Source organism: Mycobacterium colombiense (assembly GCF_001665835.1).
GTDB lineage: Bacteria > Actinomycetota > Actinomycetes > Mycobacteriales > Mycobacteriaceae > Mycobacterium > Mycobacterium colombiense_A.
The window spans coordinates 114,055-229,397 of sequence record NZ_LZSX01000089.1 but is presented as its reverse complement, the minus strand read 5'-3'; the positions used below and the strand labels follow the sequence as shown (position 1 = coordinate 229,397).

Here is a 115,343-nt window from a genome sequence, read left to right as displayed (position 1 = left end):
GCGGACATTTTGGGTCGACCGTTCTTGGCGGTCGGCTGCTGTCCCGCGTTGGACATGGTGAAGAACCGGTTCGGCGACCTTTTCCGTCGAGCCCGCATATTTCTCTCCTGCAGATGGCGTTCCCCCAGGCTAACGCGCCCGCGGCGAATACCGACGCGTTATGCGCCCTGACCGGGTCCTTGGGTGCCGGCCTATTGCCTCACCGGGAATAATCAGGCTGGATGTTTTGCGACGGTCCGTGCCGTTCGTCGGTCCTCATGCTGTTTACCGCGCCCCGCGCGTGGTGTATCACCGGCGTGGGTTGGGCCGGTCGACCAGCCGGGCCGATACGGCTGAACAGCATCGTCGGGAGCGAAACGAGGTGGGGTGGATGACCACGGCTACGCCCCGCACGCCCGGAGGAACGGGGCGCGCGGGATCGGGGCCGGCCCGGGCCGCCAACCGCTGGGACTTTCTCACCCGGAGCTCGCCGCAGTCGCAGAACCCCTGGAACCCGCTGTGGGCGATGATGATCGGCTTCTTCATGATCATGGTCGACTCGACCATCGTCGCGATCGCCAACCCGACCATCATGGCCACCCTGCGCATCGGCTACGACACCGTGGTCTGGGTGACCAGCGCCTACCTGCTGGGCTATGCGGTCGTGTTGCTGGTAGCCGGGCGCCTGGGCGACCGGTTCGGTCCCAAGAATCTGTACCTGTTCGGCCTGATCGTGTTCACCGCCTCCTCGGTGTGGTGCGGGCTGGCCGGCAGCGCCGCGATGCTGATCGCCGCGCGCGTCGTGCAGGGCGTCGGCGCCGGGCTGCTCACTCCGCAGACCCTGTCAACGATCACCCGGATCTTCCCGTCCGAGCGGCGCGGCGTCGCGGTGAGCCTGTGGGGCGCCACCGCCGGTGTGGCCAGCCTGGTGGGCCCGCTGGCCGGCGGTGTCCTGGTCGACGGGCTGGGCTGGCAGTGGATCTTCTTCGTCAACGTCCCCATCGGCGTCATCGGGCTGGCGCTGGCCTATTGGCTGATTCCGGTGCTGCCCACCCAGCTGCACCGCTTCGACCTGCTCGGGGTCGCGCTGTCCGGCATCGGCATCTTCCTGATCGTGTTCGGGCTGCAGCAGGGGCAGGCCGCGCACTGGCAACCCTGGATCTGGGCCTTGATCGTCGCGGGCGTCGGGTTCATGACGGCCTTCGCGTTCTGGCAGGCGCTGAACGCCCACGAGCCGCTGATTCCGCTGATCATCTTCGGCGACCGTGATTTCAGCCTGTGCAACGTCGGGGTCGCCATCGTCTCGTTCACCGCGACGGCCATGATGCTGCCGCTGACGTTCTACGCGCAGACCGTATGCGGGCTGTCGCCGACGCGCTCGGCCCTGCTGATCGCGCCGATGGCCATCGCCAACGGTGTCTTCGCCCCGTTCGTCGGCAAGATCGTCGACAAATACCACCCGCAACCGGTGCTCGGATTCGGCTTCTCGGTGCTGGCGATCGCGCTGACCTGGCTCACCTTCGAGATGTCGCCGACGACACCGATCTGGCGGCTGGTGTTGCCGTTCTTCGCGATGGGTGTCGGGATGGCGTTCGTGTGGTCGCCGCTGACGGCGACCGCGACGCGTAACCTGCCGCCACACCTGGCCGGCGCGGGCTCCGCGGTGTACAACTCCGTGCGCCAGCTCGGCGCGGTGCTCGGCAGCGCCGGCATGGCCGCATTCATGACGTGGCGGATCACCGCCGAGATGCCGCGGCAGCCGTCCGGGGACGCCGCCGGCGAGGACACACTCGCCTTGCAGTTGCCCGGGTTCCTGCGCGAACCGTTCGCGGCCGCGATGTCGCAGTCGGTGCTGTTGCCCGCGTTCATCGCCTTGTTCGGGATCATCGCCGCGCTGTTCCTGGTGGGCTCCGCGCCCTGGGCGGGCAAGGGTGACGGCAGGGGCGGCGACGATCCGCCCGGCCCCGGCGATGACGTCGTCGACGACGACTATGACGACGACGAGTACGTGGAATTCGTCCTGGTGCGCGAGCCCGACACCCGGGGAAGCGATCCCGAGCCGCAGCGGCAGCCGGTCGAACGCCCGCGCCCGGCGTCCAGCGGAGTACCACGGCGCGGACCCACCGCGCAGGCTCAACCAATCGGCTACGCCCACAACGGGTCTCACGTGGACAGCGGCAAACGCCTTCGCCAGGTGGCGGTGCGGCGCCCACCCAGATCCATGCCACCCGGTGATCGGCCCACCCGGCCGCCGCGCCGCCACCACAACGGATCGGCGGGCCTTCACTTCACCGACGGTGAATCGTTGCGGGGTTACCATCACCGCTCCGATCCGGACGACGACCCCACCGCAACGGGGCGGCACTCGTCAACCGGTTAGGGCGGCGGTCACCGCAGATCGGGCTGCGTGAGCGCCAGGAATGCGCCCAGGTCGATCAGGCCCGCCGGTGTGGCCGGCAGATATTCCGTCAGCGACGGGGAGCGCACCAGCACGGCCGCGTACTGGGCCCGGCTCACCGCGACGTTGAGCCGATTCCTGTTGAGCAGGAAGGAGATTCCGCGGGGCACTACGTCCATGGACGACACCGTCATCGAGATGAAGACCACCGGCGCCTGTCCGCCCTGGAACTTGTCGACCGTCCCGACCCGCACTCCCTCGAGCTGCGCGGCGGAGAACCGGCGGCGCAGCAGCGCCACCTGGGCGTTGTAGGGCGCCAACACCAGCACGTCGGCGGCGGTCAGCGCCCGGTTGCCGTGTTCGTCGGTCCAGGACGCGCCGAGCAGCCGGTTGATCTCGGCGACGATCGCATCGGCCTCCTCGGGGCTCTCCGTCGAATTGCCCTGGTGCTCAACCGAAAGCAGCTGAACGCCGGGCTGATACCCGGCGAGGTGGCGGGCGGCGGTGCAGTCGTGGGAATGCAGTCTGTCCTCGTAGGACAGCGCCGAAACCGCCGCGCAGACCGCCGGATGCATGCGGTAGGAGAGGTCCAGAAAGTAGCCGCGCTCGTCGGGTAGGGTGCGCTGACCGTCGACCAGCCATTCCAGCGCGGACGTGTCCACCGGCTCCGGATGGGTGCCCTGGCTGACTTGCGGTAGCTGCTGTGGGTCCCCGAGCAGCAGCAGGTTGGCCGCGGCCGGGGCCACGGCGATGGTGTTGGCCAAACAGAATTGGCCGGCTTCGTCGATCACCAGCAGATCCAGGCTTCCCGGCGGTATCCGGTTTGCGTTGGCGAAATCCCATGCCGTTCCGCCGATCACGCATCCCGGCGTGTCGGCGAGGAACGCGGCGTAGGCGCCACCGTCGATCTCGCGCCAGCGCGGGGCCCGGTGGTCGTTGCGCTTCTTCGCGATCCGTTGCGGATCCAGGCCGGCGTCGATCACGCAGTCCAGCACGTTCTCCACGGTGGCGTGCGACTGCGCGACCACGCCGACGCGCCAGGCGTGTTTGGTGACCAGCTCATGGATCACCCGGGCGGCGGTGTGCGTCTTGCCGGTGCCGGGCGGCCCGTGCACCGCCAGGTACGACGAGTCCAGATCCAGTAGCGCCGCGGTGATGTCGGCGGCGGTGTCGTCGCTACGTGGCAGGGGTGCGCCGCTGCGCGCGCGGGGCGCGCGGCGCAACAGCACGTCGACGATTGCGCTGTCGGGTAGTTGAGGCAATCCGGCGGCCACCGAGGCGGCGGTCGCCTCGATCGATTCCCGCAGGGCCGTCGTCGGGATGGGCGGGCCGGGTGTCAGCGCGAACGGCACCTGGTGAAAGGTGTTGCCGTCGCTGCCAACTCGTTCGAGAACCACCACTTCGCTGGGCACCGCCGGATCGTCGGCCTCGACGACCGAGGCCCGCCCGGCCGCCCGCCGGTCCGGGCTGTCGGTCATGCCGGGCGGCGCCGGCGGATGGTAGAGCGCAAAGACGTCGCTCTTCAAGTCGCCACGCGCCAGCTCGCCGCGTAGCTGCAGCCGCCGCTGCGGCTTGCGCGCGCGGGCAGGCGTGTGCCAGTCGACGCAGACCGACGCGTGCTCGGCGACGAACACATCGCTGTTGTCCGACCACTCCTCGATGGGGAAGTTCAGCCGGTCGAAATGCGCCCACCAGAACGGCTTGTCCTCGCGCCGGTGGTAGCCGCGCGCCGCGGCCAGCAGCGCCACCGCCGTCTGCTGCGGGGTGCGGTCGTCGACGCCGGCGGTTCCGGTGAACGCCGCCAAAGTCAGCGCCAGCTGGTCGCGGTCGTCGACGGTGTTGCCGTCGGCCACCGGCTGGGCGCCGATCGGTACCACGCCGGATTCATAGGCGCGCAGCATCAGCCAGTTCCGCAGCTCCTGAGTCGACCGGCAGTCGTAGTGGTTGTAGTCCTCGATCTCCTTGAGCACTGATGCGGCCTCGTCGCCGCGGCCGTCCGCCTGCAGTTCGCAGTACCGTGCGTAGGAGGTGATCGAACCGGTGGCCGTGGTCACGTCGCCCGCGCGCAGTTGAGCCCCCATGTAGAGCGGCTCCAACGCCTTGAGGCTGAACGACTCCGCGCCCACGCGAATGCTCCTGCGCACCAACGGATAAAGGTCGACCAGCGTACCGCTGCGGAGCAGTTCGTCGACCTCGTCCTCGCCCACTCCGTAGCGCCCGGCCAGTCGCAACAGCGCGGTCTTCTCGTAGGGCGCGTAATGATAGATGTGCATGTTGGGCCGGCGCTTGCGGCGCTTGGCCACCAGCGCCAGAAAGTCGATCAGCGCCTTGCGTTCGTCGGCCCGGTTGTGCGCCCACAGCGGGCGAAACCTGCCCGTCGGCCCGGCCTCCAGAACACCGAACAGGTATTCCAGGCCCCACTCGCGCCCGTCGGTGGTCCACAGCGGGTCGCCTTCGAAGTCGAAGAACAGGTCCCCCGGGTCGGGCTCGGGCAGCAGGGCGAGCGGCTGCGCGTCGATGACCTGGACCTGAGGAACGCCGGTCTCGCGTTGCCGGACTTGCAGTTTCGCCTGGATGGTCAGTTTGTCCAGCGCGCCGGCCGCCAGGTCGGGCACCGGTCCGCGATGATCGGCCAGCTCGGCGACGGTGCTGATCCCGGCGTCAAAGAGCTTGTCCCGCTGGCCTACTCGCATGCCGGCGACCAATAGGACGTCGTCGGCCGCCCGCAGCTGTTCGAGGCACAGCGGGCAGTGAAAGCACGCTGCCACGCCCTCGTCGTCCCAGCGGACCGCGGCGCCGCCCGCGTAGTGCTCATCGAGGAGGCGCTGCAGCCTGGCCCGCTGCGAGCGGTACACCGGGATCAGGTCGCACACGCGGTGCCGCACCGCGGTTCCATCGCCCAGCCGCAGCTCGGCCTCCGGTGCGACCGGGATGCCTGAGGCGGCCAAAGCGTCGGCGTAGGCGGCCAGCTGCAACAGCGCGGTCACCTTGGCCGAGCGGGCCAGTTTGGTGTCGACGACGCGGTACCGCTCGCCGTCGCGCACCAGGAAGTCGGCGAAGCCGACGAAGCGGCTGTCGAACATCGCGGCCTGATACACCACGGGCGCGCGGTCGGCGACGGCACGGCGGGTGGCGTCGGCGGCGGCCGCCAGGCCGGCTGGCGTGTAGGCCGGGCGGCCGATGATCGCGACGGCCTGCCCGAACCGGTCGCGCAGTGAGGCGAGTTCGCGTCGCTCGTGTTCACTGCCGAGCTCGGCGGTCCGCGCGAGCAGGTCGTCCTCGACGGTGGCGGCGGGCCCGCGGCCCAGCTTCGCGTCGAAGTCCCGCAAGAGCGCGAATTCGCAGCGGGCGGCGGCGGCAAGGTCCGATGCGCTGTACACGATGCTGTCGCCGGAGACCAACACTGGAGCCACTGTAGGTGAGCGCTCCGACAGGAGGGCCGTGCGCGGCGGGCGCGCCCGGAGATTAGTGGGCCGGGGTGTTGCCGATGAGTTCGACCGTGTTGCCGTTCCAGTGGAATTTCACGTCGGTGTTCAGGCCGTTGATCCCGCCGGGATAGGTCAGCGCCACCGTATCGCCCGTGGTTTGCGCCGGGTCAACGCCGTTGAATCCGTAGGTGTCGGGCACGCCCTGCGGAATGAACTGGCCGAGGTGGAACAGCACCGCACGGGTGGTCGGAGCGATCGCATTGGTGTTGGCCTTGATGATGATCGCCGACAGCTGCGCGCACTGGTTGTAGTTGCCGGCCAGCGGCTCGGGGTTCCATGGCTGCTGGCTGCGCGGGTCGCGGGGCAGCTCGGACACCACCTTCGCGATGGTGGGCGACGCGAGGTTGACCGCGCAGGGATCGGTCGGCGGGGCGTTGCCGGGTGGGGCGGCGGCCGTCGGCGTGGCCGGCGCCGTGATCGACGCGGTCTCCGACGTCCTGGCCTGCGGCGTCTTCGCGACGGTGGAATCCCCCGAACCGCAGCCGGTCAACGTGAAGGCGATGAGAGCGACAGCGGCCGAGCCGGTCAGTGGCTCGGTACGACACGGCAACGACCACACATCTCCGCACCGTACCGTCATCGGCTCCGGGGCCGTGGCAGGCATGGCCGGGTGTGCTGATGATCACCGGCAGCGCTCAGGTCCGCTGAGCTCGCGATCACCACTAGACTCCTTGGACGATGACCCTCTCGGACAGCTCGACTGAAGCTGCCTCAACGACCTTTGCCGACCTGCAGATCAATCCCTCGGTCCTGCGGGCGATCGCCGATGTCGGCTACGAGTCGCCCACCGGCATTCAGGCCGCCACGATCCCGGCGCTGATGGCGGGCTCCGACGTCGTCGGCCTGGCCCAGACCGGCACGGGCAAGACCGCCGCGTTCGCGATCCCGATCCTGTCCAAGATCGACGTCACCAGCACCGCCACCCAGGCACTGGTGCTCGCCCCCACCCGGGAACTGGCCCTCCAGGTGGCCGAGGCGTTCAGCCGGTACGGGGCCCACCTGCCCAAGATCAACGTGCTGCCGATCTACGGCGGCTCGTCCTATGGCGTCCAGCTGGCCGGGCTGCGCCGGGGCGCCCACGTGGTGGTGGGCACGCCGGGTCGGGTCATCGACCACCTCGAGCGCGGGACGCTGGACCTGTCCCACGTCGACTACCTGGTTCTCGACGAGGCGGACGAAATGCTCGCCATGGGCTTCTCCGAAGAAGTCGATCGCATCCTGTCCGAGACCCCGGAATACAAACAGGTGGCGCTGTTCTCCGCGACCATGCCGCCCGCGATCCGCAAGATCACCACCAAGTATCTGCACGACCCGCTCGAGGTCAGCACCAAATCGAAAACCGCTACCGCCGAGAACATTTCGCAGCGCTACATCCAGGTCGCCGGCCCGCGCAAGATGGACGCGCTGACACGGGTCCTGGAAGTCGAGTCGTTCGAGGCGATGATCATCTTCGTCAGGACCAAACAGGCCACCGAGGAAGTCGCGGAAAAGCTCAGGGCCCGAGGGTTTTCCGCGGCCGCCATCAACGGGGACATCCCGCAGGCTCAGCGCGAGCGGACCGTCGCCGCCCTGAAGGACGGCAGCATCGACATCCTGGTCGCCACCGACGTGGCCGCGCGCGGGCTGGACGTGGAGCGGATATCGCACGTGGTCAACTACGACATCCCGCACGACACCGAGTCGTACGTGCACCGGATCGGGCGCACCGGCCGGGCCGGACGTTCGGGAGCCGCGCTGCTGTTCGTCTCCCCGCGAGAGCGCCACCTGCTCAAGGCGATCGAGAAGGCCACGCGCCAAACCCTCACCGAAACCGAATTGCCCACCGTCGAGGACGTCAACGCCCAGCGGGTGGCCAAGTTCGCCGACTCCATCACCAGCGCGCTCGGTTCACCCGGAATCGAGCTGTTCCGCAAGTTGGTCGAGGATTACGAACGCGAGCACGACACCCCGATGGCCGACATCGCCGCCGCGCTGGCGTTGCAATCCCGCGACGGCGAGGAATTCCTGATGGCGCCCGAACCGCCGCCGGAGCGACGCGAGCGGCGCACCGAACGCCGGGAACGCCCCGAAAGGCCAAGGAATGCAAAGCCCTTCGCCACCTATCGCATCGCGGTGGGCAAGCGGCACAAGATCGGCCCGGGCGCGATCGTCGGCGCCATCGCCAACGAGGGCGGGCTGCATCGCAGCGATTTCGGCCACATCGCGATCGGACCGGATTTCTCCCTGGTGGAGTTGCCGGCCAAGCTGCCCAACTCGACCTTCAAAAGGCTTGAGAACACCCGCATTTCGGGCGTGCTGATCAACCTTCAGCCGGAGCGGTCATCAGCCAACAAGCCCCGCGGCCGAGACGGTGGGAAGCCGCGCAGGAAACACGGCGGATGACGCTGTCCGAAGAGCAAGACACCCAGGGCGGGCTCGAGCAGACCTCTCGCGTCGACCGAATCGCCTCGCTGACCGGGATCCGTGCGGTCGCCGCGCTCCTCGTCGTAGGCACCCACGCGGCCTACACCACCGGCAAATACACGCACGGGTATTGGGGCCTGGTCGGTTCCCGAATGGAGATCGGGGTGCCGATCTTCTTCGTGCTCTCCGGCTACCTGTTGTTCCGTCCCTGGGTGAAGTCGGCGGCGAGAAACGGCGCACCGCCGTCGCTGAGTCGCTATGCGTGGCACCGGGTTCGGCGCATCATGCCCGCCTACGTGATCACCGTGCTGTTCGCCTACGTGCTGTACCACTACCACGAAGCCGGGCCGAACCCCGGACACAGCTGGCTGGGGCTGGCGCGCAACCTGACGCTGACGCAGATCTACTGCAACGGCTACCTGGGCAAGTATCTGCACCAGGGGCTGACGCAGATGTGGAGCCTGGCGGTGGAGGGCTCGTTCTACGTCATCCTGCCGCTGCTGGCCTACCTGCTGCTGGTGGTGATCTCCCGGCGGCAGTGGCAGCCGAAACTGGTGCTGGGCGCCCTGGCGGGGATGCTGTTGATCAGCCCGGCCTGGCTGGTCCTGGTGCACACCGATCACTGGTTTCCCGACGGCGCCCGGCTGTGGCTGCCCACCTATCTGGCCTGGTTCCTCGCCGGAATGATTCTCACCGTGCTGCAGGAGATGGGGGTGCGCGGCTACGGATTCGTGGCCATACCGCTGGCCGTCATCTGCTATTTCATCGTGTCCACGCCCATCGCCGGCGCGCCCACGACCTCCCCGGCGACGCTGAGCGAGGCGTTGTTCAAGACGTGCTTCTATGCCGTCATCGCCGCGCTCGCGGTGGCACCGCTGGCCCTGGGCGGCGCTCCCAGTATCCAAGGCTGGTATTCGCGAATCCTGGCCAGCCGCCCGATGGTGTGGCTGGGGGAGATCTCCTACGAGATCTTCCTGATCCACCTGATCACCATGGAATTCGCGATGGACTACATCGTCGGCGCGCACGTCTACACCGGCTCGATGTTGTACCTGTACGCCGCGACGCTGGTGGTGACGATCCCGCCGGCGTGGCTGCTGCACCGGTTCACCCGCGTCCGGGACTGAGCCGCCTAGCCGCGAGCGGAAACCGGTGTGACGATCGGGACGACGAACTCCTCGATCATCGCCCGCTCCTCGTCCTCGTCGCGGCCCGGGTGCGTCAGTAGCGAGACGATCACCCGCACCATCCAGCGGCCGCGGCGTTCGATGACGTCGGGATCGTCGGGCCCCAGCGTGTGCAGGAAAGCCACCGCCAGGGCCGCGATCACGTCGGACTGCCCGGCCAATTCGCCACCCACCGGCGGGCGGGTGGTGGCGAACCAGGATGCCAGCGCCGGGCTTTCACGAACCATCCCCAGCGTGACGAGGATGCTCGCGACCAGCCGTTCGCGCGGATCGTCGATGTCGCCGGTGCGCGCGATGATCTCGCGGCCGAGCCGGTGGGTTTCGCGGTGGACGTAGGCCGTTCGCAGCGCCTCGCGATTCTCGAAGTAGCGGTACAAGGTCGCGCGGGAACAGCCTGCCGCCCTGGCGATTTCGTTCATGCCGATCGAATCCGAGTCGCGCTGGGTGTAGAGCTGTTCGGCGGCGTCGAGGATCCGGTCCGCGGCCGCCTCGGTCCGATGCGCCCCCAGCCAGTCGTTTCCGGGCATCAGGACTTCACCCGGATGGGCACTGACAGCGGGCGCCGGACATAACTGCCACCGGCCCAGACAATCCCGGATTCGTCCACCTCGAAGTCCGGGCAGCGGGCCAGCAGTTCGGTCAGCGCAACACGGGATTGCATCCGCGCCGCGGCCGCGCCCAGGCAGTGATGCGCACCGTGGCTGAACGTCAAGATGTTGCGAGGGCATCGGGCCACGTCGAGTTCGCCTGCGTCCGAACCGTATTGGCGTTCGTCGCGGTTGGCCGATCCATACAGCAGCAGCACCCTGCGCCCGGCCGGGATGGTGGTCTCGCCGACGGTCACATCGCGGGTGACGGTGCGGGCCAATCCCTGCACCGGCGAGGTCAGCCGCAGCAGCTCCTCGACCGCATCGGGGATCAGGTGCGGTTCTTCGACCAGACGCCGTCGTTGGTCGGGGCGCTGGTGCAGCAACGGCATTGAACCGCCGAGCATTCCGGTCGTGGTGTCATTGCCGCCGGTGACCATCGTGAATGTGAACGCCAGCACCGAGAGTGTGCCGGCGATATCACCGTCGGCGCCCACTCCGGCGGCCACCAGGTGGGAGATGGTGTCATCCTGGGGCTCGCTCCGGCGCCGCTCGACCAGCTTCGCGAAGTAGGCCATCATCGACCCGACCGCGTCGCCGACGGTTTCCAGCGCGCCCGCGACGCCGCCTTCGGCGGTGTTGGCCGCCACGATGGCATCCGTCCAGCCGTCGAACTGCGCCCGATCTTCTTCGGGCACACCGAGATAATGGGCGACCACCATCGACGGCAGCGGTTTGAACAGCTCCGTGACGATGTCGCCGCCGCCGTTGGCGCGCAACCCCTCGATGCGCTCCACGACGAACTCCCGGACCTTGGGTTCCACCGCCTCCACCTGCCGCGGCGTGAAGCCGCGCGACACTAATTTGCGGAACTCGGTGTGCACCGGCGGATCCTGCATGACAAATGGCGGATTGTCCTGCAGCCCAATCAGCTCCAGGTCGTCATAGTTGACCGTCAGTCCCTGCGCGGAGGAGAAGGTTTCGTGATCGCGGGCCGCGGCCCACACGTCGGCGTGTCGGGAGAGGACGTAGTAGTCATCCTCGGGGTGCTTCGCCGGAACGACGTGGTGCACCGGATCGTGATCTCGCAGCGCCCGGTACATCGGCCACGGATTCGACCACGTGTCGGCGGTGGCCAGCTGAAACGTGACCGGCGCTTCGTGAGACATAACGGCAGACATGTCTCATTGGTACGACAACACGGCCAAGATGTCAACCGCGCCCGCCGGGCACTCGAGCGCGCGACTCAGATACCGGACCCGGGGTTGAGGATGCCCTGCGGATCCAGCGCCTGCTTGATGCGCCGGTTGAGCTCCATCACGTCGGGGCCCAGATAGCCGGCCAGCCAGGGCCGCTTCAGCCGGCCGACGCCGTGCTCCCCGGTGATGGTGCCGCCCAGGCCGACGGCCAGGTCCATGATCTCGCCGAACGCCAGGTGGGCGCGTCCGGTCATGTCGGCATCGGCGGGGTCGTAGACGATCAGCGGGTGGGTATTGCCGTCGCCGGCGTGCGCGATCACCGAGATCATCAGGTCGCGTTCCGCGGCGATGCGCGCGATCCCGGTGACCAGCTTGCCCAGCGCCGGAAGCGGCACCCCGACGTCCTCGAGCAATAACGATCCCTTGGCCTCGACGGCCGGGATACAGAACCGCCGGGCGACGACGAACGCCTCACCCTCGTCGGGATCGTCGGTCGAAAACACCTCCGTCGCAGCGTGTTCCGCGAACACCTCGGCCATGATTGCGGCGTCCTCGCTGCCGGCGCGGCCGCGCTCGTCGGACCCGGCCACCAGCATGGCGGCCGCCCCGCGGTCCAGATCCATGCGCAGGGTGTCCTCGACGGCGTTGATCGCCACGGAGTCCATGAACTCCAGCATCGAAGGGCGAAGCCGCGCGGTGACGCCGAGCACCGCCTCGACCGCGTCCTCGACGGTCGCGAAGCTGGCCACCACGATGCTGGACGCGTTCTGCTTGGGCACCAGCCGCAGCGTCACCTCCGTGACGACGCCCAGCGTGCCCTCGCTCCCGACGAACAGCTTCGTCAGCGAAAGCCCCGCGACGTCCTTCAGCCGTGGCCCGCCCAGCCGCACCGCGGTGCCGTCGGCCAGCACCACCTGCATGCCCAGCACGTAATCGGTGGTGACGCCGTACTTCACGCAACACAGCCCGCCGGCGTTGGTGGCGATATTGCCGCCGATGCTGCAGATTTCGAACGACGACGGGTCCGGCGGATACCACAGGCCGTGTTCGGCGGCCGCCTTCTTCACCTCGGCGTTGAACAGGCCGGGCTGGCACACCGCGGTGCGGGTCACCGGGTCGATGGTGATGTCGCGCATCTTCTCGGTGGACAGCACGATGCCGTTGTCGAGTGCCGTCGCCCCACCGGACAGGCCGCTGCCGGCGCCGCGGGTCACCACCGGGACCCGGTGCGCGGCGGCCCAGCGCAGCACGGTCTGCACCTCTTCGGTGTGCCGTGGCCGCACCACGGCCAGCGGCTTGCCGGCCGACGGGTCGAACGCGCGGTCCTGGCGATAGCCCTCGGTCACGGTCGGGTCGGTGACGACCATCCCGTCGGGCAGGTCGGCGATCAGGCTGGCCAGGGCGTCAGAGCTCACGGCCCGATACTAAGCCCGCCTCACGGGCCGGGGTCTTCGGCGAACTCCGGCGTGCGGTCCAGTTCGCGCAACGACGGCAGCCGGCAGGCGACCAGGCCGATCAGCAGGATCGGCACCGCCAGCACCAGGAACGTGACCTTCAGCCCGGCCGCGTCGGTCAGCGGGCCGGCCACCAGCAAGCCCAACGGGCCCGCCGCGTAGGTCAATCCCGTCATCACGCCGACCACTCGGCCGCGCAGCCGACGCGGGGCACGGGTCTGCATCATGTAGTTGTAGATCGGCTGGATCGGTCCGTAGACCAGGCCGGTGACCGCGCACAGCACCAGGATCACCGGCAACGGCGGCAGGAACGCGACCCCGACGGTCGCCGCGCCGAAGGTGAGGGTCGCCGTCAGCACGGCGGTGCGCCGCCGCAGATGTTTCGACAGCGCGGCGTAGCCGAGCGCTCCCGCCACGCCGCCGAACCCGATCGCCATCAACGCCCACCCCAGTTGCGCGGGTTGGTGTTGATCGGAGAAGTACTTCGGAAACAGCACGCTTTCCATCGGCAGGTACAGCGCGGTGACGGCCAGATCGATCAAGCCCAGCGTCCGGAGCACCCGCATGTTCCAGACGAAGCGCAGCCCTTCGGCGATGCCGGACACCCACCCGCCGGGCCGGGTCTCGCGCTCGGGCTTTCCGGTGCCCTCGAGCCGCAGCGGCCCGATCGTCAGGATGGACAAGCCGAACAACGCCGCCGTCACCCACATGGTGTTGATGCCGCCGATCGTCGCGATCATCAGGCCGCCGATGCCCGGGCCCACGATGAACCCCAGGTTGAGAATCGCCTCGTAGATGCTGTTGGTGCGGGCCAGCGACCAGCCCGCGCGGGCGGCGGCCTCGGGCAGCATCGACTCGCGCGCCGTCGTCCCGGCCGGGTTCGACCCGGCCGCGAAGAAGGCGAGGACGGCCAGCACCGCCAGGTTGAGGGCGTCCGCACCAAGCCCCCACGCGATCAGCGGCACGACGGTCACCGCCGTCCCGGAGAGCGAATCGGAGACCAGCGATATTCGGCGGCGTCCGAAGAAGTCGACCGCGGTGCCCGCGACGAGAGTAGACAGCACCAGCGGCAGCGTCATCGCGAGGGCCACGGCCGCGGCGTCGCGCGCGCTGTTGTGGTGCTGCAACGCCAACCACGGGAACGCGACTATCGAGATGCCGCTACCCGCCGTCGCCATCAGCGTGGCGAACAGGATCAGGAATGCTGGGCCGCCGCTTTTCATTGGAATATCGCCGCTGAATTTATGCCAAAGCGGTATTTTCGGCGACCGAATTTTTCGACTCATGCAGGATGTTCATGTGCTCGCCCACCCACGCACCGGCCAGATGTTCGGCTCTCCGGTTGGGGCCGGCGCCGGATGGCCGGGGGATCCGGCGACGCCGCGGACCCCGGTGGCAACGGATGCCGCCGCCGTCGCCGAGCTCGCCGAACACGCCGGGTCGATTCCCGAAATCGACGCGCTGGTCAGCGTCTGCCGCGCCTGCCCGCGATTGGTCAGTTGGCGCGAGGACGTCGCGGTGGTCAAGCGCCGAGCCTTTGCCGACCAACCGTATTGGGGACGGCCGGTGCCCAGTTGGGGGTCGGTGCGGCCCCGGCTGTTGATCGTCGGGTTGGCGCCCGCGGCGCACGGCGCCAACCGGACCGGGCGGATGTTCACCGGCGACCGCTCGGGCGACCAGTTGTACGCGGCGCTGTACCGGGCCGGGCTGGTGAACCAGCCGACCAGTGTCGATGCCGCGGATGGGTTGCAGACCAAGAAGATTCGCATCGTCGCGCCGGTGCGGTGTGCGCCCCCCGCCAACGCCCCGACACCCGAGGAGCGCGACGCCTGCTGGCCCTGGCTGCAGGCCGAATGGCGGTTGGTGTCCGAGGACGTCCGCGTGGTCGTGGCCCTGGGCGGGTTCGGCTGGCAGATCGCGCTGCGGCTACCGGGCACCTTCGCGGGGCGCAAGCCACGGTTCGGCCACGGCGTCGTTGCCGATTTGGCGCCCGGTGTGCGATTGCTCGGCTGCTACCACCCGAGCCAGCAAAACATGTTCACCGGTAGGTTGACACCAGGAATGCTCGACGACGTCTTTCGCGACGCAAAAGAACTGGCAGGGATCAAGTGACCTCTCATGTCTAGAGTTCTGGTATCGGGCGCCAGCGTGGCGGGCGCGGCGGCCGCGTTTTGGCTTGGACGGCATGGCTTTTCGGTGACCGTGGTCGAGCGCCATCGGGGCCCGCGCCCGGGCGGTCAGGCGATCGACGTGCGGGGCCCGGCGCTGACGGTGCTCGAGCGGATGGGACTGCTGGGTGCCGCCCAGAAGCGCAAGACGCAAATCCAGGGCTCCTCCGTCGTCGACCGCGACGGCAACGAACTGTCTCGGGACACCGAATCGACGCCCACCGGTGGACCCATCGATAGTCCCAACATCGAGCTATTGCGCGACGATCTGGTCGAATTGCTTTATGGCGCAAGCCAATGGACGGCCGAGTATCTCTTCGACGACACCATCACCGCCCTGCAGGACGACGGCGCGGCGGTCCGCGTCACCTTCGAGCGCGCCGCGCCGCGCAGTTTCGATCTGGTGATCGGCGCCGACGGATTGCACTCCAATGTGCGGCGATTGGTCTTCGGGCCGGAAGAGGATTTCATCGAGAGGCTGGGCACGCACGCGGCGATCTTCACGGTGCCCAATTTCTTGGACCTGGACTACTGGCAGATGTGGCACTACGGGGACGCCAGTATGGCGGGGGTGTACAGCGCGCGCAACAACACTGAGGCGCGTGCCATGGTCGGCTTCATGGATACCGATCTGCGGATCGACTACCGCGACACCGCGGCCCAATTGGCCGAGCTGGAGCGGCGGATGGCCGGCGACGGCTGGGTTCGCCCGCAGCTGCTCGAGTACATGCGGACCGCGCCGGATTTCTACTTCGACGAGATGTCGCAGATCAAGATGGATCGCTGGTCGCGGGGGAGGGTGGCGCTGGTCGGTGACGCCGGGTACTGCTGTTCGCCCCTGTCGGGCCAGGGGACCAGTGTCGCGCTGCTGGGCGCGTACATCCTGGCCGGTGAGCTCAAGGCAGCCTCCCAGGACGGGACGGTCGACTACGAAGCCGGGTTCGCCAACTATCAGCGCGAGTTCAGCGACTACGTCAAGCGCAACCAGTGGCTGGTCGTGGACAACATTCCGGGTGGCGCGCCGATACCGCAAGAGGTGTTCGACCGCATCGTCGCCTCCATCACGCTCAAGGACTACTGAGCCCGGGCGACGGGAACGTTCGCGGGCCCGCGCGCGTTGACGCGATCGTGCATCTTTCCGTCCTTGACCTCATCCCGGTGCGCACCGACCAGACGACCGGCGGCGCCCTGGCCGCCACCGTGCAGCTCGCGCAGGCCGCGGACCGGCTGGGTTTCAACCGCTACTGGGTGGCCGAGCACCACAACATGCCGTCGGTCGGTGCCACCAGCCCGCCGGTGGTGCTGGCCTACCTGGCCGCGCAGACCTCGCGGCTGCGGCTCGGGTCGGGCGGCGTGATGCTGCCCAATCACGCCCCGCTGGCGGTGGCCGAACAGTTCGCGCTGCTGGAAGCCGCTGCCCCGGGCCGGATCGACCTCGGCATCGGCCGGGCGCCCGGCTCGGATCCGGTGACGTCGTATGCGCTGCGCGGCGGTCGGGACGATCGTGACATCGAGAACTTCCCCGAATACCTCGACGACGTGGCGGCGCTGATGAGCGCTCGCGGCGTGCGGGTTCCGCTGCGCTCGGGTGATTACACCCTCAGGGCCACCCCCGCCGCGGCGGGTGAACCGCGTCTGTGGCTGCTGGGCTCGTCGATGTACTCGGCGCATCTGGCCGCCGCCAAGGGGTTGCCGTATGTGTTCGCACATCACTTCTCCGGCAACGGAACCGAAGAGGCGCTCGAGGTGTACCGCTCGCGATTCAAGCCCAGTGAGCTGACGGCCGAACCGCTGACCTTTCTGACGGTGAACGCGGCGGTCGCCGAAACACGGGAGGAGGCAACGGCTTTGATGCTGCCCAACCTGCAGATGATGGCCCGGCTCCGGACCGGGCAGTCGCTCGGGCCGGTGCCGCTGGTCGAGGAGGCCGCGGTCGCCGAGCTCACCGGACAGCAACAGCGGATCGTCGAGAGCGGCCTGCGACGCGCCGTCCTGGGGGCCCCGGCCGAGGCCGCCGAGCAGATCCGGGCGCTGGCCGACCGGTTCGGCGTCGACGAAGTCATGGTGAACCCGGTGGCCTCGGCGCGCCGCGGTACCGATCCCGACACCGCACCCGCGCGGGTCGCGACGCTGGAGCTACTGGCCAAGGAGCTGTTCTAGCCCTCGTTCGAACGCGCCCGCTCGTTGGACCGGCTGGGGTGGGGATTCGGCGCGTGGCCGGCCATCCATTCGCGCAGGTCGTCGGGCGGCAGCGGCGGGCTGTGCACGAAGCCCTGGGTGATGTTGCAGCCATACCGCCGCAGGGCGTGCAGGGTGGCCTCGTTTTCGACTCCCTCGGCGACCAGATCGGCACCCAGGTTTGACGCCAGCGCCACCGTCGAACGCACGATCGCGACCGATCGCGCGTCGTGGGCCAGGCGCGACACGAAAATTCGGTCGAGTTTCAGCTCGTCGACCGAAACCTCTTGCAGGCGAGCCAATGACGACCAACCGGTGCCGTAATCGTCGAGCGAGATGCGGATTCCCAGGCCCTGCAGCGCGGCGACGGTGTTGCGGGATCGCACGGAATCCACCAGTGCGCTCTCGGTGATCTCGAGGATGAGCGCCTCTGCGGGCAGATCGTGGTTGGCGAGGAGTCGCTCGACGGTGCCGACGAGTTCGATGTCCAGCAGGTTGGTCGTCGACAGGTTCACCGCGACGGTCAGCGGCATGCCTTCTTCGCGCCACGAGCGGACCTGCGCGAGGGCCATGGACAGCGTGCGGTTGGAGATTTTGCGCATCAGCCCGGCGCGTTCGGCGACGGACAGAAACTCTTCCGGCAGCAGTGTTCCGCGGGTGGGGTGCTGCCAGCGCAGCACCGCCTCGACACTGTGGACGCTGCCGTCGCGGCCGTCGATCTTGGGCTGGTAGTGCAGCCTCAGCTCCTCGGTATCGAACAACGCCGTGCGCAATTCCTCGATGAGGCTCGGGTCGTTGTCGCGATGAACCTCGAACGAGGAGTCGTAGACCGCGATCTTGCTGCGGGCGGATTTGGCGTGCGCCATGGTGGTTTCGGCGCGGCTCAACAAGTCTTGCGGGGAGTCGCAGTGGTCTGGGCAGAGCGCGATGGCGATTCGGGCGTCCACCTGCACCGTGATCGGATCCAAAGCGATTGGCTCGCCCAAGGCTTCGAGCAGCCGGCCCGCCGAGGCGCTGGCCGCGGTGAGGTTGGCCCCATCCGACAGCAGCACGGCGAATTGGTCTTCGCCCACCCGTGCGAGCAGATCGTCGCGACGGACGCAGCCGGCCAGTCGATTTGCGATATGGCACAGCAGCTCATCACCGAACTGCCTGCCGATCGAGTCGGTGATCTCGTGAAAATCGCTCAGGCTCAACAACAACAGCGCGCGGCGCGCGTGTGCTCTGGTCGGAATCGACCGCGTTGCCGATGGTGGCGAAACGGGCAACGCGGTCAGGGCCGTTGCCAGTGAGCGCCGATTCGGCAGTGCCGTCAACTCGTCGATCATCGCGAGTCTGTCGTTCGTCTCCAGCAGGTTCGCGTTGCGGAAGGTCAGCGCGAACCGGCCGGTCGCCACGACCAGGCTCAAGGCCGCCAGCGTCGCGGCGAGTCGCGAATGGTGTGCCAGGACGATCACGCCCAGCGCCACGATGGCGGATACCACCGGAGTGATGTAGGGCCCGTATCGGCCTCGGGGTGGTGGCGTCATCGATGACGATCTGGCCCAGCTCGCCATCGCGATGAGCAACGACGACGCGGCCCAGCACGCATCCAGCAGCGAGCCGGCCCGGTACAAGCCGGCGGACGTCTGAAAGAGATAGGCGGCGTCCGCGACCGCGAACAAGACCAATCCGGCCACCAGCAGCGCCCAGCGAATTTCGTTGCGCCAGCCAAGGATTGGCAACATCCCGGCGGCCAGGGCCAGGAGCACCAGATCGCTCCATGGATATGTCAACCCAACCCATACGGTCGCCGGGCTGCGTACCGCGGCCGCCCGGATCGGGCCGGCCGTCAAGGCCGCGGCCACCGCCGCCAACGTCAGTGCGCAGATGAACGAGTCGAGCTGAATCGGGATCGGCAGCCGCTTGAGCCGTGCCCGCATGAGCAGCAACAGCCCGGCGTAGACGAAGGGGTAGTACGCCAGGTACTCCGGATCGGCCACCGACGGGGATCGGCCGTTGGGCACCCACAGGGCGTAGACGACGTCACCCACGGCCGAGGACGCCATACCCGCGGCGATCAGTGCCCAGGCGAACCGGTCGGCCGGGACACGGTATGCGCGAAGCGCGATCAGTGCGGCCGCGACCACGGTCAGGGCCGTATACAGCGCGGCGGCCGAGGCGATGCCGTGCCCGGCGTTCGGGCGCACGACGCTGGACACGGTGAAGGCGGCCACTCCGATTGCCAGCAGCGCGATGGCGGCCCGGACGTCCCGTGGCGGCCAGCGGACGGTGTCGGGCGCGTCCTCGGGCAGGCTCGGTGCCGCCGTGGCGACCTCGGTGGCCGGCCGGGAGTCCCGCGGCGTATCGCCGTCACCAGCGCCGATAGCACGGGCGGCCACGGACGATCTGTGCGAACCAGGCGCCGCCGGAAACGCATATGGCAGCGGCATGTCGGGCATGAAGCTGCGGATGCATTGGCCGCCTTCGCGTTTGGCGGCATACATGGCCAAGTCGGCGTGCCGTAGCAGCTGATCGACCGTGCAGTTCGCCGAGCCGGTGGCCACCGTGAATCCGATGCTCGGGCGCACCGTGATCGGGATGCCGTCGATCAGAATGGCTCCGGTGAAGGCGTCGAGGATGCGGTGTGCGGCCGCCTGCGATTCTTCGACGGAGGTTTCGATGACGGCCGCGAATTCGTCGCCACCCAGCCGGGCGATGGTGCCCGTGTCGCCCAGCGCGGCGGTGAGCCGGCCGGCCACCCGGACCAGGAGTTCGTCGCCGGCCGGATGGCCGAGGGCGTCGTTGACCGCTTTGAAGTTGTCGAGGTCCAGGCACAGCACCGCGATCGGTGTGCCGTCGGGGTGTCGACGCGCGACCGCCAGCTCCAACCGATGCAGGAAGAGCGCCCGATTGGCCAGACCGGTCAGGTGGTCGCGGAAGGCCTCCTGCGCGACTTCGGACAGCAAATTCTGGTTCTCCACCAGGGCCACGAATTGTCGGGCCAGTACGGCGGCCACGAGTATTCCCAGCGCGCCCAGCAAGGGTTTGTGCAGCGTATTGCCGGCCGCGTGCGCCCAGCCCACCGCCGCCGCCATGATCAGCGGCAGATACGGCAGCCACAGGCGGGTGCGCAGCTCCACCTCGTCCGGCGATGGCTGCGATGGCGGCACGGGACGCTCGTGGCGGCTGGCCGCTGCGGCCAGCGTCAACATTGCCAGCCCGGCGACTCGGATCAAGTCGGCCACATAGCCGGTGTGATAGCTGCCGATGCCGGTGTCGAAAACCAGCACCAGGTCGGCAAGGTTGATGATCCCGATCCCGCCGGCCAGCAGGGTCCGGCTCGCCTGGTCGCCGGGACGCGCCCGCGACAGCATCAGGATTGCCGTAGTCAGCAGGACGATGTCGCTGAAGACCTCCACCAGCGTCGCCAGCCGGGCACCGGTGTGCTCGCGCAGCTGAGTTTCGACCACGAACACCCAGGAGATGACGAACAGCGAAGTCGCCACGATCAGGCCGTCGAGCAGCATGCGCCGGAAGTTGTCGAGGCGAGAGAGCCGCGACAGCAACACCAACGAGGTCATGGCGCCGAGCGGATACAACAGCAGCACGATCTCGGTCGCCGCCGGGTTCGCGGCGTGGTCGAACTCCGGGCGTACGTCGTAGACCGCCCAGATGATCTCGCCCACCGCCCAGCCGGCCAGGCCAGTGACCAGCGCCAACCAGCCGTATCGCTGTCGTCCGGCCTGGTGGCGGGCGGCGGAGCCGGCGCACACCGCCGTGATGGCGAGACACACCGCGATGACGACCTCGTTGATCGGCCGCGTCCCGTAGGGGCCATGCGATCCCCAGAACTTCGACACCACGATCGACAACTCGGCGACGCCGTACACGCCGGCGAGCAGCCAGCCTGTGCGTGCGGGCACCCCCGACCGCCGCCACGGATTCACCGCCCAGCGTTTCATCGCCGCACCAGCCGCTCCCCTGCTGTGTGGTGAAGAAATGAACAAACTCACCACGAGTTACAGGGGCATTAAACCGCTGCCGACCTTCGCGACGTGGGGCTTTTGCCAGGTTGGTGCGGGCGCGGGCCGTGATCTGCCCGGCGGCTCAATCCGGCTGACTTGCATCGATGCGGGCCAGCGCGGTGCGCAGAATCTGGCCGGTGGCGTCCCGGTCGGGGTCGCGGCGCAGCAGCAATCCCTTGGCGACCGACAGCTTGTCGCCGTTGCGGCGAGGCAAAACGTGCAGGTGGATGTGGAAGACGGTCTGGAAAGCGGCGCTGCCGTCGTTGACCGCGATGTTCGTCGCGTCGGCCAATTCGGTGCTGCGCGCGGCCCGGGCGATGCGTTGCCCCAGGGTGACCATTCCGGCCAGCGTCTCCGGCGGGGTGTCGGTGAGATCGACGCTGTGCCGTTTGGGTAGCACCAAGGTGTGGCCGCGGGTGAACGGGCGGATGTCGAGGATGGCCAGGTAGTCGTCGTCTTCGTAGATCCGGATGGCCGGAGCCTCGCCGGCGACGATCGCACAGAACATGCAGGACATGTCGCCCACGGTACTGGCTGCTGCGTCGCGCCCATGCCGAGACCATTCGGGGCCGGCCACGATTGTCGAGTTACGCTGCCGCGGTGAACGATCTCGCCTTCGCCGGCGCGGCGGCCCACGCGCGCATGCTGGCCAACGGTGAATTGACCGCGGCGGAGTTGCTCGAGCTCTACCTGGAGCGGATCGGGCGGCTGGACAGCCAGCTGCGTTGCTACCGCGTGGTGCTCGCCGACCAAGCCCGTTACCAGGCCGCCGTGGCGCAGGAGCGCCTGGACGCGGGCGAACGGCTACCGCTGCTCGGCGTGCCGATCGCGATCAAAGACGATGTCGACGTCGCCGGGCAGGTGACGACGTTCGGCAGCGGCGGACACCGGCCCGCCGTCAGCTCCGACGCGGAGGTGGTGCGCCGGTTGCGGGCCGCGGGCGCCGTGATCATCGGCAAAACCAATGTGCCCGAGCTGATGATGCTGCCGTATACCGAGTCGATGACCTTCGGAGCCACCCGTAACCCGTGGAATCCCACCCGCACCCCGGGGGGCAGTAGCGGCGGGAGTGCCGCCGCGGTCGCCGCCGGGTTGGCTTCGCTGGCGCTGGGATCCGACGGGGGCGGCTCGATCCGCATCCCCGCGACATGGTGTGGCCTGTTCGGCCTGAAGCCACAACGCGATCGCGTGTCGCTGGAACCGCACGACGACGCCTGGTACGGGCTGAGCGTCAACGGCCCGATCGCGCGGACGGTGATGGACGCGGCCGTATTCCTGGATGCGACGTCGACGGTGCCCGGCCCCGAAGGCGAGTTCGCGATCGCGGCAGGGCGCAGTCCCGGCCGGTTGCGAATCGCGTTGAGCACCAAGGTCCCAACCCCACTCCCGGTCAGGGTCGGCAAGGCGGAGTTGACCGCGGTCCACCAGGCGGGCGCATTGCTTCGCGACCTTGGCCACGACGTCATCACGGCCGACCCCGAATATCCGCCCTCGGCGATACTCACGAACTACCTGCCCCGCTATTTGCGCGGCATCTGCGACGACGCGGACGCACTGGCCCATCCGGAACGCCTGGAAGCGCGCACCCGCAACATGGCCCGCCTGGGGTCCTTTTTCTCGGACCGGCGGATGGAGGCCATCCGAGCCACCGAGGGGGCCGTGATCTCGCGGATTCAGGCGATCTTCGATGATGTCGACGTCGTCGTCACGCCCGGCACCGCGGCGGGCCCGTCCCGTATCGGCGCGTATCAACGCCGTGGCGTCGTGTCCACGCTGCTGAGGGTCGGTCAGTACGTTCCCTACCAACAGGTTTGGAATCTGACCGGGCAGCCGGCCGCGGTGGTTCCGTGGGACTTCGACGGGGATCGCTTGCCGATGTCGGTCCAACTCGTCGGCCGCCCGTATGACGAGGCGACCCTGCTGTCGCTCTCGGCGCAGATCGAAGCCGCCCGGCCGTGGGCCCTGCGGCGACCGCCGGTCTCCTAAGCGGGTTTAACCAGCACAGTCCACGCCGCGAGCTTGGTGCCCGGCCGTACCGCGTGGGCCGGGCTGGTCGACGGCAACCGCTGATACCCGATTCGCTCGGGCGCCGTCGCCAGCCGGCGGAACAGGTCGGCGGCCTTGGCGCCGTTGAAGTACACCGCCGTGATGGTGGGGTAGTGCTCGAATAACTCACCAAAATCGTTGACCGACAAACTCTTTGGCTCAATCGCCGAGTCGGAGCTGCCGACCCGGCGGCACGAGTGCAGCACGTCCCAGAGGGCGACACCATGGGACCGCAGTGCCGCGAGCCGTACGTTGTAGGGCGCGGTCGCATCGAAGCCGAACAGCTCACCGGTGATCGACCAGAACGCATTGCGTGGATTGGCGTAGTACTGGCCCGCCGCCAGCGACTGCGCGCTGGGAAACGAGCCGAGGATCAGCGTCCTGGCGCGCTCGTCGACGACAGGCGGGAATCCCCGCAGCAGCGGTGTGCTCATCACCTCACATCATGGCTCGCCCGCGTTGTACGTTGGCGACGTGCAGGACGGGGCCGACCAGAACATCGACGATCTGCTCGAGGGGCTCGAGGGCAACGCGCGCACCGAGCGCGCCGAGCTGGTGACGTGGCTGCTCGAGCAGGGCATCACCATCGAGGAGATCCGGACCACCAATCCGCCCCTGTTGCTGGCCACCCGCCACCTCATCGGCGATGACGGCACCTACGTGTCCACTCGCGAGATCAGCGAGACCCATGGCATCGACCTGGGCCTGCTGCAGCGCGTGCAGCGCGCGATCGGTCTGGTTCGGGTGGACGACCCCGACGCGGTCGTGCACATGCGGGCCGACGGTGAGGCTGCCGCCTTCTCCCAGCGATTCGTTGAGCTGGGGCTGGATCCCGAACAGGTGGTTCTCGTGGTTCGGGTGCTCGCCGAAGGTTTGTCGCGGGCCGCCGAAGTCATGCGCTACACGGCGCTTTCGGCGATCATGCGACCGGGTAACAGCGAACTCGAAATCGCCAAGGCTTCAAAGGCTTTGGTGGGCAAGATCGCGCCCATGCTCGGGCCGATGATCGAGCATATGTTGTTCATGCAGCTGCGCCACATGATGGAGACCGAGGCGATCAATGCCGCGGAGCGGGCCGCCGGCGAGCCGCTACCGGGAGCGCGCCAGATCACCGTTGCCTTCGCGGACCTGGTCGGCTTCACGAAGATCGGCGAGGCGGTATCCCCCGAGGAGTTGGGCCACCTGGCCAACCGGCTGGCCATTCTGGCCCGGGACATGACCGTGCCCCCGGTGCGATTCATCAAGACCATCGGTGATGCGGTGATGTTCGTCTGCCCCGATCCGCTGCCGTTGCTCGACGTCATCGTCAAACTCGTCGAAGCCGTCGACAGCGACAACGACTTTCCCCGGTTGCGAGCGGGGGTGGCGTCCGGCATGGCGGTGAGCCGGGCCGGTGATTGGTTCGGCAGCCCGGTCAACGTGGCAAGCCGGGTCACCAACGTGGCGCGCCCGGGCACGGTCCTGGTCGCGGATTCGGCCTGGGGCGTCATCGGTGACCGCGGTGGGTTCTCCGGATCGTTCGTCGGCGCACGTCGCCTCAAGGGCATCAAGAGCGAGGTGAAGCTCTTTCGCGTCCGCCGCGGCGACGGCGACTGAGGGCCACGCGGCACCGGGGAGAAAGCACCGGGAAGAAGAGTCCCGGCACATGGGCAGGCCCGGCGCGACTCTAGGGGGCGTCTGACTCCGTCTTATGCGTGTCCTACGCGGCCGGATTCCTACCCCGTGTTCCGGCACTTCGAATTGGTCGCTTCCGGGCCTGCTTCGCTAACCAAAATACGCCGACGAACTGCCCGGATCAACGGGTTTTGCGGGTTGGCCGGAGTCCTCGATCACCCGTGAGCCGGCGGCCGGATCTGGTGGGAAGTTGCCCGCGCGGGGTCCGTCGTTTCGCTGCCGGTGAAAGCCCGTTCCCTTACACATGCAACGGTGTAATCATGTAATCATGAAAGCGCATCACACACACGGGCGGCGTTACGGTCGCCCCGGGGGCTGGCAGCAGGCCCAGCAACCCGACGCCGGCGACGCCGCGGAATGGTTCGCCGGACGTCTCCCGGAGAACTGGTTCGACGGCGACCCCACGGTGGTCGTCGACCGCGAAGAGATCACCGTCATCGGCAAGCTCCCGGACGCGGAAGGCGAAGCCAGCGAGGCCCGCGCGGCCGGGCGAGCTTCGCGATTCCGCGAAGACACCCGATCGGAGCGGATGCACATCGCCGACGAAGCCCAGGATCGCTACGGGCGCAAGGTGTCCTGGGGCGTCGAGGTCGGCTCCACGGCCGGCACCGAGCGAATTCTGTTCACCCACATCGCCGTACCGGTCATGACGCGGCTGAAGCAACCCGAGCGCCAGGTGCTGGACACGTTGGTCGATGCCGGGGTCGCCCGATCCCGGGCCGACGCGCTGGCGTGGTCGGTGAAGCTGGTCGGCGAACACGCCGAGGAGTGGCTGGCGAAGTTGCGGGGCGCGATGTCGGCGGTCGACGACCTACGCGCGGAGGGACCCGATCTTCAGTCGTGACAAGAGCTTAACGGTACGGCCGGTCAGCCTTCCGGCTTGTCGCTGTTGATTTTTCCGACGATCTTGTCGGCGATCTGGCCGCCCTGATCGCTGATGTGGTACCCGCACGCGTTGATGTCGACGACAACGTTGTTGGCCACGCTGAGTGCGCGTTGGCACTCCCAGCCGTCGGCGCCTTCCTGGGTGTCCATCAGCGTGACTTTTGGCGGGCTGCCCTGAAGTTGGGCGAACGTCCACCGATAGGTCTTGTTCTTGTTGGTGACGGTCACCGTCTTGGCGGCGCAGCCCTTCCACTTCTCCGCGGAGGTCTGCACGAAGGTCTTGGCCCTGTCGGCGGACGGGAAGAGCACGACGGCCTGGTTGACCCAGTGGTCGTAATTGTCGCCCGCCTCCGAGGACACCAGTCCGCTGACCGCCGAGTAGCCGCTGCCGGCGTAGACCGGATCCTGGGTGGTGTAGAGCGCGCCCTGGCAATCCGGCGCGGACACCGTCACTGCGGAGCTGTCCGTCGCGGTGATCGGTTTGCCCGGCTGCATCGAGGACGAGCCCATTACGCCGTTGATGTCGGCCGGGCTGAGCAGCAGGCCACTGAGGCGTTCGGGTCCCAGCGGGGCGGCCTGCGGTGGTTCCGGTTTGGGCCGGACGACCAGCCAGATGCCCACCCCGCTGGCGATGACCACGAGCACGACGGCGACGGCCGCGATGATGGGCCAGACATTGGGGTGCGGCTTGGGCGGGGCCTGACCCCAGGGTGTTGAGCTGATGAACTGTGGCGGGCCGCCCCAGTTGGCGTTGCCGCCTTGGTAATACGGTGGCGCGGGCGGGCCGGCCGCCGGGATCGGGCCGCTGGTGGGGGTCCACGCCTGGACGCCCTGCGCCGGTATCGGACCGGAACTGGGGGCCGACGGCGGGTCGAATGGCGACGGCGGCGGGGTGTTGAACGTGGGCTGGTACGGCGGCGGAGGCGCTGGAGCGGCGTGGGCCTGAGCGCCGGGGTTGTCGACGGTGGGCCGTGCGGCTTCCTGGCTGCGGCGCAAGATGGTGGCGGCGCGGTCCTGGTCGGGGTTGCTGAGGGCCTCCTTGGCGGCGCGGGCCAGGTCACCCGCGCTGGCGTAGCGGTCTTCGGGCTTTTTGGCCATGCCGCGGGCTATCAACGCGTCGAAGGCCTTGGGGACGCCCGGGCGCTGTTCGCTGGGCGCGGGGATGGGATCCATCATGTGGGCGGAGACCAGCACGCCGGCGCTGTCGGCGCGGTAGGGCGGGGATCCGGTCAAGCACTCGAACAGCACGCAGGCCAATGCGTAGATATCGGCGCGATAGGTGACCTCCGCGTCGGAAAACCGTTCTGGCGCCATGTATTTCCACGTGCCGACCGCGGTGCCGAGCTGAGTGAGCTTCTCGTCGGTGGTGGCGCTGGCGATGCCGAAGTCGACCAGGTAGGCGAAGTCGTCACGGGTGACCAGAATGTTCTGCGGTTTGATGTCGCGGTGCATCACCCCGGCGGCGTGGGCGGAGTCGAGCGCGGAGGCGATCTGGGTGATGATGGCGACCGCGCGGGGTGGGGTCAGCGGGCCGAAGCGTTTGAGCGCGCTGTCCAGGTCGGTGCCCTCGACCAAGCGCATCTCCAGAAACATCTGGCCGTCGATTTCGCCGTAGTCGTGCACCGGTACCACGTGCGGTTCCTGCAAACGACCGGCCGTGCGGGCTTCGCGTTTCAACCGCTCGCGAAACACCGGGTCGCGGCTGAAGCTTTCGGAGAGGAGTTTGACCGCGACCGTCCACTCCTTGACGGTGTGTTCAGCCTCGTAGACCTCACCCATCCCGCCGCGGCCCAGCAGCCGCTTCAGGTGGTAGGGGCCAAACATCGACCCCGCCCGTGAGGACTGCTCGTCACTCATTCCTCATCCTTCCAACCCAACCCCCAGCAACCCGTGACTGAGCAATCATGACGGTAAGCGCGCGGGCGTCACACCGCACGATAACGGCAACAATTGCGGCGCGCGTGCGCGCGTGGTCGGCTTGCCCGGCTCCTAGCCCTCGTCGCCGTTGTCAACGGCGATCTGGAAGGTGAATTCGTGGTCGCAGATCCGGACGCGGTCGCCGTCCTGCAGGGTGGCGGCCGAGCGGATTCGTTGGTCCTGCACGTGCACGCCGTTCGAGGACCGTAGGTCGTCGATGATGTAGCCGGTTCCGGTGTCGACGATGACGGCATGGTGGCGGCTGACTTTGGGGGAGTCGAGGACGATGTCGTTGTCGCTAAGGCGCCCAATCGTTGTCGACCCTTGCAGGGGATAGCTGCGCCCGGTCACCTCGTGCAGATAGGCGCCAACCTTGTTGTCGGTCGTGTACTGCTCGAGCACGGTGATCGCGACCGCCGCGGTCGTCATGGCATTCTTCTTGGCGTCCAGCGGTTCCTGGCGCAGGATCCGGTCATTGAGGGCGCGCAGGTTCTGACCCGGGTCGATCCCGAGGTCATCGGCGAGCGACTTCTGCACGCGGCGGTAGGCCGCGAGCGCGTCGGATTGGCGGTCGGTGAGGTAGTAGGCGGTCATCAACTGAGCCCACAGCTGCTCGCGGTAAGGATGCTCGGCCGTCAGCGCTTCCAGCTCGGTGATCACGGTAAACGCACGTCCGCAGGCGATTTCGGCCTCGGCCTGCGCCGTGTGGGCCATGATCTTCTCCTCGACGAGGGACGTGGTGAAGGCGTCGACGAACCGGAAGTCTTCCAGGTCCTCGAGCACCGGGCCGCGCCATTCGGCCAAGGCCGCAGACAGGTGCTGGCTGGCCTGTTCGAAGCGTCCCGCCGCCGCCGCGTGCACGCCGGCGGTCTTTTCGGCGATGAAGCGGCCGAGATCGCAAGTGTCATTGGGAATGTTGAGCCGATACCCCGGCGGCGCCGCGACCAGTACCGTGCGCGGGTCCACGCCGGCTCCGGTCAGCAGCTTGCGCAGGTTGGACACGTAGGAGTGAATGCTGGCCCGCGCCCCCGACGGCGGCGACTCGTCCCACAGTGCGGTGATAAGCCGGTCGACGCCGACCGGGTTGTTGCGGTTCATCAGCAGCAGGGCCAGCACCGCCCGCTGTTTGGGCGTGCCGAGCGGCACCAGGGCACCGTCAACGCTCATCTCCAACGGCCCGAGCAGACCGAATTCGAGACGTTTGTCCGCCATCGGGCCTACCAGCCTTTCCGCGTCCGCGGCGTCGGATGCCATGAGGTCACAGTTGTGATTGTGACGCCAACCGGGCGGATTCGTTGACAATCCCGACAAACCGTCGAGGTCCGGCGGCATGTCGCCGAAATCATCGGCACGCTGGAGCACGGTCCCGTGATGACTGAAATGTGTTCGTGCCCAGCGCGATAGTGGATGCCTCGCACGAATTGGATTGCATCGTCGAGACATACCCGCGGCGCGCAAGTCCGGAGACGTTGCGCGCCGCGTGCGGCGAATCGCCGTCGGTTCAGGTGGTGACGACCATCAACTCGTTGCTGGTGTCCCATGACTGGACGAAGAGCTGGATGGGGATTTGCTCGTTACGGCCTTCCGGGGTGCCGCTGTCGTTGAGGTGAACCATGGCGGCGACGGTGTCCACACCCGTCACCACCACGGCGTGGTTGGACTCCGGGCGGCCGTTCTTGTCCTTCTGTTCGACGGGCTGGTGCCAGATGAGTTCGGCGTTGAGGCTGACGATCACCTTGTGACCGGCGGCCAGTGCTCGCTCGAGCCCCACCATTCCCGACGGGGTGCCGGTCTGCGCGGCGTCGTCCTTGTCGCCGGCGGCGGCGCCGATCTTGTACTGGGCCAGCAATTCGGGGATGTCCGCGGTGTTGGCTCCCGGGCCCGACTCCGGGTTGCTGCTGGCGGCGGGCTTGGTGTAGATCGGGCCGGGGTGGGCGACACTGGGCGTCGACTGGGCCTTTTCGATGATGTCGTGCTCGGACGGTTGCACGCCGGTGATCTCGCCGATGACGTCGGCGCTCGACATGAGCACGCAGTCGTCGTATTGCTGCTGCCGCCAGAACTGGGCGGCGGCGGTCGGGTCGCCGTAGGTGAGCTGGGAAGCCGCGGCGCCGGCCGGGGCTGCCAGACCGAGACCGACCGCGGTGGCGGCCACCACGAAGGTGAGGGTCTTGGCGATGTTGGCGGTCTTCACGGTGGGCCTCTTCTCGTGTCTCGCGGGTCTGTTGAGAAGAGCTTCGGATGTCCGCCTTTTTGACTTCTCTACGAATTCTTGGAGCCGTCCGGCGTGCGGTTGGCTCCAGCCGCCGATGGGGGATTCCGGTTACCCGGAATCCCCCATCGTGGATCGTTGGTCGGCTAGGCGGGCTGCCCGGAGAATTGCGGGCAGTAGGCGTTGGTGGCCGCGATCACCATGTTGGCCGCCTGCGGCGGAGTCAGGTTGGTGTGGCGGAAGATGTTGACGGTGACGGCGGTCGGGGTCTGGCCGGCGGCCAGGTCGGTGCATACCTGGTGGCCAGCTCGCACGGCATCCTGCGTCGACGCGAAAGAGACGCCGAGGCTTTGCATCTGGCCCAGGAACGCCTGGTCGGCGGTCTGCACGGAGCTCGCTGCGGCGGTGCCGGCCATGCCAACGGCGGCAAGCCCGATGGCGGCGGCGCCGACGGCGGTGGTGGCCATTGTGATGATGCGGCGGAAGGACATTGCTGCCACCCCTTTCAGGTGCGTTACTGAGTAGGACGATCCCAGCGTCTCGTTTGTTCCTTGGTGTCTTCTCAATAACTTCTTGGTAGCGATCGCGGCCGCTTATCAATGCGCTCGCCGGACGCGCGCCGTTACGCCTGTGTCATCTCGTAATACGTGCCGCGCCGGGCGAGTAGTTCAGTGTGATTGCCCTGTTCGACGATCCGGCCGGCCTCGACCACCAAGATCCGGTCCGCATCGCGGATCGTCGAAAGCCGGTGCGCGATGATAAAACTCGTGCGATCGCGGCGCAGTTCGCACATCGCATGCTGGATGATGGCCTCCGTGCGGGTATCGACCGAACTGGTTGCCTCGTCGAGGATCAACAACTGCGGGCGGGCAAGGAATGCGCGTGCGATGGTGATCAGCTGCTTTTCGCCGGCGCTGATGTTGCCGCCGTCACCGCTGATTCGGGTCTGGTAGCCGGCCGGCAACGTCCGCACAAAACGATCGACGTAGGCGGCCTTCGCGGCCTCGAGCACCTCGTCCGCACCGGCGTCGGGACGTCCGTAGGCGATGTTCTCCGCGATCGTCCCGTCGAAAAGCCAGGTGTCCTGCAGCACCATGCCTATTCGCGACCGCAGCGACCGGCGGTCCATCGTGGTGATGTCGACCCCGTCGACCAGGATCTGGCCCGCGTCGACGTCATAGAACCGCATCAGCAGGTTCACCAGCGTGGTCTTGCCCGCTCCGGTCGGCCCGACGATCGCCACCGTGCTGCCCGGTTCGGCCACCATGGACAGGTCTTCGATCACCGGAGTGCCCGGGCGGTAGGCGAAGCTCACGTGGGCGAATTCGACGCGTCCGCCCGGGCTGGCGGCGCCGGCGCCGGGCCGGGCGGCGGGCGTGGGATCCGGCGATTCCTCGGGCTCGTCCAGCAGCGTGAAGACGCGCTCGGCGCTGGCCGCCCCGGATTGCAGGGTGTTGTACATCCCGGCCAGTTGGCTCAGCGGTGAGTTGAACTGCCGCACATACTGAATGAACGCCTGGATGTTGCCCAGGGTGATGTGGCCGGTGGCCACCTGCAGGCCACCGACCACGGCGACGGCGACGTAGCCGAGGTTGCCGATGAAGGTGGTCGCCGGTGCCACCAGCCCGGAGAAGAATTGAGCGCCGAAACTGGCCTGGTAGACATCGTCGTTGAGGGTGCGGAACTGCTCGCGCGCCGCCGCCTGGTGGCCGAACGTCGTGACCACCGTGAAACCGCTGTAGGTCTCCTCGATGTGGGCGTTGAGACGCCCGACGCTGGTCCACTGGGCGACGAACAGACGTTGGGAACGTCGCGCGATCGCCCGCGTCGCCAACAGTGACAACGGCACCGTCAGCACGGTGATCAGCACCAGCAGCGGCGAGATGGACAGCATCATCGCCAGCACCGCCACCACGGTTAGAACCGATGTCAGCAGTTGACTGATCGTCATCGACAGCGACGATTGGATGTTGTCGATGTCGTTGGTGACGCGGCTCAGCAGTTCACCACGCTGGCGACCGTCGAAGTAGGACAACGGCAGCCGGTGGATCTTGTCCTCGACATCGGAACGCAGCGCGACCATGGTGCGCTGCACCGTGACGTTGAGCAGCCGGGCCTGCCCCCAAATCAGCAGCGCGGAAACGAGATACAGCGTCAGTGCCAGCATCAGCGTCCGTGCGACCGCCCCGAAGTCCACGCCGTGGCCGGGCACCACGTTCATCCCGGACAGCAGGTCGGCGAACGTGTTGGCTCCTCGGCTGCGTGCGGCGGCGACGGCCTGCGCCTTGGTGATTCCGACGGGGAGCTGGCGCCCGATCACACCGTTGAACAGCAGATCGGTGGCATGCCCCAGGATCCGCGGGACGATCACGCCGATGGCCGTGCCGGTGATTCCCAAGGTGATCACCGCGGCGCACAGTCGTCGTTGCGGCGCAAGCTGTTTCACCAAGCGGGCGGCCGAGCCCCAGAAGTCGCGGGAACGGGTGGCGGGGGCGGGCCGACCGGCCGCCTTGGTGGTCGCGCGGGTCACGGCGTGCCCCCGACTCGACCCGAGCGCACGGCGTCGACCGACTGCGAGTCGGCGAACTCGGCGTAGGTGGTGCAATCGGCCAGCAGCGATTCGTGCGTGCCCGCGCCAACCAGATTCCCGTTGTCGATCACGATCACCTGGTCGGCCTTCGCCGCGATCGAGATGCGTTGTGTGACAACGATGACGGTGGCGTCACTGGAGATTTCCTGCAGCGAGGCGCGGACCCGCGCGTCGGTACGGGCATCGAGCGCGCCGAACGAGTCGTCGAACAAATAGATGGCCGAGCGGCGAATGACCGCCCGCGCGATGGCGAGTCGCTGCCGCTGCCCGCCGGAGAAGTTGATCCCGCCCTGCGCCACCCGCATGCGCAGCCCGTCGTCGTGGCCCCGCACGAAATCGTCGGCGGCCGCGACCCGCAACGCTTCCCACATCTGTTCGTCGGTCACGGCGTGGCCGGGCGCGGCGCCGTAGCGCAGGTTGTCCGCGACCGTCCCGGAGAACAGGTAGCCGCGCTGGGGAACCAGCCCGATCGCCGACCACAACCGCTCGGTCTGATAGTCGCGGACGTCGATGCCGTCCACCGAGACCGCGCCGCTGGTCACGTCGTAGAGGCGGCAGATCAGCGAGACCAGCGTCGACTTGCCCGAACCGGTGCTGCCGACGATGGCGGTGGTGGTTCCGGGCAGCGCGGTCAGCGAAATGTTTTGCAGCACTGGGCGATCGGCGCCCGGGTAGCTGAACGTCGCATCATCCAGACGCACCGTCCCAGTGATCGCGCCGCGCGGGGACCGTGGATTCGGGGGATCGGTGACGGCGGGGCGGGTGGCGAGCACCTCGGTGATCCGTTCGGCGCAGACGGACGCCCGTGGCAACACCACCAGCGTCATCGTCGCCATCAACACCGCCATCAGGATCTGGGTGAAGTAGGCCAAAAAGGCGGTCAGCGAACCCACCTGCATCTGGCCGCGGTCGATGCGCATCCCGCCGAACCAGATCAGCGCGACGCTGGACAGGTTGATGGTCAGCGTGGTCACCGGCAGCATCAACGCCTGCCAGTTGCCCGCGGTCAGCGCGGTATTCGACAGCGCGGCGTTGGCGCGAGCGAAGCGGTCACGCTCGAAATCTTCCCGGGTGAACGCCCGGACAACCCGCAAGCCGGACAGCTGGTCACGCATCACCCGGTTGATGCCGTCGATCAGGCCCTGCATCCGGCGGAACAGGGGCAGCATGTGCGACATCACCCAGTAGTTGGCCACCGCCATGATCGGCACGCTGACCAACAGCAGCCACGTCAGCGCGGCCTCCTGGCGGATGGCCATGAATATCCCGCCGAGGCACATGATCGGGGCCGTCACCAGCACGGTGCCCGTTATCTGGACCAGGTACTGGATCTGCCGCACGTCGTTGGTGCTGCGCGTCAACAGCGTGGGCGCCCCGAATCGGGCGGTCTCGCGCTCGGAAAAGGTGGTGACGTGTTCGAACATCGCCGCACGCAGGTCGCGACCGAAGCCCATCCCGGTGCGCGAGCCGAAATAGACCGCCCCGATCGAGCACAACACCTGCAATGCGGTGACGCCGAGCATCACCATGCCGAGCCGGACGATGGTGGTGGTGTCGCCCTTGGCGACGCCCTCGTCGATGATGGCGGCATTCACCGTCGGCAGGTACAGCGACGCGAGGTTGCTGACCAGCTGCAGCGCCATCAGCACCGCCACCAGCCGTCGGTACGGCTGGATGTACTGGCGCAGCAGTGCCAGGAGCATTGGGTAACTGTCGCATACCGTCCGCCCGGCCGTCCCCGCCGACCGCCGGACGGTCAAGGTCCGCGTCGCACTTGATGGGCGCCTCGAAATACCTGCTCAGGCGCGTCGGTGGTTGACCCGCTGGGCTGCCGCTACAGTGCATCGTGTGGACCAGCAGCGGGCGGAACGGAAGCAGGGTGGCGGTGCGTCGTAACACGAGGGCGCTGGCTCTTGTGGCGTCAGCATTGACGATCCTGATCCCCGCGGCCGCGGGCTGCTCCGATTCCGGCGGCAACAAACCGGGCGCGACGGCGTCGTCGGCGCCGCAGAACGGCCAGGGCAGCCACGGTGCGATGTTCCCGCAATGCGGCGGCATCAGCGACCAGGCCGTTGCCGAGCTCACCAAGGTCACCGGGCTGATCAACACCGCACGCAACTCCGTCGGGTGCCAGTGGCTCGCCGGCGGCGGCATCCTCGGGCCGCACTTCTCCTTCTCCTGGTATCGCGGCAGCCCCATCGGGCGTGAACGCAAGACCGAGGAGCTCTCGCGTGCCAGCGTCGACGACATCAACATCAACGGCCACAGCGGTTTCATCGCCGTCGGCAACGAGCCCAACCTGGGTGACTCGCTGTGCGAGGTGGGCATTCAGTTCCAGGACGACTTTATTGAATGGTCAATCAGTTTCAGCCAGAAACCGTTCCCGCCGCCCTGCGACATAGCGAAAGAACTGGCTCGTCAATCGATTGCGAATTCGAAATGATGGCCCCGATGCGTGCCGGGTCGCGCAGCAGAAGGACTGCCCGCATCGCCGCTACCGTGGTGATCGCCGCGCTGCTGGTGTTGACGGGCTGTTCCCGCTCGATCGGGGGCAACGCGGTCAAGGCGGGTGGCAATGTGCCCCGCAACAACAACTCCCAGCAGCAGTATCCGAACCTGCTCAAGGAATGTGAGGTCTTGACCAGCGACATCCTGGCCAAGACCGTGGGCGCCGATCCGCTCGACATTCAGAGCACCTTCGTCGGTGCGATCTGCCGCTGGCAGGCGGCCAACCCGGCCGGCCTGATCGACATCACCCGGTTCTGGTTCGAGCAGGGCAGCCTGTCCAACGAGCGCAAGGTCGCCGAATTCCTGAAGTACAAGATCGAGACGCGTTCGATCGCGGGCATCGACTCCATCGTGATGCGGCCCGACGACGCGAACGGCGCATGTGGCGTGGCCAGCGATGCCGCCGGGGTGGTCGGATGGTGGATCAACCCGCAGGCTCCGGGCATCGACGCGTGCGGGCAGGCCATCAAGTTGATGGAGCTGACGCTGGCCACCAACTCCTGATCAAATCTAGCGCGGCGACGATGCGCCCGGCGGAGCCGGGTGTGGAGGAGCCGGGCAATCGAATCTAGCGCGGCACCTCGAAGTCGATCAGCGTCGCCAGCCCGAGCTCCAGCTGCTTCCACGCGCACGGCACGGCGAGCACCGCGATCGCCGACGTCGGAAACTTGGCCGAAATCCGTTCGGCGGCCGAGGTATTCGTATCACCTGCACCGCCGAGCCCCAGCGCGAGTGCCGATATCGTCGGCTCATGGCCGATGACGAGCAGCGTGCTGACGCCGTCGTCCACGGTGTTGATCTCGTCGATCATCGTGCCCGGGGTGGTGGCATAGAGGCGCTCGCTGTATCGCACCGGCGCCTCGACGCGGGTGTTCAGCAGCGTTTCGCGGGTGCGCGTCGCCGCGGAGCACAGCACCCCATCGATGGTGGGCGCGTTGGCACGCAACCAGTCGCCGGCGAGCCCGGCCTGCTTGATTCCGCGCGGCGCCAACGGCCGATCATGGTCGGCGACACCGGGCGGGTAGTCGGACTTCGCGTGCCGCATCAACAGCAAGGTGCGCTGGTCAGTCACGAGAAATCAGATTAATCAGTGCTGCGGCAAATAGTAGTCCTCACCATCGCCGTCGAGCAGTTTTTGCGGGTGGTAGCAGGTGTTGGTTGGCAGATGAAGTGGCCGAGCTCGGCTGTATCCGGTAGGCGTAGCGAGTGGAGATGGTCGGCCGATAGCCAGCACAGTCTCGGCGGCGACGGCCAGAACCAGCCTGATGGGGGACGAATCCTAAATTCTCTGCGAATTTGTCCCGGGCGTTGTAGAACTTGGAATAGCAGTCCCCCGCTCGAGGCACGCGCTGCCATTGCCGAAGCTAGAAGGCGTTACAGTGAAAGAGTCGTTGCGCACGGGAATTAGATTACTGGTGGCACCGGGCGCCACCTTGTGGGTAATCCTCAATTCGGCGGTAGCCTGGGCCGGGCCGGGCGGCAACCTTCCAGGCCCCGGCGTCTGCGACTATCCCGGTGTTGGCGGAAGTACTTTCGAGGCGGGGGCCACGACGTACTACTGCGATTTTCCTCTCGAAGAGAACAGCACGCACTGGCACTGCGAATATGGCGGATGGAACATGGGCGGTCCAGGTGGCAATGCCCCGATCGGTGGAAGTTTTATGGGTTTTGGGTTGACCCTTCCTGCAGGCGATTTCGGGGGTGCTTCCGGTAGCTGTTCATGGCGCTGGCCGGATAACACGATCGGCCCTGCACCGAATCCACCGGGCGCATGGAAGAACTATTTGGTGCCCAAGCCGCCACCGCCCGAACATCGGGCACCCCCGCCTCCATCAGCTGAGCCAGAGTCCGGACCACCGCCAATCATGAATCCGAATCCCGGCGATGAGCCACAGACACCGGCCTACACCAACCCGGCGTTTCCGAATCCCGGCAGGCCTGTCAACCCGCCAAGTTAGCTTGTATCGGAAAGTGTTGTTCGCCAATGTGGTTCGAGCCGGGCTCGTGGATGGTGAGCTTGGCCGACTGCAGCGGCTTGCGCAGGCCTTCAGGTCTAGATTCACACTGGCGCAACTCATCTGAGGCATAGTTCGCGAGCAAATTCCTGACCGCGGCATTGAGCCGGTTTTCGTCTCAGATTCGACCCGCCGATCAAGAACCACAGGGTGTCGCCGGATTTCTCAGATCGAGACCTGCCGATCGAGGTCCCGCGTCTTGTCGGTGCGCAGACCTAAACTCTCGATGCCCAGGTAACACGCACTTCGAAAGGGGGTCGCCGGCATGCGATTCCTGCACACCGCCGACTGGCAGTTGGGCATGACCCGGCACTTCCTCGCCGGTGACGCGCAGCCACGCTATTCGGCGGCCCGCCGCGACGTGGTTTCCGCTCTGGGCGCGCTGGCAGCAGAAGTGGGCGCCGAGTTCGTAGTCGTGTCGGGCGATGTCTTCGAACACAATCAGCTTCCGCCCAAGGTGATCGGGCAGTCCCTGGAAGCCATGCGCGCCATCGGAATTCCGGTGTACCTGCTGCCGGGCAACCACGACCCCTTGGACGCCTCGTCGGTGTACACCAGCGTGCTGTTCACCCGCGAACGTCCCGACAACGTGGTGGTGCTCGATCAGGCCGGCGTGCATCAGGTACGTCCCGGGCTGGAGATCGTCGCCGCGCCGTGGCGGTCGAAGGTGCCGACCACCGACCTGGTCGCCGACGTCCTCGACGACCTGCCCGCCGCGGAGGGCACCCGGATCCTCGTCGCGCACGGGGGCGTCGACGTACTGGATCCCGACCGGGACAAGCCTTCGCTGATCCGGCTCGCCACGGTCGACGACGCTCTGACCCGCGGCGCGGTGCACTATGTGGCGCTGGGGGATAAGCACTCGCTCACCCAGGTCGGCGGCAGTGGCCGGGTGTGGTACTCCGGCTCCCCGGAAGTCACCAACTTCGACGACGTCGAATCCGACCCCGGCCACGTCCTGATTGTCGACATCGACGAGGCCGACCCGCGGCGCGCGGTCTCCGTGACGCCGCGGCACCTGGGCAGCTGGCGGTTCGTCACGATGCACCGGCAGGTCGACACCAGTCGCGACATCGCCGATCTGGACATGAACCTGGACCTGATGACCGAGAAGGACCGAACCGTGGTGCGCCTGGCCCTGACCGGTTCGCTGACGGTCACCGACCGCGCCGCACTGGACGCCTGCCTTGATAAATACGCACGGTTGTTCGCATGGCTGGGCCTGTGGGAACGTCACACCGATTTGGCGGTGATCCCGGCCGACGGCGAGTTCAGCGATCTGGGCATCGGAGGTTTCGCCGCCGCGGCGGTCGAAGAATTGGTGGCGACGGCGCGCGAGGAGGACTGCGCGACCGCCGTCGACGCGCAGGCGGCGCTGGCGCTACTACTGCGCCTCACCGACCGGGGCGCGGCGTGAAGCTACACCGGCTGATCCTGACGAACTACCGCGGCATTGTGCACCGCGAAATCGACTTCCCCGACCACGGCGTCGTCGTGGTGTGCGGCGCCAACGAGATCGGCAAGTCGTCGATGATCGAGGCCCTGGATCTGCTCCTGGAAGCGCGGGACCGCTCGACCAAGAAGGAAGTCAAGCAGGTCAAGCCCACCCACAGTGACGTGGGCTCCGAGGTCTCCGCCGAAATCAGTTGTGGCCCTTATCGTTTCGTCTATCGCAAGCGGTTTCACAAGAAGTGCGAGACGGAGCTGACCGTGGTCCGGCCGTACCGCGAACAGCTGACCGGCGACGAGGCCCACGAACGGGTCCGCGCGATGCTGGCCGAGACGGTGGACAGCGACCTGTGGCACGCCCAGCGGGTGCTGCAGTCCGCGTCGACCGCCGCGGTGGATTTGTCCGGATGCGACGCGCTCTCGCGGGCGCTCGATGTGGCCGCCGGCGACAGCGGGGGCTTGTGCGGCACCGAGCCGCTGCTCATCGAGCGCATCGACGCCGAATACGGCCGTTACTTCACCCCGACCGGACGTCCGACGGGTGAGTGGGCCGCCGCGATCACCCGACTCGCCGACGCCGAGGCCGCGGTCGCCGAGTGTGCGGCGGCGGTCGCCGAGGTCGACGACCGGGTGGCCCGCCACGCCGTGTTGACCCAGCAGGTGGCCGACTTCTCCCAGCGCCGTATCGCCGCCGGGCCGCGCGTCACCGCCGCGCAGCAAGCCGCCGACAAGATCGCCGCGCTGACCGCGCAGCGGCGTGAAGCTCAGCTGGTCGCCGAGGCCGCGGCCGCCACCGCCGCCTCAGCTAGCGGCGCCCACACCGCACGCCGGCAACTGCTCACGGAAATCGACACCCGGGCCGGCGCGGTCGCCGAAACGCGAACTCAGGCCCAGGAAGCCGCGGCCGCCCACGCGGCGGCACATGCGGAGGCCGAAGCGTCCGGCGCCGCGCTGCAGCGGGCCACCGAGGCCCTGGCCGAGTTGCAACACCGGACCGAAGCCGTGCGAGGCGCGGTCGACCAACTCGCCAACCGCGAAGAGGCCGATCGGTTGACCGCCCGGCTGGCCAAAATCGATGCCATCGAGCGGGATCGCAAACGGATCGGTGTCGAGCTCGGCACCATCGCCGTCACCGAGGCGGTGCTGCGACGCATCGAGGACGCCGCGGCCGCGGTCGATCGCACCGGTGACCAGTTGGCGCTGACGTCGGCGGCGATCGAATTCACCGCAGCCGCAGACATTCAGCTGACCGTGGGCGGCCGGCAGATCTCCCTGCCGGCCGGACAGAGCTGGTCGACCACCGCCGCCGGACCCACCACGGTAGAGGTCGCCGGTGTCCTGACCGCCCGGGTCACCCCGGGCGCGACCACGCTGGATATTCACGCCAAACACGCTGCGGCACAAGAGGAGATGGCAGCGGCGCTGGCGGCCGGTGAGGTGAACGACCTCGCCGCGGCACGGTCCGCCGACCAGCGTCGCCGCGAGTTGCACAGCACCCGCGATCAGCTCACCGCAACTCTGGCCGGCCTCTGCGGTGACGAACAGGCCGACGAGCTGCGGTCGCGGCTGGCGCAGTTGCGCGCCGAACACCCCGCCGAGGCCGAACTCGTTCTCACCGATATCGGCGCCGCCCGCGCCGAACTCACCGCGGTCCTTCAGGCGCGCGCGGCCGCATCGAGCGAATGCGAGGCACGCCGCCAGGCCGCCACCGCCGCCGCCACCGAGCTCGCCGAGTTATCCACGCGGGCAACGGTTCTGCAGAACACCCTGGATGCTCAACGAGCCGAGCTGGACGCCGCCGCCGGCCGGCTGGCCGCCGAACGCGCGTCGGCCGGCGATGACGAACTCGCGGCCGCTGCGGCCACGGCGCTGGGCGCGGCGCAGGCCGCGCAACAGCGGGCTACCGAACTCGCCGACGCCCTGGCCGCGGCCGCACCCGATGCGGTCGAGACCGAATTGGCCGATGCCAAAAAGGAAGCCGACTCGCTGCGCGAGCGCTACGAGGAGGCCGCCCGCGCGTTGCGTGAGATCACGATCGAACTCTCGGTGTTCGGCAGTGAGGGACGCCAAGGCAAGCTCGACGTCGCGGAAACCGAACGCGAGCACGCCGCCAGCGAACACAGCCAGGTGGGCGCCCGCGCCCGCGCCGCGCAACTGCTGCGGTCGGTCATGACGCGCCACCGCGACACCACCCGTCGGCGCTACGTCGAGCCCTATCGTTCGGAACTGCAGCGGCTCGGCCGCCCGGTCTTCGGCCCGAGTTTCGAGGTCGATATCGACAGCGACCTGTGCATCCGCAGCCGCACGCTGAACGGCATCACGGTGCCGTACGAATCCTTATCCGGCGGCGCCAAGGAGCAACTCGGCATCCTGGCGCGGCTGGCCGGCGCGGCCCTGGTCGCCAAGGAGGACGCCGTCCCGGTGGTGGTCGACGACGCGCTCGGTTTCACCGACCCGGACCGGTTGACCAAGATGGGGGAGTTGTTCGACACCGTGGGCGCCCACGGGCAGGTGATTGTCCTCACCTGTAGCCCCGACCGCTACGACGGTGTCAAGGGCGCCCACCGCATCGATCTCAGCGCTTAGCCCTGGCGGCTGACCACCGCCGATATCGCTGATCAAAGCGATTCATCGCCGCACTCGCGCCTTGCCTGCAGAATGGGATGATGGGGGGCCCACGCGAATGACGATGAACGCGAAGCGCAGCCGGATACAGGAGAAGCTGGCGGAACTGCCCGGCGTCCGGCCCGTGCGCCGGCCGATCTCACCGCACAGCGCCGAAGAGTTCGATCTGTACTACGTGCGCGCGGGCCGCAAGTCCACCCATCCGCTGGTCATCATCCCCGGCGGTCCGGGAGTGGCGTCGGTGCAGATGTACAAGGGGCTGCGGCGGCGCGCGGCGGCGGCCGGTCTCGACGTCATCATGATCGAGCACCGCGGGGTGGGAATGTCGCGCCACGACGATTCGGGTGCCGACCTGCCCCCGCAAGCGCTGACCGTGAACCAGGTGGTCGACGATGTGGCGGCGGTGCTCGACGACGTCCAAGCGGAGTCGGCCGTCATCTACGGCGCCTCGTACGGCACCTACATCGCGGCCGGCGTCGGGGTGCGCCACCCGCACCGCGTGCGCGGCATGGTGCTCGATTCACCGCTGCTGTCGCGGCACGACATCGTCATCGTGCGCCGCGCGATCCGCCGGCTGCTGCTGAAGGGCGACAGCCCCGAAACGGCCCCGTTGGCACCCAAAATGCGTAAACTCGTCGATGCCGGCGTCATGAACGCGACGGCAACACAGGTCGTCGCGACGATCTACGGGTACGGCGGAACCGACTTGCTCGAGCGGCAACTCGACCTGCTACTCGATGGCCGAAAACTGCTGTGGTGGACGCTATCCCGGTTCACCACCCTGAGCAATCTGCCGTTTCGGTACGAAGAAGATCTGGTGAGCCGCATCGCATTCCGCGAACTGGACTACGCCGCCGAACCCGACGGCCTACCTCTCGATCCCGCGCTCGCCGAAAGCAGAGCCCGCACGCAGCGAGTGACTTTCGAAGACGAACCCTATGACCTGGTGGCCGAAATGCCGAAATTCGACTGGTCCACCGCGGTGGTTTCCGGAGGTCGTGACCTGATCACCCCGCCGGCCGTCGCGCAACGCGTCGCGTCGCTGCTGCCCAATGCGGTGCTGTTGAGCCTGCCGAACATGGCGCACAGCGCGCTGGATTTCCGTGAACCCGTCGCACTCGCCAGCGCCGACGCGGTTCGGCGCGGCGACCTGAATGGCCTCGCCGCACAGGCGTCGGCGTTGGACGCGCTCCCGCCGCGCCCGGAGGTGCGGCTGCTGTGGAAGGCGCTCGGGGCGGCGGCCGTCGTCGAGGGCGCCCTGCCGATCCCGAATCTTTTACGGCGGCGCCTCAACTCCGCGTGAAGCCGATGGCGGTGTAGTTGAGGTCGGCGAGACCGGCGGCGCCGAAATTGGCCAGCGTGCTGCGCACCGCGACATCGCCGGGCGACTGGGTCAGCGGAAGGCTGAATCCCTCCGCCCAGATCATCTTGTCGAGATCGTTGGCCAACGCCCGCGCCTTGGCCGGATCGAGTTCTTCCAGCGTGCCTTCGATGGCGGCGTCGATCTGCTCGCTGCCGATCTTGCCGAAATTGCTCTCCCCGTCGGACTTGTAGATCTGGGTCAGCGCCGACAGTGGGAAAGCATCTCCGAGCCAACCGAATTGGGCCATATCGAAATCGCCGACGTTGATGTAGTTGGTGAAGAAGCCGCTGCCGGATCGGGAGACGAGCTCGAGCTTGACGCCGATCTGGGCGAGGCTGTGCTGGGCGATCTGGGCGAACTGCCGGCTGCCCTGGGCGTCGTAGAACAAGTCGCGGATGACCAGCTGCCGACCGCTTTTCTCCCGGAACTGTCCGGCCCGCTTCCAGCCCAGCGCGTCAAGTTCCCGGCCCGCCGCGGCCGGGTCGTAGGGCAGGACCGAGCCGTTGTCCTGATAGCCCTGCTGCCCGGCGACATAGATGTGATTGCCCAGTGCCACAGGGTCACTGGTGAGGCCGTACTGGACGACCTTGGCGATGGTCTGGCGATCGATCCCCTTGGCCACCGCGACGCGCAGTGCCTTGTCGGCCAGGATCGAGCCGGGGGCACCGTTGAACGTGAAGTGTGACCAGGCCGGGGCGGGCGCGCGCCGGATCGAGATCCCCTTGGTGCGCTGCGCGATGGTCAGCTGGTCGATCGTGCCGACCCCGGTGGCGTCGATCGTGTTGTTCTGCAAGGCAGGGAGCCGCGCGGCATCGTCGAGCACCAGGTAGGTGATGCTGTCCAAGCGGGGCCGCGCACCCCACCATTTCGGGTTGCGGCTCAACACGATCCGCTGGGTGGTCCGATCCAGCGACGAGACCACGAACGGGCCGGCCGACGGACCGGGCCCCTCCAGCTGGCCCTTGTTGAACGCCTCCGGGGTGGTCGTCACGCTCTTGGGCAGCAGCATTCCGTTGCCGGCGAACATGCCGCGCCATTCGGCGTAGGGCTTGGCGAACGTCATGACGGCCTGCCGGTCGTCGACGCCGCGGGTCACCGACGCCACGCGGTCGGCGCCGCTGGGCCCGGCGATCTCGAAGGACTTGTCGACGCCGCTCAGGGCGTGGATCTGGCTTGCGATGTCCTCCCAGGTGATCGGCGTGCCGTCGGACCATACCGCCTTGGGATTGATCGTGTACGTAACTACTTGCGGCGCAGTGCCGGTGAGCTCGATGCTGGTGAAGTAGTCGGTGTCGACCGTCGTCGAGCCGTCGGGGCCGATGACGAACGCCCGGGGCAGGGTGGCCTTCATCATCGCGGAGACGTCGGCCGAGTTGCCGTCGATGTGCAAGATGTTGAAGTTCGGCGGAAAGTCGGTCAGCGCCAGTCGCAGGTCGCCGCCGTCTTGCAAGGTCGCCGGATCGTGTGGGTTGATGTCGCTCGTCGAGCCGATCTGCGCGTTGTGGCCGGTCTCCGGTATCAGGTTGACGGCCGGCGAGCAGCCCGACAGCGCAACGGCCATCGCCAGAAACGCTGCTGCGAACCGGGTACCCACACCCGCCTCGACCACCCGGCTAGACACGTCTGCCCGGATCCGGTTGCGGCACCGCATTCAGCAGCCGCCGAGTGTATTCGTGCTGCGGGTCGGCGAACACCTGACGGCTGTCGCCCTGCTCGACGATCGCCCCGGCGTACATCACGACGACCTGGTGGGCGAGGTGCTTGACCACCGAAAGATCATGGGAGACAAACAGATAGGACAGTCCGAACCGCTCCTGCAGGTCAAGCAACAGATTGATGATCCCGGCCTGGATGGACACGTCGAGCGCGGACACCGGTTCGTCGAGCGCCAGGATCTTCGGTTGCAGAGCGAGCGCACGCGCTATGCCGATGCGCTGCTTCTGCCCGCCGGAGAACTCCGCGGGGTAACGGACCGCGTCGGCGCGGCGCAGCCCCACGATCTCGAGCAGCTCGGCGACGCGCGAGTTGGTGCGGCTCTTGTCGAACCCGTTGGCCCGCAGGGGTTCCGCGAGCAGGTCGAACACCGGTAGCCGCGGGTCGAGCGACGCGACCGGGTCTTGGAAGACGACCTGGATGTCGCGCCGCAACGCTCGCCTGCTCGCGGCGCTCAACGCGGTGACGTCGGTGCCCAGCACCTCGATCGAACCCGATTCGGGCCGGGTGAGTTCCAAGATCTCGTGCAGGGTGGTCGACTTGCCCGAACCCGATTCGCCGACGATGCCCAGGGTGCGGCCCTGCCGCAATTCGAAACTGACGCCGTCGACGGCGCGCACCTCACCGGCGCTGCGGCGCAACACGCCCTTGGTCAGCCGGTAGGTCTTGGTCAGGTCGCGCACCCGAACGACCACCGACGTATCGGCGGATTCCGCTTGGCGGGCTTCGGTGCTCACCCCGTAGATGTCTGCGGCGCTTCGGCCGTCGACCTGATCGGTGCGGATGCAGGCTGCCCGGTGATCGGCGCCGACGGAAAGCAATTCCGGCTCTGCGAGCCGACATTCGTCGATGGCCAGCGGGCAGCGGGGCGCGAAGGGGCACCCGGGATCCAGGCCCGCCAGCGACGGCGGCGCACCGGGTATCGGCACCAACCGGGCGCCCTGGGCGGCGTCCAGCCGCGGGACCGAGCCCAGCAGCCCGACCGTGTACGGCATGCGTCGGTCCCGGTAAAGGTCATGCACGGAAGCGGATTCGACAACCCGCCCGGCGTACATCACCAGGGCGCGGTCGGCGAACTCGGCCACCACTCCGAGGTCGTGCGTGATGATCAGCACCCCGGCGCCGGTGATGTCGCGCGCCGTCTTGAGCACCTCGAGGATCTGCGCCTGCACCGTGACATCCAGCGCGGTGGTGGGCTCGTCGCAGATCAACAGGTCCGGGTCGTTGGCGATCGCGATCGCGATGACCACCCGCTGTCGCTCGCCGCCGGACAGTTCATGCGGAAAAGCGCGGGCACGTCGCTCCGGCTGCGCGATGCCCACCAGCTCGAGCAATTCCACGGCTCGCCGGCGAGCGGCCTTCCTGCCCACCCCCGGCTGGTGGACCTCGATCGCCTCGGCGATCTGGTCGCCGACGGTGTAGACGGGCGTCAGCGCGGACATGGGATCCTGGAACACCATGCCGACCGTCTTGCCCCGGAACCGCGACATCGCGTCGTCACCGAGGCCCAGCAGTTCGGTGCCTTGCAACCGCACCGAGCCGCGCACCTGCGCGTACTCGGGCAACAGGCCGATGGCCGCCATCGCCGAAACGGACTTCCCCGAACCGGATTCACCGACCATGGCGACGACTTCCCCCGGTTCGATCCGGTAGCTGATACCGCGCACCGCGGTCACCGGATCGCCACCCGTCGGGAACGTGACCGCCAGGTCGGCCACCTCGAGCAGCGGGCTCATCGGCCCCCACCGCCGAGCACCGCGCTGCCGGGGTCGAGCGCATCGCGCAGGCCGTCACCGGTGAGGTTGGCGCACACCAGGATCAGTACCAGCACTCCCGCGGGAAACAGAAACACCCAGGGAAAAGTGGTCGCGGATTGGGTGCCGTTGGCGATCAACGTCCCCAGCGACACGTCGGGTGGCTGAATGCCGAAACCCAGGAAGCTCAGGCCGGTTTCGGCCAGGATGGCCGACGCGACGTTGAGCGCGGCGTCGATGATCAAGATGGACGCCACGTTGGGCACCACGTGGCCGACGATGATGCGGCGGCTGGAAACCCCCATATACCTTGCGGCCCGGATGAATTCGCGTTCCCGCAGACTCATGGTCATGCCACGCACCATGCGCGAGCTGACCATCCAGCCGAACCCCGCCAGCAGCAGGACCAGCATCAAGACATTCGCCGAGTTCTTGATGCGCGGCGTCACGATGGCGATGAGGATGAAGCTGGGCACCACCAACAACAGGTCGACCACCCACATCAGCGCGCGGTCGCGCCAGCCACCGAAATAGCCTGCGATCGACCCGACGGTGGCGGCGATGCCGGTGGAGATTACCGCGACGCAGACGCCGATCAGCATCGACTTCTGCATCCCGCGCAGGATCTGCGCCAGCAGATCTTGACCCAGCGCGTTGGTGCCCAGCCAGTGGTGCGCGTTCGGCGGCTGCAGCAGCGCGGTGAAATCGAGGTCCTCGTAGGAATAGGGCAGCACCGCGGGCAGCGCGTAGCAGCCGACGAACAACAGCACCAACAACGTCAGCGACGCCACCGCGAACCTGTTGCGGGCGAACCGCCGAAGCACCAGGGTGCGCCGCGAGGTGAAGCCCGCGACCTCGTGACCCGAAAAACCGTGGGCGCCATCGATGTTCGCCTGGGACGTCATGACACCCGGACCCGCGGATCGAGGGCCGCGTAGAACACGTCCGAAAGCAGGCCGGCCAGCAGCACCACCGCGCCGGAGAACAGGGTGATGGCCGCGATGATGTTGGTGTCCTGAGTCGCGATGCCCTGCACCAGCCATTCACCCATGCCGTGCCATCCGAAGATCTTCTCCACGAATACCGCCCCGGTCACCAGGCCGGCCACCCCGTAGGCGAACAGGGTGGCCAGCGGGATCAGCGCGGTGCGCAGCCCGTGCTTGACCAGCGCCCGCCGGCGGGTGAGTCCTTTGGCGCGCGCGGTGCGAATGAAGTCCTGGCCCAGCACGTCCAGCATCGCGTTGCGCTGATAACGGCTGTATCCCGCCGCGGCGGCCAGCGCCAGGGTCAGCGACGGCAAGACCAGATGCCGTAACCGGTCGAGCAGGTGCGCGCCGATCCCGCCGGTCACACCCGGTGAGGTCTCCCCGGTGTAGTCGAAAATGTGAATGCCCACGGCCCAGTTCACCCGCAGCGCACCGAGGATCAGCAGGCTGGCGATCACGAATGTCGGGGTGCTGAGCACCAGCAGCGCCACCATGGTGACCACACGATCGCTGAGTCGATACTGCCGGATGGCGCCCCACGCCCCGGCCGCGATACCCAGCACGGTGCCCACCAGCGAACCAATGATCAGCAGGCGCAGGGTCACTCCGAGACGGCGCCACAGGGTCGTCCCGACGGGCTGCCCGGTGGTGGTCTTGCCGAAGTCACCACGCACGGCGTGCGACGCCCAGTGCGCGTAGCGGATCGGTATCGGCTCATCCAGCCCGAGCGTGTGGGCCTTGGCGTCGATCACGGCCTGGGGCGGGCGCGGGCTGCGCTGCAGCAGGCTGTCCAGTGGCTTGAAGGCCACCGACGTCAGCCAAAACGTCAGAAACGATGCCAGCGCCAGCAGCACCACGTAGTTGAGCAACCGGCGTGCCAGAAACCGAGTCATGCCGGTCCGCACACCCCACGTCGCATTGGGACAGGCTATCGAGCCGCCCGCGCAGCGTCGCGCGTTGCGGTCGCCCGGCGCGTTCGGTCTCCTTCCGATCCGGTTGATTCTGACCCGTGAATCGCGTGTGATCGGTTGTTAGGATCCACCGCGGTACCGAGCCGCGCAGCAAACGCAGCACGGTTTAGGCCGCGACACTCGCGAGGAGGCTTGCGTGACGGTTACCGATGATTACCTGGCCAACAACGCCAAATATGCGAGCACCTTCGAGGGGCCGCTGCCGATGCCGCCGGGCAAACATGTCGCGGTCGTCGCGTGCATGGACGCCCGGCTCGACGTCTACCGCATCCTCGGACTCAACGAGGGGGAGGCCCACGTCATCCGCAACGCCGGCGGAGTCATCACCGACGACGTCGTCCGCTCGCTGGCGATCAGCCAGCGATTGCTGGGGACGCGGGAGATCATCCTGATTCACCACACCGACTGCGGCATGCTCACCTTCGCCGACGACGACTTCAAGCGCAGCATCCAGGAGGAGACCGGGATCAAACCAGCGTGGGCGGCGGAGGCTTTCACCGATCTCGCCGAGGATGTCCGGCAATCGCTGCGCCGCATCGAGGGCAGCCCGTTCGTCACCAAGCACGTCTCCGTGCGCGGATTCGTCTTCGACGTCGCCACCGGCAGGCTCGAGGAAATCAAGCCCTGATCCGGCCTCTGCCGCTCGCGACCTCAACCGATCTTGTAGGTTGCCAGCGCCTTGGCGACCAGCGTGCCCTGTGGGTCGACGATCTCGGCCTCGCAGTTGACCAGTGACCGGCCGCGCCGCAGGATCCGTCCCACGCCGATCACGTCGGTGGCCCGGGCCGGCGCCATGAAGTCCAGCGTGAGGGACACCGTCACGCCCCGCAGCTCCGGCGGTGCCTGCGCGCCGCACCAGGCCGCCGCCATGACGGTGAGATCGGCGAGCGTGGCGATGGCGCCGCCGTGGACCATGTCGCCGATGGTCACGTTGGACGGGTCCCAGGGCAGCCGCAGCCGCACTTCGTCCTCTTCGAGGCGGTCGGCGACGATGCCCAGCTTGACGACGAACGGGGATTGGGGGAGGAACTGCGCGATGACGTCGCGACCGCTCGGCGCGGATGGTCCGGCGGTTTCAGGGGTGGCAGTCATCCGTACATGTTTTCGCACCCCAACCGGCGGCAAAAGTGTCGCCGCGACTCTTGACGTGATCTGTCCGGTGACCGGTGTGCGCGCCAGCGCACCGCCGACCGCAGGTCCCGCGGTTGACAGCGCCGGGCCGAGCTGCTCTGATTTATCGTTAAGATGCCAAATATGGTCAGTTCTGCCAGGTTTTAATCGAAGGAAGCTATGACCAGTGATGTGACGGTGGCACCCGCCGCCGGACAGTACGAGTTGAGTCATCTGCGCTCGCTGGAGGCAGAGGCGATCCACATCATTCGTGAGGTGGCCGCGGAGTTCGAGCGGCCGGTGCTGCTGTTCTCCGGCGGAAAGGACTCCATCGTCATGCTGCACCTGGCGCTGCGCGCCTTCCGTCCCGGGCGGCTGCCGTTTCCGGTGATGCACGTCGACACCGGGCACAACTTCGACGAGGTGATCGCGACCCGCGACGAGTTGGTGGCCGAGCACGGGGTGCGCCTGGTGGTCGCCTCGGTTCAGGAGGACATCGACGCCGGCCGGGTCGTCGAGCCGCGCCAGGGGCGCAACCCGATCCAGACCGTCACGCTGCTGCGTGCCATCCGGGAGAACAAGTTCGACGCCGCGTTCGGGGGAGCGCGCCGTGACGAAGAGAAGGCCCGGGCCAAGGAACGGGTGTTCAGCTTCCGCGACGAGTTCGGCCAGTGGGATCCGAAGGCGCAGCGGCCCGAGCTGTGGAACCTCTACAACGGCCGGCATCACAAGGGCGAGCACATCCGGGTGTTCCCGCTGTCCAACTGGACCGAGTTCGACATCTGGTCCTACATCGGCGCCGAGAACATCGCACTGCCGTCGATCTATTACGCCCACCAGCGCAGGGTGTTTCGCCGCGACGGCATGCTGCTGGCGGTCGACAAGAACATGCACCCGCGCGATGACGAACCCGTATTCGAGGCGACGGTGCGGTTCCGCACCGTCGGCGACGTCACGTGCACCGGCTGCGTGGAATCAAAGGCCGTCACCGTGGACGAGGTCATCGCCGAGACCGCGGTGTCGCGGCTGACCGAACGCGGGGCCACCCGAGCTGACGACCGGATCTCGGAGGCCGGCATGGAAGACCGCAAACGGCAGGGATACTTCTGATGACAACGCTATTGCGCTTGGCCACTGCGGGTTCCGTCGACGACGGCAAGTCCACCCTGATCGGTCGGCTGCTCTATGACTCCAAGGCCGTGATGGAAGACCAGTGGGCGGCGGTGGAGCAGACGTCCAAGGACCGCGGTCACGACTACACCGACCTGGCGCTGGTGACCGACGGCCTGCGCGCCGAGCGCGAGCAGGGCATCACGATCGACGTCGCCTACCGCTACTTCGCCACTCCCAAGCGGAAATTCATCATCGCCGACACCCCCGGCCACATCCAGTACACCCGCAACATGGTGACCGGCGCGTCGACGGCGCAACTGGTGATCGTGCTGGTCGATGCGCGTCACGGTTTGCTCGAACAGTCCCGCAGGCACGCCTTCCTGGCGTCCCTGCTGGGCATCCAGCACATTGTGCTCGCGGTCAACAAGATGGACCTGATCGGTTGGGACAGAGGGAAGTTCGAGGCGATCCGGGACGAATTCCACGCCTTCGCCGCGCGTCTGGACGTGCACGACGTGGCCACCATCCCGATTTCGGCCCTGCACGGCGACAACGTGGTGACCAAGTCGGACCAGACACCGTGGTACGAGGGACCGGCGTTGCTGTCGCACCTCGAGGAGGTGTACATCGCGGGTGACCGCAACATGGTCGACGTGCGGTTCCCGGTGCAGTACGTCATCCGCCCGCACACCCGCGAGCACCAGGACCACCGCAGCTACGCCGGTACCGTCGCCAGCGGGGTCATGCGTCCCGGCGATGAGGTGGTGGTGCTGCCCGTCGGCAAGCAAACCCGGATCACCGCGATCGATGGGCCGAATGGTCCAGTGCAAGAAGCGTTTTCGCCGATGGCCGTATCGCTGACTCTGGCCGACGAGATCGACATCTCGCGCGGCGATTTGATCGCCCGCACCCACAATCAGCCCCGGGTCGCGCAGGAGTTCGACGCGACGGTCTGCTGGATGGCCGACAGCGCGGCCCTCGAACCCGGCCGCGACTACGTCATCAAGCACACCACCCGCACCACGCATGCCAAGGTGACCGCGCTCGACTACCGGCTCGACGTCAACACGCTGCATCGCGACAAGACGGCAACGGCGTTGAAGCTCAACGAACTCGGCCGCATCTCGCTGCGCACCCAGGTGCCGCTGCTGCTCGACGAGTACACGCGCAACGCCAGCACCGGCTCGTTCATCCTCATCGACCCGCACACCAACGGAACGGTGGCGGCCGGCATGGTGCTGCGCGACGTGTCGGCGCAGGCTGCGAGCCCGAACACGGTGCGGCACAAGTCATCCGCCGTCGCCGAGGCGCGGCCTCGGGGCAGGACGGTGTGGTTCACCGGTTTGTCCGGCTCCGGCAAGTCATCGGTGGCGATGCTGGTCGAGCAGAAGCTGCTCCAAAAGGGAATTCCGGCATACGTTCTCGACGGCGACAATCTGCGGCATGGCTTGAACGCCGACCTGGGCTTTTCCATGGCCGACCGAGCCGAAAACCTGCGCAGGCTGGCGCATGTGGCGGCGGTGCTCGCCGACTGCGGCAACGTCGTGCTGGTGCCGGCGATCAGCCCGCTGGCCGAGCAGCGCGAACTGGCCCGCAACGTGCACGCCGAGGCCGGCTTCGATTTCATCGAGGTGTTCTGCGACACCCCGATAGAGGAATGCGAAAAGCGTGATCCCAAGGGTCTGTACGCCAAGGCCCGCGCGGGTGAGATCAGCCAGTTCACCGGCATCGACAGCCCGTATCAGGCGCCGGTGAACCCCGATCTGCGGCTGACCCCGGACGGTACCGTCGAGGAGCAGGCGCAGCGGATCGTCGACCTGCTCGAATCACGCGGGTAGCCGCCAGATCAGCCAGGCTGCGCCGAAATAGCGTCGTCGGGTGGCACAATCCTGTGAGTGCGCATGTCGGCGAAGGCGGAGTATGCCGTGCGGGCGATGATTCAGCTCGCCACGGTGCCCGACGGAACGCTGGTGAAGACCGACGATTTGGCCCATGCCCAGGGCATTCCGCCGCAATTTCTCGTCGACATCCTGACCAACCTGCGCACCGACCGGCTGGTGCGAAGCCACCGCGGTCGCGAGGGCGGCTACGAATTGGCCCGGTCCGGGAAAGACATCAGCATCGCCGACGTGTTGCGCTGTATCGACGGCCCGCTGGCCAGCGTCCGTGACATCGGGCTCGGTGACTTGCCGTACTCCGGGCCGACGGCCGCGCTCACCGACGTCTGGCGCGCGCTGCGGGCCAGCATGCGGTTGGTCCTGGAAGAGACGACGCTGGCCGACGTCGCCACCGGTGGCCTGCCCAAGCATGTCGCGCAACTGGCCGATGACTACCGCAAGCAGGAAAACCAGCGGCACGGCACAGCGCGCACCGGCGACTAGGGGCAACGCACGCCGTCCTCGATGCGTACGCCACCCAAGAAATCCTGACCCTGGATGGGTTAACTGCGCAGCTGCGCGGGAACCCAAATCACCTGACGCTCTGCCGAGCGGTGCGCGCCGTTTGTGCACTTGGCATATCGAGGACGGAGTGGATATTTATGGCTGAACCGAAAATGATCGAGCATTGGCTCGAGGGGTGTGCGTTACAGCGGATCATGTTCCGCGATGGTTTGGTTCTGAATTTCGACGATGACAACGAGCTTGTCATCTCGGTACCTCTGCGCTTGACCCTGCCGGCCCTTGCTACCGCCCCCGCGGAAGTGGTCGCGATCGATCCGACCGACCCGGCCAACCAGGTGCGTCCGCTCTTTGATTTCTCCGGGCAAAACTGCACGGGTATTGATTGGTTTGACACCGGAGATCTCCACCTCGAGTTCTCCGACGGTCACAAGATCGACGTGCCTCCGGACGACGATGTCACCGCGTGGGAGCTGTATGGCAAGTACCACGGATATGCTGCGTGCCTACCGCACGGCAAGGTGCGGGTTGTGCGGCACGACGTGGACGAAACGAACATCGACGAGTGAGCTCCCGGCGAACCTGATGGTCGCCGGTCGCGCTCAGCTGCCAGAGCCGTAGGGGCGCGTGAGGATCTCCATGGCGTGCCCCGATGGATCGAGGAAGTACACGCCGCGCCCGCCGTCCCGTTGGTTGATTTCGCCGGGTCGTTTGGCGCCCGGGTCCGCCCAGTGCTGCAAATTGCGCGATGTGATCTTGCCGTAAATGGTGTCGAACTCCTGCTCGGACACCAAGAACGCGTAGTGCTGGCGTGGGATGTCCGCCCCTTCAGCGGCATCCGCGTAGTCGAGGCTCACGCCGTGCTCGAGCTCGACAACCATGAAGTGGCCGAAGGGCTTTGGGCCGGGCAGGCCGAACAGCTCGGCGAGAAACTCGGCGGATTCGCGTTTGTCGCGTGACGCGACGATGGTGTGGTTGAAACTGATGGTCATAGTTCTTTCCAGTCAACCACTGCGCGACCGGCGCGACAACGCCGCGCTACTTGGGCGCGGTTAGCTCCAGGGCGATGTTGTCGGGATCGCGGAACTCCAGGATGTAGGACGGCCCGATGTCTTTGACCGGCTCGTGGGCCACGCTGAGTTCGTCGAGATGCGCTGCCGCCGAATCCAATTCATCTTTGCTGGCGAGCCGGAAGGCAATGTGGTCGAGGCCGACGCGGTCCTCGTTGAAGCGGTCGGCGGCGACCGGCCGCAGCCCGAGCAGCGTCCCGCCGAGGTCGTAGATGACGCCGCCGTACAGGAAGCTCAACTGGTTGCGGGTGGGTTCGTCGGCATTCTCGGGAACTTCGATCAACACCGGCCAACCGAACACGCTCTCGTAGAACTGCCGCGACCGCTCGATATCGGTCACGGTCAGTCGGACATGTGCGATGGAACTACTGGTGAACGCCACTCGCCCCATGGTTCCACTGAAGGGCCGCATATCAAACATGTCAGAATCGCCGTCGTGCGGATTGCGATGACGATGCCGGTGATGGAGCCCGATCTGGATGCGACGGTGCTCGAGACGTGGGCGCGCGCCATCGACGAGGGCCCGTTCTCTTCGCTGTGCTGGGGCGAGCGGATCGCCTTCGACAACCCGGACAACCTGACGTTGCTGGGCGCGCTGGCCGCCTGGACCAACCGGGTGCGGCTGCTGACGACCGTCATCGTGCCGCAGCTGCACGATCCCGTCATGCTCGCCAAGGGGCTGGCGACCGGTGACCTGCTCAGCGGCGGCCGGCTGACCGTCGGAATCGGGGTGGGCGGCCGGCACGAGGACTACCACGCCGTCAGCGCCGACCCGGCGACGCAGACGATGCGCGGCATGGCCGAACGCGTTGCCGTGATGAAGCGCGTCTGGGCGGGGGAGAAGACCACCGACTCGGTACTGCCCGTCGGGCCGGCGCCGGTCCAGCCCGGCGGTCCGCCCCTGTTCGTCGGCAGTATCGGGCCGAAAACCATCCGCAGCGCGGCCGCGTGGGCCGACGGGCTGGCGGGTACCACCCTTGACCTCGATGTCGCCAAGCAGAACGAGCTGTTCGACGTGACCCGGGAGGCCTGGGCCCGGGCCGGCAAGCCCAAACCGCACCTGATTACGTCGTTCTGGTTCGCGTTCGGATCCCCGGAGGAGTCTCGCGGCCAGATCCACCGTCATCTGCGCCGGTACATGAACTGGATACCGGCCGAGTACGTCGACGCTATGGCGCCGATGACGGGCTGGGCCGGCAGTGAAGACGAGCTGTTGGACGTGTTGCGCCGGTTCGAGGACATCGGCACCGACGAGGTTCAGCTCATCCCGACGAGCTCGGATGTCAATCAAGTACATCGCGCCGCGGACGTGGCGGCGCGGCTGTAACCTGCAGTCCTGTGGCATCGCCGCAGGTAGATCGGGGTGAATTGCCGCGTCGGCGCGGTGGCGATTTCATTAGCGAATGACTCAGCAGGAGCTGCCCGCCCCGCTGGCCGAACTGACCGGGCTGATGACAGAGTGCGCGAATCACGGCGATTACGCCGGGGCCGCGCGGCAGGCAAACGAGCTGGTCACCCTCTGTCGGGCGACGCTGGGCGAGCGTCATCCCACGGTCCTGGAACTCAAGGTTTCGCTGGCCACCTTGCAGTTGCGGGCGGGTGAGGAAGCCGTCGCCTACGACGAGTTCGCGCGGCTGATCCCGGATCTCATCGAGATGCTCGGCCGCGACCATCTCAGCACCCTGACCGCTCGCCACCTGTTGGCGGGCCGGCAACAACCTTCGCTGTCATCGCTTGCCGAGTGGTCGCAGCTTTTCGCCGACGAACAGCGCGTCCTGGGCGGCGAGCACGAGAGCGTGCTGGTCGCCCGCGAGAAGATCGCCGAGAAGCGTTGGGAGATAGGCGATGTCGTGGGCGCAATAGCCGAGGGTGAACAGGTGCTCGCCGCGCGCCGTCGCGTGCTCGGTGACGAACACGCCGACACCCTGGGAACGAGATTGATGCTCGCGATCTGGCGGGGCCGGGCGGGCGACGTCCCGGCGGCCGTCGCCGAACTCGAACCGTTGGTCCGCGACCTGCGCGAAAAGCTGGGAGCCGACCACGTTCACCTGCTGATGGCCCGGCACATGTTCACGCTCTGGGCCCCGGACCGGGCCGGCGTCACCGACGAGGTCGCCGCGTGGGCGGCACTGGTCGACGAAGAGGCGCGCGTGCTCGGTGAAGAGCACCCGGTGACGGTCGCCGCCCGCCACGAGCTGGCCGGTTGGTGCGCCCGGCGTGTCGGCCGCGCCGATGGATCCGGCGGCCCGGGGTCGGTGGGCTGGTCGGCTTCCTGACCCGTGTGGCGCTGAGTTTTTAGGTGGCCGCTTTGTCCGCGGGGCGTTCTTCGTTGACGGCCGGCTCCTGCGGCGGCTGCCCCTTGCGCAGCGTCTCCAGCAGCTCGCGGTACGGCCCCACCAGGTAGACGGTGTCGCCGGCGCGAAGCCACGCATCCCGGCGAGGATGCAGCTCTACGGGCGTATCGCGACGGGTGATCGCGATGACCCGGGTCTGGGTGGACATCTCGAACATCCGCAGCCCGTCGAGCTCGCTACCGGCCGCCACGTGCATGGCGCCGACCATGAACGAACGCGGCCCGACCGAAAACGTCCCCAGCACCTGCAGGCCCATTGCGGCGCCGATGAACCAGGGCGCGGCCAGGTCGACGGTCGAGCGGACGTTCTCGAAACCGAACCGCTTGGCCACCGCATCGCCCAGGGTGCGGTCATAGATGCGCAGCACGATCGGCACGTCGGGCCGGTTGACTTCGGGCATCACCCGGGGACCGAGCATCTCGCGCAGCACGATTCCGGTCTCGATGTTGACCATGTCGTCTTGAGTCAGTACCGCGACGGCGCGGGCGCGGTCGACGCGGGCCGACTCCAGCGTCTGCCGCAGGGTCGCGTCCCCGAAGATCACCGGCACGTCGAGTTCGTCTGCGGCCGAAAGGAATCGGTTGTTCTCGTCGCGCTCGATCACCGCGACGTCGTAACCGGCGGCGGTCAGATCGCCGACAACGCGGCTGCCAAACGAGCCGAGCCCGACGACGATGATGTGGTTGCGCAGATGGCGGGCCCGCCGGACGCCGGCCGATTGGACGAAGCGGCGCGACAGCAGCAGGTCGGCCAGGAACGCGACGAGCAGCGCGGTGGTGGTCACGCCGGTGAACATCAGGGCGACGGCGAAGATTCGCAGCCACGCGGATTGGTGGAGGAACGTGAATTCGCCGTAGCCCACAGTGGTGATGGTTTCCGCGGTGAAATACATGGCGTCCAGCCAGGACAATCGCGGCTTCATATAGGAGAAGTGCACGACGACCGTCGAGGCGAGAAGCAGGCTGAGCGCGAGCAGCATCGCGGGGAAAAGCATCGGGTTGACGTCGTCGCGCATCGCCCGGGCGGCGTCCGACACGCGCCGCATCCACGATTGGCGCGAGCGTGTCGCGCTCGGGCGGGGCGTCTTGATGCCGCGCGCGGCCAGCTCATCGGCGCTGCCGATCATGGCGGTCCAGTCGCCGGCGCGCACCCGATGATCCCGTCCCGGGCATGGGACCACTTCGTCGGGCGTGGCGGAGTTCTCGCCGTGAATCACGGCTACCGGTGCCAGGTCGCCATAGATCTCGCGAAGGGTCGCGTCGCGGGGCGCCTCGGCACCCGACACCAGAAATTTGATGCCGGCCGCCTCGACCGGATGCGTATGGCTCGACAGACAGGCCTCGACCACCGACGGCGCCGCGAGGTCGGCGACGTCCAGGATGGCGCCGGGACCGTTGTCGGCGGCCACGGCTCCCCGCAGGACGTCGTTGCCCAGGCGGGCGACGACGCGCACATGAGGGTTTGTTTTCCTTGCCAGCAAGGCGATTTCGAGATTCTTCGCGTCATCGTCCCCGGCGCACACGATGGCGTGTGCGCGGGCAAGATCGGCGCCGGCGAGCTCCTCGCTGTGCAACTTGACGATCGCGGCGCCCGCACGGTTCAGTTCCTCGGCGATCGTGGTCGCGAGCGCGTCGTCACCGCTGACGATGATGTGGCGGCGCGTGCTCATGTATCCCCACCTCTGACGTTGGCGCTCAGCTGTTGCTATGACTATCGGGCACCGTGCCGATTGATGCCAGCGCGACATGTCGTGAGTTTTCAGGTGCCCAGGCCGAGAAATGTTGCTCCTGGCGGGCCAGCCAGGCATCCAGCACCGTCGAGGGCGAGCCAGCAATGGTGGAATTTGGGATTACAGCCCCGACAGCATCGACCGGCTGACTGCCCTCGTGCTAGACGTGACGCCAACGGTCGAAGCCTTCCACACGATCTCGCGAATGCCGAGTTCGTTGACGGCGCCTCCTACTACCTCGGCGAGATGCTGCGGCGCGGCTACCCATCCCGATGGGCCTACCGCGATTTTTCAGACGAAGGCGACTCGATCACCGCCAACTTCAAGATTCAGCTCAACGACGCCACTGGCTTCACCGCCCCTTATCATCTGCTTTCCCACATGGTCAGGCACAAAGATCCCGCCGATATCCGTGGCTACTACGACGAGTGGGTCGGCTGATTTCAGTCATGACTTGTGGAGCTCCGTCACACCAAACCGTCCTGGGAGCGAAAACCGTTGTAAGTCTTTTATTTCCGCAATCTGCCTAGGTCGGCATCCTCGGATGAATCCCGAGTTAACCCGTCAGCCAAGAGATTTGGTGGATCTACAAGATCTGAACGTCGGCGGGCGACCAGAACGCGCGCATCGACGTGATCTTGGCGTCCCCGTCGAACGACATCGTCGAGATCGGCGAGATTCGGGTGCGGCTGTCACCGGCGTCCAGCGTCAGATGCCAGAAGAAGGCGGCTTCGCCGCCGCCGATCCGTATTTCGGCGAGTTCGGTGTCCTTCTTGGCGTCTTGGAAGCCCGCATAGAACGCGCGGATGGCGTCGTGGCCGCGGCGGATGTCGGATCCGATCGGATCCTCGATCGTGGCGTCGGCGGCGTAGAGAGTCACGATGTCGTCGGCGGTGCCGGTTGCGACCAGCGCGAGGTAGCGATTGACGGTCTCGGTGATGGCTTCTGGAGACGGCATAGCTTCGGACGCTACTCCTCGCCATCGCCACGGTATGTGTTGCGGTATTCAGGGCAATACTGGCGTCGTGACTTTCATCGAACGCCTCGCGACCCGTGAGATCTACCGGAACCCGTGGATAGTGCTGCGAGAGGATGACATCCGTCGCCCAGACGGCAGCAAGGGCATCTACAGCGTCGTCGACAAGCCGGCCTATGCGCTCGTGATGCCGTATGACGGGCACCGCTTCCGGTTGGTCGAACAGTTTCGTTATCCCCTCGGCCAGCGACGCTGGGAGTTTCCGCAGGGTACCGCTCCCGACCTGGTCGACGCCGAACCGGTCGAGCTGGCCGAGCGCGAGTTACGTGAGGAAACCGGATTGAGCGCAACGTCATTCGAGGCCCTCGGCCAGCTCGACGTCGCGCCGGGAATGACCAGTCAGCGGGGCTGGGTGTTTTTGGCCACCGGTATCGCCGAGGGAGAAGCCGACCGCGAGCACGAGGAACAGGACATGCGCAGTGCGTGGTTTGCGCGTGCGGAGATCGAGCGGATGATTCGCGGGGGAGTGATCGCCGACGCGCAGTCGATCGCCGCCTACGCGTTGTTCCTACTGCGAGTGGGATGAAAACTCGCCACGACACCGCGATCGTGTCCGCGCCGAGATCACGCCGCGTCATCGAACGGCCACCATTGACGCAATGCGGCCGAGGTATCGGGTAGTTGCGGTGCTCGCTGCCGTCGCCGCGTCGATCGTCGCGCCCGGCACAGGTGCGCATGCGCTGGCACCGTCATGGAACGGCAAATACTCACTGGTGAGGTATGCGGTCAGCAAAACCGGTACCAGTGTCGCCGCCACGCAAGCCGAACCGACCTTCAGCGCGGATTACGTCTTCACCACCGCATGCTCGTCGGGCAGGTGCGTGGCCACCGCCACCAACGGCCCCGAGCCGAAGAACCCGACGCTGCCCCAGCCCTCGCACTACACCTGGGACGGCGCCAAGTGGGTTGAGCGTTTCGACTTCCAATGGGATTGCTATATGGGCGAAGGCATTTCGAAGGTGTGGGCACCCGCGAGGTCGTGGGCTTACTACACACCGCAGCCCGATGGTTCGCTACGCGGGACCTGGCACACCGACATCAACAACGGTCCCTGCAAGGGGAGCGTCGAAATGCCGGTGGCGGCGTTCGCCGCCGGGCCGGCATGACGGAGACGCCGTCACGACGGCGCCTCAGGATTGCTCAGGGGCAGTAGTTCGATTCCGCCGCGCTCACAATGGCCGTGGCGTCACCGTAGTTGAAGGAACTGGTCAACCCGGAATGAACATCGGTCGCCAGCTCGTCCGGGGTCTTGCCCGCGGCGCGATCCGAGCAGATGGCGTGCCCCAGCGAGATCAGCGTGCCTTCGCTGCCGGGCTGCCACACGACCCCGATCTTCTTCAATTGGCCCAGGTATCCGTCATCGTCGGCAACGGCGACCCCGCTACCTACCGTTAACGCGGCAGCAACAACAGCCGGAATACATAACATTCGCAGCCCGCAAACAGCCTTCACGCTCGTCTCCTTCTCCCAGTGATAGTGATAACGGCCTCAGTATGCGGCGTGCGGTGCGGGGCTGCGCGGCGAACAGCAAAAGCTGGCAAACCAGCATTGGGCAACTATGTCCTGCGTCAGCAATCGAAGCTTCGTTCCGTGGCAACCACACCGGCCCGCGGTGTCGTGGGCTGAGCGGACGCGTCGACCCGCCGGGTCCCGCCCGCGATGCGTCTCCGGCCGATGCCCACCTCTTGCTGGGTAAAGACTCTGCGGATCAGTCCGGCGGCGCGGTGGTCATCGAGGCGATGTAATAGGTTTCGTGCCCGGTCGGGTAGCCACCTCCGCCGGTCGCGATGTGCACATGGTCGTAATGGTCGGCGGTCTCCGAGCCCAGGTCCGCCATCCAGTCGCCCCCGCCGATACCCGGGTAGATTTTCTGCCGCCAGATGACGTGGTTGATGCCCCATCGCTTCGCGTTCGCCAAGGCATAGCCGGCGATCTGGTTGCCGAGCTCGATGCCTTCGGGGGAGTGGTAGTTCGGGATCATCACGTCGATCGCCAGCCCGTTGGGATGCCACGGCAACGGATCCTCGCGGTATCCGTAGATGGTCTTGATCTGGGGGAAGAGCACCGAGATGACGCGGGCCGCCCAGATGGTCTTGACCTGCAACCGTTCCTCGGATCCCACACTGTGTGGCAACGCGAGCTGGAATTGCTGGCCGGCGGACGGGGCGGGCGGTGCCAACGCCGTCAGCGATTCCACCTCGGCGGGACTGGCGGTGCGCGGCGCGCTGGCGGGCGGCGGCGCGGCGGCGGCGCTGGTGGCGGGAGTCGGCGCGGGCGTCTCGATGCAGCACCGTGTCTTGGTGCCCTGCGCGTGGATCATGGCCGCGGAGACGACGAGCGACGCCGCGATCGCCAGCCATCGCCCGCCGCCCTTGGCGAACACCTTCACGCCCACCAGCAGGAGCTTAATGTGGTTTGTGACGCGTGGGGTGCGATTTCACGTTGCTCTTCAGGACGGTCGAGCGGACCACTGCGCTGGTGATCAGCAGCCGATCGGGCCGCCGCCCGCGCGGCAGGTGATTCCGCTAGGTGTGCAGCTCACCGACGTCGTTGTTCAGCGGCGGTCGGTGGCAGGGGCGAGGTGCGCCATCCCTCGGAGAACCCACGGTGCGCGCGTGGCAATCAACTCCACGGCGCGGTCCGAGCGTCGCATCGCGGTCCGGCGGCCGGGGGTGGGAATTGAAACAAGTTCCGCCTCAGGCGATCCCGCCCGCGGGCCGTGGCGATCGACCGCCAGCAATTGCCAACTGCCGGGCACGCCACGCAGCTCGACGCTGCCACGGTCTTCGAAGCCAGTGCCCGACCCGACGACCAGGTCACGCACGGTCCGGGACACGAGGATGTCGCCCGCCCCTGCGTGTCCGAGGATGCGCGCCGCGATGTGTACCGCGATTCCCCCGATGTCGTTGTCCAGTAGTTCGCATTCGCCGGTGTGGATGCCGACGCGAATCTGGATGCCCAGGATCTCGGTGTCAGCGCGCAACGCCTCGGCGCACCGGATGGCCTGCGTCGGGCCGTCGAACGTGGTGAGGTGGCCGTCACCGGTGCTCTTGACCACCGTGCCGCCGAACCGCTGCGTGAGGTCGGCGGTGATCTCACCAAAGCGGTACAGCACCGCCCGCCACCGCTCATCGCCCGCCGCCGCGGCGTGCTGGGTCGAGGCGACCATGTCGGTGAACAACACGGTGCGCAGGGCGCGGTGTGACTGTGCAGGCGCGGCATGGCCGCCGGTGAGGAACTCCTCGATGCCGGTCAAGATCTTGTCGGGCTCGGTCAAGAAGGGAGCGTGGTCCACACCCTCGACCTCGAGGTACCGCGCGCCGGGGATGTGGTCGGCGAGATACCGGCCGCCCTGCACCGGAACCGCGGGGTCCTCACGGGCATGGATGACCAGGGTCGGCGTGGTGATCGTTGGCAGGATCGGGCGCAGGTCGGTCAGAAAGGCCGCTTCGAATGACGCCCGCGCCATCCCCGGGCTCGCGCTCATGCGCTCCAACATTGCGAGCTGGCGTATCGACCGGACCGACGGCGCGCTGATGCTGGCTGCCGCACCGCTGCCCCACCCGGAGCGCACGGCGCGGCCGCCTTCCAGCCAGCGAGCGAGCTGTTCAACGGACGGCGTGTAGTCCTCACCTAGCTCGGAAAGGAAGCGCGCCCGCAGCTCTCCCGGGTCACGATTCATGTCGTCCCATCCACAGGGGTGGAACGAGTATGTGGCGCATAGGATCAGCGCCCGCACTCGCTCCGGCCGTGCTGCCGCGAACATCATGGACGCCGGTCCACCGTCACTCAGACCGGAGACGACGGCCCGTTCGAAGCCGACGGCGTCCATGACGGCCTCGATCTCGGCCACCCGATCATCCAGGGTGCGAACTTTTGGCACCGGGTCCGACAGCCCGACCCCGGCCTTGTCGAACAAAAGGACGCGACAGAACGTGGCGAGCTGCTCCATGAACGCCTTGAACTGGGGGAGGGTCCAGGCCAGCTCGAGGTGGCTGACGAACGGCCCGACGACGACGAGCTCTACAGGCCCGTCGCCGAACACCTGATACGCCAGGCTGAGATCGCCGCACTTGGCGTACGACGTGTCCGCCATGGCCTGAGCGTACTGCTGATCCCACCGCTCGGCGGGGCGCCAGTGATAATCCCCCAGGTAGTTCCGCCTAGTGATCACTCAGGCAGCTGGTCACCGCTGGAATGCCGAGCGCACCCGCCATCCTGTGCCGTCATCCTCGGCGAGAACGGCGGCGACCCTCTAGGCAAGACGGTAAATCGGCGGCTCCCGCCAATTGGTCGCCATTCTCAACACGCTTGGGAACCGGACGCAGCGGCGCGGGAAGCTGGCCGCCCTCAAGTCGGTGACGACCAGGGGGCAGTACACCGATTAGTGTTCTCAGCAGAACTCTAGGTCCACGTTCCATTGCCCGTAGGCGCGGCCTGCGGCACCGTCTTGAGCGGGGCCGACCCGGGGGTTAGTCCAGTACACCTTGAACGGACCATCCAGACCCTGGTGGCCATCGAGAATGCGACCCTCACCCCAACTGGCAGGGTAGAAGGTGGACCGCTGGATGCTCTGGAAGGCTGGGGGCGGGGGGTACAGCGAGCTTGCACTTGGTTGTATATCGCGGCCACCGCCTGCCCAGCGGAGGCCTGATCCCCGGAGTCCCCTGCGCCAGCGGGGCGTAGGCGGTACCCGCCGCCAGGAACAGGCCGGCTATCGGCACTGAGTTGTTCATGCTCCGAACTCCTGCCTTCAAGGTCAGTCAGAGAGCCGCGTTCCGTTTCCGACGTATGACCACCCAGGTCACCAAGCCCGCGGCTATCGCCAAGACCAACGCCAAACCGTATGTGGACCACGGTGTCGTGTTGCTCTGCGGATGCGACGGCGCCGCCAAGTCGATGAGGGATTGGCCGTCGTCGGTGGGGCCCACGCCTGGCAGGGTTTGCGTCTTAGTCACGGTGATCTGACCGCCGTCGCTGGGGTTGTTGGCCTGACCCCACGCCAGCGTGGAGTCATCGAGCATGAAAGTGTCTTGACTGCCGGCAGCTTGGCTATCGTCGTGGCCCACCGGTTGCACCTTGCCGACTTGGACGGTCTGGTTATACGCCGGGACGTCCGCGGCGACATCTTGGTATGCCGTCGGGGGCGACCCGCCGTCGAAGCTGCCCGATGTCAGGTAGTCGTCGCCGACCGCGGTGAACGGGAACACCCCGTCCACCGCGAGGTCAAGTACCACATTGCTACCGGCGGCGACGTAAACCTCCTGGTAGCCACCACTGTAGAAGTATCGGAAAGTCATCGCCTGATTAAGAGGGTTGTAGAGGATCGGATGGCGGGAGGCGTCGTAGTCGATGTAGTCCCAATGGCGCGGGTGGGTCAGCCCGTTGACAACGTCAACGTTGGCGTTGTGAGTCTTGATCACGCTCTGCACCCGCTGATTGAAGTCCACCCGCGTCGGGGGTTTCGGCGGGTTGGCTGGGTCAATGTGCGTCGGCGGTGCCGCCTTGGCCGCCGCGATGGCATCAGACGATGCCCCGAGTCCCTTGGGCGGTCGCACCGACGCCGCTTTATGCGGAGAAGCCTGAGCCGGGGTCGTAGCCGGAGCCTGTACCTCGGTGGTCGTTCGCGCTGAGGTGCTGGGACCAGCGCATCCGATCATGGCGGGGTAGCCCCGGCACATCCATCCGGGATTCCCGGGAAATGCGTCAACGCACTTAACGTACGCGGCAGTCTGCCCGCCTGGCGTCATCAGCGACCTGCAATTTGCATCAAAATACTGGTTATACGCCATCCCGCAAGACAGGTCCGAGGGAGCACACGGCACCGTTGGATCAGCGTGTGCTACCGGCACCAAGATGATCGGCGTGAAACACATGGCGGCTGCTGCCGCCGCAAAGGCAATCTTCATGGGTAACCCCTGGTCGCGCAACTTAGGGTTTGCCGCTACCTAACGAGCGTCCCACCGTGCCCAGCCTGCGGGTAGCTGGGGCGATGATGCGCTTATCCCATTCGTCATTGGCCTAACTCCCTAGTCGATCAACAGAACTCGAGGTCGACACCCCACTGGCCGTAGGCTCGGCCTGCCGGTCCATCCGTGGCAGGGCCGACTCTGGGGTTCCGGTAGGACACCTTGAACGGGCCGCCCAGACCCGCGTTGGCGTCATGGATGCGGCCGGTCCCACCGACGGCCGGGTAGAAGTCGTTCCAACTGATCGACTGGAAGGCTGGCGGAGTACGCGGTGTGCAGCGAGCCTGCACTTGGTTATAGATGGCCGTTACTGCCTGTTCGGCGTCGGCTCGATCACCGCTTTCGGCCTGCGCCAGTGGGGCGCAGACGATGCCCACCGCCAACACGGCGGGCATCACCACTGCTTTGTTCATCAGTAGATGTCCACTTCAGCGCCGTTCCCGCCGGTGCACGTCACCGATCCGTGACGGACGATGGAACAAGACATCAGGTAGCTCTGGCCTGTCTCTGGTGAGTACGCCGTGAACGAGGTGCCTGCCCCGCTTGTCATCTTGTTCGCCACGTTCATCGCGAACTGGCAACTGGTGGTGCCAACCGCAACGACTTTCCCCGGCGCGTATCCGCACACGGTGTCCGCCTGGGCCGGGGCGGAGCCTACTGTCAGCGGCGAAACAGCAATCACCGCCGCAACGAACAACTTTCCAATCATCTGAAAACACCTTCCTCACTCCGGGCACAGGTAGTGGCGTGCCGCGTAGACGACGTTGGTGGCCTGCTGACGTCACTAAAGCTTTTTAGATTCGTGGGTAACGGCCCAAGGCGGCACCTGCTACAGCGATCTGCATGGGTGACACCTCCTTCGGTAACCGCCGTTAATCCGGCGAAGTTTGGCCTTTACTTCGGCGAAGTGTCTCGCCTCGACATGAAGTTCATATGAGTTTTGGTGAACTTCGTTGACTTGCATCATGGAATTGGGTACGGGGCTCCGCCAGAAGAAAGGGCCATGGGTATTGAGAAACCCTGACGCGAGTAATACTGACTGAATTGCGGACGCCAGCAGAGGCCGTAACTCCCACCGAGTACTCCAAACACTCTTTCGGGGCGGCTGTCGTCGCACGGCCCATCCACGGCTGCGGCTGCCCGTCGACCTCAAAACGCCGTCGTTGCACTCCGCAACCGATTCCCAAGGGTGCCAAGGTGGCTGTTTCCATCTAAGGATTGACGAGGCAGCTGGTCATGCCGGGAGTGACCAGCGGTGCAACGATGACGCGGCCGGATCCGTGGGCGGCCGTCACGCCGTTCCTTTCGGTGGCTGTCGCGGGCCGTGAATTCATCACCGCGTTTGCCGGCGCCGGCCGGAGAATTCTTTGCGGGCACGCCGGGGGCGTATGAAGTTCGGACTGTGACCTGAAAACAGCGTCTCAACTGCGTAAAGCTCTGGTGCCCCCGGCAGGATTCGAACCTGCGGCCTTCTGCTCCGGAGGCAGACGCTCTATCCCCTGAGCTACGGGGGCGCACCGACATACCTGTTGCGCCATGGGGCTTTCGAACAAGCACGGACAGACTAACGCATCGCGGTGGCCACCCCGCCACCGCAATGGATTCGAGGCGCGGGCGCCCCAGCCAATAGGATGGACGCTCGTGACCCCCGCTGACCTGGCTGAGCTGCTCAAAACCACCGCCGCCGCGGTGCTGGCCGAGCGCGGGCTGGATGCTGCCGCGTTGCCGCAGACGGTCACCGTGGAGCGTCCCCGCAATCCCGAGCACGGCGATTACGCCAGCAACCTGGCGCTACAGCTGGGCAAAAAGGTCGGCGCCAACCCCCGCGAGCTGGCCGGATGGCTCGCCGAGGCGCTCGCCCAGGCCGACGGTATCGCGTCGGCGGAGGTGGCCGGTCCCGGCTTCATCAACCTGCGCCTCGAGGCGTCGGCGCAAGCCGTCGTCGTCAACAACGTCATCGAGGCCGGCGACCGCTTCGGTCACTCCGACGCGCTGGCCGGCCGCCACATCAACCTGGAGTTCGTGTCGGCCAACCCGACCGGACCGATCCACATCGGCGGGACTCGCTGGGCCGCCGTCGGCGATGCGTTGGGCCGGCTGCTGTCCACCCAGGGCGCCGAAGTGGTGCGCGAATACTATTTCAACGATCACGGCGCCCAGATCGATCGGTTCGCCAGCTCACTGGTCGCCGCGGCCAAAGGCGAGCCCACCCCGGAAGACGGGTACGCCGGCGCCTACATCAACGACATCGCCGCGCAGGTGTTGCAGAAGGCGCCCGACGCGCTGACCCTGCCCGACGCCGAGATGCGCGAGACCTTCCGCGAAATCGGTGTCGACCTGATGTTCACCCACATCAAGGAGTCGTTGCACGAGTTCGGCACCGACTTCGACGTCTACACCCACGAAGACTCGATGCACAACAAGGGCCTGGTCGAGGAAGCCATCGGCAGGCTGCGCGAGACGGGCAACATCTACGAGAAGGACGGCGCAACGTGGTTGCGCACCAGCGCCTTTGGTGACGACAAGGACCGCGTCGTCATCAAGAGCGACGGCAAGCCGGCCTACATCGCCGGTGACATCGCCTACTACCTGGACAAGCGGCAGCGCGGCTTCGACCTGGCCATCTACATGCTGGGGGCCGACCACCACGGCTACATCGCCCGGCTCCAGGCCGTGGCGGCGGCGTTCGGCGACGACCCGGCCACCGTCGAGGTGCTCATCGGACAGATGGTCAACCTGGTCCGCGACGGTCAGCCGGTCCGGATGAGCAAGCGGGCCGGAACGGTGATCACGCTGGACGACCTCGTCGAGGCGATCGGCGTCGACGCCGCGCGTTACAGCCTGATCCGTTCGTCGGTGGACACCCCCATCGACATCGACCTCGCGCTGTGGTCCTCGGCGTCGAACGAAAACCCGGTCTATTACGTGCAATACGCGCATGCCCGGCTCTCGGCGCTGGCCCGCAACGCCGCCGAGCTCGCCCTGATCCCCGACACCGGGCACCTCGAACTGCTCAGCCACGACAAGGAGGGGACGCTGCTGCGGACCCTCGGCGAATTCCCGCGGGTGCTCAACACGGCGGCGACGCTGCGCGAACCCCACCGGGTATGCCGGTACCTGGAAGACCTCGCCGGTGACTACCACCGGTTCTACGACGCGTGCCGGGTGTTGCCGCAGGGCGACGAGCAACCGACCGATCTGCACACCGCGCGCCTGGCGCTGTGCCAGGCCACCCGCCAGGTGATCGCCAACGGCCTGGCGATACTGGGCGTCACCGCTCCGGAGCGAATGTGAACGTTCACCCCGCCGGTCCTCGGCACGCCGAAGAGACCCGCCACGCCGAAAGCCCGCTGCGCCCGCAATCCCCCGAGGAGTTGCTGCTGCTGGCGCCGAATGTGTGGCCGCGCAACGTCGCTCGCGACGAAGCCGGCGTCGCCAGCATCGCGGGCATCGCGGTGACCGACCTCGCCCAGGAGTATGGGACCCCGCTGTTCGTCATCGACGAGGACGACTTCCGGTCCCGCTGCCGCGAGATCGCGTCGGCCTTCGGCGGCGGCAAGAACGTGCACTATGCCGCGAAGGCGTTCCTGTGCAGCGAGATTGCGCGCTGGATCGACGAAGAAGGGCTGTCCCTCGACGTGTGCACCGGCGGCGAGCTGGCGGTGGCGCTGCACGCCAACTTCCCGCCCGAGCGGATTACCTTCCACGGCAACAACAAATCCGTCGCCGAGCTGACGGCCGCGGTCAAAGCCGGTGTCGGCCATGTCGTGTTGGACTCGTTGGTTGAGATCGACCGCCTGGACGCCATCGCGGGCGAGGCGGGCATCGTCCAGGATGTCTTCGTCCGCCTCACCGTCGGTGTCGAGGCGCACACCCACGAGTTCATCTCCACCGCGCACGAGGACCAGAAGTTCGGGTTGTCGTTGGCCAGCGGCGCGGCGCTGGACGCGGTCGGCAAGGTATTCGACACCCGGCACCTGCGACTGGTGGGCCTGCACAGTCACATCGGTTCGCAGATCTTCGACGTCGCCGGCTTCGAAGTCGCCGCGCGCCGGGTCATCGGTCTGCTTCACCAGGCCGTCGAACAATTCGGTGTCGAGAAGACCGCGCAGATCTCCACCGTGGATCTCGGTGGCGGACTGGGCATCTCCTATCTCGCCGCCGACGATCCGCCGCCGATGGGCGAGCTGGCCGCCAAGCTGAGCGAGATCGTGCGCAACGAGTCGGCGGCTGTGGGGCTGCCGACCCCGCGACTGGTGGTCGAGCCGGGACGGGCCATCGCCGGGCCCGGCACCATCACGCTCTACGAGGTGGGCACCGTGAAGGATGTCGACGTGAGCGCCACCGCGCACCGGCGCTACGTCAGCGTCGACGGCGGCATGAGCGACAACATCCGCACCGCGCTCTACGACGCGCAGTACGACGCCCGGCTGGTCTCGCGGCTCAGCGATGCGCCGGCGGAGCTGGCCCGTGTCGTCGGAAAGCATTGCGAGAGTGGCGATATCGTGGTGCGCGACACCTGGGTGCCGGGGGATCTGCGACCGGGCGACCTGATCGGGGTCGCCGCCACCGGTGCCTACTGTTATTCATTGTCGAGTCGTTACAACATGATCTGCCGTCCCGCCGTCGTCGCGGTGCGCGACGGGCGCGCGCGTCTGGTCCTGCGTCGTGAGACGGTCGACGATCTCTTGAGTCTGGAAGTGAGGTGAACTGTGCCCCGTGACGAAAAGCCGGTTGGTGTAGCGGTACTCGGATTGGGCAACGTCGGCAGCGAAGTTGTCCGAATCATCGAGGACAGCGCCGATGACCTCGCCGCTCGTGTCGGCGCGCCCGTGGTGTTGCGCGGCGTCGGAGTGCGCCGCGTCGCGGCGGACCGCGGCGTCCCCGTCGAGCTGCTCACCGACGACATCGAAGCGCTCGCCGCGCGCGACGACGTCGACATCGTCGTCGAACTGATGGGGCCGGTGGAGCCGTCCCGCAAGGCGATCCTGTGCGCCCTCGAGCACGGTAAGTCGGTCGTCACGGCGAACAAGGCGCTGCTGGCCACCTCCACCGGCGAGTTGGCGCAGGCCGCCGAAAGTGCGCATGTCGACCTGTATTTCGAGGCGGCCGTCGCGGGCGCCATTCCGGTGATCCGTCCGCTGACGCAGTCGCTGGCCGGCGACACGGTGTTGCGGGTCGCCGGGATCGTCAACGGCACCACCAACTACATCTTGTCCGCGATGGACAGCACCGGCGCCGACTACGACACCGCGCTGGCCGAAGCCGGCGCGCTTGGTTACGCCGAGGCCGACCCCACCGCCGACGTCGAGGGCTACGACGCGGCAGCCAAGGCGGCGATCCTGGCGTCCATCGCCTTTCACACCCGGGTGACCGCAGACGACGTCTACCGCGAGGGCATCACCAAAGTCACGCCCGCGGACTTCGAATCGGCCCGGGCTCTGGGTTGCACCATCAAGCTGCTGTCCATCTGCGAGCGCATCACAACCGATGGCCAGGAGCGGGTTTCGGCGCGCGTCTATCCCGCACTCGTGCCGTTGTCACACCCGCTGGCCACGGTCAACGGCGCGTTCAACGCGGTGGTGGTCGAGGCCAAGGCCTCCGGCCGGCTGATGTTCTACGGTCAGGGCGCCGGCGGCGCGCCGACCGCGTCCGCGGTGGCCGGTGACATGGTGATGGCCGCGCGCAACCGGGTGCTGGGCAGCCGCGGGCCGAAGGAATCCAAGTACGCCCAACTTCCCATTGCCCCAATGGGTTTCATCTCGACCCGGTACTACGTCAGCATGAACGTCGCCGACAAGCCCGGCGTGCTGTCCTCGGTGGCGGCTGAATTCGCCAAGCGCGAGGTCAGCATCGCCGAGGTCCGTCAGGAGGGCGTCGTGGACGAAGGCGGGCGGCGGGTCGGGGCTCGCATCGTCGTGGTCACCCACAGCGCCACGGATGCCGCGCTGTCCGAAACCGTGGATGCGCTGGCCGATTTGGATGTCGTGCAGAGCGTCACCAGCGTGCTGCGACTGGAAGGGACCACGCTATGACCGCCCCGCGCACCGCCGTCCACAAGCCGTGGCCCGGTCTCATCGAGGCGTATCGGGACCGGTTGCCGGTGGGGGACAACTGGACCCCGGTCACCCTGCTCGAGGGCGGCACCCCGCTGATCGCGGCGGGCCGGATCTCGGAAAAGACCGGCTGCAGCGTTCATCTCAAGGTCGAAGGCCTCAATCCCACCGGCTCCTTCAAAGACCGGGGCATGACGATGGCCGTCACCGATGCGCTGGCGCGTGGCCAGCAGGCGGTGTTGTGCGCGTCGACCGGAAACACGTCGGCGTCGGCGGCGGCCTACGCGGCGCGCGCCGGCATTACCTGTGCGGTGCTGATACCGCAGGGCAAGATCGCGATGGGCAAGCTGGCGCAGGCGGTCATGCACGGCGCCAAGATCATCCAGATCGACGGCAACTTCGACGACTGCCTGGAGCTGGCTCGCAAGATGGCCGCCGACTTTCCGACCATCGCGCTGGTCAACTCGGTCAACCCGGTGCGCATCGAGGGCCAGAAGACGGCGGCGTTCGAGATCGTCGACGCGCTGGGGACCGCGCCTGACGTGCATGCCCTGCCGGTCGGCAACGCGGGAAACATCACCGCCTATTGGAAGGGATACACCGAATATCACCACGAAGGCCTGATCGAGAAGTTGCCGCGCATGCTGGGCACCCAGGCGGCCGGTGCGGCCCCGCTGGTGCACGGCGCGCCGGTCAAGAACCCGGAGACCATCGCGACCGCGATCCGCATCGGCGCGCCCGCGTCGTGGACGGCGGCCGTTGACGCGCAGCAGCAATCGAACGGCCGCTTCCTGGCCGCGACCGACGAAGAGATCCTGGCCGCCTATCACCTGGTGGCCGTGTCCGAGGGCGTCTTCGTCGAACCCGCCTCGGCGGCCAGCATCGCGGGGCTGCTCAAGGCCGTCGACGACGGCTGGGTGGCCCGCGGGTCGACGGTCGTGTGCACGGTGACCGGCAATGGCCTCAAGGACCCCGACACCGCGCTGCGGGACATGCCGACCGTCACCCCGCTGCCGGTGGACCCGGTCCTCGTGGTCGAAAAGCTGGGGCTGGCCTAGTGGGTTCCGCGATCGCGAAAGGCTGTTGATGACCCCGATGCTGCCCGCCGGGCTGGTGGCCAGCGCCGTGGTATCGGCGTCCAGTGCCAATCTTGGCCCCGGCTTTGACAGCATCGGTCTGGCACTGAGCCTGTACGACGAAATCATCGTCGAGACAACGGATTCCGGCCTGGTCGTGCTGGTCGAGGGCGAAGGCGCGGGCCAGCTGCCGGTGGGTCCCGAACACCTGGTGGTGCGCGCACTGGAGTGCGGACTGCGGGCAGTCGGGGTCCGCGCCCCGGGCCTGGCGGTGCGCTGCCGCAACGCCATCCCGCATTCGCGCGGCCTCGGCTCCTCGGCAGCGGCGGTGGTCGGCGGCCTGGCGGCTGCAAACGGCCTTGTCGCACAAACGGATTGGACGCCGCTCAGCGCAACCCAGCTGATCCAGCTGTCCTCGGAGTTCGAGGGTCATCCCGACAACGCCGCGGCCGCCGTATTGGGCGGCGCGGTCGTTTCATGGGCCGACTGCACCGGCGATCGTCCCCAGTACGCGGCGGTGCCGCTGCGGCTGCACCCCGATATCCACCTGTACTCCGCGATTCCCGAGGAACGCTCGCTCACCGCCGAGACGCGCGTGCTGCTGCCCGCGCAGGTCAGCCACGAGGACGCGCGCTTCAACGTCAGCCGCACCGCGTTGCTGGTGGTGGCGCTCACCGAACGGCCGGACCTGCTGATGGCGGCCACCGAAGATGTGCTGCACCAGCCGCAGCGCGCGCCGGCCATGCCGGCCTCGGCGGAATATTTGCGCCTGCTGCGGCGTCATAATGTGGCAGCAACACTTTCCGGGGCCGGACCCTCACTCATCGCGTTAACCACAGCGGCGGAGCTGCCCCCGGAAGTGGCGGAATACGGCGAGGCCAACGGATTTGCCATCACCAAGATGGCCGCTGGCGAAACAGTTCGCTGGAGTCCCGGAGTCACCGTCGTCGGTTGATCCACAGCGTGGCCGGAGGGTTTGCTTGCTTCCGGCAAGGATGGAGGCTATCCTCGGACGCGTCCAGCAATCGCAGCATCTGCATCTGCATCCATACTGCCTTGCCGCTAGGACACACCAATTCTTCTTGTGGACGAGGTTCGCCGTTTACTCCGCCGATCCAGGCGATCACCGTTGCAATGTCGATGATTGGGCGCACTCGGCAATTTGCCTGAATGCAACGAACCCTCCGTATGACCTGCTCAGCGGGGGAAAGAAAGGAAATCCGTGACTGATACGGACCTGTTCACGGCTGGCGAAAACACTGACGCCAATCAACTCTCGAATGCCGTGACCACAGACACTCCAGACGCGAAACGCAACGTCTCGGGTGGATCACTGTCCACGATGGTGCTGCCCGAGCTGCGCGCGCTGGCCAATCAAGTTGGCGTCAAAGGGACGTCAGGTATGCGTAAGAACGAACTGATCGCCGCGATCAAGGAAGTCAGGGGTCAGGCCAACGGTGCTCCCGCCAATGGCACCAAGCCCGCTGAGGACAGCGGCAAGCCGGACAACAAAGACGACGACAAGAACGACAACAACACCGCCGAAGCACCGGCGGCACAGGATGACCAGAACGGTGTGACGACCGAGGCTCCCCGTCGCGAACGACGCGGCGCTTCCCGCGACGCGGGTTCATCGGGCCGCGGCAACGACGACGCCGACCGCGAGGGCTCAGGCAGCCGTGAGGGCGCCGCCACCGGTGAGGCCGACCGCCGCGAGAAAGCCAAACACGACAACCAGAACCAGAATGACGGCCGCGGCCAAGACGGCGGCAACGACCAGGATCAAAACTCGGGCGGCGGCCAGCAGGGCCGCGGCGGCTCTAACCAGCAGGACGACGACGGTGAGGGCCGTCAGGGCCGGCGGGGACGCCGGTTCCGCGACCGTGACCGGCGTCGCCGGGGTGAGCGATCCGGTGAGGGTGGCGACGCCGAGCTGCGCGAGGACGACGTCGTTCAGCCGGTAGCCGGCATCCTCGACGTGCTCGACAATTACGCGTTCGTGCGCACCTCCGGTTATTTGGCCGGTCCGCACGACGTCTACGTGTCGATGAACATGGTGCGCAAGAACGGCCTTCGTCGTGGTGACGCCGTGACCGGCGCGGTCCGCGTGCCCAAGGAAGGCGAACAGCCCAACCAGCGGCAGAAGTTCAACCCGTTGGTGCGCCTGGACAGCATCAACGGCGGCTCGGTCGAGGACGCCAAGAAGCGCCCCGATTTTTCCAAGCTGACGCCGTTGTACCCCAACCAGCGGCTCCGCCTGGAAACCACGAGCGACCGGCTGACCACGCGGGTCATCGACCTGATCATGCCGATCGGCAAGGGCCAACGCGCCCTGATCGTGTCGCCGCCCAAAGCCGGTAAGACCACGATCCTGCAGGACATCGCCAACGCGATTACCAGGAACAACCCGGAATGCCACCTCATGGTCGTGCTCGTCGATGAGCGGCCCGAAGAGGTCACCGATATGACCCGCTCGGTCAAAGGGGAGGTCATCGCCTCGACCTTCGACCGGCCGCCGACCGACCACACGGCGGTCGCCGAGCTTGCCATTGAGCGCGCCAAGCGCCTGGTTGAGCAGGGCAAGGACGTCGTCGTGCTGCTGGACTCGATCACCCGCCTCGGGCGCGCCTACAACAACGCGTCGCCGGCGTCGGGCCGGATCCTGTCCGGTGGTGTCGACTCCACCGCGCTGTACCCGCCCAAGCGGTTCCTGGGCGCCGCGCGCAACATCGAGGAAGGCGGATCGCTGACCATCATCGCCACTGCGATGGTCGAGACTGGGTCCACCGGTGACACGGTCATCTTCGAGGAGTTCAAGGGCACCGGTAACGCCGAGCTCAAGCTGGACCGCAAGATCTCCGAGCGGCGTGTCTTCCCGGCGGTCGACGTGAACCCGTCGGGTACCCGCAAGGACGAACTGCTGCTGTCGCCGGACGAGTTCGGCATCGTGCACAAGCTGCGCCGCGTGCTGTCGGGCCTGGATTCGCATCAGGCCATCGACCTGCTGATGTCGCAGTTGCGCAAGACGAAGAACAACTACGAGTTCCTGGTGCAGGTGTCCAAGACGACACCCGGGGCGATGGACAACGACTAGCCGGGAATGCGCGGGCGCAGCTCGCTGTTTGGGATGATGGTGGTTGACCTGGCATAATCGGGGCTCGATTATCCGACAACCGCCTGAGGTTCGGAGTTCACGCCCGACCGTCCGAGTTTGGACGGGGGCGGGCGGCAAACGATCGAAGAGGACATCATGAAAGCTGACATTCACCCCGCCTACGGGGAGACCACGGTGCTCTGCGGATGCGGCAACACCTTCCAGACCCGCAGCACCAAGGACGGCGGACACATCGTCGTCGAGGTCTGCTCGCAGTGCCACCCCTTCTACACCGGCAAGCAGAAGATCCTCGACAGCGGCGGCCGCGTGGCCCGCTTCGAGAAGCGGTACGGCAAGCGCAACGCCGGCGCTGCTGCCGACAAATAGCTCGGTTACCGACGCCCGAACTGTGCGCACTGTCGCACAGGCCGGGCGTCGGTTTGCGTCTGCGGTAATCACAAGCGAAGCGGGGCAGGAGGTATGGCAGTGACCAAGCCAGTACAGACCATTGATGTGCTGCTCGCCGAACACGCCGACCTCGAGCGCCGGCTGGCAGATCCCGAATTGCACAGCAATCCCGACGAGGCCCGCAAAGCCGGACGCCGGTTCGCTCGCTTGGCCCCGATCGTGGGCACCTACCGCAAGCTGGTAGCCGCCCGCGGCGACCTCGAAACGGCGCGCGAGCTGGCCGCCGATGACGCGTCCTTCGCCGACGAGGTGACCGATCTGGAAACCCAGGTGGCCGAGTTGGACACCCAGCTCACCGACATGCTGGCGCCGCGTGACCCCCACGACGCCGACGACATCGTGCTCGAAGTGAAATCCGGTGAGGGTGGCGAAGAATCGGCGTTGTTCGCCGCCGACCTGGCGCGGATGTACATCCGCTACGCCGAGCGGCACGGCTGGATTGTCACCGTGCTGGACGAAACCACCTCGGACCTCGGCGGTTACAAGGACGCGACGCTGGCCATCGCCAGTAAGGGCGACACCGCCGACGGGGTCTGGTCGCGGATGAAATTCGAGGGCGGTGTGCATCGGGTGCAACGCGTCCCGGTGACGGAATCTCAAGGTCGCGTTCATACTTCGGCGGCCGGCGTGCTGGTGTATCCCGAACCCGAAGAGGTTGGCGAGGTGCAGATCGACGAGTCGGACCTGCGCATCGATGTCTATCGCTCGTCGGGGAAGGGCGGGCAGGGCGTCAACACCACCGACTCCGCGGTGCGCATCACGCACCTGCCCACCGGCATCGTCGTCACCTGCCAGAACGAACGCTCGCAGCTGCAGAACAAAGCCCGCGCGCTGCAGGTCCTGGCCGCCCGATTGCAGGCCCTGGCCGAGGAGCAGGCGCTGGCCGATGCGTCGGCGGACCGGGCCAGCCAAATCCGCACCGTGGACCGCAGCGAACGCATCCGCACCTATAACTTCCCGGAGAACCGGATAGCGGACCATCGCATCAACTTCAAGTCGCACAACCTCGACCAGGTCCTCGACGGCGACCTGGACGCCTTGTTCGACGCCCTGGCCGCCGCTGACAAGCAGACCCGGCTGCAACAGGCATGAACGTCCTGCGGCGCGTGATCGACGATGCTGCGGCCACCCTTGCCGAAGCGGGAATCGATTCTGCGCGTTGGGACGCCGAACAGCTGGCCGCGCACCTGGCGGGAACCGACCGAGGCCGCCTGACCCTGTTGGACTCGCCCGGTGACGAGTTTTTCCGGCGCTACCGCGACGTCGTGGCTGCGCGTTCGCATCGGGTGCCGTTGCAACATCTGCTCGGGACCGCGGCATTCGGTCCCGTGACGCTGCACGTCGGACCCGGGGTCTTCATACCCCGCCCCGAGACTGAGGCCCTCCTGGCATGGGCTGTCGCGCAACAACTTGCGCCGCGGCCAGTCATCGTCGACCTGTGCACCGGTTCGGGGGCTTTAGCGGTGGCGCTGGCCCACTACATGCCTGGGGCGCGAATCATCGCCATCGACAACTCCGATGCCGCGCTCGAGTACGCGCGGCGCAACGCGCAGGGCACCGCGATCGAACTGCTGCGCGCCGACGTCGCCGAGCTGGCGTGCCAGCCGGGGCTGCTCGACGAGCTGGACGGTCGGGTCGACATGGTGGTGGCCAACCCGCCCTATGTCCCCGACGAGGCCGTGCTGGATCCCGAAGTCGCGCAACACGATCCGCGTCAGGCGGTCTTCGGCGGCGCGGATGGATTGGCGGTGATCGCGCCCCTCGTCCAACTCGCCGGTCGCTGGCTGCGCCCCGGCGGGCTGATTGGCGTCGAGCACGACGACACCACCTCCGCGCGGACGGCGGAGTTGTTCGATCGCACAGGAGCGTTCGACGACGTCCAGTCCCGGGCGGACCTGACCGGCCGGCCGCGCTTCGTGACGGCCCGCAGGAAAGCGAGCACGGGGGAGAACGGCGCCAATGACTGAGGTCTTCGACTGTGCGGATCCCGGTCAGCGCTCACTCGGTATCGCCGCAGCGGCAGGAGCGCTCAAGGGCGGCCGGCTGGTCGTCATGCCCACCGACACCGTGTACGGCATCGGCGCCGACGCGTTCAACGGCGCCGCGGTCTCCGCGTTGCTGTCGGCAAAGGGCCGGGGGCGTGACATGCCGGTGGGCGTGCTGGTCGGCTCCTGGCACACCATCGAGGGACTCGTCTACACCATGCCGGACGGGGCCCGCGAGCTGATCCGCGCTTTCTGGCCGGGCGCGTTGAGCCTCGTGGTGACCCAGGCGCCGTCGTTGCAGTGGGATCTCGGCGACGCCCGCGGCACAGTGATGTTGCGCATGCCGCTGCATCCCGTCGCCATCGAACTGTTGCGTGAAGTCGGGCCCCTGGCGGTGTCCAGCGCCAACGTCTCCGGCCGCCCGGCGGCCGTGGACGCCAACGAGGCGCGCAGCCAGCTCGGCGATCTGGTGGACGTCTATCTGGAGGCGGGTCCTGCCGATCAGGGGGCCGCTTCGACGATCGTCGACCTGACCGGTGGCACACCGCGGATCCTGCGGCCGGGCCCGGTGAGCGCGGAGCGGATCGCGGAAGTGCTCGCTGTCGATCCGGAAAGCCTGACCGCCCCGGCCTGACTGGAGCGGGTGTCGAGGTGCCAGGTTTGTCCAGTACGGTCTCGGTGATGTCCAGCGACGTAACCGACCTTGCCGGTGGTTTGTTCGCCCTGGGCGACCGCGGCGCCGGCGTTCCGCTTCGTGAGCTGGCGCTGGTGGGATTGACCGCAGCGATCATCACGTACTTCGCGACCGGACCGGTCCGGGTGCTGGCCACCAGGCTGGGTGCGGTCGCGTATCCGCGCGAGCGCGACGTCCACGTCACGCCAACCCCCCGGATGGGTGGGCTGGCGATGTTTCTCGGCGTCATCACGGCCGTCTTTCTGGCGTCCCAACTTCCGGCGCTCACCCGTGGGTTCGTCTACTCCAGCGGTATGCCCGCGGTCCTGGTGGCCGGCGCGGTCATCATGGGCATCGGCCTCATCGACGACCGTTGGGGCCTCGACGCTTTAACGAAGTTCGCCGGACAGATCACCGCGGCCAGCGTGCTCGTCACCATGGGCGTGGCGTGGAGCGTCCTCTACATCCCGATCGGCGGTGTCGGCACCATCGTGCTCGACCAGGCCTCGTCGATCCTGCTGACCCTCGCGCTGACCGTGTCGGTCGTCAACGCGATGAACTTCGTCGACGGGCTCGACGGTCTGGCCGCCGGACTGGGACTGATCACCGCGCTCGCCATCTGCATGTTCTCGGTCGGGCTGCTGCGCGACCATGGCGGTGACGTCCTGTTCTATCCGCCGGCGGTGATCTCGGTGGTGCTGGCCGGGGCATGCCTGGGCTTTCTGCCGCACAACTTCCACCGCGCCAAGATCTTCATGGGCGACTCCGGCTCGATGCTGATCGGTCTGATGCTGTCGGCCGCGTCGACGACGGCCGCCGGCCCGGTCTCGCAGAACGCCTACGGCGCCCGTGACGTGTTTGTCCTGCTGTCGCCGTTCCTGCTGGTGGCCGCGGTCATCTTCGTGCCGATGCTCGATTTGCTGCTGGCGATCGTGCGCCGCACCCGCGCGGGCCGCAGCGCGTTCAGCCCGGACAAGATGCATCTGCATCACCGGTTGCTGCAGATCGGTCACTCGCACCGCCGGGTGGTGTTGCTGATCTATCTGTGGGTCGGGATCGTCGCGTTCGGAGCCGCCAGCACAATCTTTTTCCGTCCCCGCGATACCGCCGCGGTGATGCTGGGTGCGATCGTGGTGGCCGGCATCGCGACGGCGATCCCCCTCTTACGCCGTCGGGACGAGGACTACGACGAGGAGTAGTAGTGGGCTCCGCGGTGTGGTACGGTGCTGGTAGAACCCCAAAAAGCCGCGCAGGCTACCGGCCCATCGGAGGCTAATCCGATCGGGCTGGTTCAAGACCGGCCTCGGGAGATACCCCTTGGGTGATTCAACTGTGACGTGCGATACGCTCGGCGGGCCACCGATCAGTCGGTCGGGGGGTTCCCGTTTTACCAACCTGGGATTGAGGTGCTGCAGTGACGACACCAGCGCAGGACGCGCCGTTGGTGTTTCCCTCTGTTGCTTTCCGTCCGGTTCGGCTCCTCGCGATCAGCATTGCCATCACAGCGGTGGCGGTGCTCGCCGCCGGACTGTCAGGCCACCTGATGGTCGGAGTCTTCTTCGGCGTCGGGCTTCTCCTGGGTTTGCTCAATGCGGTACTGGTGCGTCGCTCGGTTGAATCGATTACCGCCAAGGATCACCCGCTGAAAAGGTCGATGGCGGTCAATTCGGCGTCACGGCTGGCCATCATCACCGTCGTCGGGCTGATCATCGCCTACGTCTTTCGGCCCGCCGGCCTGGGCGTCGTGTTCGGATTGGCGCTATTCCAGGTCCTATTGGTCGCCTCCACAGCGCTTCCGGTATGGAAAAAGCTGCGCGCCGGCGACTGGGCCGAGCCGTCGGACGGTGCCGAAGGCGGCGTGATCACAGGGTCGGAAGGACCGGAAGGAAGGAACACCACCGATGCCTGAGACGACGTTCCTGGCCGAGGGCGCGATCGAGGTCGGCGCGCACACCCAGGCCAAGTGGCTCGGCTTGACCGTCAACACCGACACGATCCTGGCGACCGGGATCGCCGCGGTGATCGTGTTGGCACTGGCCTTCTTCCTGCGGGCGAAGATCACCTCGACCGGCGTGCCCAGCGGCGTTCAGCTGTTCTGGGAGGCCATCACGGTCCAGATGCGCGATCAGATCGAGAGCGCGGTCGGCATGCGGATCGCACCCTTCGTGCTGCCGCTGGCCGTCACCATCTTCGTGTTCATCCTGATCTCCAACTGGCTGTCGGTGCTGCCGCTGCAGTACACCGACAAGTCGGGCCACACCACCGAGCTGCTGAAGTCGGCAGCGGCGGATATCAATTACGTTCTGGCGCTGGCTCTGTTCGTGTTCGTCTGCTACCACGTGGCGGGCATCTGGCGCCGCGGCGTCGTCGGACACCCGCTGGCCGTGCTCAAGGGCCACGTGGCGTTCCTGGCGCCGATCAACCTGGTCGAGGAGCTCGCCAAGCCAATCTCGTTGTCTCTCCGACTTTTCGGCAACATCTTCGCCGGTGGCATCCTGGTCGCGCTGATCGCGCTGTTCCCGCCGTACATCATGTGGGCGCCCAACGCGATCTGGAAGGCCTTCGACCTGTTCGTCGGGGCGATCCAGGCCTTCATCTTCTCGATTCTGACCATCCTGTACTTCAGTCAAGCCATGGAGATCGAGGATCACCATGACTGACGCGACCATGAATTGTTTTTGACCCACGCACCATTACAGAGGCCTGGTAGACCCCTACCAGATATCAAGGAGGATAAGAATGGCTCTGGACCCCCAAGTCGCTGCCGCTGCACTCATCGGCGGTGGACTCATCATGGGCGGCGGCGCGATCGGTGCCGGTATCGGTGACGGTATCGCCGGTAACGCGCTGGTTTCCGGCATCGCCCGGCAGCCCGAGGCGCAAGGCCGGTTGTTTACGCCGTTCTTCATCACCGTCGGTCTGGTTGAGGCGGCCTACTTCATCAACCTGGCCTTCATGGCGCTGTTCGTCTTCGCCACGCCCGTCGGCACCTAGTCCGCCGTGATGGGTGACGCGAGTCTGAGCGTTCTGGCATCCAGCCAGGTGGTGGCCGAGGGAGGCAACAACTTCCTCGTTCCCAACGGCACCTTCTTCTTCGTGCTGGCCATCTTCCTGATCGTGCTGGCCGTCATCGGCACGTTCGTTGTGCCGCCGGTGATGAAGGTGTTGCGCGAGCGCGACACCATGGTCGCCAAGACGGCTGCCGACAACAAGAAGGCGGCCGAGCAGTTCGACGCGGCCAAGGCCGACTACGAAGAAGCCCTGACTGAAGGGCGGGTTCAGGCGTCGTCGTTGCGCGACAACGCCCGCGCCGAAGGTCGTAAGGTGGTCGAAGACGCGCGCGCCCGTGCCGAACAACAGGTGATGTCGACGTTGCAAATGGCATCCGAGCAATTGAAGCGCGAGAGGGACGCCGTGGAACTGGATCTGCGTGCCAACGTGGCGTCCATGTCGGCGACGTTGGCCAGTCGAATCCTCGGCGTCGACGTCGCCCCCGCCGCCGCGACCTCATCCGCAACCAAGTCATCCGGACGGTAATCACGTATGTCGACTTTCATCGGCCAGTTGGTGGGCTTTGCAGCCATCGTGTTCCTGGTGGTGCGCTATGTCGTGCCGCCAGTGCGCCGATTGATGACCGCGCGGCAGGACGCCGTGCGCCAGCAGCTAAAAGATGCTGCGACGGCAAGTGATCGGCTGACCGAGTCGACCACGGCGCACAGCAAGGCCGTGGAGGCCGCCAAGACAGAGGCCGAACGGGTCGTCGCCGAGGCCCAGACCGACGCGGGCCGCATCGTCGAGCAGTTGCGGGCCCAGGCTGGTGTCGAGTCCGAACGCATCAACGTACAGGGCAGCCGCCAGGTCGACCTGTTGCGCACCCAGTTGAGCCGGCAGCTCCGTTTGGAACTCGGCCACGAAGCGGTGCGTCAGGCGGGTCAGTTGGTCCGCAACTACGTCGCCGACGCAGAACAGCAGTCGGCCACCGTCGACCGGTTCCTCGACGAGCTCGACGAGATGGCGCCCGCGGCGGCCGACGTCCAGTACCCGTTGATGACCAAGATGCGCTCTTCAAGTCGCGTCGCGCTGGGTAACCTGTCGGACAAGTTCAACACCATAGCCAAAGACCTTGACAGCAAGGGACTTTCGGCTCTCTCGACTGAACTGGTGACGGTCGCTCAGATGCTGGACCGCGAGATCGTGGTCACGCGGTATCTCACCGTTCCCGCCGAGGATGCCGCCCCCAGGGTCCGGTTGATCGAGCGGCTGGTCTCCGGCAAGGTCGGCGACGCCACGCTCGAGGTGCTGCGCTCGGCGGTCTCGGAGCGGTGGTCGGCCAACTCCGACCTCGTCGACGCCATCGAACACGTCTCTCGGCAGGCGTTGCTCGAAGTCGCCGAACGTGAGGACAAAGTCGACGAGGTCGAAGAACAGCTGTTCCGGTTCTCCCGCATCCTCGACGCGCAGCCGCAACTTTCCATTCTGCTGGGCGACTACGCGGTTCCCGTCGAGGGCCGAGTCGCGTTGTTGCGCAAGGTGCTTGACAGCGCAAGTGGCAAGGTCCAGCCCATCGTGGCTGCGCTCCTGACCCAGACGGTTGAACTGCTCAGAGGCCAGCCGGCCGAGGACGCTGTTCAGTTCCTGACGGAAGTCGCCGTGGCGCGCCGCGGCGAGATCGTCGCCGTGGTCAGTGCGGCGGCCGAACTCAGCGATGGTCAGCGGTCGCGTCTCACCGACGTGCTCGGCCGCATCTACGGCCACGCGGTGGCGGTGCAGCTGCAGATCGATGCCGAACTACTGGGCGGCCTGCTCATCTCCGTGGCCGATGAGGTGATCGACGGGACGCTCGCTTCTCGCCTTGCCGCGGCCGAGGCTCAATTGCCCGACTGACACCAACCATTCATCCCAATCGCACGCGAACCAAGATCAAGTAGGAAGACGAAAAGCCATGGCCGAGTTGACAATCTCCGCTGATGACATCCAGAGCGCCATCGAGGAGTACGTAGGCTCTTTCACGTCCGACACCTCCCGCGAAGAGGTCGGTACCGTCGTCGACGCTGGGGACGGCATTGCGCATGTCGAAGGCCTGCCCTCGGTCATGACGCAGGAACTGCTCGAGTTCCCCGGCGGCGTCCTCGGCGTCGCACTCAACCTCGACGAGCACAGCGTCGGCACGGTGATCCTGGGTGACTTCGAAAAGATCGAAGAGGGTCAACAGGTCAAGCGCACCGGCGAAGTCCTGTCGGTTCCCGTCGGCGACGGGTTCCTGGGGCGCGTCGTCAATCCGCTCGGCCAGCCGATCGACGGCCGCGGCGACATCGAGACCGATATCCGTCGCGCACTGGAGATTCAGGCGCCGTCGGTGGTGAATCGGCAGAGCGTGAGCGAGCCGCTGCAGACCGGTATCAAGGCCATCGACGCGATGACCCCGATCGGTCGCGGCCAGCGGCAGTTGATCATCGGCGACCGCAAGACCGGCAAGACCGCCGTATGCGTGGACACCATCCTCAATCAGCGGGAGAACTGGGAGAGCGGCGACGAGCGCAAGCAGGTGCGCTGCGTCTACGTGGCTATCGGACAGAAGGGCACCACGATCGCGTCGGTCCGGCGCGCCCTGGACGAGGGCGGCGCGATGGACTACACCACCATCGTCGCGGCTCCGGCATCCGACTCCGCGGGGTTCAAATGGCTTGCGCCGTACACGGGTTCGGCGATCGCCCAGCACTGGATGTACGAGGGCAAGCACGTGCTGATCGTCTTCGACGACCTGAGCAAGCAGGCCGAGGCGTACCGGGCGATCTCGCTGCTGCTGCGCCGCCCGCCGGGTCGCGAGGCGTATCCCGGCGACGTGTTCTACCTGCACTCGCGCCTGTTGGAGCGTTGCGCCAAACTGTCCGACGAACTCGGTGGTGGCTCGCTGACCGGGTTGCCGATCATCGAGACCAAGGCCAACGACATCTCCGCCTACATTCCGACCAACGTCATCTCGATCACCGACGGGCAGTGTTTCCTGGAGTCCGACCTGTTCAACCAGGGTGTGCGGCCCGCCATCAACGTCGGTGTGTCGGTGTCCCGTGTGGGTGGTGCGGCGCAGATCAAGGCGATGAAGGAAGTCGCCGGCTCGTTGCGTCTGGACCTTTCGCAATATCGCGAACTGGAGTCGTTCGCGGCCTTCGCCTCGGACCTGGACGCGACATCCAAGGCGCAGCTGGAGCGCGGTGAACGCCTGGTCGAGCTGCTCAAGCAGCCGCAATACCAGCCCATGCCGGTTGAGGAACAGGTGGTTTCGATCTTCCTGGGCACCGGCGGTCACCTGGACTCGGTGCCCGTGGAGGACGTCCGGCGTTTCGAGACCGAGCTGCTCGACCACATGCGGGCTTCGGAAGAGAAGTTCTTGAGCGGGGTCCGCGACAGCGGAAAGCTCTCGGAAGAGGGCGAAAACCAGCTCACCGAGATCATCAACAACTTCAAGAAGGGCTTCGCAGCCACCGGCGGTGGATCGGTCGTGCCTGACGAGCACGTCGAAGCCCTGAACGAAGAGGATCTGGAGAAAGAGTCCGTACCGGTCAAGAAGGACAAGCCGAAAGACAAGAAGGAATCCAAGGATTCCAAGGCCTCCGGCAAGGACAAGAAGTAACTACCGATGGCAGCCACACTTCGCGAATTACGCGGCCGGATTCGTTCGGCCGGGTCGATCAAGAAGATCACCAAGGCCCAGGAGATGATCGCGACCTCGCGCATCGGCAAGGCGCAGGCCCGGTTGGAATCCGCGCGGCCATACGCATTCCAGATCACCTCGATGCTCACCACGCTGTCCTCCGAAGCCGCCTTGGACCACCCATTGCTGGTCGAACGAGACGAGCCGAAGCGGGCCGGCGTCCTGGTGGTGTCCTCAGACCGTGGTTTGTGCGGCGCGTACAACTCGAGCATCTTCCGTCGCTCCGAGGAACTGTTCTCCCTGCTGAGGGGGGAAGGCAAGGCGCCGGTTGTCTACACGGTAGGCCGAAAGGCGTTGAACTACTTCAAGTTCCGCAACTGGGACATCACGGAGTCGTGGACGGGCTTCTCCGAACAACCGTCATATGAAAACGCCGCGGAGATCGCGTCCACCCTGGTCGAGACCTTCATGGCCGGCGCGGGTGACGACGAGTCGCAGGACGGCCGGGGCGTCGACGAGCTGCACATCGTCTACTCGGAGTTCAAGTCGATGATGTCGCAGGCCGCGGTTGCCCACCGCATTGCTCCGCTGGTCATGGAATACGTCGAGGACACCGACGAACTCCACACCCTGTACTCGTTCGAGCCGGACGCGACAACGCTTTTCGAGGCACTGCTGCCGCGGTATGTGACGACCCGGGTTTACGCGGCGCTGCTCGAATCGGCGGCATCGGAGCTCGCGTCGCGGCAGCGAGCGATGAAGTCGGCGACCGACAACGCCGACGACCTGATCAAAGAGCTCACGCTGATGGCGAACCGCGAGCGGCAGGCTCAGATCACCCAAGAGATCAGCGAAATCGTCGGCGGCGCAAACGCGCTGGCCGACGCTAAGTAGCACACGAGGAAGAAGAAAATGACTGCTACTGACGAAAAGACCACCAAATCCGAGACCAGCGGCCGCGTGGTGCGAATCACCGGCCCGGTTGTCGACGTCGAGTTCCCGCGCGGGTCCGTGCCGGAATTGTTCAACGCGCTCAACGCCGAGATCACGTTCGAGGAACTCAAGAAGACCCTGACGCTCGAGGTCGCACAGCACCTCGGCGACAACCTCGTGCGCACCATCTCGCTGCAGCCGACCGACGGTCTGGTGCGTGGTGTCGAGGTGACGGACAGTGGCAAGCCGATCTCGGTGCCGGTCGGCCAAGAGGTCAAGGGCCACGTCTTCAACGCGCTGGGCGACTGCTTGGACAAGCCCGGTTACGGAGAAGAGTTCGAGCACTGGTCGATTCACCGCAAGCCGCCGCCGTTCGAGGAACTCGAGCCCCGCACCGAGATGCTCGAGACGGGCCTGAAGGTCGTCGACCTGCTCACCCCGTACGTGCGTGGTGGCAAGATCGCGCTGTTCGGCGGTGCCGGCGTGGGCAAGACGGTGTTGATCCAGGAGATGATCAACCGTATTGCTCGAAACTTCGGTGGCACTTCGGTTTTCGCCGGCGTCGGTGAGCGCACCCGTGAGGGCAACGACCTGTGGGTCGAGCTCAAGGAAGCCGACGTGCTCAAGGACACCGCGCTGGTCTTCGGTCAGATGGACGAGCCGCCCGGCACCCGTATGCGGGTGGCCCTGTCCGCGCTGACCATGGCCGAGTGGTTCCGTGACGAGGCCGGCCAGGACGTGCTGTTGTTCATCGACAACATCTTCCGGTTCACCCAGGCCGGATCCGAGGTGTCGACCCTGCTCGGTCGTATGCCGTCGGCCGTGGGCTACCAGCCCACCCTGGCCGACGAGATGGGCGAGCTGCAGGAGCGCATCACCTCGACGCGAGGCAAGTCAATTACGTCCATGCAGGCCGTGTACGTGCCCGCCGACGACTACACCGACCCGGCGCCGGCGACGACGTTCGCCCACCTCGACGCCACCACCGAGCTGTCGCGAAACGTGTTCTCCAAGGGCATCTTCCCCGCGGTGGACCCGCTGGCATCAAGCTCGACGATCCTCGACCCGAGCGTCGTCGGTGACGAGCACTACCGGGTGGCGCAGGAAGTCATCCGAATCCTGCAGCGGTACAAGGACCTGCAGGACATCATCGCGATCCTCGGTATCGACGAGTTGTCCGAAGAGGACAAGCAGCTCGTTCAGCGTGCACGACGGATCGAGCGATTCCTGTCGCAGAACATGATGGCGGCCGAGCAGTTCACCGGTCAGCCGGGCTCGACGGTTCCGCTGAAGGAGACCATCGAGGCGTTCGACCGCCTGACCAAGGGCGATTTCGACCACGTCCCGGAGCAGGCGTTCTTCTTGATCGGTGGCCTCGACGACCTGGCGAAGAAGGCCGAAGGCTTTGGCGCCAAACTGGAATCCTGAGGCGTGAGCGAACAGGCTCTGAAAGGCTCGTGGCATGGCTGAATTGAACGTTGAGATAGTCGCCGTCGACCGCAAGATCTGGTCGGGTGAAGCAACGTTTCTGTTCACCCGCACCACCGTCGGTGAGATCGGCATCATGCCGCGGCACATCCCGCTGGTGGGGCAGTTGGTCGACGACGCAATGGTGCGCGTCGAACGAGAGGGCGAAGACGATCTGCGGATCGCGGTCGACGGCGGATTCCTGTCCGTCACCGAGGAATCGGTGACGATCCTCGCCGAATCCGCCGAGTTCGAGTCGGAGATCGACGAGAGCGCCGCCAGAGAGGCTGCTGAGTCTGACGATCCGCGTATCGCCGCCAAAGGGCGCGCGAGATTGCGCGCCGTCGGCGCGATCGACTAACCGCCGATGAGCGCGCCCATGATCGGCATGGTCGTGCTCGTCGTCGTGCTGGCGAGCGCCGTCATCGGGCTGAGTTATCGGCTGTGGAAGCTGCGCCAGGGCGGCACGGCCGGGATCATGCGAGACATTCCCGCGGTTGGAGGCCACGGCTGGCGGCACGGCGTAATCCGTTACCACGGCGGTGAAGCCGCGTTCTACCGGCTCTCCAGTCTGCGACTGTGGCCGGACCGGCGGCTGAGCCGGCGGGGCGTGGAGATCGTGTCCCGCCGCGCGCCGCGCGGTGATGAGTTCGACATCATGACCGACGAGATCGTCGTCATCGAGCTGCGCGATACGACCCAGGACCGCAGGTCCGGCTACGAGATCGCCTTCGACAAGGGCGCATTGACCGCCTTCCTGTCCTGGCTGGAGTCGCGTCCGTCGCCCCGTTCCCGTCGCCGCAGCCTGTAGGCGCACAGGGCTGCCGGCCGACTACGCGCCGGCGTTCTCGCCGCCGGGTTTCCACAGCACGTCGCCCTCGGGGTTGGCCACGCGCGACAGGATGAACAGCAGATCCGACAGGCGGTTCAGGTATTTCGCCGGCAGGGGGTTGACCTGTCCGGGCGCGGCGTCGATGGCCGCCCACGCCGATCGCTCGGCTCGACGTACCACGGTGCGGGCGACGTGCAGCAGCGCCGACAACGGCGAACCACCGGGCAGCACAAACGAATTCAGCTTCGGCAGTGGTTCGTTATATGTGTCACACCACTTTTCGAGTCGATCGATGTAGGGCTGGGTGACCCGCAGCGGGGGATATTCGGGGTTTTCCACCACGGGAGTCGACAGATCCGCGCCGGCATCGAACAAATCGTTCTGGATCTGCCGCAGCACACCCGTGAGCTTCTCGTCCGGCTGGCCCACGGCGACGGCCACGCCGATCGCCGAGTTGGCCTCGTCACAATCGGCGTAGGCCACCAGGCGAGGGTCGTTCTTGGATACCCGCGAGAAGTCACTTAATCCCGTGGTGCCGTCATCACCGGTTCGTGTATAGATGCGAGTCAGGTGTACAGCCATGAGCAAACCGTACTCGGGTGTGGGTTAGCCGACTGACAAGCCGATAGCGCTTCACTAGACTGACCCGGGTGGCTGAGCGATTCGTGGTGACCGGCGGCAACCGGTTGTCAGGCGAAGTCGCAGTAGGGGGCGCAAAGAACAGCGTGCTCAAGCTGATGGCGGCGACGCTGTTGGCCGAAGGCACCAGCACCATCACCAACTGCCCCGACATCCTGGACGTGCCGCTGATGGCGGAGGTGCTGCGCGGCCTGGGCGCAACCGTCGAACTGGACGGCGACGTCGCGCGAATCACCTCTCCCGATGAGCCCAAGTACGACGCCGACTTCGCCGCGGTGCGACAGTTCCGCGCGTCGGTGTGCGTGCTGGGACCGCTGGTCGGCCGATGCAAGCGCGCGCGCGTCGCGCTGCCGGGCGGCGATGCGATCGGCTCGCGCCCGCTGGACATGCATCAGGCCGGCCTGCGCCAACTCGGTGCGCAGTGCAATATCGAGCACGGATGCGTGGTGGCACAGGCCGATACGTTGCGCGGGGCGGAGATTCAGCTGGAGTTCCCTTCGGTGGGAGCCACCGAGAACATCCTGATGGCCGCGGTCGTGGCCGAGGGCGTGACCACCATCCACAATGCGGCGCGCGAGCCCGACGTCGTGGATCTGTGCACGATGCTGAACCAGATGGGCGCGCAGATCGAGGGCGCGGGTTCGCCGACGATGACCATCACCGGCGTCCCGAAGCTGCACCCGACCGAGCACCGCGTCATCGGGGATCGCATCGTCGCCGCCACCTGGGGTATCGCCGCCGCGATAACCCGCGGAGACATCACGGTGACGGGCGTCGACCCGGCGCACCTGCAGGTGGTGCTGCACAAGTTGCACGACGCCGGCGCCACCGTCACCCAGACCGACGACAGCTTCCGGGTGGCGCAGTACGAACGCCCGAAGGCGGTCAACGTGGCGACCCTGCCGTTCCCCGGATTCCCGACGGACCTGCAGCCGATGGCGATCGCGCTGGCCTCGATCGCCGACGGCACGTCGATGATCACCGAGAACGTATTCGAGGCGCGCTTCCGATTCGTTGAAGAAATGATCCGCCTAGGCGCCGACGCCCGCACCGACGGGCACCACGCCGTCGTTCGGGGGTTGCCGCAATTGTCGAGTGCACCGGTGTGGTGTTCGGATATTCGGGCCGGCGCCGGGCTGGTGTTGGCCGGGCTCGTCGCCGACGGAGACACCGAGGTCCACGACGTCTTCCACATCGATCGCGGCTACCCGTTGTTCGTGGAAAACCTGGCGATTTTGGGAGCGGAGATCGAACGGGTACAGTAACCAAAGTCAGTGCCCCACAAGCGCGATCACCAACGCGAAGGTGGACGAGAGCGGGGCCTTGACTCCCTTGCTGGATTGGTACTAGCCTGGCACGGCTGCTCCCGACACGGTCTCTAGAAAGATCAAAATTGGGAGTTGACTTACCTGCCGGATCTGTATTAAGCTGGCAGGGTTGCCCCAAAACGGGCGAAACAAGTGTTGTTTGAGAACTCAATAGTGTGTTTGGTCTTTTTATTTTGTTGTTGTTTTTTTGGCCATACTAAAACACTCCCCGTGTGTCGGTATGGCCGTATTTTATGATGCCAGTTTTTGGTGTCTTTTTGTTAGGTCAGATTTTCTCTGATTTGAATTCACCTCGTTCTGCGAGGAGTTTTTGTTTGGAGAGTTTGATCCTGGCTCAGGACGAACGCTGGCGGCGTGCTTAACACATGCAAGTCGAACGGAAAGGCCTCTTCGGAGGTACTCGAGTGGCGAACGGGTGAGTAACACGTGGGCAATCTGCCCTGCACTTCGGGATAAGCCTGGGAAACTGGGTCTAATACCGGATAGGACCTTTAGACGCATGTCTTTTGGTGGAAAGCTTTTGCGGTGTGGGATGGGCCCGCGGCCTATCAGCTTGTTGGTGGGGTGATGGCCTACCAAGGCGACGACGGGTAGCCGGCCTGAGAGGGTGTCCGGCCACACTGGGACTGAGATACGGCCCAGACTCCTACGGGAGGCAGCAGTGGGGAATATTGCACAATGGGCGCAAGCCTGATGCAGCGACGCCGCGTGGGGGATGACGGCCTTCGGGTTGTAAACCTCTTTCACCATCGACGAAGGTTCGGGTTTTCTCGGATTGACGGTAGGTGGAGAAGAAGCACCGGCCAACTACGTGCCAGCAGCCGCGGTAATACGTAGGGTGCGAGCGTTGTCCGGAATTACTGGGCGTAAAGAGCTCGTAGGTGGTTTGTCGCGTTGTTCGTGAAATCTCACGGCTTAACTGTGAGCGTGCGGGCGATACGGGCAGACTAGAGTACTGCAGGGGAGACTGGAATTCCTGGTGTAGCGGTGGAATGCGCAGATATCAGGAGGAACACCGGTGGCGAAGGCGGGTCTCTGGGCAGTAACTGACGCTGAGGAGCGAAAGCGTGGGGAGCGAACAGGATTAGATACCCTGGTAGTCCACGCCGTAAACGGTGGGTACTAGGTGTGGGTTTCCTTCCTTGGGATCCGTGCCGTAGCTAACGCATTAAGTACCCCGCCTGGGGAGTACGGCCGCAAGGCTAAAACTCAAAGGAATTGACGGGGGCCCGCACAAGCGGCGGAGCATGTGGATTAATTCGATGCAACGCGAAGAACCTTACCTGGGTTTGACATGCACAGGACGCGTCTAGAGATAGGCGTTCCCTTGTGGCCTGTGTGCAGGTGGTGCATGGCTGTCGTCAGCTCGTGTCGTGAGATGTTGGGTTAAGTCCCGCAACGAGCGCAACCCTTGTCTCATGTTGCCAGCGGGTAATGCCGGGGACTCGTGAGAGACTGCCGGGGTCAACTCGGAGGAAGGTGGGGATGACGTCAAGTCATCATGCCCCTTATGTCCAGGGCTTCACACATGCTACAATGGCCGGTACAAAGGGCTGCGATGCCGCAAGGTTAAGCGAATCCTTTTAAAGCCGGTCTCAGTTCGGATTGGGGTCTGCAACTCGACCCCATGAAGTCGGAGTCGCTAGTAATCGCAGATCAGCAACGCTGCGGTGAATACGTTCCCGGGCCTTGTACACACCGCCCGTCACGTCATGAAAGTCGGTAACACCCGAAGCCAGTGGCCTAACCTTTTGGAGGGAGCTGTCGAAGGTGGGATCGGCGATTGGGACGAAGTCGTAACAAGGTAGCCGTACCGGAAGGTGCGGCTGGATCACCTCCTTTCTAAGGAGCACCACGAAAAGCACTCCAATTGGTGGAGTGCGAGCCGTGAGGGGTTCTCGTCTGTAGTGGACGAAAACCGGGTGCACAACAGCAAATGATTGCCAGACACACTATTGGGCCCTGAGACAACACTCGGTCGAACCGTGTGGAGTCCCTCCATCTTGGTGGTGGGGTGTGGTGTTTGAGTATTGGATAGTGGTTGCGAGCATCTAGATGAACGCGTAGTCCTTTGGGGCTGACGTGTTCATCAAAATGTGTAATTTCTTTTTTGATTCTTGTGTGTAAGTAAGTGTTTAAGGGCGCATGGTGGATGCCTTGGCATCGAGAGCCGATGAAGGACGTGGGAGGCTGCGATATGCCTCGGGGAGCTGTCAACCAAGCATTGATCCGAGGATTTCCGAATGGGGAAACCCAGCACGAGTGATGTCGTGTTACCCGTATCTGAATATATAGGGTGCGGGAGGTAACGCGGGGAAGTGAAACATCTCAGTACCCGTAGGAGAAGAAAACAATTGTGATTCCGTCAGTAGTGGCGAGCGAACGCGGAACAGGCTAAACCGCACGCATGTATAACCGGGTAGGGGTTGTGCGCGCGGTGTTGTGGGATTGATATGTCTCAGCTCTACCTGGCTGAGGGGTAGTCAGAAAGTGTCGTGGTTAGCAGAAGTGGCCTGGGATGGCCTGCCGTAGACGGTGAGAGCCCGGTACGCGAAAACCCGTCACCTACCTTGTATCAACTCCCGAGTAGCAGCGGGCCCGTGGAATCTGCTGTGAATCTGCCGGGACCACCCGGTAAGCCTAAATACTTCTCGATGACCGATAGCGGATTAGTACCGTGAGGGAATGGTGAAAAGTACCCCGGGAGGGGAGTGAAATAGTACCTGAAACCGTGTGCCTACAATCCGTCAAAGCCTCTTCGTGGGGTGATGGCGTGCCTTTTGAAGAATGAGCCTGCGAGTCAGGGACACGTCGCGAGGTTAACCCGTGCGGGGTAGCCGCAGCGAAAGCGAGTCTGAATAGGGCGCATCCCCTTTGGGGTGTAGTGGCGTGTTCTGGACCCGAAGCGGAGTGATCTACCCATGGCCAGGGTGAAGCGCGGGTAAGACCGCGTGGAGGCCCGAACCCACTTAGGTTGAAGACTGAGGGGATGAGCTGTGGGTAGGGGTGAAAGGCCAATCAAACTCCGTGATAGCTGGTTCTCCCCGAAATGCATTTAGGTGCAGCGTTGCGTGGTTCACCACGGAGGTAGAGCTACTGGATGGCCGATGGGCCCTACTAGGTTACTGACGTCAGCCAAACTCCGAATGCCGTGGTGTAAAGCGTGGCAGTGAGACGGCGGGGGATAAGCTCCGTACGTCGAAAGGGAAACAGCCCAGATCGCCGGCTAAGGCCCCTAAGCGTGTGCTAAGTGGAAAAGGATGTGTAGTCGCAGAGACAACCAGGAGGTTGGCTTAGAAGCAGCCACCCTTGAAAGAGTGCGTAATAGCTCACTGGTCAAGTGATTATGCGCCGATAATGTAGCGGGGCTCAAGCACACCGCCGAAGCCGCGGCACATTCACCGTACGGTGGATGTGGGTAGGGGAGCGTCCCTCATTCAGCGAAGCCATTGGGTGACCGGTGGTGGAGGATGGGGGAGTGAGAATGCAGGCATGAGTAGCGATAAGGCAAGTGAGAACCTTGCCCGCCGTAAGACCAAGGGTTCCTGGGCCAGGCCAGTCCGCCCAGGGTGAGTCGGGACCTAAGGCGAGGCCGACAGGCGTAGTCGATGGACAACGGGTTGATATTCCCGTACCCGTGTATAGGCGTCCCTGATGAATCAGCGGTACTAACCACCCAAAACCGGATCGACCATTCCCCTTCGGGGGCATGGAGTTTCGGGGCTGCGTGGGACCTTCGCTGGTAGTAGTCAAGCGATGGGGTGACGCAGGAAGGTAGCCGTACCAGTCAGTGGTAATACTGGGGCAAGCCTGTAGGGAGAGCGATAGGCAAATCCGTCGCTCATTAATCCCGAGAGGTGATGCATAGCCGATTGAGGCGAATTCGGTGATCCTCTGCTGCCAAGAAAAGCCTCTAGCGAGCACATACACGGCCCGTACCCCAAACCAACACAGGTGGTCAGGTAGAGAATACCAAGGCGTACGAGATAACTATGGTTAAGGAACTCGGCAAAATGCCCCCGTAACTTCGGGAGAAGGGGGGCCGGAATACCGTGAACACCCTTGCGGTGGGAGCGGGATTCGGCCGCAGAAACCAGTGGGTAGCGACTGTTTACTAAAAACACAGGTCCGTGCGAAGTCGCAAGACGATGTATACGGACTGACGCCTGCCCGGTGCTGGAAGGTTAAGAGGACCCGTTAACCGTAAGGTGAAGCGGAGAATTTAAGCCCCAGTAAACGGCGGTGGTAACTATAACCATCCTAAGGTAGCGAAATTCCTTGTCGGGTAAGTTCCGACCTGCACGAATGGCGTAACGACTTCCCAACTGTCTCAACCATAGACTCGGCGAAATTGCACTACGAGTAAAGATGCTCGTTACGCGCGGCAGGACGAAAAGACCCCGGGACCTTCACTACAACTTGGTATTGGTGTTCGGTACGGTTTGTGTAGGATAGGTGGGAGACTGTGAAATACAGACGCCAGTTTGTATGGAGTCGTTGTTGAAATACCACTCTGATCGTATTGGACACCTAACGTCGAACCCTTATCGGGTTCACGGACAGTGCCTGGCGGGTAGTTTAACTGGGGCGGTTGCCTCCTAAAATGTAACGGAGGCGCCCAAAGGTTCCCTCAACCTGGACGGCAATCAGGTGTTGAGTGTAAGTGCACAAGGGAGCTTGACTGCGAGACTTACAGGTCAAGCAGGGACGAAAGTCGGGACTAGTGATCCGGCACCTCTGAGTGGAAGGGGTGTCGCTCAACGGATAAAAGGTACCCCGGGGATAACAGGCTGATCTTCCCCAAGAGTCCATATCGACGGGATGGTTTGGCACCTCGATGTCGGCTCGTCGCATCCTGGGGCTGGAGCAGGTCCCAAGGGTTGGGCTGTTCGCCCATTAAAGCGGCACGCGAGCTGGGTTTAGAACGTCGTGAGACAGTTCGGTCTCTATCCGCCGCGCGCGTCAGAAACTTGAGGAAACCTGTCCCTAGTACGAGAGGACCGGGACGGACGAACCTCTGGTATACCAGTTGTCCCACCAGGGGCACGGCTGGATAGCCACGTTCGGACAGGATAACCGCTGAAAGCATCTAAGCGGGAAACCTTCTCCAAGATCAGGTTTCTCACCCTTTTAGAGGGATAAGGCCCCCCGCAGACTACGGGTTCGATAGGTCAGACCTGGAAGCCCAGTAATGGGTGCAGGGAACTGGCACTAACCGGCCGAAAACTTACCAACACACAATCGCAACCACAGTCCAATTCACGGCAGTAATGCCGCGAATGCCACACCCCCCACCAAACAAATTTAAATAGAGTTACGGCGGCCACAGCGACAGGGAAACGCCCGGTCCCATTCCGAACCCGGAAGCTAAGCCTGTCAGCGCCAATGATACTGCCCATACGGGTGGAAAAGTAGGACACCGCCGAACATACACAAAAACACCCCCGGCAACGGGGGTGTTTTTGCATTCGCGATTAATCGAATAGGGTCAAATTCTCCCGTTGCTTTTCCAATTCGAGCAATGTGCGCTTTCGGCCGAGGCCACCGCCGAAGCCGGTGAGACTTCCATTGGCCCCGATAACGCGATGGCAAGGAACGACGATGGCGATCGGGTTGTGGCCGTTGGCCAACCCGACGGCGCGGGCTGCCCCCGGTGCTGCGATCTGCTCAGCGATTTCACCGTACGAGCGGGTCTCGCCGTACGGAATGGTCAGCAGCGCCCGCCATACCCGGCGCTGAAATTCGGAGCCTCGCAGGTCGAGCTCGACATCGAAATTCGTCAGCTCGCCGGCGAAGTACGCGCCGAGTTGCTCGACGGCCTCGCCGAACGCCCGCGGGTTCGGCGACCAATCGGTGCGGCTCGGCTCGTAGGTCTGATCGACCATTCGTAGATTCGTCAACACCGAGCCGTGACCCGCCAGGGTCAGCAGCCCGATCGGGCTGTCGATGGTGCGGTACTCGGTCATGCGACCTCCTGTGGCGGCCAATGGTTTACCGGATGCTCGAGGGTGGTCCAAAGGTATTGGGTGGCATAGGACCGCCAGGGCCGCCATTGCGCACTGCGCGCGACGAGGGAGCGCTCGTCGGATGGGAAGCCCAGCTGTTCGGCGGCCAGGCGCAGGCCCAGATCGCTGGCGGGAAACGCGTCGGGATCGCCGAGGCCGCGCATTGCGATGACCTCCGCGGTCCAGGGGCCCACGCCGGGCAACGCGAGTAATTGCGCTCGGGCACTTTCCCAGTCGCAGCCGGCGCTCAGCACGACACTGCCCTCGGCGAGGCCGGCGACCAGAGCGCTCAGCGTCCGTTGCCGGGACTTGGGCACCGCCAAATGGATGGGGTCGATGACCGCGAGCTGCTCAACGGACGGGAAGGTGTGCGTCAACGTTCCCTCGGGATCGTTGATCGGCTGCCCATAGGCGGCGACCAGGCGGCCCGCGTGGGTGCTCGCTGCCTTGGTGGACACCTGCTGACCCAGCACCGCGCGCACCGCGAGTTCGGCTTCGTCGACGGTGCGGGGAATCCGCTGCCCCGGTGCCTTGGCCACGACGGCGCAGAACTCGGCGTCCGTACCCAGCGCCTCGTCCACCGCTTCGGGATCGGCATCGAGGTCCAGCAGCCGACGGCAGCGCGCGATGCCCGTTGTCAGATCGCGGAAGTCGTCGAGCACGAGCACGCACCGGACGTGGTCGACAGCCGGGGTCAGGCTGACGATCGCGTTGCCGAACGGCAGGCGCAGGCTGCGCCGGTACGCGCCGTCGCGGACCTCCTCGCAACCGGGCACCGTGCCCGCCGCCAGGTGACCGAACACACCGGCATAGGCGAACGGTGTGCGTACCGGGAGCCGAAGGCACACGGTGCCAGGCGAATTCGGGACCGATGCGGAACGTGTCGCCGCGCGTTGGCGCAGCGCGCTCGGTGTGTTCTCGAACACCGAGCGAACGGTGTCGTTGAACTGGCGGATGCTGGAAAAGCCGGCGGCGAATGCGACGTCGCCGAATGGCAGATCCGTGGTCTCGATCAACACCCGGGCGGTCTGCGCCCGTTGCGCGCGGGCCAGTGCGAGTGGGCCGGCCCCGACTTCGGCCTGTAACAGGCGCTCCAGCTGCCGGGTCGTGTAGCCGAGGCGGGCGGCCAGGCTACCGACACCTTCCCGGTCCACGGTCCCGTCGGCGATCAGGCGCATTGTTCGCGCCACAACGTCGCCGCGCACATTCCATTCCGGAGATCCCGGGGACGCGTCGGGGCGGCACCGCTTGCAAGCCCGAAAGCCGGCCCGTTGAGCGGCGGCCGCCGTGGGGTAGAACCGCACGTTACGGGCGAACGGTGGCCGCACCGGGCAGCTGGGCCGGCAGTAGATGCGGGTGGTCAGCACCGCGGTGACGAACCAGCCGTCGAACCGCGCGTCCTTGGACTGGACGGCGCGGTAGCAGCGTTCGAAGTCGTCGTGCACGGTTCCAGACTTACACCCGCCCACCGACAAAACTGGCGGAAAAGCGACATCGTCGTGGGATGGGCCTGAGGCGAGGAATCGGGCCGTGGGATGGCTCGCCATCCCGCGCGGATTTCTCGTCGATTCGAGATATTTACCGCGCTCAATGGTATTTACTGTGATCCGGCTCACTGACTCTGGTGGTGTGACTCGACGGGGCGAGCGAGTTCGGGGAAAGGCGAACGAATGACGTGGCTGGCGACTTGGTGGGGCCAAGACGACCATTTCGACTGGCTGACAGGCTATTTGCAGGCCCACGGGCTCAGCACCCCCACCCGCAGGGTTTTGGCCGTGGTGGCGGCCTCTCTGGTGCTGGTGCCAGTCAACGTTTTGTACGGACCGACCCCGATGTATCCGCGGCTGGCACTGACGGTTTCGGTCGTGGCCGCCATCCTCGGGCTGGGCATGACGGCGCTGTGGTTGACCGGGTGGCCTACCCGGCGCCAGTCCGTTTTCTACATCATGACCGGGGCCGTATCCATCGGCGGCGGTTGCCTGTGGCAACCTCAGCCGCTCATCGGGCTGATGGCATGTTCGGCGATGGCGGTGACGGGTGGCTACATCGCGTTCTTCCACACGGCCAGGCTCATGGCGCTGAACTTCTTCATGGCCTGCGCGATCGCGGCCTGGCAAGCGGTGCGCCTGGCCGCTACCGGACAGGCGGTGCTGGCCTTCACCGGCTACTTCCTGGTGCTAGAACTCAACGTGGTCGTCCCGCTCGCTATCCAGGTCGTGGTGCGGGCGCTGTGGCTCGACCTCCTACGCGCCAACCGCGACCCGCTGACCGGGCTGCTGAATCGGAGGGCCTGCGACCGGGCGATCGTGGGCCGCATGCTCGCCGGCGGCCATCACATGCACCTGGCGGTGGCCATGGTCGATCTGGACCGCTTCAAAGAGCTCAACGACACCCGCGGGCACGCCGCCGGCGACGAGGCGCTCATAGCGGTGGCGGGCACCCTGACCACCGCATCCGGCGAGACCTCCGTCGTCGGTCGCGTCGGCGGGGAGGAATTCCTGGTCGCCGACATCGTGACGACCGAGCAACTGCTCTCCTGGGGCCGACAGCTCTGTGACGCCGTGGCCGCGGTGAACGCTGCGGTGACCGCCAGCGTCGGAATCGCCACCCTGGCGTTGGGCAGCGTCGTCTCGGAATATGCCGAGCACGCGTTTCACCAGTTGGTCGCCCACGCCGACACCGCGATGTACGAAGCGAAGCGGTGTGGGGGTAACCAGACCCGCCATCACCAGATCGCCGTCTGAGTCGGCATTCGCCATCCCGGCGCGGTCACGACGTCGCGCTCTAGCGTCCTGCGGGAGGGATTGTCCGGGGCCGCATCTCGTGGTGCTCGGCGGCCGCGGCGGCCGCGATGAAGTCCCGTGCTGAGCGAGACAGCGGCCGATCGGAATTCCAGATCATGCCCACATCGCGATAGGCGTCGGCGTCGGCCAGCCGCAGCACGCGCACCCCCGGTACGTACTCGCTGCCGTCGATGGGCACCAGGCTGACGCCCAGGCCGGCGGCGACCAGGCCCGCGACCGTCGTGAGATTCGGCGCTTCCAAGCCGATCCGGGGCCGGAATTGCGCGGCGGCGCAAAGCTCGTCGAGCAGTCGACGCATGCCGAATCCGAGGTGCATGGTCACGAACGGTTCGTCGGCCAGATCGGCCATGGATACCGCCGTGCCGTCCGAAAATCGGTGATCGTCTGGAACGGCGACACCGAGGCGCTGGCGAAACAGGCTGCGCCAGGCCAGAGTTCGTTTGCGCGGACGCGGTGACACCACTCCGATGTCGACAACGCCGGACTGCACGCGATCGCCGATCGATTCGGCGGCCCCCTCCTCGAGCGTGAAGGTCACTCGCGGCGACGACTCCCCGAATCTCGCGATCAAGCGCGGCACCACGGTTGACCCGAACGAGCTCAGAAAGCCCAACCGGATCTCGCTGACGGCCGGATTCGTCAGGTCCTCGATCGCGCGCCTGGCAGAATCGAGCTCCAGCTGGGCCCGCCGCGCGTGCTCGTAGAAGATCCGGCCGTAGGTGTTGAGGGACAGCCTCCTGCCGTGGCGATCGAACAGCGACACCCCCACCTGCTGTTCCAGGCGCGCCAGCATCCGCGTCAGCGTCGGCTGTGCGACATGAAGCTGCTCGGCCGCCGACGTGACGTGTTGCAGCTCCGCGAGTGTGATGAACCACTCGTAGTCACCGTCCGCCATCCCGTCACCTCTGCTTATGTGTTTAATGCATCGTAAACCGCGAATTAATTCATTTCCTTTTGACAGCCGCGGCGCGAAGCATCATTGCTATGCCTCAGGCCGTCGTCGCGCATCAAGCGGGAAGCAAGGGATACCGGCGAATGACGGCCGCGCTCTACGGCGCCGGCCTGGCCAGTTTCGCCGCGATGTACTGCACGCAGGCCCTGCTGCCGGCGTTGTCGGCGAGTTATCGAATCACCCCGGCAACCGCGGCGTTGACGGTCTCACTGACGACGGGGATGCTGGCGCTGTCGATCATCCCGGCGAGCGTGCTCTCCGAGCGATACGGGCGCATCACCGTGATGCTCGCCTCGGGGATAGCGTCCAGCGTCATCGGGCTGCTGCTGCCGTTGAGCCCCACGCTCGGCGTGCTGCTCGCGGGGCGCGCGCTGCATGGCGTCGCGCTCGCCGGCATACCCGCGGTCGCCATGGCTTTCCTCGCCGAAGAGGTGCACGCCTCGTCGCTCGGTTCGGCGATGGGCCGCTACGTTGCCGGGACCACGGTGGGCGGGCTGGCCGGGCGGATCGTGCCCTCGCTGGTCGTCGACGTCAGCAATTGGCGGGTCGCGCTGCTGGCGTGCTCCGCGACGACATTGGCCGGCACGGCCGTATTCGCGCTCCTGGTGCCCAGGTCGCAATTCTTCACCCCGAAGGCGGCGAGTGTGCGGGCCACCATGCACAACCTTGCCGCGCATGCGCGAAACCCCGTGTTGCTGAAGCTGTTCGGGTTGGGCTCGGTGCTGATGGGGGGATTCGTCACGGTCTACAACTACCTGGGCTACCGGCTGACCGAGCAGCCCTTCGGATTGGCGTCCTCGGTGGTCGGCCTGCTGTTCGTCCTGTATCTCGTGGGAACATGGACGTCGGTCGTGGCGGGGCGGCTCGCGGACCGCAGGGGGCGCTGGTTCGTGCTGGGCGCCGCGTTGCCGATCACCGTGACCGGCCTCCTGCTCACCGTCCCGCATGCACTGGTCGTGATCGTCATCGGTGTGGGCGTGTTCACCGGTGGATTCTTCGCCGCGCACACCGTTGCCAGTGGCTGGGTGGGCGCGGTCGCGCACCGGGACCGCGCCGAGGCGTCCGCGCTGTATTTGTTCAGTTACTACCTGGGCGGGTCGGTGGCCGGCGCGCTGGGCGGTTTCGTCTACGCCGCTGGCGCCTGGTCGGCGACGACGTGGTTTGTCGGCGGGCTGCTCGTGGCCGGCTCGCTGCTCGTCGCACTGTTGGTGCGGGAGAACGGATCCCGCGCCAATAGCTTCGCCGGGTCGATGGCCACCGCTCAGTGACCCACCCGCTGCGCTAGCCCCGCAATCAGCCGGGAGGCGTCCCGACGCACACGCCGCCGGCGCATGCTCCCGCGCCGCCCGGTCCGGCGGAAGCCCCGGCGCCCGGCACGCCCGCGCTGGCCCCACCGGGTCCGGCGCCGGCGCCCGATCCGCCCGGCCCGGCGGTGGTGGCGCCACCCGGTCCGACGCCGGGTCCACCGCCACCCGGGCCGCCTGTCCCCGGTGCCGACGGAGCCGTCGTCGTGACGCTCGCCGGCGTCGTGACGGTGGTGGTGACGGTCGAGGTGCTGGGGCTCTTGTTGTTGTTGCTCGAGCATCCCGCGGACAATGAACTCAGGGCAATCGCCGCGGCGATTCCCGCGGCGACCGAAACACGGCGGGCAGTTCCACTACCGGTCATCTCAAAGCCAATCTCTGAGGGGTCAAGTTCCTTGTCGCTGTACCCATTTCGGCTCGATATCAATCATCGACCGGCACGACCGGCGACGCCAGCCGGATGGGACGCTCGTGCCCGCGCAGGGTCACGCTGTCGCCCAAAGACCAACGCGCCCGCTCGTTTTCACCTGCGCCCTCGATGGCGCCGGCCGTCGCGAGCATCCGGCTCGGGCGGGACTTGGCCAGTTCGCACAGCCGGGCGGCTTCGTTGACCGGTTCGCCGATCACGGTGTACTCGAAACGTTCCCTGGCGCCGACGTTTCCGGCGACGGCTTGACCGGCCGCCACGCCGATACCGGCCGAGAGTTCGGACATCTCATTGGCCAGTCGCTCGGTAATGCAGCGGGCGGCGGCCAGCGCCTCGTCCTCCGGAGAATCGAGACGGTTCGGCGCGCCGAAGATGGCCAGGGACGCATCGCCTTCGAACTTGTTGACCAGTCCGTGATGTCGATCTACTTCCTCGACGACGATGGCGAAGAACTGGTTGAGCACACTGACGACTTCGGCCGGGCGCTTGTTGGTCACCAACTGCGTGGAGCCGACGATGTCGATGAAGACGACGGCGACATGGCGTTCTTCGCCACCCAGCTTCGGCCGCTCGCGTTCTGCAGCCAGGGCTACTTCGCGGCCGACGTGGCGACCGAACAGGTCGCGCACGCGTTCGCGTTCCCGCAGGCCGTCGACCATCGCGTTGAAACCCCGTTGCAGCTCGCCGAGTTCCGTGCCGTCGAATACCACCAAGTCCCCGCGCAAGTCGCCCCGCTCGACACGCCTCAGCGCAGCCCGGACCACTCGCACCGGAGTCGCGGTGAGCCAGGCCAGGATCCACATCAGGGCGCATCCAAAAATCAGTGCGGCCGTCGACACGATCAGCACACCGACCGCGAACTGGGTTTCGGTGAGATTGTTCAGCCATATCTCAAAAAACGCCAGGAGCGCGATGCCGATGACGGGAACGCCCGAACCGAGAAACCACACCACCATGGTTCGGCCCATGATCCCCGACGCCAGTCGCCGCGGCGGCGGCCCCGCCTCGAGGGCCTGAGCGGCTACCGGACGCAATGCGAACTCGGCGAGCAGATAGCTGGCGGTAGCCACCAGAACACCGCAGAAGCTCACCCCGAACAGGAACCGCGGGATGAACATCGTGTTGACCAGGCCGTAGAGGAGCGTATAAAGCACCGCTCCGATTCCCCACAAAACGAGGTCGACCAAGGCGATTCGCCACGGAGCGATGAAGGTGTTGCGCTCGTCCTCGGGAGTCGGAGTGCGCTCCTCGATCGCCCAGCGCAACGCGAGCACAGTTCTGCGGGTGATCCAAAAGGTGCCCAGCGTCGCCGCCAGGACGATGTAGGCCGGTGCGGCCCCGAAGGTGATCCACGCCGGTGCGTCGTCGAAAATACTCGGTACGGGGATGGCGACGGTCACCAAGATCAGCCCCGCGCCGATCCCGATCAGGTTCGCTCCCAGAACCATCACGGTCATGATGATCTGGATGCGTACCCGGCGACGACTTTGGCTTTCCGACACCCTTCCGAGCAGCAGGGAGCCGTAGGCGGGCGTCTCCGGCAGACGGCCGCTCTGACGGGTGACCCGCTCGAGCACCCGACCTATTCGTTGTGCCATGGACTTGTTGGCCAACATGGTGGCGTCAGCCTATGTTGTCGGCCACGCTCTAAGGTGAATCGGGTGCGTCTAGTGATCGCTCAATGCACCGTTGACTATGTCGGCCGGCTCACCGCGCATCTACCCTCGGCGCGCAGGTTGCTGCTGTTCAAGGCGGATGGATCGGTCAGTGTGCACGCCGACGACCGCGCCTACAAGCCGCTGAATTGGATGAGCCCGCCCTGCTGGCTGACCGAGGAACCCGGCGATGAGTCCCCGGTGTGGGTGGTCGAGAACAAGGCCGGCGAACAGCTGCGCATCACCGTCGAGGAGATCGAACACGACTCCAGCCACGAGCTCGGCGTCGATCCCGGGCTGGTCAAGGACGGCGTCGAGGCGCACCTGCAGGCCCTGCTCGCCGAGCACGTGCAACTGCTGGGCGAGGGATACACGCTGGTTCGCCGCGAGTACATGACTGCCATCGGGCCCGTCGACCTGCTCTGCCGCGACGAATTCGGTGGCTCGGTGGCGGTGGAGATCAAGCGACGCGGCGAGATCGACGGCGTCGAGCAGCTCACCCGGTATCTGGAGCTGCTCAACCGCGACACCGTGCTCGCTCCGGTCAAGGGGGTGTTCGCCGCTCAGCAGATCAAACCCCAGGCCCGCACACTGGCCACCGATCGCGGAATCCGTTGTCTGACATTGGATTACGACAAGATGCGCGGGATGGATAGCGACGAATACCGGCTGTTCTGAGGGTCCGCACTAAACTGACCGCATGGCTCGGCGCCGTACCCCGCCACGCCGGCAGCGGCCGTTGGCGCCGCCGCCGGCACTGCGCCGGGTGGAGCTCGGGTCCGATGGTCACGAGTACGAGGTCCGTCCCGTCCCGGCGGCCCGCGCGGTCAAGACCTATCGGTGCCCCGGCTGCGATCACGAAATACGCTCCGGCTCAGCACATCTGGTGGTGTGGCCGATCGATTCGACGCGCGGGGGAGGCGCCGGTCAGGTCGAGGACCGCCGGCATTGGCACACGCCGTGCTGGGCGAACCGCGCTACCCGCGGTCCAACCAGGAAGTGGTCGTGAATACCCGGTCTCAGGCGGCCGGTTCGACGAGTTCGATCAGAACTCCGCCGCCGTCCTTGGGGTGGATGAAGTTGATCCGGGAGTTTGCCGTGCCGCGACGGGGTGCGTCGTAGATCAGGCGCACGCCCTGCTCGCGGAGCTGCTCGACCAAGGTGTCGAGGTCGCTCACCCGAACGGCCATCTGCTGGATGCCCGGACCGCGTTTGTCGATGAACTTCGCGATCGTCGAGGACTCGTCGATCGGGGCCATCAACTGGATCTGTGCGGTGCCCGCCGGGGCGCCGCGCACAGCCAGCATGGCTTCGCGGATTCCCTGCTCCTCGTTGACTTCCTCGTGCACCAGGATCATGCCGAGGGTGTCGTGGTACCAGGCGATGGAGGCGTCCAGGTCGGCGACTGCGATGCCGACGTGATCGATCGCCGTCACCAGTGAGGTGGCCAGGATCTGACGGGCGTCAACTTGATCGGTCGTCATCACATAACGGTAACCTGGCGGCAAAGATTGCGCTTCTCCGGGAGGCTGAAACGGCCGTCGAGGGAGCGCCTAGCAGGCCTTAGGAGACAGTCATGACGACGTCGGTGATCGTTGCTGGAGCACGGACCCCCATCGGCAAATTGATGGGTTCGCTGAAGGACTTTTCCGCCAGCGATCTGGGGGCCATCGCGATCGCGGGCGCGCTGGAAAAGGCCAACGTGCCGGCCGCCGCGGTCGACTACGTGATCATGGGCCAGGTGCTGACCGCCGGGGCCGGCCAGATGCCGGCGCGTCAGGCGGCCGTCGGGGCCGGCATCGGCTGGGATGTTCCGTCGCTGACCATCAACAAGATGTGTCTGTCCGGCATTGACTCCATCGCGCTGGCTGACCAGCTCATTCGCGCCGGGGAGTTCGACGTGGTGGTGGCCGGCGGCCAGGAGTCCATGACCAAGGCGCCGCACCTGCTGATGGACAGCCGCTCGGGCTACAAATACGGCGACGTGACGGTGCTGGACCACATGGCCTACGACGGCCTGCACGACGTGTTCACCGACCAGCCGATGGGCGCGCTCACCGAGCAGCGCAACGACGTCGACAAATTCACCCGACAAGAGCAGGACGAGTTCGCTGCGCGGTCCCACCAGAAGGCGGCCGCGGCGTGGAAGGACGGCGTCTTCACCGACGAAGTGGTGCCGGTCAACATCCCGCAGCGCAAAGGTGACCCGCTGCAGTTCACCGAGGACGAGGGCATCCGGGCCAATACCACCGCCGAGTCGCTGGCCGGCCTCAAGCCGGCATTCCGCCGCGACGGCACCATCACCGCCGGTTCGGCCTCCCAGATCTCCGATGGTGCGGCCGCCGTCGTGGTGATGAGCAAGGCCAAGGCCCAGGAAATGGGGCTGACCTGGCTGGCCGAGATCGGCGCGCACGGAGTGGTGGCCGGACCGGACTCCACCCTGCAGTCGCAGCCGGCGAACGCGATCAAGAAGGCGCTCGGCCGTGAGGGCATCTCCGTCGACCAGCTCGACGTCATCGAGATCAACGAGGCGTTTTCCGCGGTGGCGCTGGCGTCGACCCGCGAACTGGGCGTGAACCCCGACCTGGTCAACGTCAATGGCGGCGCGATCGCCGTCGGTCACCCGATCGGAATGTCGGGGGCGCGGATCACGCTGCATGCCGCCCTGGAGTTGTCACGACGGGGCTCCGGATACGCCGTGGCGGCGCTGTGTGGGGCCGGCGGGCAGGGCGACGCCCTGATTCTGCGCGCGGGTTAGCCAGGGTTCGGGGCCTGTCGCCGACGTTGCTGGCGCGACGCGCCGACGACGAATTGTGATCTTCGTCATATTTGCCGCTGGCGCCCTTCTCGGTGCGCTTTTCCGCCGGGTGGAGTTGCCATCTGAGCGCCGCAGCGACCGGGTGGATGGGTAGCCCATACGCATGACAAACTTGACGGCGTGACACGTCCGCGACCTTCTATCGGTCCCGCCCTGGCTGGTGCGGTCGATCTCTCCGCACTCAAGCAGCGGCCCCAGTCCGCGGGCCCTCCCGGAGGGTCCGCGCCGTCGGCGGCCGAGGGTGACGCCGGAATCATCGCGGTCAGCGAGGCCAACTTCGAGGCCGAGGTGCTGCTGCGGTCCGAGGAAGTGCCCGTCGTCGTGCTGCTGTGGTCACCGCGCAGCGACGCGTGCGTCCAGCTGCTCGACACGTTCGCCGGCCTGGCCGCCCAGGACAACGGCAAGTGGTCGTTGACGACGGTCAACGTCGATGTCGCGCCCAGGGTCGCGCAGATCTTCGGTGTCGACGCGGTCCCGACGGTGGTGGCGCTGGCCGCCGGTCAGCCGATATCGAGTTTCCAGGGAATGCAGCCGGCCGAACAGTTGCGCGGCTGGTTGGATCAAATCCTTTCGGCGACCGCCGGAAAGCTCAAGGGCGCAACGGGTTCCGGCGAGCCGGAGGAGGTCGACCCCGAGCTGGCCGCGGCCCGCCAACAGCTGGAAGACGGCGACTTCGAGGCCGCCAAGGCGTCGTACCAGTCTATCCTGGACGCCAACCCGGCCAACGCCGAAGCCAAGGGCGCGATACGCCAAATCGAATTCCTCACGCGCGCAACCGCGCAACGCCCGGACGCCGTCGCCGTCGCCGACGCCGCGCCCGGTGACATCCAAGCCGCCCTGGCGGCGGCCGACGTGCAGCTCCTCAATCAGGATGTCGGCGCCGCCTTCGATCGCCTGATTGCCTTGGTGCGCAGCACATCCGGGGACGAGCGCACCTTGGTGCGCACCCGGCTGGTCGAGCTCTTCGAACTGTTCGACCCGGCCGATCCCGAGGTTGTCGCCGGACGGCGCAACCTCGCCAACGCGCTGTACTGACCCGGCGTTACTCGGGCGCTAGCCACAGCGCCGACGTGGGCGGCAGCACCAGCAGCGCCGACGCCGGCCGCCCGTGCCACGGGTCCTCGGTGGCGTCCACGCCGCCCATGTTGCCGATCCCCGAACCGTTGTAGGCGGTCGCGTCGGTGTTGAGCACCTCGCGCCAGCGGCCGGCCGACGGCAGACCCAGTCGGTATCCGCCGTGCTCGGCGCCTGCGAAGTTGAACACGCACGCCATCACCGAGCCGTCCTTGCCATAGCGCAGGAAGCTCAACACGTTGTTGCCAGAGTCGTTGGCGTCGATCCAGGAGTAGCCGTCGGGGACGGTGTCCTGGCTCCACAGCGCCGGGTGACTGCGATAAATGTCGTTGAGGTCGCGGACCAGGCGCAGGACGCCGTTGGAGAATCCCTGCTCGTCGAGCTGCCACCAATCCAGGCCGCGTTCCTCGGACCACTCGGCGCGCTGACCGAATTCCTGTCCCATGAACAGCAATTGCTTGCCCGGGTGCGCCCACTGGTAGGCGAGCAGGCTGCGCAGCCCGGCCGCCTTGACGTGGTTGTTGCCCGGCATCCGGCCCCACAGCGTGCCCTTGCCGTGTACCACCTCGTCATGGCTGATCGGCAGCACGTAGTTCTCGCTGAACGCGTAGAGCATCGAGAACGTCATCTCGTGGTGGTGGTAACTGCGATAGATCGGATCGCGGCTGATGTAGTCGAGCGTGTCGTGCATCCAGCCCATGTTCCACTTCATCGAAAATCCCAGGCCGCCAAGGTTAGTCGGCCGCGTCACCCCGGGCCACGAGGTCGACTCTTCGGCGATGGTGACGATGCCCGGTGCGGTCTTGTGCACCGTCGCGTTCATCTCCTGCAGGAACTGCACTGCCTCCAGGTTCTCCCGGCCGCCGTAGATGTTGGGGGTCCAGCCGCCTTCGGGGCGCGAGTAATCCAGGTAGAGCATCGAGGCGACCGCGTCCACCCGCAGGCCGTCGATGTGGAACTCTTCGAGCCAGAACAGCGCGTTGGCCACCAGGAAATTACGGACCTCCCGGCGACCGAAGTCGAATACATAAGTGCCCCAATCGAGTTGCTCGCCGCGCTTCGGGTCGGAGTGCTCGTAGAGCGGCGTGCCGTCGAACCGGCCCAGCGCCCACGCGTCTTTGGGGAAGTGCGCCGGCACCCAGTCCACCAGCACGCCGATGCCGGCCTGGTGCAAGGCGTCAACCAGGGCGCGGAACTCGTCCGGCGTACCGAACCGGGACGTCGGCGCGTAGTACGACGTCACCTGGTAGCCCCACGATCCGGCGAACGGGTGCTCGGCGACCGGCAACAGCTCGACGTGGGTGAAGCCGTTTTCCACCACGTAATCCGTCAGTTCACGGGCCAGTTGCCGGTAATTGAGCCCGGGGCGCCAGGAACCCAGGTGGACCTCGTAGGTGCTCATCGGCTCGAACACCGGGTTGCGCTGCGGACGTTCGGTCATCCAGTCGGCGTCTTGCCAGGTGTACTCGCTGCGCGTCACCCGCGAGGCGGTGTGCGGCGGCACCTCGGTGGCGAACGCCATCGGGTCGGCCCGCTCGGTCACGACGCCGTCGGCGCCGTGCACTCGGAACTTGTACAACCCGTCGAGGGGGAACCCGGGCCAGAACAGCTCCCAGACGCCCGATGAGCCCAGGGCCCGCATCGGGGCGTCGCTGCCGGTCCAGCCGTTGAACTCACCGATCAGGTTGATGCCCTTGGCGTTGGGCGCCCACACCGCAAACGACACGCCGGTGACCACACCGTCGGCCGTGGTGAAGGAGCGGGGATGTGCGCCAAGGACATCCCAGAGCCGTTCGTGGCGTCCCTCCCCGAACAGGTGCAGGTCGACCTCGCCCAGCGTCGGCAGGAAGCGGTATGCGTCGGCGACGATGTACGGCTCGACACCCTCGTAGGTGAGCTGCAGCCGGTAGTCGATCAGGTTGACGAACGGCAACACGACGGCGAAGAGGCCGGATTCGATGTGCTGCATCGGGAATCGGTCGTCACCGACCAGCGCGACGACCTCGGCCGCGTGCGGCCGGTACGCCCGAATGACGGTGTGATCGCCATATTCGTGGGCACCCAGAATGCTGTGCGGGTTGTGGTGGGTGCCAGCGACCAGGCGCGACAGGTCGGCCGGATCGGGCGCCAAGTGTGTCCGAGCGAGTTGATCGGCTTGGCTCATGTCCCTTTCACCTCCGGTCCGTTTCATCGCCTGCGGAGCAATGTCATTCGTGAGTCGTACGGTATGAGTGGCATGTTGATGATGTGCGCGACCGCCTGCCCGGGGTCGAGCCGAACGTAATTGGCCTGGCCCCATTGGAATTCCTGGCCGGTGATCTCGTCGCGCACCCAAAAACGCTCGTATGGCTCCATACCCAAAACGGCCATATCTAAAAACAGCATCCCTTCCTCGGCGCCGAACGCGTTCAGCGTCACGACCATCAAAACGCAGTCGCCGGTCGCCGGGTCGAACTTCGAGTAGGCGAGCAACGCGTCGTTGTCCACGCTGTGGAAATGGATCGTGCGCATCTGCTCCAGTGCTGGATGTAGTCGGCGAATCACGTTGAGCTGCGTGATGAATGGCTCGAGCGACCGGCCTTCGGCGAGCGCACCCGCGAAATCGCGGGGCCGCAACTCATACTTCTCCGAGTCCAGGTATTCCTCGCTGCCTTCCCGCACCGCGCGGTGCTCGAACAGTTCGTAGCCCGAATACACGCCCCACGCCGGCCCCATCGTCGCCGCCAGCACCGCGCGGATGGCGAACATGCCGGGCCCGTTGTGCTGCAGGATCGCGTGCAGGATGTCGGGGGTGTTCACGAACAGGTTGGGTCGGCGGAAGTCGGCGAGGTTGGCGATATCGTTGCCGAATTCGGTCAGCTCCCACTTCGCGGTGCGCCAGGTGAAGTAGCTGTAGGACTGGGTGAAGCCCAGTTTGGCCAGGCCGTACTGGCGGGCCGGCGGTGTGAAGGCCTCGGACAAGAACAGCACGTCGGGGTCGATGGCCTTGACCGTGGCGATCAGCCAGGCCCAGAAATCCGGCGGCTTGGTGTGCGGGTTGTCGACGCGAAAGAACTTGACGCCGTGGTCCATCCAGTGCCGGACCACCCGAAGCACCTCGTCGTAGAGGCCGGCCGGGTCGTTGTCGAAATTGATCGGATAGATGTCCTGGTATTTCTTCGGTGGGTTTTCCGCGTAAGCGATGGTGCCGTCGGGCAATTCGGTGAACCAGTTGCGATGGTCGCGCGCCCAGGGGTGATCCGGCGCGCACTGCAGCGCCAGGTCCAGCGCCACCTCCATGCCCAGCTCGCGCGTCGCGGCGACGAAGGCGTCGAAATCCTCGATGGTGCCCAGATCCGGGTGCACGGCGTCATGGCCGCCCTCGTCGCTGCCGATCGCCCAGGGCGATCCCACATCCCCGGGGGCCGCGGTGGGGGAGTTGTTGCGGCCCTTGCGATGTACCTTGCCGATCGGGTGGATCGGCGGCAGGTAGACGACGTCGAATCCCATTGCCGCGATGCGCGGAAGCTGGGCGGCGGCCGTGGCGAAGGTGCCGTGCACCGGGTTGCCCTCGGCGTCCCAGCCGCCGGTCGAGCGGGGAAACATCTCGTACCAGGAGCCGAACCGGGCAAGTGGCCGGTCCACCCAGACGCCGTACTGCTCGCCCCGGGTGACCAGATCGCGTAACGGGTAGTCGGCCAGGATTTCCTCGATCTCCGGCCCCAGCGCCAGCGCGGTCCGGGTCACCGGGTCGCCGGGCTTGCGCAACGCGGTGGCGGCGGCCAACAGCGGTTCGCGCAGTGCGCGCGGCACTCCCGTCGCCGCGCGCTCGAATAGCCCCGCACCGATCAGAAGATCGTTGGACAGTTCGGTCTCACCCTGACCGGCGTCCAGTTTGGCGACCACCCCGTGGCGCCACGAATGAATCGGGTCGCCCCACCCGTCGACCCGGAACGTCCACAACCCGACCTGATCGGGGGTGAATTGACCGTGGAAAACGTAGGGCTCCAGGCCCATCGTCATCGGTAGCAGCAGCGGTTTGATCCGTTGCTGGTCCACCTTGCCGTCGCGTTCGGTCACCGGCTTTTCCGGAGCCTGAACCGCCTTGACGCGACGGGTCTCGGTTACCTGCGGATAGCCAGACCCGTGGTAGCGCACGACCAGGGTCGCCGCGACCGCCTCGTGGCCTTCCCGCCACACCGCGGCGCTCACCGGCACGACTTCGCCGACTACGGCTTTCGCGGGATACGCGCCACAGGAAACGACCGGCTGGACGTTATCGATCTCGACACGACCGGGCACCACCACTCCGTTCCGATTGTGTGCGGCCGATCCCGCGGTGTGCTCCGTGCGGAATGCCGCTCGTCGGGAAACTTCCTGTCGTGGGGAAAATTTCTGTGCGGGGAGGCATCGTTGCGACCCCGATAACTACCCGATACCCACCCTAGTCATCGGTCACACACCGGCGGGGAAACGCGGCCCTTCCCGTCGCAGTGCGCGGGCCGGGAACCTCAGTAAGGTAGGAACGCGTGAAAGCCCTCCGCCGGTTTACCGTCCGTGCTCACCTTCCGGAGCGTCTGACCGCGCTGGACCAGCTGTCGACCAACCTGCGTTGGTCATGGGACAAACCCACCCAGGAGCTTTTCGCGACCATCGACCCCGAGCTCTGGGAGCGGTGCGGCAGCGATCCGGTGGCGTTGCTGGGCGCGGTGAACCCGGCGCGGCTCGACGAGTTGGCGATGGATGAGGCATTCCTGGGCCGGCTCGACGCGCTCACCGCCGATCTGAACGATTACCTGAGCCGCCCGCTGTGGTACCAGCAGCGGCAGGAGCAGGGCGCCGAAATGCCGGCCGCGATCGCCTACTTCTCGATGGAGTTCGGCATCGCCGAAGTGTTGCCCAACTACTCCGGTGGCTTGGGAATCCTTGCCGGCGATCACCTGAAGTCGGCGTCAGATCTGGGCGTGCCGCTGGTGGCGGTGGGGCTCTACTACCGCTCCGGCTATTTCCGTCAGTCGCTGACCGCCGACGGCTGGCAGAACGAGACCTACCCATCGCTGGACCCGCAGGGTCTGCCGTTGCGGCTGTTGACCGATGCGACCGGCGAGCCCGCCCTGGTCGAGCTGATGCTGCCCGACTCCGCGCAGCTGCACGCCCGGATCTGGGTCGCGCAGGTGGGCCGGGTTCCGCTGTTGTTGCTGGATTCCGACGTCCCGGAGAACGAGCACGATCTGCGTGGCGTCACCGACCGCCTGTACGGGGGCGACCAGGAACACCGGATGAGGCAGGAAATCCTGGCCGGCATCGGTGGGGTCCGGGCGATCCGTGCCTTCACCGACATCCACGGCCTGCCCGCACCCGAGGTGTTCCACATGAACGAGGGCCACGCGGGTTTCCTCGGAGCGGAACGCATCCGCGAGCTTATGACCGGTCCGGGATTGGACTTCGACACCGCGCTGACCGTGGTGCGCTCCAGCACGGTGTTCACCACCCACACCCCGGTACCCGCCGGCATCGACCGGTTCCCCATCGAAATGGTGCGGCTCTACTTCGACGACCACGCCGGCGATGAGGCCGAATCCGGCCAGAAGGCCCCGACATCCGATGGCACGCCCGTGTTGCTGCCCGGGGTGCCGACGGCCCGCATCCTGGCGCTCGGCGCCGAAGACGACCCCACCAAATTCAACATGGCGCACATGGGTCTGCGGCTGGCCCAGCGCGCCAACGGTGTGTCGTCACTGCACGGCCGGGTGAGCCGGTCGATGTTCAACGAACTGTGGCCGGGCTTCGACGCGAGTGAGGTGCCGATCGGCGCGATCACCAACGGGGTTCATGCGCGCACGTGGGCGGCGCCGCAGTGGCTGCAGCTGGGTCGTGAGCTGGCCGGGTCGGATTCGTTCAGCGATCCGGGTGTTTGGCTGCGCCTCAAGCAGGTCGACGCGGGCCACCTGTGGTGGATCCGCTCGCAGCTGAGGTCCCTGCTGGTCGACGACGTCCGGCAGCGGCTACGTCGCTCCTGGCTGGAACGGGGCGCTTCGGACGCCGAATTAGGTTGGATCGCAACGGCCTTCGACCCAGAGGTGCTGACCATCGGGTTCGCCCGGCGGGTGCCGACCTACAAGCGGCTGACGCTGATGCTGCGTGATCCGGATCGGCTGGAACAGCTGCTACTCGACTCGGAACGGCCGATCCAGTTGATCGTCGCCGGGAAGTCGCACCCCGCCGACGACGGCGGCAAGGCGCTGATCCAGCAGGTGGTGCGCTTCGCCGACCGGCCCGCGGTGCGCCACCGCATCGCGTTCCTGCCCGACTACGACATGTCCATGGCGCGGCTGCTGTATTGGGGCTGCGACGTCTGGCTTAACAATCCGCTGCGGCCGTTGGAGGCTTGCGGCACTTCGGGAATGAAGAGCGCACTCAACGGCGGGCTGAACCTGTCCATCCGCGACGGCTGGTGGGACGAATGGTACGACGGCGAAAATGGTTGGGAGATACCGTCTGCCGACGGTGTGGCCGACGAGGACCGGCGCGACGACCTGGAGTCCAGCGGGCTCTACACGTTGCTGGAAGAGGCCGTGGCGCCGAAATTCTACGAACGCGACGAACACGGCGTGCCGCCGCGCTGGATCGAAATGGTGCGCCACACGGTGCAGACGCTCGGTCCAAAAGTGTTGGCGTCGCGCATGGTGCGCGACTACGTCGAGCAGTACTACACGCCCGCCGCGCAGTCGCTGCGCAAGACGATCGCACCCGCCGACGACGCGGCGGGCGGCGGCGAGTTCGGCGCGGCCCGTGAGCTGGCCGCCTACCGCCGGCGCGCCCAGGAGGCATGGCCCAAGATCGTCATCACCGACGTGGACAGCACCGGTCTGCCGGACACCCCGGTGCTGGGCTCCAAGCTGACCCTGACCGCCACCGTGCAACTGGCCGGCCTGGCGCCCGACGAGGTCACCGTCCAGGCGGTGGTGGGCCGCGTCGACTCAAGCGATGCGCTGCTGGAGCCGATCACCGTCGAGATGTCCTACACCGGCACCGCCGAGGGCGGCAACCAGGTCTTCTCGACGACGACCCCACTGCCGCTGGCGGGATCGGTCGGCTACACCGTGCGCGTGCTGCCGCACAACCCGATGCTGGCGGCCAGCAACGAGCTCGGCCTGGTCACGCTGGCCTAAGTGCTCGACAACGATCCAAAGCGGGCGAAGCGCTGTCAACGTATTGGACTCGCGCGCAATGGTTTTCGCGGCTATCCGCGGCCCGCGCTGTTCGGCGGCTTCGAGGGCAACGTGAGGTATGCAGTGGTGTCGGCCGGATTGGAGCCGTGCTCAGCCGTGAATCGGTCGCCGCTTGTTAATTTTCACAACAGTAATTAGTAGATTTTCGAACTCAGCACGGGCGCTTGAGCGACAATTGCGACGCGGTCAGAGTCGCAACCGCCTCACAGTGGAGGTGCGCCATGACGCACAGAATTGCTGTCACAGCCCGGACTACCCCGAGGCGCACTGCAGAGCGCGCGACGACGAACGGGGATGGCCGGGCCGGCAGAGTCGTCGATCCAGACACCGGCTTGAGCCGGAGACGTCTCCGGACGGGCCGGCCCCCCGCCCCGCTCACTCGACGTCGACAGCCCTCCCCGACAGCAGTGCTGCTGGTCGCGGCTTTCGGCGCCTTCCTCGCATTCCTCGACTCCACCATCGTCAACATCGCTTTCCCGGCCATCCAGCGGTACTTCCACAGCAGCGATATCAGCAGCCTGTCGTGGGTGCTCAACGCCTACAACATTGCCTTCGCTGCGTTCCTCGTGGCCGGCGGCAGGATTGCTGACCTGCTTGGCCGCAAGCGGATGTTTATCTACGGGGTGGTGTTGTTCACCGTCGCGTCAGCGTTGTGCGCGGCCGCCGACACTGTCGGCCAGCTCGTCGCATTCCGGGTACTGCAAGGCATCGGAGCGGCGGTCCTGGTGCCGGCGTCCCTGGCGCTCGTAGTCGAAAGTTTCGACGAGGCGCGCCGCGCACATGGCGTCGGCCTTTGGGGCGCGGCAGCCGCCATCGCGTCGGGTCTCGGGCCGCCAATCGGTGGTGCTCTCGTTGAGGCATCGAGTTGGCGCTGGGTTTTCTTGGTCAATCTGCCGCTTGGCGCGGTGGCCGTGGTGGTGGCTCGACGAGGCCTGGTCGAGAGCCGCGCCTCGGGACGACGTCGCGTACCCGACTTACGCGGCGCGGCGTTGTTGGCGATCGGGGTCGGGTGCTTGACTCTTGGCTTGGTCAAGGGACCGGATTGGAGCTGGGTCAGCCCGGCAACCATCGGTTCATTCCTAGCCGCCGTGGTCGCGATGCTCGGATTCCTGATGAGTTCGCGGCGGCATCCAACCCCGTTGATAGAGCCAGCGTTTCTGCGCATCCGGTCGTTCACGGCGGGCAATACCTTGACGTTGATCGCCAGCGCGGGGTTCTACGCCTACCTGCTGACCCACGTCTTGTTCCTCAACTACGTGTGGGGTTACAACTTGCTGCGCGCGGGCCTGGCCGTGGCACCTGCCGCGTTCGTCGCGGCTGTCGTCGCCGCGGTACTAGGCCGCGTCGCCGACCG

The 115,343-nt window shown here is 66.3% G+C and carries 95 protein-coding genes, 1 tRNA gene, 3 rRNA genes and 1 pseudogene (2 of these 100 only partly in view); 58 read left to right on the top strand and 42 right to left on the bottom strand.

All coding sequences use genetic code 11. The features are described 5' to 3' along the window. Positions 1-98, bottom strand: partial view of a hypothetical protein gene (locus A5760_RS22915; protein ID WP_064885032.1) — the start only. It extends 682 nt beyond the left edge of the window; the window shows 98 of its 780 coding nt (coding positions 1-98); it begins with the start codon at positions 96-98; its stop codon lies beyond the left edge, outside the window. 272 nt (positions 99-370) lie between these two features. Between A5760_RS22915 and A5760_RS22910 the strand changes: the two genes are divergently transcribed. Beyond that, positions 371-2,359, top strand: coding sequence for an MFS transporter (locus A5760_RS22910; protein WP_064885030.1), 1,989 nt, complete (start codon positions 371-373; stop codon positions 2,357-2,359). A gap of 8 nt (positions 2,360-2,367) precedes the next feature. Here A5760_RS22910 and A5760_RS22905 read toward each other — a convergent pair whose 3' ends face one another. Continuing rightward, a complete protein-coding gene (locus tag A5760_RS22905) occupies positions 2,368-5,781 on the bottom strand; it encodes a TM0106 family RecB-like putative nuclease (protein WP_064885028.1) in 3,414 nt (1,137 codons plus the stop codon). Positions 5,782-5,842: 61 nt separating this feature from the next. After that, positions 5,843-6,445: an LppP/LprE family lipoprotein gene (locus A5760_RS22900; RefSeq protein WP_064885026.1), complete on the bottom strand. Its 603-nt coding sequence runs from the start codon at positions 6,443-6,445 to the stop codon at positions 5,843-5,845. Positions 6,446-6,543: 98 nt separating this feature from the next. On the opposite strand from A5760_RS22900, the gene A5760_RS22895 reads away from it, so the two are divergent. Continuing rightward, on the top strand, positions 6,544-8,247 hold the full coding sequence (locus A5760_RS22895; protein WP_064885024.1) for a DEAD/DEAH box helicase: 1,704 nt from the start codon (positions 6,544-6,546) through the stop codon (positions 8,245-8,247). Beyond that, on the top strand, positions 8,244-9,395 hold the full coding sequence (locus tag A5760_RS22890) for an acyltransferase family protein (protein ID WP_064885022.1): 1,152 nt from the start codon (positions 8,244-8,246) through the stop codon (positions 9,393-9,395). Before A5760_RS22895 ends, A5760_RS22890 begins: the two co-directional genes overlap by 4 nt. Positions 9,396-9,400: 5 nt before the next feature. On the opposite strand, the gene A5760_RS22885 is transcribed toward A5760_RS22890, so the two are convergent. The 4 genes from A5760_RS22885 to A5760_RS22870 form a co-directional block, all read right to left on the bottom strand. Further along, on the bottom strand, positions 9,401-9,982 hold the full coding sequence (locus A5760_RS22885) for a TetR/AcrR family transcriptional regulator (protein WP_064885020.1): 582 nt from the start codon (positions 9,980-9,982) through the stop codon (positions 9,401-9,403). Continuing rightward, entirely contained in the window at positions 9,982-11,223 is a 1,242-nt protein-coding gene (locus A5760_RS22880) for a cytochrome P450 (protein WP_196772172.1), read from the bottom strand. Before A5760_RS22880 ends, A5760_RS22885 begins: the two co-directional genes overlap by 1 nt. A 65-nt stretch (positions 11,224-11,288) precedes the next feature. Continuing rightward, positions 11,289-12,656, bottom strand: a complete 1,368-nt coding sequence (locus tag A5760_RS22875; RefSeq protein WP_064885016.1) for an FAD-binding oxidoreductase — start codon at positions 12,654-12,656, stop codon at positions 11,289-11,291. 20 nt (positions 12,657-12,676) lie between these two features. Further along, positions 12,677-13,918 (bottom strand): MFS transporter, encoded by a 1,242-nt coding sequence (locus A5760_RS22870; RefSeq protein ID WP_064885014.1) that lies wholly within the window; start codon positions 13,916-13,918, stop codon positions 12,677-12,679. A 61-nt stretch (positions 13,919-13,979) separates the two neighbouring features. Here A5760_RS22870 and A5760_RS22865 point away from each other — a divergent pair, with 61 nt between their 5' ends. From A5760_RS22865 to A5760_RS22855, 3 genes are read left to right on the top strand one after another with little or no spacing between them, the layout of a single operon-like run. Next, positions 13,980-14,807, top strand: a complete 828-nt coding sequence (locus A5760_RS22865) for a uracil-DNA glycosylase (RefSeq protein WP_064885012.1) — start codon at positions 13,980-13,982, stop codon at positions 14,805-14,807. A 6-nt stretch (positions 14,808-14,813) separates the two neighbouring features. Next, positions 14,814-15,944 (top strand): FAD-binding protein, encoded by a 1,131-nt coding sequence (locus A5760_RS22860; RefSeq protein ID WP_064885010.1) that lies wholly within the window; start codon positions 14,814-14,816, stop codon positions 15,942-15,944. 47 nt (positions 15,945-15,991) lie between these two features. Then, positions 15,992-17,023 (top strand): LLM class flavin-dependent oxidoreductase, encoded by a 1,032-nt coding sequence (locus A5760_RS22855; RefSeq protein WP_064885008.1) that lies wholly within the window; start codon positions 15,992-15,994, stop codon positions 17,021-17,023. Here the strand turns inward: A5760_RS22855 and A5760_RS22850 are convergent. Both A5760_RS22850 and A5760_RS22845 read right to left on the bottom strand, forming a co-directional pair. After that, positions 17,020-20,913, bottom strand: coding sequence for a diguanylate cyclase domain-containing protein (locus A5760_RS22850; protein ID WP_064885079.1), 3,894 nt, complete (start codon positions 20,911-20,913; stop codon positions 17,020-17,022). The genes A5760_RS22855 and A5760_RS22850 overlap by 4 nt on opposite strands. 217 nt (positions 20,914-21,130) lie before the next feature. After that, positions 21,131-21,565: an HIT family protein gene (locus tag A5760_RS22845; protein WP_064885077.1), complete on the bottom strand. Its 435-nt coding sequence runs from the start codon at positions 21,563-21,565 to the stop codon at positions 21,131-21,133. 83 nt (positions 21,566-21,648) lie between these two features. On the opposite strand from A5760_RS22845, the gene A5760_RS22840 reads away from it, so the two are divergent. Next, positions 21,649-23,034: an amidase gene (locus A5760_RS22840; protein ID WP_082279579.1), complete on the top strand. Its 1,386-nt coding sequence runs from the start codon at positions 21,649-21,651 to the stop codon at positions 23,032-23,034. On the opposite strand, the gene A5760_RS22835 is transcribed toward A5760_RS22840, so the two are convergent. Beyond that, positions 23,031-23,528: a DNA-deoxyinosine glycosylase gene (locus A5760_RS22835; protein ID WP_064885006.1), complete on the bottom strand. Its 498-nt coding sequence runs from the start codon at positions 23,526-23,528 to the stop codon at positions 23,031-23,033. The two genes, A5760_RS22840 and A5760_RS22835, sit on opposite strands and share 4 nt — an antisense overlap. Before the next feature lie 40 nt (positions 23,529-23,568). Between A5760_RS22835 and A5760_RS22830 the strand changes: the two genes are divergently transcribed. Both A5760_RS22830 and A5760_RS22825 read left to right on the top strand, forming a co-directional pair. Next, the gene (locus A5760_RS22830) at positions 23,569-24,690 is read left to right on the top strand and encodes an adenylate cyclase regulatory domain-containing protein (RefSeq protein WP_196772171.1); all 1,122 of its coding nucleotides are present in this window, start codon (positions 23,569-23,571) and stop codon (positions 24,688-24,690) included. Between the two features lie 346 nt (positions 24,691-25,036). Further along, complete coding sequence (locus tag A5760_RS22825) at positions 25,037-25,612, top strand: hypothetical protein (protein ID WP_064885004.1); 576 nt, start codon at positions 25,037-25,039, stop codon at positions 25,610-25,612. A gap of 23 nt (positions 25,613-25,635) precedes the next feature. Here A5760_RS22825 and A5760_RS22820 read toward each other — a convergent pair whose 3' ends face one another. The 6 genes from A5760_RS22820 to A5760_RS22795 all read right to left on the bottom strand — a co-directional run bounded on the left by A5760_RS22820 (position 25,636) and on the right by A5760_RS22795 (position 34,075). Next, the gene (locus tag A5760_RS22820) at positions 25,636-27,510 is read right to left on the bottom strand and encodes a serine/threonine-protein kinase PknH/PknJ (RefSeq protein WP_064885002.1); all 1,875 of its coding nucleotides are present in this window, start codon (positions 27,508-27,510) and stop codon (positions 25,636-25,638) included. 132 nt (positions 27,511-27,642) lie between these two features. Further along, positions 27,643-28,782, bottom strand: a complete 1,140-nt coding sequence (locus A5760_RS22815; RefSeq protein ID WP_064885071.1) for a BTAD domain-containing putative transcriptional regulator — start codon at positions 28,780-28,782, stop codon at positions 27,643-27,645. A 289-nt stretch (positions 28,783-29,071) separates the two neighbouring features. Then, positions 29,072-29,764 (bottom strand): hypothetical protein, encoded by a 693-nt coding sequence (locus A5760_RS22810; RefSeq protein WP_064885000.1) that lies wholly within the window; start codon positions 29,762-29,764, stop codon positions 29,072-29,074. A gap of 164 nt (positions 29,765-29,928) precedes the next feature. Then, a complete protein-coding gene (locus A5760_RS22805) occupies positions 29,929-30,273 on the bottom strand; it encodes a DUF732 domain-containing protein (RefSeq protein WP_064884998.1) in 345 nt (114 codons plus the stop codon). 131 nt (positions 30,274-30,404) lie between these two features. Then, the gene (locus A5760_RS22800) at positions 30,405-32,312 is read right to left on the bottom strand and encodes an ABC transporter ATP-binding protein (protein ID WP_064884996.1); all 1,908 of its coding nucleotides are present in this window, start codon (positions 32,310-32,312) and stop codon (positions 30,405-30,407) included. Further along, the gene (locus tag A5760_RS22795; protein WP_064884994.1) at positions 32,309-34,075 is read right to left on the bottom strand and encodes an ABC transporter ATP-binding protein; all 1,767 of its coding nucleotides are present in this window, start codon (positions 34,073-34,075) and stop codon (positions 32,309-32,311) included. Before A5760_RS22795 ends, A5760_RS22800 begins: the two co-directional genes overlap by 4 nt. 182 nt (positions 34,076-34,257) lie before the next feature. On the opposite strand from A5760_RS22795, the gene A5760_RS22790 reads away from it, so the two are divergent. Together A5760_RS22790 and A5760_RS22785 are read left to right on the top strand one after the other, a co-directional pair. Then, the gene (locus tag A5760_RS22790; protein ID WP_064885066.1) at positions 34,258-34,815 is read left to right on the top strand and encodes a DUF3558 domain-containing protein; all 558 of its coding nucleotides are present in this window, start codon (positions 34,258-34,260) and stop codon (positions 34,813-34,815) included. A gap of 8 nt (positions 34,816-34,823) precedes the next feature. Further along, entirely contained in the window at positions 34,824-35,384 is a 561-nt protein-coding gene (locus A5760_RS22785) for a DUF3558 domain-containing protein (RefSeq protein WP_064885068.1), read from the top strand. A gap of 64 nt (positions 35,385-35,448) precedes the next feature. On the opposite strand, the gene A5760_RS22780 is transcribed toward A5760_RS22785, so the two are convergent. Beyond that, the gene (locus tag A5760_RS22780; RefSeq protein WP_064884992.1) at positions 35,449-35,952 is read right to left on the bottom strand and encodes a SixA phosphatase family protein; all 504 of its coding nucleotides are present in this window, start codon (positions 35,950-35,952) and stop codon (positions 35,449-35,451) included. Positions 35,953-37,160: 1,208 nt separating this feature from the next. Between A5760_RS22780 and A5760_RS22775 the strand changes: the two genes are divergently transcribed. The 3 genes from A5760_RS22775 (at position 37,161) to A5760_RS22765 (ending at position 42,272) form a co-directional block, all read left to right on the top strand. Further along, entirely contained in the window at positions 37,161-38,312 is a 1,152-nt protein-coding gene (locus A5760_RS22775; RefSeq protein WP_064884990.1) for a metallophosphoesterase family protein, read from the top strand. Further along, positions 38,309-40,930 carry an AAA family ATPase gene (locus A5760_RS22770; RefSeq protein ID WP_064884988.1) on the top strand — a complete coding sequence of 874 codons (2,622 nt, stop codon included), beginning with the start codon at positions 38,309-38,311 and terminating at the stop codon, positions 40,928-40,930. The genes A5760_RS22775 and A5760_RS22770 overlap by 4 nt, the downstream gene beginning before the upstream one ends. 97 nt (positions 40,931-41,027) lie before the next feature. Continuing rightward, positions 41,028-42,272 (top strand): alpha/beta hydrolase, encoded by a 1,245-nt coding sequence (locus A5760_RS22765; protein WP_064884986.1) that lies wholly within the window; start codon positions 41,028-41,030, stop codon positions 42,270-42,272. On the opposite strand, the gene A5760_RS22760 is transcribed toward A5760_RS22765, so the two are convergent. The 4 genes from A5760_RS22760 to A5760_RS22745 are packed head-to-tail and all read right to left on the bottom strand — an operon-like array spanning position 42,259 to position 47,678. Then, a complete protein-coding gene (locus A5760_RS22760; protein WP_155764430.1) occupies positions 42,259-43,893 on the bottom strand; it encodes an ABC transporter family substrate-binding protein in 1,635 nt (544 codons plus the stop codon). The genes A5760_RS22765 and A5760_RS22760 overlap by 14 nt on opposite strands. 52 nt (positions 43,894-43,945) lie before the next feature. After that, the gene (locus A5760_RS22755) at positions 43,946-45,781 is read right to left on the bottom strand and encodes a dipeptide ABC transporter ATP-binding protein (RefSeq protein ID WP_064884982.1); all 1,836 of its coding nucleotides are present in this window, start codon (positions 45,779-45,781) and stop codon (positions 43,946-43,948) included. After that, positions 45,778-46,704 (bottom strand): ABC transporter permease, encoded by a 927-nt coding sequence (locus A5760_RS22750; RefSeq protein ID WP_064884980.1) that lies wholly within the window; start codon positions 46,702-46,704, stop codon positions 45,778-45,780. The genes A5760_RS22755 and A5760_RS22750 overlap by 4 nt, the downstream gene beginning before the upstream one ends. After that, the gene (locus A5760_RS22745; RefSeq protein ID WP_064885064.1) at positions 46,701-47,678 is read right to left on the bottom strand and encodes an ABC transporter permease; all 978 of its coding nucleotides are present in this window, start codon (positions 47,676-47,678) and stop codon (positions 46,701-46,703) included. The genes A5760_RS22750 and A5760_RS22745 overlap by 4 nt, the downstream gene beginning before the upstream one ends. Positions 47,679-47,892: 214 nt before the next feature. Between A5760_RS22745 and A5760_RS22740 the strand changes: the two genes are divergently transcribed. Then, positions 47,893-48,384 carry a beta-class carbonic anhydrase gene (locus A5760_RS22740; RefSeq protein WP_064884978.1) on the top strand — a complete coding sequence of 164 codons (492 nt, stop codon included), beginning with the start codon at positions 47,893-47,895 and terminating at the stop codon, positions 48,382-48,384. A 23-nt stretch (positions 48,385-48,407) separates the two neighbouring features. Here the strand turns inward: A5760_RS22740 and A5760_RS22735 are convergent, their stop codons facing one another. After that, the gene (locus A5760_RS22735) at positions 48,408-48,848 is read right to left on the bottom strand and encodes a PaaI family thioesterase (RefSeq protein WP_064884976.1); all 441 of its coding nucleotides are present in this window, start codon (positions 48,846-48,848) and stop codon (positions 48,408-48,410) included. 198 nt (positions 48,849-49,046) lie between these two features. Between A5760_RS22735 and cysD the strand changes: the two genes are divergently transcribed. From cysD to A5760_RS22715, 4 genes are all read left to right on the top strand, one after another. Beyond that, entirely contained in the window at positions 49,047-49,976 is a 930-nt protein-coding gene (cysD, locus tag A5760_RS22730) for a sulfate adenylyltransferase subunit CysD (RefSeq protein WP_064884974.1), read from the top strand. Further along, positions 49,976-51,817 (top strand): adenylyl-sulfate kinase, encoded by a 1,842-nt coding sequence (gene cysC, locus A5760_RS22725; protein ID WP_064884972.1) that lies wholly within the window; start codon positions 49,976-49,978, stop codon positions 51,815-51,817. Before cysD ends, cysC begins: the two co-directional genes overlap by 1 nt. Before the next feature lie 57 nt (positions 51,818-51,874). After that, entirely contained in the window at positions 51,875-52,360 is a 486-nt protein-coding gene (locus A5760_RS22720; RefSeq protein ID WP_064884970.1) for an Rrf2 family transcriptional regulator, read from the top strand. Between the two features lie 158 nt (positions 52,361-52,518). After that, a complete protein-coding gene (locus A5760_RS22715) occupies positions 52,519-52,947 on the top strand; it encodes a DUF6188 family protein (RefSeq protein WP_064884968.1) in 429 nt (142 codons plus the stop codon). Between the two features lie 33 nt (positions 52,948-52,980). On the opposite strand, the gene A5760_RS22710 is transcribed toward A5760_RS22715, so the two are convergent. Together A5760_RS22710 and A5760_RS22705 are read right to left on the bottom strand one after the other, a co-directional pair. After that, positions 52,981-53,370 (bottom strand): VOC family protein, encoded by a 390-nt coding sequence (locus tag A5760_RS22710; protein WP_064884966.1) that lies wholly within the window; start codon positions 53,368-53,370, stop codon positions 52,981-52,983. A 46-nt stretch (positions 53,371-53,416) separates the two neighbouring features. Then, positions 53,417-53,839, bottom strand: coding sequence for a VOC family protein (locus A5760_RS22705; protein WP_064884964.1), 423 nt, complete (start codon positions 53,837-53,839; stop codon positions 53,417-53,419). A 57-nt stretch (positions 53,840-53,896) separates the two neighbouring features. Between A5760_RS22705 and A5760_RS22700 the strand changes: the two genes are divergently transcribed. Next, positions 53,897-54,775 carry an LLM class flavin-dependent oxidoreductase gene (locus A5760_RS22700; RefSeq protein WP_064884962.1) on the top strand — a complete coding sequence of 293 codons (879 nt, stop codon included), beginning with the start codon at positions 53,897-53,899 and terminating at the stop codon, positions 54,773-54,775. A gap of 76 nt (positions 54,776-54,851) precedes the next feature. After that, on the top strand, positions 54,852-55,724 hold the full coding sequence (locus A5760_RS22695) for a tetratricopeptide repeat protein (protein WP_064884960.1): 873 nt from the start codon (positions 54,852-54,854) through the stop codon (positions 55,722-55,724). Positions 55,725-55,743: 19 nt separating this feature from the next. On the opposite strand, the gene A5760_RS22690 is transcribed toward A5760_RS22695, so the two are convergent. After that, a complete protein-coding gene (locus tag A5760_RS22690; protein WP_064884958.1) occupies positions 55,744-57,471 on the bottom strand; it encodes an NAD-binding protein in 1,728 nt (575 codons plus the stop codon). A gap of 306 nt (positions 57,472-57,777) precedes the next feature. Here A5760_RS22690 and A5760_RS22685 point away from each other — a divergent pair, with 306 nt between their 5' ends. Next, entirely contained in the window at positions 57,778-57,972 is a 195-nt protein-coding gene (locus A5760_RS22685) for a hypothetical protein (RefSeq protein ID WP_064884956.1), read from the top strand. A 145-nt stretch (positions 57,973-58,117) separates the two neighbouring features. On the opposite strand, the gene A5760_RS22680 is transcribed toward A5760_RS22685, so the two are convergent. Continuing rightward, positions 58,118-58,489 carry a nuclear transport factor 2 family protein gene (locus A5760_RS22680; protein ID WP_064884954.1) on the bottom strand — a complete coding sequence of 124 codons (372 nt, stop codon included), beginning with the start codon at positions 58,487-58,489 and terminating at the stop codon, positions 58,118-58,120. Positions 58,490-58,523: 34 nt separating this feature from the next. On the opposite strand from A5760_RS22680, the gene A5760_RS22675 reads away from it, so the two are divergent. Next, positions 58,524-59,093 carry an NUDIX domain-containing protein gene (locus A5760_RS22675; protein WP_196772180.1) on the top strand — a complete coding sequence of 190 codons (570 nt, stop codon included), beginning with the start codon at positions 58,524-58,526 and terminating at the stop codon, positions 59,091-59,093. Between the two features lie 73 nt (positions 59,094-59,166). After that, complete coding sequence (locus A5760_RS22670) at positions 59,167-59,673, top strand: hypothetical protein (RefSeq protein WP_196772170.1); 507 nt, start codon at positions 59,167-59,169, stop codon at positions 59,671-59,673. A gap of 34 nt (positions 59,674-59,707) precedes the next feature. Here the strand turns inward: A5760_RS22670 and A5760_RS22665 are convergent, their stop codons facing one another. The 7 genes from A5760_RS22665 to A5760_RS22635 all read right to left on the bottom strand — a co-directional run bounded on the left by A5760_RS22665 (position 59,708) and on the right by A5760_RS22635 (position 66,050). Continuing rightward, complete coding sequence (locus tag A5760_RS22665) at positions 59,708-59,995, bottom strand: DUF732 domain-containing protein (RefSeq protein ID WP_064884949.1); 288 nt, start codon at positions 59,993-59,995, stop codon at positions 59,708-59,710. A 280-nt stretch (positions 59,996-60,275) separates the two neighbouring features. After that, a complete protein-coding gene (locus tag A5760_RS22660; RefSeq protein ID WP_064884947.1) occupies positions 60,276-60,962 on the bottom strand; it encodes a hypothetical protein in 687 nt (228 codons plus the stop codon). Between the two features lie 159 nt (positions 60,963-61,121). Next, positions 61,122-62,663, bottom strand: a complete 1,542-nt coding sequence (locus A5760_RS22655) for an adenylate/guanylate cyclase domain-containing protein (protein ID WP_064884945.1) — start codon at positions 62,661-62,663, stop codon at positions 61,122-61,124. 667 nt (positions 62,664-63,330) lie between these two features. Next, a complete protein-coding gene (locus tag A5760_RS22650; RefSeq protein ID WP_231122716.1) occupies positions 63,331-64,125 on the bottom strand; it encodes a hypothetical protein in 795 nt (264 codons plus the stop codon). 479 nt (positions 64,126-64,604) lie between these two features. Further along, entirely contained in the window at positions 64,605-64,949 is a 345-nt protein-coding gene (locus A5760_RS22645; RefSeq protein WP_064884941.1) for a hypothetical protein, read from the bottom strand. After that, a complete protein-coding gene (locus A5760_RS22640) occupies positions 64,949-65,245 on the bottom strand; it encodes a hypothetical protein (protein ID WP_064884939.1) in 297 nt (98 codons plus the stop codon). Before A5760_RS22640 ends, A5760_RS22645 begins: the two co-directional genes overlap by 1 nt. A 729-nt stretch (positions 65,246-65,974) precedes the next feature. Next, positions 65,975-66,050: transfer RNA gene (locus A5760_RS22635), tRNA-Arg, on the bottom strand. 127 nt (positions 66,051-66,177) lie between these two features. Between A5760_RS22635 and argS the strand changes: the two genes are divergently transcribed. From argS to A5760_RS22530, 21 genes and pseudogenes are all read left to right on the top strand, one after another. Beyond that, positions 66,178-67,830: an arginine--tRNA ligase gene (gene argS / locus A5760_RS22630; protein WP_064884937.1), complete on the top strand. Its 1,653-nt coding sequence runs from the start codon at positions 66,178-66,180 to the stop codon at positions 67,828-67,830. 56 nt (positions 67,831-67,886) lie between these two features. Further along, complete coding sequence (gene lysA, locus A5760_RS22625; protein ID WP_196772179.1) at positions 67,887-69,245, top strand: diaminopimelate decarboxylase; 1,359 nt, start codon at positions 67,887-67,889, stop codon at positions 69,243-69,245. Between the two features lie 3 nt (positions 69,246-69,248). Further along, positions 69,249-70,571 (top strand): homoserine dehydrogenase, encoded by a 1,323-nt coding sequence (locus tag A5760_RS22620; protein WP_064884932.1) that lies wholly within the window; start codon positions 69,249-69,251, stop codon positions 70,569-70,571. Then, entirely contained in the window at positions 70,568-71,650 is a 1,083-nt protein-coding gene (thrC, locus tag A5760_RS22615; protein WP_064884930.1) for a threonine synthase, read from the top strand. The genes A5760_RS22620 and thrC overlap by 4 nt, the downstream gene beginning before the upstream one ends. Before the next feature lie 37 nt (positions 71,651-71,687). Beyond that, positions 71,688-72,623: a homoserine kinase gene (thrB, locus tag A5760_RS22610; protein WP_064884928.1), complete on the top strand. Its 936-nt coding sequence runs from the start codon at positions 71,688-71,690 to the stop codon at positions 72,621-72,623. Positions 72,624-72,890: 267 nt separating this feature from the next. Beyond that, positions 72,891-74,762 (top strand): transcription termination factor Rho, encoded by a 1,872-nt coding sequence (gene rho, locus A5760_RS22605; RefSeq protein WP_064884926.1) that lies wholly within the window; start codon positions 72,891-72,893, stop codon positions 74,760-74,762. A 156-nt stretch (positions 74,763-74,918) separates the two neighbouring features. After that, on the top strand, positions 74,919-75,149 hold the full coding sequence (gene rpmE, locus A5760_RS22600) for a 50S ribosomal protein L31 (RefSeq protein ID WP_007773875.1): 231 nt from the start codon (positions 74,919-74,921) through the stop codon (positions 75,147-75,149). A gap of 99 nt (positions 75,150-75,248) precedes the next feature. Next, positions 75,249-76,322, top strand: a complete 1,074-nt coding sequence (gene prfA, locus A5760_RS22595) for a peptide chain release factor 1 (protein WP_064885062.1) — start codon at positions 75,249-75,251, stop codon at positions 76,320-76,322. Further along, complete coding sequence (prmC, locus tag A5760_RS22590) at positions 76,319-77,197, top strand: peptide chain release factor N(5)-glutamine methyltransferase (RefSeq protein ID WP_064884924.1); 879 nt, start codon at positions 76,319-76,321, stop codon at positions 77,195-77,197. Before prfA ends, prmC begins: the two co-directional genes overlap by 4 nt. Beyond that, positions 77,190-77,849 (top strand): L-threonylcarbamoyladenylate synthase, encoded by a 660-nt coding sequence (locus tag A5760_RS22585; protein WP_064884922.1) that lies wholly within the window; start codon positions 77,190-77,192, stop codon positions 77,847-77,849. The genes prmC and A5760_RS22585 overlap by 8 nt, the downstream gene beginning before the upstream one ends. A gap of 28 nt (positions 77,850-77,877) precedes the next feature. Continuing rightward, positions 77,878-79,087 (top strand): annotated as a pseudogene (locus A5760_RS22580) (glycosyltransferase family 4 protein); the annotation flags it as partial. A 215-nt stretch (positions 79,088-79,302) separates the two neighbouring features. Beyond that, a complete protein-coding gene (locus A5760_RS22575; RefSeq protein WP_064884918.1) occupies positions 79,303-79,797 on the top strand; it encodes an ATP synthase subunit I in 495 nt (164 codons plus the stop codon). Continuing rightward, positions 79,790-80,548: a F0F1 ATP synthase subunit A gene (gene atpB, locus A5760_RS22570; RefSeq protein WP_064884916.1), complete on the top strand. Its 759-nt coding sequence runs from the start codon at positions 79,790-79,792 to the stop codon at positions 80,546-80,548. The genes A5760_RS22575 and atpB overlap by 8 nt, the downstream gene beginning before the upstream one ends. 85 nt (positions 80,549-80,633) lie before the next feature. Further along, positions 80,634-80,882 carry a F0F1 ATP synthase subunit C gene (locus tag A5760_RS22565; RefSeq protein WP_024636915.1) on the top strand — a complete coding sequence of 83 codons (249 nt, stop codon included), beginning with the start codon at positions 80,634-80,636 and terminating at the stop codon, positions 80,880-80,882. Between the two features lie 9 nt (positions 80,883-80,891). Further along, a complete protein-coding gene (locus A5760_RS22560; RefSeq protein ID WP_064884914.1) occupies positions 80,892-81,425 on the top strand; it encodes a F0F1 ATP synthase subunit B in 534 nt (177 codons plus the stop codon). Between the two features lie 6 nt (positions 81,426-81,431). Beyond that, entirely contained in the window at positions 81,432-82,772 is a 1,341-nt protein-coding gene (locus A5760_RS22555) for a F0F1 ATP synthase subunit B/delta (RefSeq protein ID WP_064884912.1), read from the top strand. A gap of 58 nt (positions 82,773-82,830) precedes the next feature. Further along, the gene (gene atpA / locus A5760_RS22550) at positions 82,831-84,519 is read left to right on the top strand and encodes a F0F1 ATP synthase subunit alpha (RefSeq protein ID WP_064884910.1); all 1,689 of its coding nucleotides are present in this window, start codon (positions 82,831-82,833) and stop codon (positions 84,517-84,519) included. 6 nt (positions 84,520-84,525) lie between these two features. Beyond that, positions 84,526-85,434, top strand: a complete 909-nt coding sequence (locus A5760_RS22545) for a F0F1 ATP synthase subunit gamma (protein ID WP_064884908.1) — start codon at positions 84,526-84,528, stop codon at positions 85,432-85,434. An 18-nt stretch (positions 85,435-85,452) separates the two neighbouring features. Continuing rightward, on the top strand, positions 85,453-86,901 hold the full coding sequence (gene atpD, locus A5760_RS22540; protein ID WP_064884906.1) for a F0F1 ATP synthase subunit beta: 1,449 nt from the start codon (positions 85,453-85,455) through the stop codon (positions 86,899-86,901). Between the two features lie 34 nt (positions 86,902-86,935). Further along, positions 86,936-87,301: a F0F1 ATP synthase subunit epsilon gene (locus tag A5760_RS22535; protein ID WP_064884904.1), complete on the top strand. Its 366-nt coding sequence runs from the start codon at positions 86,936-86,938 to the stop codon at positions 87,299-87,301. A gap of 6 nt (positions 87,302-87,307) precedes the next feature. Continuing rightward, positions 87,308-87,751: a DUF2550 domain-containing protein gene (locus A5760_RS22530; RefSeq protein ID WP_064884902.1), complete on the top strand. Its 444-nt coding sequence runs from the start codon at positions 87,308-87,310 to the stop codon at positions 87,749-87,751. A 21-nt stretch (positions 87,752-87,772) separates the two neighbouring features. On the opposite strand, the gene A5760_RS22525 is transcribed toward A5760_RS22530, so the two are convergent. Next, entirely contained in the window at positions 87,773-88,354 is a 582-nt protein-coding gene (locus tag A5760_RS22525; RefSeq protein ID WP_064884900.1) for a cob(I)yrinic acid a,c-diamide adenosyltransferase, read from the bottom strand. Positions 88,355-88,422: 68 nt separating this feature from the next. Between A5760_RS22525 and murA the strand changes: the two genes are divergently transcribed. From murA to rrf, 4 genes are all read left to right on the top strand, one after another. Next, the gene (gene murA / locus A5760_RS22520) at positions 88,423-89,676 is read left to right on the top strand and encodes a UDP-N-acetylglucosamine 1-carboxyvinyltransferase (RefSeq protein ID WP_064884898.1); all 1,254 of its coding nucleotides are present in this window, start codon (positions 88,423-88,425) and stop codon (positions 89,674-89,676) included. Between the two features lie 374 nt (positions 89,677-90,050). Continuing rightward, a 16S ribosomal RNA gene (locus A5760_RS22515) occupies positions 90,051-91,581 on the top strand. Between the two features lie 283 nt (positions 91,582-91,864). Then, positions 91,865-94,974: ribosomal RNA gene (locus tag A5760_RS22510) — 23S ribosomal RNA — on the top strand. Between the two features lie 80 nt (positions 94,975-95,054). Further along, a 5S ribosomal RNA gene (rrf, locus tag A5760_RS22505) occupies positions 95,055-95,167 on the top strand. The 16S, 23S and 5S rRNA genes sit together here, the layout of an rRNA operon. Before the next feature lie 46 nt (positions 95,168-95,213). Here rrf and A5760_RS22500 read toward each other — a convergent pair. Further along, a complete protein-coding gene (locus A5760_RS22500; protein ID WP_064884896.1) occupies positions 95,214-95,705 on the bottom strand; it encodes a methylated-DNA--[protein]-cysteine S-methyltransferase in 492 nt (163 codons plus the stop codon). Beyond that, on the bottom strand, positions 95,702-97,189 hold the full coding sequence (locus tag A5760_RS22495; protein ID WP_064884894.1) for a DNA-3-methyladenine glycosylase 2 family protein: 1,488 nt from the start codon (positions 97,187-97,189) through the stop codon (positions 95,702-95,704). The genes A5760_RS22500 and A5760_RS22495 overlap by 4 nt, the downstream gene beginning before the upstream one ends. A gap of 225 nt (positions 97,190-97,414) precedes the next feature. On the opposite strand from A5760_RS22495, the gene A5760_RS22490 reads away from it, so the two are divergent. Continuing rightward, the gene (locus A5760_RS22490) at positions 97,415-98,488 is read left to right on the top strand and encodes a GGDEF domain-containing protein (protein WP_064884892.1); all 1,074 of its coding nucleotides are present in this window, start codon (positions 97,415-97,417) and stop codon (positions 98,486-98,488) included. Positions 98,489-98,528: 40 nt separating this feature from the next. On the opposite strand, the gene A5760_RS22485 is transcribed toward A5760_RS22490, so the two are convergent. Further along, positions 98,529-99,443: a LysR family transcriptional regulator gene (locus A5760_RS22485; protein WP_064884890.1), complete on the bottom strand. Its 915-nt coding sequence runs from the start codon at positions 99,441-99,443 to the stop codon at positions 98,529-98,531. An 89-nt stretch (positions 99,444-99,532) separates the two neighbouring features. Between A5760_RS22485 and A5760_RS22480 the strand changes: the two genes are divergently transcribed. Next, complete coding sequence (locus A5760_RS22480) at positions 99,533-100,768, top strand: MFS transporter (RefSeq protein ID WP_231122715.1); 1,236 nt, start codon at positions 99,533-99,535, stop codon at positions 100,766-100,768. Between the two features lie 25 nt (positions 100,769-100,793). Here A5760_RS22480 and A5760_RS26370 read toward each other — a convergent pair whose 3' ends face one another. Both A5760_RS26370 and A5760_RS22475 read right to left on the bottom strand, forming a co-directional pair. Further along, on the bottom strand, positions 100,794-101,168 hold the full coding sequence (locus tag A5760_RS26370; protein WP_082279578.1) for a hypothetical protein: 375 nt from the start codon (positions 101,166-101,168) through the stop codon (positions 100,794-100,796). A gap of 59 nt (positions 101,169-101,227) precedes the next feature. Continuing rightward, positions 101,228-102,847 (bottom strand): adenylate/guanylate cyclase domain-containing protein, encoded by a 1,620-nt coding sequence (locus A5760_RS22475; protein WP_064884888.1) that lies wholly within the window; start codon positions 102,845-102,847, stop codon positions 101,228-101,230. 45 nt (positions 102,848-102,892) lie between these two features. On the opposite strand from A5760_RS22475, the gene nucS reads away from it, so the two are divergent. Both nucS and A5760_RS26365 read left to right on the top strand, forming a co-directional pair. Then, positions 102,893-103,564, top strand: a complete 672-nt coding sequence (gene nucS / locus A5760_RS22470; protein WP_064885058.1) for an endonuclease NucS — start codon at positions 102,893-102,895, stop codon at positions 103,562-103,564. A 22-nt stretch (positions 103,565-103,586) separates the two neighbouring features. Further along, positions 103,587-103,895, top strand: a complete 309-nt coding sequence (locus A5760_RS26365; RefSeq protein WP_082279577.1) for a hypothetical protein — start codon at positions 103,587-103,589, stop codon at positions 103,893-103,895. 10 nt (positions 103,896-103,905) lie between these two features. Here A5760_RS26365 and mce read toward each other — a convergent pair whose 3' ends face one another. Beyond that, a complete protein-coding gene (mce, locus tag A5760_RS22465; protein WP_082279576.1) occupies positions 103,906-104,373 on the bottom strand; it encodes a methylmalonyl-CoA epimerase in 468 nt (155 codons plus the stop codon). An 89-nt stretch (positions 104,374-104,462) separates the two neighbouring features. Here mce and A5760_RS22460 point away from each other — a divergent pair, with 89 nt between their 5' ends. Together A5760_RS22460 and A5760_RS22455 are read left to right on the top strand one after the other, a co-directional pair. Beyond that, complete coding sequence (locus tag A5760_RS22460; protein ID WP_064884884.1) at positions 104,463-105,644, top strand: acetyl-CoA C-acetyltransferase; 1,182 nt, start codon at positions 104,463-104,465, stop codon at positions 105,642-105,644. A 180-nt stretch (positions 105,645-105,824) separates the two neighbouring features. Then, on the top strand, positions 105,825-106,739 hold the full coding sequence (locus A5760_RS22455; RefSeq protein WP_064884882.1) for a tetratricopeptide repeat protein: 915 nt from the start codon (positions 105,825-105,827) through the stop codon (positions 106,737-106,739). A 7-nt stretch (positions 106,740-106,746) separates the two neighbouring features. Here the strand turns inward: A5760_RS22455 and glgB are convergent, their stop codons facing one another. Continuing rightward, the gene (gene glgB / locus A5760_RS22450) at positions 106,747-108,942 is read right to left on the bottom strand and encodes a 1,4-alpha-glucan branching protein GlgB (RefSeq protein ID WP_064884880.1); all 2,196 of its coding nucleotides are present in this window, start codon (positions 108,940-108,942) and stop codon (positions 106,747-106,749) included. A 23-nt stretch (positions 108,943-108,965) separates the two neighbouring features. Then, positions 108,966-111,059 carry an alpha-1,4-glucan--maltose-1-phosphate maltosyltransferase gene (locus A5760_RS22445; RefSeq protein WP_231122714.1) on the bottom strand — a complete coding sequence of 698 codons (2,094 nt, stop codon included), beginning with the start codon at positions 111,057-111,059 and terminating at the stop codon, positions 108,966-108,968. Between the two features lie 227 nt (positions 111,060-111,286). Here A5760_RS22445 and glgP point away from each other — a divergent pair, with 227 nt between their 5' ends. The 3 genes from glgP to A5760_RS22435 all read left to right on the top strand — a co-directional run. Next, a complete protein-coding gene (glgP, locus tag A5760_RS22440) occupies positions 111,287-113,929 on the top strand; it encodes an alpha-glucan family phosphorylase (RefSeq protein WP_064884876.1) in 2,643 nt (880 codons plus the stop codon). Further along, positions 113,930-114,127, top strand: a complete 198-nt coding sequence (locus A5760_RS26815) for a hypothetical protein (RefSeq protein ID WP_155764424.1) — start codon at positions 113,930-113,932, stop codon at positions 114,125-114,127. It abuts the gene before it with no gap. Positions 114,128-114,210: 83 nt separating this feature from the next. Further along, a protein-coding gene (locus tag A5760_RS22435) for an MFS transporter (protein WP_082279575.1) crosses the window boundary here: on the top strand, positions 114,211-115,343 show its start. 2,149 nt of this gene lie beyond the right edge of the window; 1,133 of the gene's 3,282 nt are visible here — the first part of the coding sequence; it begins with the start codon at positions 114,211-114,213; the stop codon falls past the right edge of the window.

What these genes read in the sequence shown, in the direction of transcription:
- A5760_RS22910 (WP_064885030.1), top strand. Translation starts at nt 371, where the DNA reads ATGACCACGGCTACGCCCCGCACGCCCGGAGGAACGGGGCGCGCGGGA.
- A5760_RS22900 (WP_064885026.1), bottom strand. Translation starts at nt 6,445, where the DNA reads ATGACGGTACGGTGCGGAGATGTGTGGTCGTTGCCGTGTCGTACCGAG.
- A5760_RS22895 (WP_064885024.1), top strand. Translation starts at nt 6,544, where the DNA reads ATGACCCTCTCGGACAGCTCGACTGAAGCTGCCTCAACGACCTTTGCC.
- A5760_RS22890 (WP_064885022.1), top strand. Translation starts at nt 8,244, where the DNA reads ATGACGCTGTCCGAAGAGCAAGACACCCAGGGCGGGCTCGAGCAGACC.
- A5760_RS22885 (WP_064885020.1), bottom strand. Translation starts at nt 9,982, where the DNA reads ATGCCCGGAAACGACTGGCTGGGGGCGCATCGGACCGAGGCGGCCGCG.
- A5760_RS22880 (WP_196772172.1), bottom strand. Translation starts at nt 11,223, where the DNA reads ATGTCTGCCGTTATGTCTCACGAAGCGCCGGTCACGTTTCAGCTGGCC.
- A5760_RS22870 (WP_064885014.1), bottom strand. Translation starts at nt 13,918, where the DNA reads ATGAAAAGCGGCGGCCCAGCATTCCTGATCCTGTTCGCCACGCTGATG.
- A5760_RS22865 (WP_064885012.1), top strand. Translation starts at nt 13,980, where the DNA reads ATGCAGGATGTTCATGTGCTCGCCCACCCACGCACCGGCCAGATGTTC.
- A5760_RS22860 (WP_064885010.1), top strand. Translation starts at nt 14,814, where the DNA reads ATGTCTAGAGTTCTGGTATCGGGCGCCAGCGTGGCGGGCGCGGCGGCC.
- A5760_RS22845 (WP_064885077.1), bottom strand. Translation starts at nt 21,565, where the DNA reads ATGTCCTGCATGTTCTGTGCGATCGTCGCCGGCGAGGCTCCGGCCATC.
- A5760_RS22835 (WP_064885006.1), bottom strand. Translation starts at nt 23,528, where the DNA reads ATGAGCACACCGCTGCTGCGGGGATTCCCGCCTGTCGTCGACGAGCGC.
- A5760_RS22825 (WP_064885004.1), top strand. Translation starts at nt 25,037, where the DNA reads ATGAAAGCGCATCACACACACGGGCGGCGTTACGGTCGCCCCGGGGGC.
- A5760_RS22820 (WP_064885002.1), bottom strand. Translation starts at nt 27,510, where the DNA reads ATGAGTGACGAGCAGTCCTCACGGGCGGGGTCGATGTTTGGCCCCTAC.
- A5760_RS22815 (WP_064885071.1), bottom strand. Translation starts at nt 28,782, where the DNA reads ATGGCGGACAAACGTCTCGAATTCGGTCTGCTCGGGCCGTTGGAGATG.
- A5760_RS22805 (WP_064884998.1), bottom strand. Translation starts at nt 30,273, where the DNA reads ATGTCCTTCCGCCGCATCATCACAATGGCCACCACCGCCGTCGGCGCC.
- A5760_RS22795 (WP_064884994.1), bottom strand. Translation starts at nt 34,075, where the DNA reads ATGCTCCTGGCACTGCTGCGCCAGTACATCCAGCCGTACCGACGGCTG.
- A5760_RS22785 (WP_064885068.1), top strand. Translation starts at nt 34,824, where the DNA reads ATGCGTGCCGGGTCGCGCAGCAGAAGGACTGCCCGCATCGCCGCTACC.
- A5760_RS22775 (WP_064884990.1), top strand. Translation starts at nt 37,161, where the DNA reads ATGCGATTCCTGCACACCGCCGACTGGCAGTTGGGCATGACCCGGCAC.
- A5760_RS22765 (WP_064884986.1), top strand. Translation starts at nt 41,028, where the DNA reads ATGACGATGAACGCGAAGCGCAGCCGGATACAGGAGAAGCTGGCGGAA.
- A5760_RS22760 (WP_155764430.1), bottom strand. Translation starts at nt 43,893, where the DNA reads ATGGCCGTTGCGCTGTCGGGCTGCTCGCCGGCCGTCAACCTGATACCG.
- A5760_RS22755 (WP_064884982.1), bottom strand. Translation starts at nt 45,781, where the DNA reads ATGAGCCCGCTGCTCGAGGTGGCCGACCTGGCGGTCACGTTCCCGACG.
- A5760_RS22750 (WP_064884980.1), bottom strand. Translation starts at nt 46,704, where the DNA reads ATGACGTCCCAGGCGAACATCGATGGCGCCCACGGTTTTTCGGGTCAC.
- A5760_RS22745 (WP_064885064.1), bottom strand. Translation starts at nt 47,678, where the DNA reads ATGACTCGGTTTCTGGCACGCCGGTTGCTCAACTACGTGGTGCTGCTG.
- A5760_RS22735 (WP_064884976.1), bottom strand. Translation starts at nt 48,848, where the DNA reads ATGACTGCCACCCCTGAAACCGCCGGACCATCCGCGCCGAGCGGTCGC.
- cysD (WP_064884974.1), top strand. Translation starts at nt 49,047, where the DNA reads ATGACCAGTGATGTGACGGTGGCACCCGCCGCCGGACAGTACGAGTTG.
- cysC (WP_064884972.1), top strand. Translation starts at nt 49,976, where the DNA reads ATGACAACGCTATTGCGCTTGGCCACTGCGGGTTCCGTCGACGACGGC.
- A5760_RS22715 (WP_064884968.1), top strand. Translation starts at nt 52,519, where the DNA reads ATGGCTGAACCGAAAATGATCGAGCATTGGCTCGAGGGGTGTGCGTTA.
- A5760_RS22710 (WP_064884966.1), bottom strand. Translation starts at nt 53,370, where the DNA reads ATGACCATCAGTTTCAACCACACCATCGTCGCGTCACGCGACAAACGC.
- A5760_RS22705 (WP_064884964.1), bottom strand. Translation starts at nt 53,839, where the DNA reads ATGGGGCGAGTGGCGTTCACCAGTAGTTCCATCGCACATGTCCGACTG.
- A5760_RS22700 (WP_064884962.1), top strand. Translation starts at nt 53,897, where the DNA reads ATGACGATGCCGGTGATGGAGCCCGATCTGGATGCGACGGTGCTCGAG.
- A5760_RS22695 (WP_064884960.1), top strand. Translation starts at nt 54,852, where the DNA reads ATGACTCAGCAGGAGCTGCCCGCCCCGCTGGCCGAACTGACCGGGCTG.
- A5760_RS22690 (WP_064884958.1), bottom strand. Translation starts at nt 57,471, where the DNA reads ATGAGCACGCGCCGCCACATCATCGTCAGCGGTGACGACGCGCTCGCG.
- A5760_RS22685 (WP_064884956.1), top strand. Translation starts at nt 57,778, where the DNA reads ATGCTGCGGCGCGGCTACCCATCCCGATGGGCCTACCGCGATTTTTCA.
- A5760_RS22680 (WP_064884954.1), bottom strand. Translation starts at nt 58,489, where the DNA reads ATGCCGTCTCCAGAAGCCATCACCGAGACCGTCAATCGCTACCTCGCG.
- A5760_RS22675 (WP_196772180.1), top strand. Translation starts at nt 58,524, where the DNA reads ATGTGTTGCGGTATTCAGGGCAATACTGGCGTCGTGACTTTCATCGAA.
- A5760_RS22670 (WP_196772170.1), top strand. Translation starts at nt 59,167, where the DNA reads ATGCGGCCGAGGTATCGGGTAGTTGCGGTGCTCGCTGCCGTCGCCGCG.
- A5760_RS22665 (WP_064884949.1), bottom strand. Translation starts at nt 59,995, where the DNA reads ATGTTATGTATTCCGGCTGTTGTTGCTGCCGCGTTAACGGTAGGTAGC.
- A5760_RS22655 (WP_064884945.1), bottom strand. Translation starts at nt 62,663, where the DNA reads ATGGCGGACACGTCGTACGCCAAGTGCGGCGATCTCAGCCTGGCGTAT.
- A5760_RS22645 (WP_064884941.1), bottom strand. Translation starts at nt 64,949, where the DNA reads ATGAACAAAGCAGTGGTGATGCCCGCCGTGTTGGCGGTGGGCATCGTC.
- A5760_RS22640 (WP_064884939.1), bottom strand. Translation starts at nt 65,245, where the DNA reads ATGATTGGAAAGTTGTTCGTTGCGGCGGTGATTGCTGTTTCGCCGCTG.
- thrC (WP_064884930.1), top strand. Translation starts at nt 70,568, where the DNA reads ATGACCGCCCCGCGCACCGCCGTCCACAAGCCGTGGCCCGGTCTCATC.
- thrB (WP_064884928.1), top strand. Translation starts at nt 71,688, where the DNA reads ATGCTGCCCGCCGGGCTGGTGGCCAGCGCCGTGGTATCGGCGTCCAGT.
- rpmE (WP_007773875.1), top strand. Translation starts at nt 74,919, where the DNA reads ATGAAAGCTGACATTCACCCCGCCTACGGGGAGACCACGGTGCTCTGC.
- prmC (WP_064884924.1), top strand. Translation starts at nt 76,319, where the DNA reads ATGAACGTCCTGCGGCGCGTGATCGACGATGCTGCGGCCACCCTTGCC.
- A5760_RS22585 (WP_064884922.1), top strand. Translation starts at nt 77,190, where the DNA reads ATGACTGAGGTCTTCGACTGTGCGGATCCCGGTCAGCGCTCACTCGGT.
- atpB (WP_064884916.1), top strand. Translation starts at nt 79,790, where the DNA reads ATGCCTGAGACGACGTTCCTGGCCGAGGGCGCGATCGAGGTCGGCGCG.
- A5760_RS22560 (WP_064884914.1), top strand. Translation starts at nt 80,892, where the DNA reads ATGGGTGACGCGAGTCTGAGCGTTCTGGCATCCAGCCAGGTGGTGGCC.
- A5760_RS22555 (WP_064884912.1), top strand. Translation starts at nt 81,432, where the DNA reads ATGTCGACTTTCATCGGCCAGTTGGTGGGCTTTGCAGCCATCGTGTTC.
- atpA (WP_064884910.1), top strand. Translation starts at nt 82,831, where the DNA reads ATGGCCGAGTTGACAATCTCCGCTGATGACATCCAGAGCGCCATCGAG.
- A5760_RS22545 (WP_064884908.1), top strand. Translation starts at nt 84,526, where the DNA reads ATGGCAGCCACACTTCGCGAATTACGCGGCCGGATTCGTTCGGCCGGG.
- atpD (WP_064884906.1), top strand. Translation starts at nt 85,453, where the DNA reads ATGACTGCTACTGACGAAAAGACCACCAAATCCGAGACCAGCGGCCGC.
- A5760_RS22535 (WP_064884904.1), top strand. Translation starts at nt 86,936, where the DNA reads ATGGCTGAATTGAACGTTGAGATAGTCGCCGTCGACCGCAAGATCTGG.
- A5760_RS22530 (WP_064884902.1), top strand. Translation starts at nt 87,308, where the DNA reads ATGAGCGCGCCCATGATCGGCATGGTCGTGCTCGTCGTCGTGCTGGCG.
- A5760_RS22525 (WP_064884900.1), bottom strand. Translation starts at nt 88,354, where the DNA reads ATGGCTGTACACCTGACTCGCATCTATACACGAACCGGTGATGACGGC.
- A5760_RS22500 (WP_064884896.1), bottom strand. Translation starts at nt 95,705, where the DNA reads ATGACCGAGTACCGCACCATCGACAGCCCGATCGGGCTGCTGACCCTG.
- A5760_RS22490 (WP_064884892.1), top strand. Translation starts at nt 97,415, where the DNA reads ATGACGTGGCTGGCGACTTGGTGGGGCCAAGACGACCATTTCGACTGG.
- A5760_RS22485 (WP_064884890.1), bottom strand. Translation starts at nt 99,443, where the DNA reads ATGGCGGACGGTGACTACGAGTGGTTCATCACACTCGCGGAGCTGCAA.
- A5760_RS22480 (WP_231122715.1), top strand. Translation starts at nt 99,533, where the DNA reads ATGCCTCAGGCCGTCGTCGCGCATCAAGCGGGAAGCAAGGGATACCGG.
- A5760_RS26370 (WP_082279578.1), bottom strand. Translation starts at nt 101,168, where the DNA reads ATGACCGGTAGTGGAACTGCCCGCCGTGTTTCGGTCGCCGCGGGAATC.
- A5760_RS22475 (WP_064884888.1), bottom strand. Translation starts at nt 102,847, where the DNA reads ATGTTGGCCAACAAGTCCATGGCACAACGAATAGGTCGGGTGCTCGAG.
- A5760_RS26365 (WP_082279577.1), top strand. Translation starts at nt 103,587, where the DNA reads ATGGCTCGGCGCCGTACCCCGCCACGCCGGCAGCGGCCGTTGGCGCCG.
- A5760_RS22460 (WP_064884884.1), top strand. Translation starts at nt 104,463, where the DNA reads ATGACGACGTCGGTGATCGTTGCTGGAGCACGGACCCCCATCGGCAAA.
- glgB (WP_064884880.1), bottom strand. Translation starts at nt 108,942, where the DNA reads ATGAGCCAAGCCGATCAACTCGCTCGGACACACTTGGCGCCCGATCCG.